The organism is Edaphobacter flagellatus (assembly GCF_025264665.1).
Taxonomy (GTDB): domain Bacteria; phylum Acidobacteriota; class Terriglobia; order Terriglobales; family Acidobacteriaceae; genus Edaphobacter; species Edaphobacter flagellatus.
Genome location: NZ_CP073697.1, coordinates 1383819 through 1498240 on the forward strand (window position 1 = coordinate 1383819; position 114422 = coordinate 1498240).

Consider the following 114422-nt stretch of genomic DNA (forward strand, 5'->3'; position numbering starts at 1 on the left):
CTGGCGCCGCGGTCGAAGTAGTTGTAAGAGAGGATGAAGCCGGAGATAAGAAAGAAGACATTAACGAAGACGAATCCATGCTGGACGAAGGGCCGCAGCGGACCGAGGTAGGGCGGGGTGAAGTGAAATAGAACGATATTGAAGGCAAGCAGCGTGCGAATGCCCGTGAGGGCTGGCAATGGCGGCTTGCGGGCTGGTGTGACCCGGGGTGGTGTGGCGGTCGTGGCCAAATTGAGTGTGTCCCTGTTTTGTCTAGACGCGATCTCCCGCGATTTGATGCGGTGCATGGCGAAAGAACTCAGGCTGTAACGAGGGTCCCGATTTTTTCTCCTGCAACGACGCGTGCAATGTTTCCCTGCTCGCGCATGCTGAAGACCATCATGGGCATATTGTTATCACGGCAGAGAGAGACGGCGGTCGTATCCATGACACCGAGGTTCTGGTGGAGGATGTCGTTGTAGGTGATCTGGTTGTAACGCGTGGCGTCCGGCACTTTTTTGGGATCGGCAGAGTAGATGCCGTCGACGGAGGTGGCCTTGAGGAGGATGTCGGCCTTGATCTCCATGGCGCGCAGAGCAGCGGCGGTGTCTGTGGAGAAGAAGGGATTTCCGGTACCTGCAGCGAAGATGACGATACGTCCTTTTTCCAGATGACGCATGGCGCGGCGGCGAATGTAGGGCTCGGAGACCTGGTGCATCTCGATCGCGCTCATGACGCGACAGAAGATACCGCGCTTTTCAACGGCGTCCTGCAGGGCGATGGCGTTGATGACGGTGGAGAGCATGCCCATGTGATCGGCGGCAACGCGGTCCATGTCGATAGCCTGCTGGGCGACTCCGCGGAAGAAGTTACCTCCTCCGACGACGATGCCGATCTGGCAGCCGAGAGCGTGAACAGCGGCAAGTTCTTCAGCTACTTTGTGGATGAAGACGGCGTCGATACCGAAGCCACGGCCAGCGGCCAGAGCTTCTCCTGAGATCTTAAGGAGGACCCTTTTATACATGTTGAATCTTAGTATCGCATGTCATTTTATTTACGATTCATGCAACCATCCATGACCAAAGTAACCTCATACTGGATTAAGTCGTCCTGCATACTTCCATGGCAAACCCTCCCTTGCCCAAGGTTCTTCCGCTTACGTCCATCCGTTTTTTTGCGGCGTTTTCCGTCCTGCTTTATCACTCGCTGGCTACCCTCCCGGTAGGGTCTCCTTTCTTTCGGGCTGTGCTTGGATACGGCTATGTTAATGTGAGTTTCTTTTTCATGTTGTCGGGCTTCATTCTTGCGATTGTTTATCTCAAAGACGATCGGCCCATTGAAAAACGGCGTTTCTACCTTGCAAGATTTGCCCGCATTTATCCGCTTTATTTAGCAGCTATGCTGCTCGATACACCGCATTTTTTTCATGCTCAGCTTTTTCTGCAGCATAAGAGCATCTGGCAGGCTTTGGGAACGTTTTTTGCAACAACGGGTTTGGTTCAAACATGGTTTCATTTACAAGGTCCCAACCTGCCGGGCTGGTCTTTGTGTGCTGAAGCATTTTTTTATCTGCTCTTCCCTTTTCTGGGAACGCTGCTATGGAAGGCGCGGGGCTGGTCGATCCTATCCCTGTTCGTTTTGATTTATTGTGCAGGCCTTGCAGTAGTCTTCGTGATCATCAAGGTGCAGGGGCACGATGGTCAGGGATACCATCCGGTTCCGCATCTGTTTATCTTCCTGCTCGGTATTTTGCTGGCACGATTCTTTGTACAGATTGCAGCAAACCCGAAGTGGGCGCAAATGTTAAACACATTCGCGCCGTTGCTGTTCGCTGGCAGTATCGCGGGATTTCTGATGATCCCCCTGTTTCATCTAAAGATCTCTGAGGCTCAGTTACAGCATGGTCTGCTGGCACCATTGTTTTCCGGAGTTCTTCTGTCGCTGGCAAGCGGGAACCGGTTGTTGTCTTCCTTGTTTTCGGCGCGTTGGCTGGTTACGCTGGGCGAGGCGAGTTATGGGATCTATCTGCTCCATGTGCCGCTCTACACCATACTGAGGCGGCCGATCGAGCGATTTGGCTTTCCGATGTTTCTCCTCTATGCAGCAATGACCATCGCTCTCAGCGTGATTACGTACTTTCAGCTGGAAGTTCCGGCGAGACGCTGGATCCTCAAGAAGACCAGCCGGACGTCAGAGGCAAGAACAGGTTCGCCTCTAATTCATCAGGCAAATTGATTCGTGATGATTGGAGACGTGAGGCAGGCTACGAAACCGGAGCGGGCCGGCGCTTTTCCTGCTCTAAGGTCTTCCGCAGACGGAGCATAGGCTGCTCCACGAAATGCCACGAAAGCAGCCCGGCGATCACGATGAAGCCAAGAGCCCCGGGAAAATGATTCAGCCATGTCGGATTGTTCTTGTGGATGAAGAAGGTCTGCCAGAGATAGAAGCTGTAGGAGAGAACTCCGATACGAACCATGGGCCGGGAGTTGAGAATGCGCCCCACCCAGGAATTCTGATTACGGATAGCCCACACGATAAAGAGCGCGATGCAGATACTGTCGAGGGTGTATCCGATCGTGTTTCGGAAGTAGACGCCGAACAGGATGTAGCAGGCGCCGGTAAGCAGCAGGAACCAGAGCGGCGCAATCCACCAGACTTTTTCGAACCTAGCGTAGAAGGCCTCGAATTTCGGCGTTCCAATCAGCAGCGCAAGCAGACAGCCGCACATCAGGGCGTCCATACGAGTATGGAGGAGCCCGCCTACTTTGAGGTTGAAGCCCAGGAGCTTGTGAGCCACTCGCAAGAACGGTGTCAGAGCGATCAGGCAGACGGCAACTTTAGCCGCAGCCGACTTGCCACCGCGCCACAGCGCCAGGATCAGGATGAGCGGCCATAGGAGATAGAACTGCTCCTCGACGCAGAGCGACCAGGTGTGCTCCGTAATCCACTGACTGTTTCCAGGCAGGTAGTTTCTGTAAAAGAAGGCACTCCCGAGGATGGTGTCGGAATGCAGAGGATAATGCGTGACGATGCAGAAGACGACGACGAAGATCAGATAGGCGTAAAGCGGAGGAAGAATACGGAAGGTGCGTCTGAGATAGAAATCTCCGAGGTTGATGTGCCCTTTCGCGTCATGCTCCTTGAGAAGAAGGTGAGTAATCAGAAATCCGCTGAGGACGAAGAAGATTCCGACACCGTCGCCGCCCAGGCCGAACAGAAAGTAGCGAAGAAGGCCGATGGGGCTATTGTGGTCCATGAGATCCAGGCGCTGGCAGAGATGTAAGGCAATCACCATGAGGATCGCAATGGCTCTTATTCCATCGAGGCTCGGAATACGGCTATCAGACCGCATCTTTTCCACGCTGCTCATTTGTGTCCTTGTATAGGGAGGTATGATGTTTCTCTGCTTTGCCGGGGAGGACGCCCCCACTGGAACGATTGTATGGCACGGATGGCTGCACCGAAAAGGCTTTCCTGCCGTTGATCCTGCATCGAAATAGTCGGCTTAAATCGCCTGCCTTAAATTGCTTTTATGGATGTGCATCCTGGCGGATTGAGATGTTTCACGCACAGACTTTTGGGGGATTGTGCGCAACTTGCCCACCTGATGCGGGTATATGCAGATGCGGCAGCACCGAGCGCTGCCCAGAGGAGACACCGTGCGTAAGATTCGATTGATGCTTGTTTTAGGTTGCATGATTTCGTCCGCGGGACTGGTAACGACAGCTCAGGCACAGGAAGTTCCAGGGCCCCATCCGGCTTATCTGCACGCGTTGAGTGATCTGCGTGCTGCCCGACACTATCTGAACGACAACTGGGCGTGGGCTCCAGTCAAGCATGACGATAATGCAGCAATTCGCGAGATCGACGCAGCAATCAACGAGATTAAACATGCGGCCATCGATGACGGCAAGGGATTGAACGATCCGTTCCCCATCGATACGCGGTTGAGCCCGCATGATCGTTTTCGCAAGGCCAATGAGCTGCTATGGAAGGCGCACAACGATCTAAGCCGCGCTGAGGATGTTCCGCAGGCTCGTGGGCTGAGAGATCGTGCGATTATGCACGTCGACCAGGCTCACCAGATTGTCGACAACGCGGAGCGGACGGCTCGCTGGGAGTAAGGGATTGCTTCACTTCGTCCATGCTTAACAGAAATAGCGGCCGCTGTTCAGGCGGCCGCTATGGATTGGCTTCTGGTTTGAGTTAGAAGATGATCTTGCCGCCTACGCGGAAGGTCCTTGATCCTCCGTTCAGCAGCGAGGTGTTGAGGAAGTTGGACGTCCCGCCGTTTGCGGTTACATCCTTGTTAGCGGACGGGGTGTCGAAGTTCTGATTGTTGGTGACGTTGAAGAACTCCCCGCGGAGCTCCGCCTTCCAACGCTCATTGATGGCAATCTTCTTGAGCAGGTTGGCATCGAGACTCAGGTAGCGCGTGGTGTAGTTCGCGTTGCGGCTCTGGGTCTGGTTGGTGTTGTAGGCCGTAACCTGCACGAACCGTACCTGGTCCCGCGTAGTGCAGGTACCAGCGCCGCCACCGACAAGACTGGCGCCGTCAACAAGACCGCTGGCGCATGTTGTGCTAACCAACGCACGCGAATCACGCGGAGCATTCTTGTTGCCGAAGTCCGCACGATCACCAAGCGTGGAGCCGTCGTAGTCGCGATCGGTTCCATTCAACACGGTATACGGTGAACCGCTCTGTAGCCAGAGAATAGGAGCGACGGACCAGCCTCCGAGGATACGGTTCATGAAGCCGTGCTGGGGGCCGCGGATGGCCCAGTTGATGACCGTCGTGGAGACGTGACGACGGTCGTTATCGGAGGGTCCGTAATCGATGTAGCCGTACGGGCCGCCAAGCAGGACCGACCGGGAGGGGTTCTGGCCGGACTGGTTGGTGGAGAAGGTCTCCGACAGAACATCCAGGTTCTTCGACCACGTGTAAGACGAGCTGAAGTAGACGCGGCCAGCCGGCGTATTCAGGCCCTGATGACGCACCTGCACCTGGAGCGAGTTGTAGTTGGAGGTGAGGCCGCTGTCGCGGATCTGAATATTGCCGCGATTGGGGTAGACACGCAGTGTCTGTGTTCCATATGCGGTGCTCTGCGTTGCCACTCCTCCCTGGCCTGGAACGCCCGGGTTGATAGGGTTGGTGAAGAAGAGCTGCCGTCCGAGCGATCCGACATAAGCCACATCGAGAACGATGTGCGAGGGGAGTTGCTCCTGCACGCCGAAGGAGATGTGGTGGTAGTAGGGATTGCGGATGTTCTTGGGGAAGACTGACGACTGCGCTGTGTACGGTGTCAGGGTAGGCGTGACGCTGGCCAGTCCATTCGAGATACCGAAGGTACCGCGAGGCTGGGCAGCGGTGTTGGTGGTGCTGGCAACGGCGAGGTTGGCCGGCGCGTTCGGTGAGGCTCCTGCCATGTTCGACAGCAGGTTGTTATACCAGGTGTCGTAGGTGACCTGCCAACCTCCGCGGACGACGGTGCGCCCATTCAGCAACGGAAAATCGATATGCGGGTTGTAGGAGAAGCCGAAGGTAGGACCGAAGTTATTGTTGTCGTGATTGACCTTCGCAGTAGAGAGGTAGTCGTTGGTGCCATACCCTACGAAGGCAGGATGGGCGAAGAAGTTTGCAGGCTGGCCGAAGTTCTCATACCGGAAGCCATACACCAGTGTGAGGTCGGGATTGACCTTGTAGGTGTCCTGCATGTAGATGGACCAGGAGAAGAGATTGGGTTGATAGCGTCCGCTACCGAAGAGGATGTTAACCGGAGCGGTGGAGAATCCGGCGTAATCATCGATGAAGTTGGCAACAGCAGCGATGGCGGTCTTGTTGAACCCCTGCGCTGCGGTGATGTTGCTGTACGCGATGGTACCGCGCCCGTTGAAGGGAGCAACCTGCACAGCATTCTGACGGGTGATCTCAACACCGGTCTTGAAGGCATGATGGCCCCTGATCCAGGTGATGGCGTCCGCATACTGGAAGTTGTTGGAGACACGTCCCTGCGGAAACCCTGACGTGATCGCGGGAACTCCCAGGCTGGTGACCGTAGTCTGGGGAATAGTCGCACCGTAGGCTCCGGGAAGCGGATTGAACTGATAGTTTCCGCGGGTGTATCCAAAGCGGAACTCATTCACCAGCGAGTTGGTGATCTGGTAGGTATCGATGAACGCGATCGCCATGGTGCGCCCCACAAAGGGAACGTCGAACTGCGGCCCGTGGCCGACAGCTCCACCTAGGTTGTCCGAATTGCTGTCATACAGCCAACGGAACATCAGGCCTTGCTTGTTGGAGGCGCGATGATCGACACGAACCATGTGATTGTTGTCGAGGATAACTTCCTTAGCTGTGCGATAGAACTGGCCGACCTGGACAACCTGACCGGTTCGGGCCGTACCATCGCAGGTCGTCGAGGCCAGAGCAGTCGGCACTGCGATGCTGAGATTGGAAACGCCTACACCGGTTGAAGAACCCGTTGGGTTGCCCGCGGCATTCAGCAGATTGAGGTAATTGGCTACGTTGTAGCATTTGCTGTTCCCGGCGAGGGCCTTGAGTGTTGCATAGCCAGCAGCCGTGGGAACATTAGAAAACGTGGTGAGAGCGTTGGAAGAGAAGCGATCCCACTGTCCGCCTGCGAAGAAGAAGGTACGGTCGCGTCCGTCGTAAAGATGTGGCAGGTAAACGGGACCTCCGATAGTGAAGGCCGGAATGTTCTCGTGGAACTTATTCTTCAGGTCGGGTGCAGGATAGTTGGGGTTCGTCTGAACGGCGGTCAGATAAGTGGCGTAGGCGCTGTTGTAGGCGTTCCGCTGGGTCTGAGTGCTGGCGTTGAAGACCTGGCTGCGGTAGACCTCGGCGATGGTGCCATGGATCTGGTTGGTTCCGGAGCGAGTAATCTGCGAAACCACTGCTCCGCCCGCACGCCCGAACTCCGGGCTGAAGTTGGAGGTCTGTACATTGACCTCAGCAAGTTGGTCGTTATTGGTAATGGCATACTGCGGACCGGCGACGGAGATGTCATCGTTCCAGAATCCATCGAGAAGAAAGCTGTTCGAGCGGGCACGGGCACCATTTACTGAGCCGATACCACTGTCGGTCGATCCACCGCTGCTCAGGTTAGACTTTACGACTCCGGGAACGATGAGCATCAGGTTCAGCGAGTTCTGACCTGCGATCGGCAGCTCGGCGAGCTGCGTCGTCGGGATGGTGCCACCGCGAACTGCATCCTCGGTCTGAAGCTCCAGACCTTGAGTTGAAACTTCAACCACGTCATGGGTGGAACCGATCGACAGCTTGAAATCACGGCCGACAGTAGAACCCGTCACGACGGTCGCGGGTGCTTGTGATGTAGAAAAGCCGCTGGAGGTGACGGAGACAATATAGTCTCCAACATTCACACCCTCAAAACGGTAAATTCCCGTCTGATTTGTCTTAACAACGACTTTCGTACCTTGCGATGGTGAGGTCAGCGTGACCTCTGCGTTGGGAACGGCGGCTCCTGTCGTGTCCTGAACGACACCGGTAATCACGCCGTTGGCTATCTGTGCGTAGCTGGCTGTCACAATGGAAGCGAATACCAAAGACAGGACTCCATTACGCACACGTCTGTATAGGTTCTCGGAAAAAAAATTCATCACTGTACCTCAAACTCCAGCGATATTCGCCAGAGTGCTTTTTTGCCATCGTTCATCTTTGTGACGAATGGCTTTTTTTTACTGAATTGCAAAATTATATGTGACAAATTGCTATTTAATCCAATTTTGCCTAGACCATGCTAGGCCATTTGACCTGACCGTCAAATGGAGTACTGTTTCATTCGTGCCTACAAACATAACGAGCCCGGGCTGTCGCCCGGGCTCGTGGGTCCTGCGGAGTCTGAGGTCAGCCTATGCTGAAGCCTCCTCCGAGGCGGTCTGGGCGGTGGTGGCGACGGTCCAGTTTGGGTCGCCTACCTTGAAGCGTGCGAAGCGGCGGACACTGATGTTCTCACCGAGCTTGGCGACGCGGGCAGAGATGATCTGCGCGATGGTCTGTGCCTGATCTTTGATGAACGGCTGGTCGACGAGGCAGACCTCTTCGTAGAACTTGCTCATCTTGCCCTCGAGCATCTTCTCGATGATGTTGGCCGGCTTGCCGGAAGAGGCAGCCTGTGCACGATAGATCTCCTTCTCGCGCTCGATGTCGGCGGGCGTGACGTCTTCGCGGCGCACGTAGCGCGGATCAGCAGCTGCAATATGCATGGCGATGTCGCGGAGCAGCTCCTGGAAGTCGGGCGTGCGGGCGACGAAGTCGGATTCGCAGTTGAGCTCGACGAGGACGCCGATCTTGCCACCGGCGTGGATGTAGGTGCCGACGGAGCCCTCGTTGGTGGTACGCGAAGCCTTCTTCGCAGCCGATGCCATGCCGCGCTTGCGGAGGACGACGAACGCCTCCTCCATGTCGCCCTTAGCCTCCTGCAGCGCCTTCAGGCAGTCGCCCATAGGGGCGCCGGACTTCTCGCGGAGTTCCTTGACGAGTTTCGCATCGATCTTTACGGCAGTCTCAGACATGATGTTTCCCTTCTTGATGTAAAAGCGTGATTCAGACAAAGGGGGCGCGGGATTTTGTCCCGCGCCCCCTGATGAAACCAGATGACGGTTACGGCACTGCAAAGATGCTGTGCCCGGGGGCTTAGGCTCCTGCGTCGGCGATGGCTGCGTCGGGCTCGTCGGCCGAGGCGGTGGCTGGCGCCTTGCGGATATTGCCGCCAAGAACGGCAGCGAGATCGACGTTGTCGTCTTCGTCGGCGTCGGCAGCGGAGATGGAGGCCTGAACCTCGTTCAGCTCGCCTTCCTCACCGACAAACTCGGGAGCAACCTCAGCCTGCTGCACATCGGAGACCTCGTCGGCGAAGGCGCGCTCGGAGACCATCTGCGCTCCCTCGTAAGCCGAGTCAGCAATCTTCGTGGTGAAGAGGCGAATGGCACGGAGAGCATCGTCGTTGCCGGGGATGACGTAGTCGACCACGGTGGGATCGCAGTTCGTATCGACAACAGCGACGACCGGGATACCGAGCTTGCGTGCCTCGGAGACAGCGATCGCTTCGTTGTTCGAGTCGATGACAAAGATCGCGTCCGGCAGGCGCTTCATGTTCTTGATGCCGGCGAGGTTCGTCGACAGGTGCTTACGCTCGCGCTCGAGCTTGATGACTTCCTTCTTGGTGAGCAGCTCGTAGCGGCCGTCGGTCGACATGTCGTCGAGCTCCTGCAGGCGCTTCACCGACTTCTGCACCGTTACCCAGTTGGTCAGCAGACCACCGAGCCAGCGCGAGTTGATGTACGGCATGCCGGCGCGGGTCGCTTCTTCGGCCACGGCATCCTGCGCCTGGCGCTTGGTGCCGACGAAGAGAATGAGCTTCCCGGTGGAGGTGAGGTCGGTGACGAACTTGGACGCGTCCTTGAACATCTTGAGCGTCTTCTGCAGGTCGATGATGTAAATTCCGTTGCGCTCGCCGAAGATGTATTCCTTCATCTTGGGGTTCCAGCGCTTGGTCTGATGCCCGAAGTGTACGCCCGCCTCGAGCAGTTCTTTCATTGTGATGGTAGCCAAATGGATCTCCTTGGTTGAGGGCGTCGGAGTGTGAACATCCGCGACCTGTATTGATCCCCCGTAGGGGAGATTGAACTCCTTGCCTCAGGCGATGTGCTGCCGGAGGGTGTTGCGAACGGATGCCTCATCCAAAGACGAGGCATCCGCCAAAGCGTGGTGGCCCACAGGCCTCGAAGACTAGCGCTTCGAGAACTGGAAGCGAGCGCGGGCGCCCTTCTGACCGTACTTCTTGCGCTCCTTGGCGCGCGAATCACGGGTCACGAGGCCTTCGCTCTTGAGCGCCTTGCGGAGCTCAGGGTTGAACTGCATCAACGCACGCGCAATGCCGAGCTTGACGGCATCGGCCTGGCCCATGACGCCGCCACCGCGAACGGTGGTGATGACGTCGAAGGTCTCTCCGATGTCCTGGATGCCGAGCGAACGCTTGGCGGCAGCGCGCTGCTGCGCCGTAACGAAGTAAACGTCAACGTCCTTCTTGTTGACGGAGAATTTGCCGCTACCCGGGCGCAGGAAGACGCGCGCGATCGAGCTCTTGCGGCGGCCGGTGCCATAGTACTGGACGAGATCTGCCATATATTCCTCTAAACCCTCTTGGAACCTCAGGGGCTAAAGCCCCTTCTCTGATTCGAACTCTTTCGGCACGGCTTAAAGCCGTGCCCTTAACAAAACTCTTAGGCTGTTGCCTCGAGCGGCTCAGGCTTCTGGGCCAGGTGCGGATGCTTGTCGCCCTTGTAGACCTTGAGCTTGGTAGCCATCTGGCGACCGAGCTTCGACTTGGGCAGCATGCCCTTGACGGCCTGCTCGACAACAGCCTCGGGACGGCGCTTCAACAGGTCGACGAACGACTCTTCGCGAAGACCACCGGGGAAACCGGTGTAGCGGCGATAGAGCTTCTGGTCGGCCTTGAGGCCCGTGAGGACGATCTTCTCGGCGTTGATGATCACGACGTGATCGCCGGTATCGATGTAGGGCGTGTAGAGCGGGTTGAGCTTGCCGGACAGCACATTGGCTGCCTGCGTGGCGAGGCGGCCAAGCGTCTTGCCGCTGGCGTCGAGGACAAACCACTTGCGCTGAATCTCATTCGCGCTCGGAATCCTGGTGGACATCGTCTTATGTACTCCTTACTTCTGCCGTCTTCCTTGTTCGGCGTGATGCGGAAGAATGATGGAACGAATGGGTGCTGCACACTGCATGAATCAACCGGAAACTGCCAAGAGAGCAAACTGGAGCCGGGAAGAAGAACGTTCTTCCAGATAAGGCTTCAAGCCGACCGTCTGGGTTTGCGCACAGAGCCTGGTTGCGGGCCTGAGGTGTGGGTGCTTTGGGGGCGAGGTACTTGCTGCCCCGGGTGGATCCACCACGATGTCTCGCTGCAACTGAGGAGCGTACCGCTACACAGACGTGCAGACGCGAGACTGCGCGAGATTTAAGAATAGCCGAGGTCTAGAGGGGAGTCAACGCATCTTTCCGGTCTAAAATGCCCGGAACATGCACTGCCGCCATGGGTTGATTAGGGTATTGTGGGCGTGGAGGTAAAGACATTGCCCTGCCTGGGACGGCTTGGTTACTGTATTGTGCTTGCGGTATCGGTTATGGGGTCGGCTCAGACTCCCGCCCCGCCGGCGAATGATACGGCCGTGCAAGCGGCGCAGACTGTTATTGGCAAGTCATTGTTTTTACGCAACTTCTACTCCAATAACGAATTGAAATATGACGCGGATGGAAGGATTCAGGGGAGTCCCGGGGTAACGGACTGGACGCTGGCTGCGGTGGATGTGCAGCGGGTGGAGCGTAAGGGTCCAGCTGAGCTGGAGCTGGACGGCGTCAGGGTGGCGGTCCGCTATAACCCGGATGCCCATGAATTTCAGCGGCACCCACAAAAGGAGGCGGCGGTGCACATCGTGCTGGCCGATCCTAAGAGCGCGAAGGGCGTTGAGAACGCTTTGGGGGCGATCTTTTCCTACGGGATCGATCCTGCGTTGCAGAGATCCATGCCGGAGTATTGGAGGCATTACTTCGACCCCTCGCAGGGATGGCCGAATGATGGTCTGGGCGGGCAGACGATCTACCTGCTGTTTGGGCAGGCGGGCGAGCCGAAGGATGTAACGCCTCCAAAGCCTGAGCATATGGCAGAGCCGAAGTTTACGGCTGCGGCGGAGCGGGACAAGGTGCAGGGCTCGGTGGTGATGCGCGTGGTGGTGGATGCGACAGGAACGCCGAGGCGCGTGTGGCTGGCAGCTCCGCTGGGTTATGGGCTGGATCAGCAGGCTGTCGATGCGGTAATGAAGTGGAAGTTTACACCGGCGATGCGAAACGGCACGGCTGTACCGGCGGGCGTGCTGGTGGAGCAGAAGTTTGTGCTGCAGCCTGCTCCACCACGGCGTTAACGCTTCTGACGCGCCTCATAGAGCTTGGCATCGACGAGAAAGCGGAACCAAAAGGTTTGCAAGACATAGAAGATGAATCCTTCTTTGCCGTCGAGAAAACCGAGACAGAGAAAATAACGGTAGAAGAAGAGCGCGAAGGGACGCGTGAAGGCGGGAGCGTTGGTGTAGAAGCTTCGCAGGAAGCGCTTGCGCTCGATGGGATTGCCGGAGAGCTTGCCCTGAATGCGGCCGTCAACACTTCCCTCCTGCTCGAGCAGCATCTCGCGCACCTCGGCATCGGACCAGCGATTGTGACGGTAGGTCCACTCGGAGAGCGACATGCGGATGTCGTCGATCATCGCGTGTTTGAGGCGCTGTGTTGGCCCGGTGCAGATGAAGTGCTGATCGTATTCGCGCGCCTCGCAGCGGCCCTGGCCTTTGATGAAGAGACGCATGTGCCAGGTGGGGTTCATGCCGCCGTGGTGGAGAACGCGGCCCATGAATTGAAGCAGGCGCGGGAGAAAGTAGCCAGACAGGCTGGAATCTTCGGGGAGTGCGGCGATCTCCTGCTGGAGCTGAGGGGTGAGGCGCTCATCGGCGTCGAGATGGAGCTGCCACTTGTAACGGGTGTCGAGATTGTCGATGGCCCAGTTGCGCTGCGCGCCGTAGTTCTCAAACGGATGATGGGAGACGGCGGCTCCGGCAGCCTGAGCGAGGGCGATGGTCTGATCGGTTGAGCCGGAGTCGACGATGTGAATGTCGTCGGTGATGGCCTTGACGCTGGCAAGCGTGGCCGGAAGAGAGTCGCTGGAGTTGAAGGTGAGGATGACGACAGAAGGACGCACCAGTGCTCCTGGGGAGAGATTTGCCGCTGTCTCTACGATACAGAACTGAAGTGGCTGGAGTGATTAATGTTCGAGCTGCGTTACGGTTGGCTGCTGGCCGAAGCTGGTCTCAAGCAGGCGAGGAACTGGCTTGGGCCGGTGACGCCGCGGAGTGGCTGGCGTTGGGGGATCGAGGCGATAGAGGATGAGCAGGTTACGCTCGGGATCGTCCATTGCCGGAAAGGCGGCGACACGGTTGAGATGATAGATAGGCGTGAGCGCATCCATTTTGTCGTCGTCGACCTGGTTCCAGGCGATGTACCAGCCAGGCTGATACGCACGTACGCGGTCCTCGAGCTCCATCGTGCCGAAATCGTCACAGATGGAAGGCAGGCCGGTCATGAGCGAGAGATCGGAGCCGCTGATGGAAAGCACAAGCGGATTGTGTGTGCGATCGGCGGCGACAATCTGATGGATACGCTCGGCGGCATTGGCGAAGGTGTACTCGGGGTTGCGGACGTAGTGAAGCGTCTGGCGCGCATCGGATGCGACGACAGCAATGAGCGCCCCGGCAGCGACAACTCCAACGAAGTGCTGGAGAGGAAGAATGGCGTCGCGGCGGTTCCATAGACTTTCAAAGACGACAGCGACCAGTAACGTCAGCGGGACGGCAACGACGAGGTAATAGCGCGGCTGCAAGTTGTCGTGATACGCGAGGAAGGTCGTGTAACCGGCAATCCAGAGTAGAAGGGACGGCAGAAGCGGATTGCGCAGGAGGCGGCGCTCGAAGAAGAGCGCGATCACCATCGCTGAGAGCGCGAGAGGGAAGATGAGCTTCCCTACCCATGTTCCGTCGATAAACGTGTCCTTGATGACGGAGACAGCATTTTCAGCGGTGATGCCGGTATAGGCGTTCGCACTGAAGAGATAACGATAGTCGTCGAGAAAACGTGGACGAACGACGAGACCGTAATAGGTCGCCCAAAGAAATGCCGCAATCGCAAGCGCAGGCAACGCCGTACGCAGAAACTGTTTCGGGTTATAGGCAGTGCGCGCAAAAAACATCCACGCGATTGCAGGAATGAGAAAGACGGCCGTGGTCTTGGTGAGGACCATCAAGGGGAGCAGCAGGCCGAGGGAGACGAGTGGAATCCAATAATGCAGGGTGGACGACTGATTACGCGGACGAACAAACGATGCGGCGAGCAGAGCCAGCACCGTAAGAAGAATGAGCATCGGCTCAAGGATCGCCAGACGGCTGAAGGCGTAACAGAATGGACTTACTGCTAACAAAAGCACACCGATGGCAGGCGCAAGTGATGTTGCATTGCGATCACTGCCCGAGAATCGCGAAGAACGGCGCAATAACAGGTAGGAGCCGATCAGGATAAGCGCAAATGTGCCGACAGCGAGTGAACGCGCAGCAACGACGTTGACTCCAGTGAAGTGAAAGACGGCGGACTCAGCAAGCGGCCATACGGGAAGCGCTGCGGCAGGGTTGAAGTCTCCGGGGACATACCAGTGTCCGCGCTGGTAGTGGCGAATGGCAGCATCCCCATACCAGCCTTCGTCGGTGTACTTGGACCAGTCCATCCAGGGCGAGTGGTTGGGAAAGTCGGCACGCAGATTTACGGCGTGCAGAGCGAGAAACAAAACCGCGATGACGAGGAAAGCTATCTCCAATGCACGGGCCACAACAGTGGGGATCCAAGCAGGACGCGAACCATTTGTGGGGATAGAAGTCATGGCTGGTTCTGTATTGAGATTCCTTTCAAGCAGGTCAAAATGCTGCGGCAGCTTACCGTTCAGCGCTTATCTCTATGATACGGGAATCGAACGTTAACATTGCATCGATAGGATGCGAGGATGGCAGGCTGATGGCGCATGTGACGAATGCTATCTTGAGGTAAGACAGCCACCAGAGGAGATTCACAGGTGCAAAGGCCAAAAAATGTCGCCGCTGCCATACTTGTTCTTATCGTTCTTCAGATGGCTTTTCTGGATTATTGGGGCTACAGTCACGCATACCACAGCAACCCCGATACCTTTATGGATGTGGTTACGGGCACGGGTTCGGCACCTTCGCAGTACCGCATCGGAGTTCTTTGGCCAGCGAGTTTCATCATGCACCACAGCCCGCTGGGGCTGCGTCATATTCTTACCGCAATTGACCTGATCGCTGGCCTGATTGCCGTTTTCGTCCTGTTCTCGCTACTCGAACGCTTCAAAATCTATCGGGACGGCAGTATAGGCATGCAGTGGTTTGGAGCAGCAACATTTGCGCTTCTGGTGCAGTTTTATCTGCCGTGGGTGACCTGGTATCAGCGTCCGGAGACGATGACAACGACAGCGCTGGTGGCCCTGATGCTGCTTACGCTCACCGTACGTGTTCCGATCGCCGGTTGGGCGGGCATTCTTGCAACCGCTGCCGTTCAGCTTTTGCTGGCAGCGGCACAGAGTTTTGTGAGAACGGATGTAACGGTCGCGTTCTACGCTGGCGTTTTATTAGCCTGCATGGTTCGTGGGCGAGATGACATGTCGCTACCGCGGTATTTGGAGATGGCGGTCAGCGGGCTGGCCATATTGATGGCAGGCGGAATCCAATACTACATGTCGCATATTGTGTTTCCCCAGGCAACCTACGGGGATACTCCGATCTTTCAGCTTGTGCTGCAGTTCAAGGAACCAGCGCGATTGATTGCGTTCGCGTTGTTCATACCACCGTATGTGTGGCTGATTCGTACCCTGATCCGGCGCAGGATCGAGCTGAATGGCGCCTCTACCGCGATTGTGCTGGGGTCGGCGATCTTTATGGGAATGTGGTGGCTGGTTGGCCGCGTGGAAGAGGTTCGCATCTTCCTTCCGTTCGCCATGGCCGTGGCTCCGTTAACGGCCGCTACAGGTATCAAGGTCTGGCTCAGCGAACAGGCAGCATGATGCGCTTTCTCTGTGCGAAGAAAACGTGTCCGCAGTGATGTTCGTAGTCTTTATTCGTAAGCCAGCGCGTCAATAGGATCTTTACTGGCGGCTTTATATGCCGGGTAGAGCGCACCGAGAAGAGCTCCAACAAAAGCGATGACGACCGCCTTCCAGACCCAGGGAAGATTGATAACGAAGTCTAGCGTGGGGAAGCGCGCTTCGAGGATGAAGCTCAGCGCAAAGCTTGAGACCACGCCAAGAACGATGCCTATGGCAGCGATTACGGCAGTCTCGCGAAGGACGAGAGCAACGATGTAGGAGCGCGAAGCTCCCATGGATTTGAGGATACCAATTTCGCGGGTACGCTCCATGACAGCGGTGTACATGGACTGGAAGATGACGAGGAAGCCGATGACGAGCGAAATGCCGACGACGACCTTGATGGCAGTGCTCATATAGGGTAGCCGCGACGGCGAGATTGCAGAGAGATACTCATCCGCCGTTTTGACGTCATACTGGCTCATTCCATCTGTAGCGAGAATGGCTTTCCGAATATCCTCCTGATACTTCGGCGGCTGCTCCGTCCTCAGATAGAACATCGATGCCTTGCCTTCTGATTCTGTGAGCGCTCCCATCGTCTCTATGGGAATGAACTTGCGGCCCCCTTTGCCGTGCTCGACGATGCCGCATATACGGAAATCGTGATCGAGAATCTTGATGCTGTCGCCGACTTTTTTCCCAGGCGCAGCGTAGTCGTCGATGATCACATCGTTCGGGCCCTGAAAAGAGGTTCCGGAAATGTAGCTGAACGGCAACAGATCGTTGAAGCTCTTGTAGTCGATTCCGTAAATACTGTCGAGCGAATTGGTCAGGTGTACGTTTACCGGAGCAGCCACGGCAACGTGTGGGATTTTCGCAAGAATGTCGGCAACCTTGATGGAAGCTCCAGCCGCGCTCATGCCAATAAAGTTGTTCGTTGCGCTGGGGCGGACGATCATGTCCATGCCGATACCGTTCTGGCGAGCCTTAAAGCCGTCGATCTTGCCCAGAAGGATCGCCGTGATCGAAAGGATCATGATGACTTCAATGGCGATGGCAAGTGCGCTGATGAGCGAACGGAGAGGACGATGTACAAGATTACCGACGACGAGCTTATTCATGCTGATATTCAGTGTATGGCAGCGGAGGAGCTATTGACCTGTCTCGGGAGCCGGGAGTTGCCGGACACGGCGGGGAATGCTCCGAATCGGGGCGATCTTCCGGACAATCCTGCGCTCCGGGCCCTTGATGAGAGTGCCCAGAATGGGCATCACATAAGCCGCTGAAAGAGCAGCTATGACAATGCCGAAGGAAACGAAGCCCAGCGCGTAAATAATGCCTCCCAGCATGCCTTCGGGAGCCATATGAGCGTAATAAACCACCATCAGTAATCCCCATGGAGCTACGCGCGTATCGCCGCACAAAGAATCGAAGAGCGTGAACAGAGCGACCCAGAGCGCAGGGGCAACAAAAAAGATTCCCGTCCACTCCATGAGGTGATAGGCCTCGCCCATAGGACTGAACGAAATTCCGGTTGTTTCATCTTCCTCCGGAAGAATTCCTCCAATCTGATGAGCATAGAAGTTGCCGCCGATGGGAATTGGCTTATCTGGCCAAATGAAGTGCGGCACCAGATTCTGGAATCCAAGAATCAGAGGGAGTGGACCGAAAGGGCCGCTCTGTACAGTTGTATGGATCAGTTCATCGTCGGTCGAGATCATCTGCAGACGATCAAAGAACCCCACTTCTACATTGAAATAGCCTCGGCCTTCAGCACGTTCAGACTCAACCGCCTGGTATTCCTGACGCACTTCTCCCAGACGCGACAGCAAGGCAATGGAGGTTTCAATATGGGCCATATGCGTCTCTTCCGTTGGCTTGTAATTTCTGCCGATCTGAGAGTACGGAACCAGAAATGTGAACATCAGGGTTAAGCCTGCTATCACGCAAACTGCCTGAGTCCTGGATATCCGATAGTTCTGCGAGCAAGCCGCCACAACCCAGCAGACAAGGGGCGCGAACATGCCCTCTTTGGAAAAGCCCACCAAGCCGGTATAAAAAATAGTTCCGCCGGACAGAAGAACCGCCAGATTGACGCTGCGGGTGCCTCCGCTTTTGCGGATCTGGTGGATGGTTCCCAGAATTATCGCCATAGGGAGGAATCGGTCGACCTGCGCCAAAGCAGTAGTGAACGAGCCGCTGGTTCTGGGAGCAAACAGGAGAAGCGTATGAGTCGCCAGCCCCATGACTACGCAGCCAGCAGTCGCATTCTGCAGATTGTTGTCATTCACCAGATCCTGCAGTATTCCCTTACGAGGCGTCAGCTTTCTGCTAATAAAGACGGCGACATACATGGAGCAGATGCCGCCCAGAAAGATCAGGATCGTCAGTTGCGGTGACAGGAGATTGCTATCGGCCGGCTCGCCGACGATAGCTTTAACACACAGCCCCACGATAACGGCCAGCATGGAGTAGGCGAAAACATAAGCACCGCTTGTACGCGAGAAACCGCCAGCTAGATTGAATGCAGCCGTCGCGACCAAAATGAACAAGAAACTGCAGAGTGCGAAGAGAGGCGCTGTCCCTTCAAGAAGCTGAACGACCAGCAACAGGGAGGCAAAGATACAGGCTCCCCGGAAAGGGACCCGGACTGGAAAAGGTAATCGCACCTATTGCCTTAAATTTATGCGAGATGACCCCACATGAGAAGTCAGGGCTGTGTCTGGATTACCTCCTGCACCATTGGTGGGGCTTATCGAGGAGTAAACTAACTAGTTAGATTCTCAACCCGATTCCCGATTTCGAATCTTTGACTTCGTCGAAAGCTGGGTCTATCCTGCCGAAAACTGTGCAAAATCATAAGCATGGTGAACTTGGCAAAAGCGGATTGAGCACGACGCATGGAGCGATTCGGAGACGAGCTGCGGATAGAACGCGAGCGAAGAAAGGTTACGCTCGATACGATCTGCCGAGTAACGAAGGTTTCGGTACGTCACCTTGAAGCCCTCGAAGGCAGCCGATATAGTGAGCTGCCCGGTGGCGTCTTCCGTAAAGGTATTGTTCGCAGTTATTTGCTGGCAGTGGGGCTCGAAGAATCTCCCTGGATGGAGCGCTTTGAGAGCACTCTACGTGAGTCCGGAGCGGATGCATCGTCAGAAAACGACTGGGTTGAGTTTGCCGAGAATGTTCGGCGCAACCGAAACAGCATTGAACCCGGAACCGGATCTCGATGGATAGGCGTCGCAGTTATGGTTGGGGTGCTCATCGCTCTAGGGTGGAGCGTGTGGAAGTTTGTTTTACATGGGCGGCTCTTCCTCTAGAAGTCGGCACACTGAAGACGTGCTTAACATCTGAACATCTGCAATTCCTAATTCCTTGACGTGGCCTGTTTTATGCAACGACCATTTAATGCAAATTGTTGCCATTGAATGCAGAATCGCCGCAGATGCCTGCGGCGCTTTGATGCTGGCTGACAAGCACAGGTAAAATAAGTGGGTTATCTCACTGTATTGGCACAGTGTTGTATGCAGCCATTCAAAGGAGTTTGTATTGTCTACCCGTGATCGTTTTCTCTTCACCAGCGAGTCCGTAACTGAAGGACACCCCGATAAGATTGCCGACCAGGTTTCAGATGCAATTCTGGACGCCTGCCTAGAGCAGGACCCTTACAGCCGCGTGGCCTGCGAGACGCTGACCTGCACCGGCCTCGTTGTTATCGCCGGTGAGATCACCACGAAGGCTTATGTCGACTTTCAGGGGCTGGTTCGTGGAACGATCGCCTCGATCGGTTATGACAATGCTCTGTATGGATTCGATTCGAATACCTGCGCCGTGATCTCGACGATCAATAAGCAGTCCGGCGACATCGCCATGGGTGTGGATACGGGCGGTGCCGGCGACCAGGGCATGATGTTCGGTTATGCCACCAACGAGACGCCCGAGCTGATGCCAACGCCGATCTCGCTGGCGCATCGCCTCTCGCAGCGTCTGAGCGAGGTTCGCAAGAGTGGCCTTATGTCGTATCTGCGTCCGGACGGCAAGAGCCAGGTGACGGTGGAGTACGACGCGAACTACAAGCCGGTACGTGTGGATGCAGTTGTTATCTCGACACAACACGCGGAGACCGTCGGAAATGACGAGCTTCGTGCAGACATTCTGAAGAATGTGATCCAGGCTGTGATTCCTGCAAACCTGCTGGATGAGAATACGAAATACCACATCAATCCGACCGGACGCTTTGTTGTGGGTGGGCCGATGGGCGATACGGGATTGACGGGTCGCAAGATCATCGTCGACACCTATGGCGGTATGGGCCGTCACGGCGGCGGAGCCTTCAGCGGCAAGGATGCGACAAAGGTTGACCGTTCGGCTGCTTACATGGCACGTTACGTAGCGAAGAACATCGTGGCTGCCGGACTGGCTGATCGCTGCGAGGTGCAGCTCGCTTATGCAATCGGCGTTGCCGAACCGGTAAGCGTTCTGGTAGATACCTTCGGCACGGGCAAGATTGATGAGGGCAAGCTGGAAGAGCTGGTTCGCAAGAACTTCTCACTGACGCCAAAGGGCATTATCGAGAGCCTGCAGCTGCGTCGGCCGATCTTCAAAGCCACCGCCGCGTATGGTCACTTTGGCCGCAAGGGCGACACCTTCACGTGGGAGGCAACCGATAAGGCTGCAAGCTTGAAAGAGCAGGCTCTGGCAATTTCGGCAAAATAACGGATTTCTCAGCACTTCATGCAGAGGCGAGCCCCTTGGGTTCGCCTCTTTATTTTGATTCGACCAGCTTCGTAAATCACTCATTTCGCGAAGGAAGTTTGAATGTACAAAACGGAGTGTGTCCTCCAGCCAGCTACGGGAGGATACTGGCATGACGATGATCACGAAAACTTCGAGCAATCCGATACACAGTGCGCGGTGGCAACAGGTGCTCTCACGGGATGCGAAGGCGGACGGCGAGTTTTACTATGCAGTTCGTTCAACGGGCGTCGTATGCAGGCCGAGTTGCCCGAGCAGACGGCCTGCACGAGAGAACGTCGAATTTTTCTCAAACTTGAACGATGCATTAAAGGCCAGCTTCAGAACCTGTCGTCGATGCGAACCAGAGAGAACGACACCGAAGCCGAATCCGTATGCCAGAGCGGTTGCGCGGGCAGCGAAGTATCTTCGTGAGCACGCTGGAGAGCGCATGCCGATGGAAGAAGTTGCGCGCGTGGCAGGAGTCGATCGGCTGACTCTCCTGCGAGCTTTCCGTCGTGTGTTCGGAGTCAGTCCTGCCCAATACGCACGGGCGCAGAGAATGGAAACTTTCAAACAGAAGATGGGGGAATCGATGCGTGTGACAGATGCAATTTACGACGCCGGTTTTGGATCGAGCAGCAGGCTGTATGAAAACAGCATTGCAAGGCTGGGCATGACTCCAGGTGAGATGAAGAAGGGTGGTGCCGGCATTCGGGTGAAATACGCGACGGCAGACAGCCCACTGGGCCGCATGCTTGTAGCGACAACAGACAAAGGGATCTGCGCGATCTCATTTGGCCAGGACGATGAGGATGTCACGGAGGAACTAAAACAGAGATTTCCGCATGCCGAACTGACACAGGAGACAGGGAAAGCGGGATGGCTTGCCGAGGCGATTCGTTTTGTGACAAGCCAGATGAGCGAACACCCATTGGCAGCCACATTTCCTCTGGATGTGCGCGCTACGGCATTTCAACAGAGAGTATGGAACGCATTGCAGGAGATACCTCGCGGTGAGACGCGCACCTACTCAGAGGTGGCAACGGAGTTGGGATCGCCAACCGCGACTCGTGCAGTCGCAGGAGCATGCGCGGCGAATCCTGTTGCCGTTGTTGTGCCATGCCATCGCGTTGTTGGTAAGGATGGGTCACTGACGGGGTATCGCTGGGGAACAGAGCGCAAGCAGAGATTGCTTGCGGCAGAGCAGAGTGAGTCGCATCTTCAATAGCAACAAGCTACAGTAGAGCGATGGCACAGGAAGAGACGGCGGGCCGCACTCCCTTAGAGATCGCTGAGCCTATCGATGATCGCGCTCTTTATGCCCGGATCACGCGACGGATCGTTCCTTATCTCTTCCTGCTCTACATTGTCGCCTACATTGATCGCGTGAATGTCGGCTTTGCTGCAATTGATATGAAGCGGCAACTTGGTTTCAGCGATACGGTCTACGGTGCTGGTGCAGCAATTTTCTTTATTGGCTATGCGTTGTTCGATATACCGAGCAGCATGGTGCTACAGCGTGTCGGCACTCGCCTGTGGATTGCGCGCATCATGATTATGTGGGGGCTGATCGCTGCAGCGATGGCCTTCGTGCGTACGCCAGCCTCGTTCTACACGATGCGGTTCCTGCTTGGCGTAGGCGAGGCTGGATTTGTGCCTGGCATGCTGCTTTATCTCACCTACTGGTTCCCTTCACACGAACGCGCGCGTGCCGTCGCCAAGTTCATGACGGCGACCTCGCTGGCTGGAGTCTTCGGCGGACCACTCTCGAGTGCGTTGCTTCGGCTTGAAGGTCTTGGCGGCCTCAGCGGATGGCAGTGGCTCTTTATCGCTGAAGGTATACCGACGATGTTGCTTGGCATCTCGGTTTTATTCGTTTTGAGCAACGGTCCGACTCAGGCAAGCTGGCTCAACTTTCAAGAGCAGCAGTGGCTCGTACGTGAGATAGAGCGAGACCGTACCCGTTATGGAGCAACGCATTATCATGCATTCGCAGATGCTTTTCGCCTGCCGATTCTTTGGCTACTGATCTTCGTCTATATCTCGGTACAGATCGGCGTCTACATCGTGAACCTGTGGATGCCGTTGATCCTGAGCAGCCTCTCCACCAGCAAACATGACTCCAGCTGGATTGCTGGCCTTTCGACTTTGCCTTATCTGTTGGCTTCTATCTTCACCGTTATCGCTGGATGGAGTTCGGACCGCTGGAATGAACGCAGCGGGCATCTCGCCGGATGTATGGCTATCGCAGCAATCGGCTTTGCCCTGGCAGCTATGGCAGCGAATGTGCAGGTCGCGTTGATTGCCTTCTCCCTGGCGACAATAGGGATGCTGAGCGCGATGGGCCCTTTCTGGGCGCTGATGACTCGCAGCGTCTCTGGCTCTGCTGCAACAGCTGCAGTCGCTCTGACCACGACGCTTGGCGCACTCGGCGGATTCACCGGCCCGTACATCACGGGTCGTTTGCATGAAGCCACACATAGTTTCACTGCGGGCCTAAATGCCATTGCGGCCTTTGCGGCAGCGGCTGCTGTGGCAAGCCTGATGACCAAGAAAGTGCGGGCCTAAGTTACTCGCATTATTTGTGATCGTTCTCTCTGGAACATAGAGTGCGCGCCACGAGAGACCTTCACTGAGTGATATCCTTAATCAAGCAATTAAGTTGTAATAACATTCCTGTTTTCACGGAAAATGAGGTGCCGCAATGGCCACAGCAACCATCGATAAGACCGCCGCAGCCGACTACAAAGTAGCCGATATTTCGTTGGCCGAGTTTGGGCGCAAAGAGATTGATATCGCCGAGCAGGAGATGCCCGGTTTGATGTCGATCCGCAATAAGTATGCCCCATCGAAGCCGCTTGCCGGAGTTCGTGTTACCGGATCGCTGCACATGACTATCCAGACCGCGGTACTGATCGAAACGATGGTGGCCCTGGGTGCAGATGTGCGCTGGGCAAGCTGCAATATCTTCTCCACACAGGATCATGCTGCTGCCGCCATTGCCGCCGCGGGTGTTCCTGTCTTTGCATGGAAAGGCGAAACGCTGGAGGAGTACTGGTGGTGTACCGATCAGGCTCTGCGCCACAAAGGCGGACTTGGTCCGCAGATCGTGATCGACGATGGCGGCGACGTAACCCTGTTGATCCACAAGGGCGTCGATCTGGAGAAAGGTGACGATTGGGTCAACACTCCCTCGGGCAATCAGGAGGAGCAGGTCATCAAGAACCTGCTAAAGAAGATTCACGGTGAAGATCCCACTTACTTCCAGAAAATCGCCAAAGAGTGGAAGGGCGTAGCCGAGGAGACAACCACTGGCGTCCATCGCCTGTACAAGATGATGGAGCAAGGCAAGCTGCTGGTTCCTGCTATCAACGTCAACGACTCGGTAACGAAGTCGAAGTTCGACAATCTGTATGGCTGCCGTGAGTCGCTGGTGGACGGCATCAAGCGCGCCACGGACGTGATGGTTGCCGGCAAGGTCGCGGTGGTGTGTGGCTACGGCGACGTGGGCAAAGGTTCAGCTCGCTCACTGCGCGGCATGGGCGCTCGCGTGATCGTTACCGAGATCGATCCCATCAATGCGCTCCAGGCTGCAATGGAAGGCTACGAGGTCACAACGATCGAAGAGACGCTCGGCATCGGGGACATCTACGTTACCTGCACAGGCAACCTTGACGTCATCACCTACGAGCATATGCAGCAGATGAAGGATCAGGCTATCGTCTGCAACATCGGTCACTTCGATAACGAGATCCAAATGGATGCGCTGAACGCGGGCAAGGGCGTGACAAGACTGAACATCAAGCCGCAGGTGGACAAGTACACCCTGCCCGGCGGGAATAGTATCTTCGTGCTGGCAGAGGGTCGCCTTGTGAACCTGGGCTGCGCGACTGGTCATCCGAGCTTCGTGATGTCAAACAGCTTCTCCAACCAGACGCTGGCTGCGCTCGACCTGTGGAAGAACAAAGATACTTACAAGCCTGGCGTCTATATCCTTCCGAAGAAGCTGGACGAAGAGGTTGCTCGGCTGCATCTCGAAAAGATCGGCGTGAAGCTGACAACACTCTCGAAAAAGCAGGCTGACTATCTTGGCGTTGCGGTCGAGGGTCCGTACAAGTCAGAGCAGTACCGCTACTAAATTCGTTCCAACAAAAACATGGCCGTCGAGTACATCGTCGACGGCCATCATAATTTTAAGGCGTTATCGACCTCGCCACGCACCCACTACTGCTTGCGAGCGTTGTGCTTATCACGATAGATGCGCTTCGACTCCTGGTTCTGCTGCTTGTTGATGAGGGAGCGGTCGGCCTTGGTCAGATGCCCATTATCCTGGGCGCGCATGGACTTTTCTTCGTGATTGATGGCCGCTTCCTGATGCTCAAGGTGGGATGTCTCACCGGCAGTCAACTGACCGCTCTTGACTCCTTGCGCGATCCGGTCCTGCTGATTTTCCTTACGCTGGTTGATGGTGGCGTTGCTCTGTGCCAGAACAGCAACGGGTGCAAGGACGAGCGAGAGGGCGAGTGCGAGACGAGTAATCTTCATGGCAGTTTCTCCTGTTATTTCGATTTCAGAAGGCGTCTTTCCATCTGCCGCCTTCGTCTTACGGTGTGAGTAGACACAGGCTTGGTGTGCTTGTTGCGCCCCTCTGCGAAAGTATCTTTCTGCCCATGAGCACGACTTTAGACAGCGTGCTGTGTTGCAAACGATTTCTCGGCGCAACACAGCAACTCATTCCGACAGTACGTGTCAGAAGCTGGATTCATCACTCAGAGAAGCTGCTAGCTTGTGGCGGTAGGCGAGGTGTAGTCAGGAGCGGTAATCACTTGCAGACCAGGAGTCGTCACAATCTGCTGGTCGATCATGATGATCGTCGTCGCAGAGCCGCCCGTATAAGTGACCTGAGGCCCGGAATACGTTGTGACGGTATCGCTGGCGGGGACAGTACCGGTTGGCACCATCACCAGCGTATAGGTGCCGGTGGGGATATTGAGGTAACCGGTATTCGTGCTGAAGGTGATGTTGGTATAGACGGGGGTAATGGCTGTCAGCTTCTGCCCGGCAGGAACAAGATAAATGTCTTGAGCCGCAATACGTGTCGCCTGATCAATGAAGCGGAGAGCAATCTGACCCGACGGGGCTGCCTGGCTCTGATCCTTCAGAACAAGCTGGCTGAGACTGGCGGCAACATTGCCAATCAGAATCGTATATTGGGTCCCCGTCACAAAGGTCGCCTTCGACGTGGTAAGAGTCTGCTTGGTGCCTGCCTGGGCTGCCGAGATGTTGTACGTTCCCGGGTCGGTAGGGACATACGAGGTAACCGTACCGAAGCCGAGGTTATACGCCACGGCCGAGGTATTCAGATAGATATCAAGGCCCGGCGCATCCGGCGAGGCATCGATGATGCGGATCTGCGATCCACTTTGACTGGAGACAATGCCCTGGCAGCCGCTGAGAGCAACGGTCATGACTCCCGCTGCGGCGAGAGTGACACCTTTCTTTACAAGGCCGAAGAGCGACATACGCGGCTTACCGGTGTTGAGCATCTTATATAGGGAAGCAACATGATTCACTCTAAACGATTTCAGCGGGATACGCGACGAAAGAGTCGCGCGGTAAGAAGAACTGTACTGTTGTTGATACTGGGGGCAGCGTCTTCCGCATGGATTCGCGCCCAGAATCCCCAGCCAGCCAGCGATGCCAGTCCTGCTGTCACGGCCGCGGCGCAATCGCTTCCCGCAGCCATTCCATCGATCACTCCCAAGGTAGAGGCGATCATGAGCATGCGCAGCCAGAAGGTCGCAAGCGCCGCCGCCGTCCCTGCCCATAAGCAGAATTACGAGTTCACGGTGTCGAGCGGAGACTGGCTGGATACGGGTGTTGTTCTGGCCGCTGGTGAAATTGCGGATTTTACCGTCACAGGCAGCCTTACCCTCTCCGACAACAGACAGACCACCGCCGATGGGCTCGACCGTGGGTGGAAGGACCTGATCCGTCAGTTTCCCCTGAACCAGGCGAAGGTTGGCGCCTTGATTGGGCGTGTGAGCGATATGGGGGCCTCCGTACCCTTTTCTATTGGAGCCTCCGGACAGGTCACTGTGCCAACTACAGGAAAGTTGTATCTCCGGGCAAACACCAGCAGCGATCTGACCTATACCGGGCAGTACAAGGTCAAGGTGAAGTTCGCGCCCGCGCCTAAGTTCAATACGAATGTTCTGGATACCCCTTCTAAACCAATCAGTTCCCTTCTTGGGCCAGATAATTTTTCCGATATCCCCAGGCGGGTTTCGGATACTCCGAGCGGAGAAGGCAATCCCGGAGACATGGTGAACTTTGCTTTGATTGGAACAAAAGCCCAGGTTGAGGCCGCGTACAAGGCTGCAGGCTGGGTCGCGGTCGATAAATCTGTCCAGGACGCTATCGTGAACGGCCTGCTGAAGACACTCAGCAAAGAGGCGTATACCGAGATGCCGATGAGCACACTGTACCTCTTCGGACGGCCACAGGATTTCTCTTTTGCACGGGCTGACCCACTCATGGTCGCCGCCGAGAGACATCATCTGCGTGTATGGCAGACGAATCAGATGGTGGATGGAAGACCCTTATGGGTTGGTTCGGCTACGCACGATATTGGCTTTGAAAAAGACCAGCGTAACGGAGGCGTCACGCACAAGATCGATCCCGACATCGATAAGGAGCGAAACTACCTGCTCGATAGTTTTGATGCTGCTGGGGTCTACTCAAGCGCAGCCTACGTTACGCCTACGAATCCGCTACTGGAAGCAAAAACAGCGACTGGCGGTAGCTTCCATTCGGATGGTCGAATCGTCGTCATGGCCTTGAAGTAACCGCTTCAGCGAACCATGCAGACCAGCAACGTCATATCGTCGTGCTGTGGCGCGCCTGCTGTAAACAGATCGGCGCCGCTGAGGATGCAGTTGAGAAGTTGCTCGGCAGTAGCCGTGCACTCTCGCTTGTCAAGTAAAGTTCTGGCCGCGGCAAGCATCCTGTCTTCGCCCCACTCCTCCTCGGCAGCATTCATCGCTTCCGAGACACCATCGGTAAATGCGATGAATACGTCCCCGGGCTGCAGAAGAAGATTTGCGGCTTCATAGGGGACCTCGGGCAACAAACCGATTACAGTGCCTGTGGCCTCGAGCGCAATCACTTCTGCGCGGCGGAGGACCAGCGGCGGGTTGTGTCCGGCGTTAACGTAGCTCAGCAAGTGAGTCTGCGGATCGTACTCGGCATAGAAGAAGGTGGCGTATCGGTTTGAGGTGGATGACTCATAGACGAGCCGATTGATATGACTCATCAATGCGGCCAGATCGCCGGGCTGCAGCTGCGCAGCACTACGCAGGCTGGCTCTCAGGCCGGCCATCAGCAGTGCAGCGGAGATACCCTTGCCTGAGATATCGCCCAGGGCGAGTGCGAGACGTGCATCTTTATCCGCATCGGCGCCTGTCGAAGAAAGAAGGAAGAAGTCGTAATAGTCTCCGCCTACGGCCTGCGCGGGACGACAGAACCCAGCCAGATCCACTCCTTCCAGGCGTGGACACGCTTGCGGAAAAAGCCGCTCCTGGACCTCACGCGCGATCTCGATCTCGCGCAAAACGCGCTCACGCTGGGCGCGTTCGTTCGATAGATTCTCGACCAGCTCTGCATTTTCGATTGCCAGCCCAGCCTGTGAAGCAACGGACTGCAGCAACTGGCGATCTGTGCGCGTGTAAGGCTCTTCGGATCGCTTCGGGCCAAGAGCCATGAAGCCTGCAAGCCGGCTGCGGCCAGGCAGTGGGACCAGAAGCTCGGTGGAGAGATCGTCTAATGCGCTGCGCTCTGTATCAGGCGCATCTACCAGCCAGCTTGAAGGATCATCACGATAGACATTTGCCGGACCGCGGCTGCGCACCAGCTCCGTGATCGTTGCCGAAGTTGCCGCCAGCGATAGCGAGCCCCATGCCGGAGACATCATCGGCGAAACTGGAATTCCCGTGGCTAGTTGCAGACGGAAGCCATTTCCGGAGCGGAGGAAGACCGCAATGCGATCAATGTGCAAGGTGTCGCCAATCCGCTGCGTAATCGTGTCGAGCAGCGGTGCGACTTCGGTAAAATTCCGCACCTCATCCGACAACTCAGACAGAAGCTGTTCCGACGAGTACGCTTCGCGGAAGAAGCGCTGATCGATCTTCTGCCGCAACCGCTTGGAGATACTGAATCGAAAGACAAAAAAGAGCGCGATGATGGCAAAGATACGGACGATATCAGCCGTGCTTCGATGATCGGGATGTATAAAAAACAGGCTGATGCTGTATGACATCCAGGTCGCAAGCAACATCGTAATCACCAGGACGGCGCTACTCGCAAAGAAGTATTTCGTGCCCTGACGAACAAGAATACGAAGGTCCATCGCTCGCTGGACGACAACAACATAAGCAAGCGAAAGAGGAAAAAGCAGTAGCACCGCCAAAACAGGAACCGTAATCCAGTTGCTGATTCCCTGACCAAAGTCAGATTTCCTAACAACCGAGATGACGACCAGAACAAAGAATGGGCTGAGACCGATGGCAGATCCGAAATAGAGGACGCGTAGCCTTCGACGTGCATCGCCGGCGCTACGAGCGTATTTCGGTGCGATGTTGATGAAGAAATAATTGACTGCCAGAATGCCGAAGACGTTCTCGACGATCGCAATGCGGTAAAACCATGGATCAAGCCATGCAGTCGCAGAGAAGTTATACCCGTGCCCATAAATATAGAAAATATCTGCAGGCACGAATGCAAGGAGTGGAATAGCGATGGCCCACTTGATCCAGGGGTAGCGCACATCTATCGAAGAACGCTCTGGAAAGTAAATGCCGAAGGCCATCAGGCACAATGGCATTGCCGTCTGCGCAATGTCGCTCCAGAGTTCGGCCGTTAGTTTAAACGCGCCGGAAACCTGCGAAACACTGATTAGAAGTGGATCGAAGTAAGCCAGGATGCCGAGAATGAACCACGAGTTCAGGTTTCGCGGCCTGGCAAGAACGACATAGATGCCGACAAGAAGACAGAGCAGCGCGATGCCGAAAAATGCCGAGCGGATAACCCAGGCGACGAGTGGAGCTACAGAGTCTCGCTGCGCGTGAAGCGTGATGACTGCATCGACCGGGGCGGCATTGCCTCTGCGGTACGTGATAGCAAGAGTTTGCCTGGGCCTGCTTCTGGCGACCTCATCCAGCAGAACCACTCGGCCTGTATAAGGGTAGCCGTTGACAGCAAGAACGGTATCTCCGTTTTGGAGTCCTGCCTCTGTCCCCGCCTGGGTGACATTGGCAACAAAAGGCCCATAGTAGCTGTCGGAAAAAGGCACCTGCGCGCGATTTTCACCATCAACGAGCCCGCGGTAGCTGTTCAGTGCGCCAAGATAGACATGGGTAAAGGCCAGAGCCGTCACCAGCGCGAGAAGCAGATACTGTAGACGTGCAGATCGATCCAGCATATTGAAATAGAAAAGGCTGGCTGCATAGTAGCAGCCAGCCTCGAACTTTATACAGAATTACGCCGTTACTTCTTCGGCTTGCTGGCGATGATGGAGTCCTTGATCTTGTTATAGACGCTCTCCGGCAAAACACCGCGGGTCACAAGCTGATTCTTGGCTGTATAGGGGCGCCCGTCAATGATGCGCTTGGAATAAGCGTCGCCGATACCCGGGAAGGCCTTCAGCTGATCGGCAGTTGCCGTATTGATATCAAGCTTATTGTCCGGCGTTGCAGCCGCCGGGGCAGCGGCCGCCTTGGCGGACTTTTGCGCAACGGCAAAAGACAACGGCATGGTAAACAACAGCACGAGAGCAAGAAGCCTGTAGTGGATTGCGCGCATGTTTGGGATCTCCAGGTGCAAAGATAACTCCTGTCAACGGAGGTTACGGGAGCGAAGCGCGCCCGTCAATCCAGGAATTGCAGCGGCATGCAGCAGAAGGTTTGACTTCCCCCGCTGTCACGGCTACTCTGAATAGGCGATGCGTTCTCTGACCATCCATCACGGACATCATCACCATCACCATGCGCAGAGCGTGTTGGCGGCCGTGTCCGGTGTGACGAAGTAACAGAAACGCACCACCGAGGATTCGAAAAGGCCCGCTCAACGCGCACACCGCGAGCGGGCCTTTTTACGTGTTACGACTGAAAATGGAGATCGATATGGCTGACGCAGTAAAGATTGACTTTGCCAAGATGGACGGCCTCGTTCCAGGCATCGTTCAGGACTATCAAACCGGTGAGATGCTGATGCTCGGCTTCCTCAACGAAACCAGCTACCAGAAGACACTCGAGACCGGCTTCGTCACCTTTTGGAGCCGCACCCGTTCCAAGCTCTGGATGAAGGGCGAGACCAGCGGCAACCGCCTGCGCGTCATCGAGGCCTCCACCGATTGCGACAATGATGCGTTGCTTTTTCGTGTTGAAGTCGAAGGCGACGGCCTTGTCTGCCACGAAGGAACTGTAAGCTGCTTCACCAAAAAGATCGAAACGGAGACGAAGTAATGAGCGAGACGAAGAAGCTGAAGCTCGGCATCCCCAAGGGCAGTCTGCAGGACGCAACCATTGCTTTGTTTGAACGCGCGGGCTGGCACATTTACGCCAGCGGCCGCAGCTACTTTCCCGGTATCGACGACTCCGAAATCGAGTGCATGCTTGTCCGCGCGCAGGAGATGGCTCGTTATGTCGAGCACGGCGCACTGGACGCTGGCCTGACCGGCAACGACTGGGTGCTCGAAAATCAGCACGATATCGAGTACGTGACTAGCCTCACCTACTCCAAGCAGAGCCGCCAAAAAGTGAAGTGGGTGCTCGCTGTTCCTGAGGATTCTCCCTATCAGAAGCCCGAGGACCTCGCCGGTAAGATCATCGCTACAGAGCTTGTTGAGTTCACTAAACGCTATTTCGCATCGAAGAACATTCCCGTCACTGTCGAATTCAGCTGGGGCGCTACTGAAGTGAAGCCGCCCACGCTTGCCGACGCCATCGTCGAGGTCACCGAGACAGGCAGCTCACTCCGTGCCAACCGCCTACGGATTATCGAGACACTGATGGAGAGCGAGACGCAACTCATCGCCAACAAGACCGCCTTCAAAGACGAGTGGAAGAAAGCAAAGATCAACAACATCTCGCTGATGCTGAATGCCGCCATTGCTGCACAAGGCCGCGTTGGATTGATGCTCAACGCACGCAAGGCCGACCTGCGCGAAGTCCTCAACGTTCTGCCTGCGCTCAACTCACCGACCGTATCGCAGCTTAGCGATGCCGAGTGGGTCGCGCTCAATACGATTCTGGATGAAACCATCGTGCGCGACGTGATTCCCAAGCTCAAGGCTGCGGGCGCTACAGGCATCGTCGAGTATCCGCTCAGCAAGGTTGTTCTCTAAACGCAGGAGAGATGATGAAGCTGGTCAAAACCTACGGCCGCTCTGCTAAGACCGCAGCCGCGTTGATCGAATCGATCGAACAGCGCGGCGCGGTCTCAACGGCCCGCGTAGAACCAATCGTCCGCCGCATCCTTGCCGACGTCCGCAAAAACGGCGACCGCGCTCTGCGCAAATATGCAACCAAGTTCGACGCGCTCGCCAAGGACAGGCTGCTGATGGTTTCGCGCGAAGAGATGGAAGCCGCCTGGCACGCCACCTCACCCGAACTACAGGCCGCCATGATGGTCGCGCGCGGCAACATCCTTGCCTTTGCAGAGGCGCAGATGCCGAAGACGTGGAGTTTTTCTCCCTCCGATGGCATCACGACAGGCCAGATCGTTCGCCCGCTCAGCTCGGTTGGCTGCTACGTCCCGGGAGGACGCTATCCGCTTCCCTCCACATTGCTGATGACAGCCACACCCGCACAGGTTGCAGGCGTCGAGCGCATCGTTGTCTGTTCTCCCAAGCCTGCGCGCGAGACGCTTGCTGCCGCCCACCTTGCAGGTGTCACCGAGTTCTACCGCATCGGTGGAGCCCAGGCCATCGCCGCATTTGCCTACGGCACCGAGTCCATCGCTCCGGTGAATAAGATTGTTGGTCCAGGCAATCTCTTTGTCACCGCCGCTAAATCGCTCGTCTCTTCCGAATGCGGCATCGACATGCCCGCCGGGCCGACTGAGATTGTGGTCACCAGCGAGAAGGGCTACGCTCCTGGCATCGCCGCCGATCTCGTCGCACAGGCCGAGCATGATCCTGAGACGCTTGCTGTGCTCATCACCAGCAACGAAACTCTTGCGAACTCCGTCGTAGCATCCGTCAAAACACAGGTCAAAGGCAACAAGATCGCCAAACAGTCGCTCACAAAGCAAGGCGCAATCTTTGTCACAAAAACAGTCGCTGAGGCTCGTGAGCTGACAAACCGGCTCGCACCGGAACATCTGACAGTCGATAGCGCTGCAGATCTCGACTGGGTGCAGAATGCAGGCTCCGTCTTCGTCGGCGACTACGCTCCACAGTCGATGGGCGACTACGTCTCCGGTCCCAACCACGTGTTACCCACAGGGCGTGTCGGCCGTATTCGCGGCGGCCTAAGCGTGCTCGATTTCGTTAAGATCATTACCGTGCAGGAATACACGCAGAAAGGGCTGAGGAAGATCGGCCCGCACGCCATTGCACTCGCGACCGCGGAGGGCCTTACAGGCCATGCCGAAAGTGTTCGCGTAAGGATGAGGTGACACCGATGAGCACCGTTGCAACAACAGTCAAACCGCGCCGTGCTGTTCTGGAGATGCCGGAGTATCATCCTCCGCTCGCAGAGCGCACCGCACTGCGTCTCGACTTCAACGAGAACACGCTCGCACCGTCCCCACGCGTCGCAGACCGTTTGCGACAGATCACGGCCGAGGGGCTGACCAAGTATCCGGAGCGCGAACCAGTAGAACGCAAGATCGCCGCGCACTTCGGCCTTGAACCTGCACAGGTATTGCTGACCAACGGTGTCGATGAGGCCATTCACCTCATCTGTTGCGCCTTTCTCGACGAAGGGGACGAGGCCGTCATCGCAACGCCGTCGTTCTTCATGTACGACGTCAACATCCGCATGATGACGCGCGGCCTGGTCAAGGTGCAGGCCGACGAGACGCTCGAGTTCCCCTTCGAGCGTCTGCTCGCCGCTATCACCGAGCGCACCAAGTTGATCATCATCGCCTCGCCTAACAACCCAACCGGGGCGACCGTCACCCGCGGACAACTGCTCGCCATCGCCAACGCAGCGCCTCACGCTGTGCTGATGGTCGACGAGGCCTACTTCCACTTCCACGGCGAGACCGTCATGGGCGACATCGCCTCCACGCCAAACCTCATCGTCGCGCGCACCTTCTCCAAAGCCTATGGCCTCGCCAATCTGCGCCTCGGCATGCTGGCTGGCAACAGCGAACTACTTACCTATCTGCGCAAGGTCAGCTCGCCCTACAACGTCAACGGAGTTGCGCTCGATTGCCTCTCTGTCGCCATCGAAGATGATGCCTATATCAACTGGTACGCCGAGCAGATCCGCATCGGCCGCGAGCGCACTATGGCAGGCCTCTCCGAATTAGGCATTAGCTACTTTCCCAGCGCCGCTAACTTCGTGTTGATGAAGATCGGTCCGCTGCACAAGGAACTCGTCGCCGCCATGCGCCACCACGGAGTGCTGCTACGCGATCGCTCCACCGATCCCGGATGCGACGGCTACGTGCGCATCACCATCGGCGTCGGCGACCAGGTCACACGCGGCCTTGAAGCACTAAAAATATCGCTCAACGAGATCGGCTGGAAGCCGCAGCGCGGCTTCGCCACAACAGAATCCAAACAGAAACAGGAGCTATAAGCAGAGATGGCCAAGGCACACACGGCAACAGGCAGAAGACCACGCACGGCAACCATCAAACGCGACACGACCGAGACGCAGATCGCGTTGAAGCTGAACATCGACGGCACCGGCGTCTACAAGGTCACGACGGGCATTCGCTTCTTCGACCACATGCTTGAGCTCTTCACCCGCCACGGTGGCTTCGATCTCACGCTCACCTGCAAGGGCGACCTCGACGTCGACCAGCACCACACCGTCGAAGACGTCGGCATTGCGCTGGGCGAGGCGTTCAACAAGGCCCTCGGCGACAAGAAGGGCATCCTGCGCGCAGGCTACTTCGTCATGGCGATGGACGAGACACTCGCCGTCGCCGCCGTCGATCTCTCAGGCCGCGTCGCTTACGTTGTTGATGACAAGGTGAAAGTCCGCCTCGTAGGCGACTTCCAATCTGAACTCCTCGCTGACTTCTTCGACGGCTTCGCCCGGGGTGCCAAGGCCAATGTGCATGCGAAGACGATGTACGGCCGCTCGAACCACCACAAGATCGAAGCGATCTTCAAAGCCTTCGCACGCGCTCTGCGCGGAGCCTGCTCACGCGATGAGAGGATGGCAGAGATTCTGCCAAGTACGAAGGGTCTTTTGTAATGAATAAAAAGAGCAGAATCCTAATCGCGATTTTAGCTCTTCTTGTTTCAGTAGCCTTTGGCTACATATCTTTTACGACAAGAAAGCACGGTCAGGATTTATATGTGTATGCACTTGCATTTGGAGGATTGTTATTCAGCTGCATAAGTACGCTTGCTGTCTATCCATTGCGGAGTAATCGATACGCCTATTCTGCATGCTAGCACTCGTATCAACACTTTTCTGGGCGCTCGAGTTCTTTGGAGGAGTTTCATGGTATTTCCTAGATAAAGTTGCAAGGCACTCTTAAAGAATATGATTCAAGTCATTGACTACAAAGCGGGCAATCTCACCAGCGTACTCAAAGCGCTACACTACTTCGGCGTGGAGACACACGTCACGCAATCACCCGACGACGTGCGTAACGCAAGCAAGATCGTCCTTCCCGGCGTCGGACACTTTCAAGCAACGCAGCTTCTTGAAGACCTCGCGCTCACCGAAGCCGTGCGCGAGGCCGTGGTCAAAGGCACGCCCTTCCTCGGCATCTGCGTGGGGCTGCAGTGGCTTTACGAGGGTTCCACCGAAGCTCCAGACACCGAAGGACTCGGACACTTTGCCGCAAAGTGCGAGCGCTTCCCCGCCACATTCAACAACGCGGAGCTGAAGTCGCCCCACGTCGGCTGGAACTCCCTCGAGAACATCCGCGAGGACTCGCGTCTGCTACGCGGAGTCATGCCTGGCGGCTTCGTCTACTACACGCACTCCTGGCGCGCCCCGGTGAGCGCCGACACCGCTGCCACCACCAGCTATGGCGGCGATTTCACCGCCGTCGTCGAGCGCGACAACGTGATGGGCGTGCAGTTTCACCCCGAGAAGTCGAGCACCGTCGGTCTGCGGATTCTCAAAAACTTTGTGGAGCTTTAGCCCATGCTGACCAAACGCATCATTGCCTGCCTCGACGTTCGCGACGGACGCGTCGTCAAGGGCGTGCAGTTCGTCGACATCATCGACGCCGGCGATCCCGCCGAGCTTGCGCATCGCCATGCCGCTGCCGGAGCCGACGAGATCGTGTTGCTTGACATCACCGCTACGCACGAAGGCCGCGGCACGCTGCTCGATACCGTCAAACGTACCGCCGCGACCCTCTTTGTTCCCTTCACCGTCGGCGGAGGCATCCGCTCCGCCGAAGACGCGGCCGCTGTCTTCGATGCCGGAGCCGACAAGGTGAGCATCAACTCCTCCGCCATTGCGCGGCCTGAGCTGATCGGCGAAATCGGCGCGAGTTTCGGCGCACAGGCCGTCATCGTCGCCATCGATGCGCGCCGCGCGGAAAACTCCGCCGATCCCGTAGGCAATGCCGAGGTTTTCGTCGCCGGCGGCCGTAAGCCAACAGGCCGCAAGGTTATCGAGTGGGCACGCGAAGCCGAGCAGCGCGGCGCAGGCGAAATCCTGCTGACCAGCATGAATACCGACGGCATGCGCTCCGGCTTCGATTGTGAGCTAACCGCACGCGTCTCCGAAGCCGTGCAGATTCCCGTTATCGCCTCAGGAGGCGCAGGAAGCGCCGCACACTTCGCCGACGTCTTTGGCCGCGGTAAAGCCGACGCCGCTCTCGCCGCCAGTATTTTTCACTTCGGCGTCACCGACTCGCGCGAACTCAAAGCTGAGCTTCAGCGTGCAGGCGTCCCCGTACGACTTCCCTGCTAACAGCACCAAGGAGAATCCATTGCTCATTCCATCCATCGACCTTATGGGCGGCCGCATCGTCCAGCTCGTCCAGGGCGAAAAGCTCAAGCTGGCCTTCGACGACTTCGACTACTGGATCGAACGCTTCAGCAAATATCCGCTCGTGCAGCTGATCGATCTCGATGCCGCTATGCGGCAGGGATCGAATGCCGACCTGATCTCGCAGTTCACCTCGAAGCTGCCCTGCCAGGTTGGCGGCGGACTGCGCACGGCAGAGGATGGTAAACGCATGCTCTCCCTCGGCGCCAGGCGCGTCATCTATGGTTCGTCGCTGTTTGGTGGCGACAATGAACTCGACCGGAAGCGTCATCCGCTGATCAATCTCGATTTTGCGCAGAATCTGCGCGATGGGCTCGGCGAAGAACAACTCGTCTTCTCCGTCGACACGAAAGGCGGACAGGTCGCTGTGCGTGGATGGAAAGAGAACGTTGCGCTGACTCCCGAAGAAGCCGTCACGTGGCTCGAGGACTATTGCGCCGCCTTCCTCTACACGCATGTGGACACCGAAGGCACAATGACTGGCTTCCCTATCGACGTTGCCGCCATTCTTCGCGCCACCACAGCAAAACAGTTGATCGTTGCAGGAGGCATCAAGGAACGCGCTGAGGTCGACGCCCTCGATGCAATGGGAGTCGATGCTGTCGCTGGTATGGCGGTGTATTCAGGAGCAATGGAGGCGTAAAACCAGTCAGTGAGGCTTTCTAGTTTCTCGCTATGACTAATCGTTCCCTGCATCGGCCATCGCGTAGTAGCCTTTGCGCGCCTGCACCTTCGTATCCTTGCCGCAATTGATATTCAATGTGCGGAAGCCGCCGTCCAGCTTCAGATTGGAAGGCGTATAGCTGACGAGGTATTGCGTGCGCAGCTCGTCCTGAATCTGGTTGAACGCGTCTTCGAGCTTCTTACCGTTGTTGCCTACGTTGATCACACGGCCGCCTGTCTCTTTTGCCATGCGGTCCATGTCGGCTCCTCCGGTGTAGAAACCTCCATAACCGCCAAAGCCACGGTCGGCGATCATGATGACATAAACGATGGCGTTGGCCTTCTGCGCCGCTTCGATGGAGGTCTTCAACGTCTCCTGCGATCCCTGATCTCCACCGTCGGTCAGCAGAACGAGGATCTTGCGGCCGGCCTCCTGGCGCAGTTTGTCATGGGCTGCGAGGTAGACAGCGTCGAACAACAAAGTCCCACGCGGCGTTCCATTGCCGGTCACGGAGCCGGTGCCTGCGCCGGTGTTGATAGTGGCCTTATCGAGTGCACGCTTCAGCTCGCGCGGCGAGTTCGTATAGTCGGCTAGAAGATCGACATTGATATCGAAGGAGATCAGAAAGGCCTCATCCTTCGGCGTCAATACGTCCTTCAGAAACTGCGCTCCGGCCTCCTGCTCCAATGGCAGTACGTTCTGCTGGCTTCCGCTGGTGTCGAGCAGGATGCCAATGGTCAGTGGCAGAGTCTTTTCCTGTGTGAAGTTCTTGATCTTCTGCTCAACTTTGTCTTCATAGACCTGGCAGTCATCTTTGTGCAGGTTGGTGATGAAGCCGTTCTTGTCACGAACGGAGAAATAGACGTTCACCAGGTTGACGTTGATCTTGAGAGTCTGAGTATCGCCGGTATCTACCGGTTGCTCTGGTGCGGCAGAGCTGGCGGGTGGTGGACCGCCGGGAGTTGGCGCTTCCTGGGCGACGAGGGCTGGAGCGGCGAGCAGGCCGAGCGACACAGCGGACAGGGCAACAGCAGAGCAAAGAGAGGCGCGCATAAATCTATAGACGAGAGTAGTCCAAAACTAGTCAGCGGAAAAAGATGCCGTAAAGACAGGAAATTCAGCCATATCGGTCCATTCTGCACAACGCCGGGGGTGGGTCGTGCGTCTACAGTACAGGTGCCGAAGAAGATAGCGGGCGCAGGCTGGCGCTGGTAGTCTGGTAGCTGGCAAATATTTGGTCCGGACGCCCGGTGGCGTCCGAACGGGGGTAGCGAGTGGTAAGGGAAAGCGTATTGGCAGGAGTCCTGGCGTTCATGACGCTCGGGCAGCAGGCTGCTCAACAGACAACAGAGGCTTCGGCGGCACAACAGGTTCCCGATGCACCGCGGCCGCAGGTGTCCCTGCCCACACGTGATTCTATCCGCCCTGGCATGGGCACAACGACAACCTCGAATGGAGACCAGCCTGCTGGCCAGGATCAGGCGCCTCCGAGCAGCCTTCCCTCCTCTGCCGCGCAGGAAAAGCTGGACGACGGTCCTCCGCCGGAACTGCCCGCTGCCGGACAAGGACCTGGTTCTTTTACGCTCCGCGTACAGACGAACTTCGTTGAAGTTCCTTTTACGGTCAAGGACAACAAAGGCAGGCTGGTTCCCGGCATCACATGGCGTGAGGTGCGGGTTTATGAGAACAATGTTCCGCAGAGGATCAGCCTTTTCACGGTCGATCCGTGGCCGCTCTCGGTGGCTCTTGTCATCGACCAGAGCCTGACCCCCGACAACATGACAAAGGTGAATAATTCGCTGTCGGCGCTGCAGGGCGCGTTTGCTCCGTATGACGAGGTGGCGGTCTTCACATATAACAACGGCCCCCGCATGAGAACGGACTTTACGGCAGCTCAAAGCCCGCGTTTGACCTTCACGCTTGAGACCTCGAAGGCTACGGGACGTGAGCCTTACATGAACATGGGCGGTCCGATGGCGCAGACGAATACGCTCAACGGTCGCGTCTTCGATCCCAATACAGCTCCAGTTCGCAACAGCCCTTCGATCGAGCTGAAGGTTCCGAAGGAAGTGCATACGCTGAACGACGCCATTCTTGAGGCGGCGAAGGCTACGGCAAAGGCCGGCAAGGGCCGCCGACGCGTGATCTACGTGATCAGTGACGGCAAGGAATACGGCAGCCAGGCGAAGACGAAGGATGTCATCCATTATCTGCAGGCGAACAAGATTTCTGTCTATGGCACGCTGGTTGGCGACTCTTCCATACCTGTAGTCGGGTTCCTCGACAAGATTCATGTACCGTTCCAGATGAGGGACAACGTCCTGCTGACCTACACCAACGCAACGGGCGGCAACCTTGAGGCGGAGTTCCGTCAAAAGGGTATCGAACAGAGCTTCCAGAAGATCTTCGAAGAGGTCCGCACGCAGTACACGATCGGCTACTACACGCACGAACCGTTTATCGACGGCAAGTACCGCACGCTGGATGTGCGCGTGCTGCGGCCGAGCCTGACGGTGCTCGCCAAGAAGGGTTATTACCCGACGGCGAGCGATGCGGGTCCGACGAACGTGGTGACTCCGAAGCAGTAAGCTCAATCGAGAATGCTTGAAGCAAATGCACTGCTTGCCCTGGCAGCCGCTGTACTGTGGGGCATTGGGGATTTCTCTGGCGGGATGGGAGCCAAGTACGCGATTGGCTCCTCCGCCAGCCCTCAGAACGATTCCCTTATCCGTTCGCTGCGCGGCGCGATGCGCGTCGTGCTGACGAGCCATGCGGCCAGCTTTACAGTCCTTGTCTTAATAGCCACGTTGCGCGGCGATGCGTTTCCGCATGGCGCTCCGCTGGCCTGCGGCCTGATGGCCGGGCTGATGGGCGGCCTGTCGCTGACGGGCTTCTATGTCGCGCTGGCGCAGGGAGCGATGGGCGCTCCGGCGGCGATCAGCGGATTGCTGGCGGCTGCGATTCCGGCGGCTGTCTCGATCGCTCATGAAGGCTCACCGGGCTGGCTGAAAATAGCGGGCTTTACGATTGCAGGGTGCGCGATCTGGATGATTGCAGCGGGTGAGAATCCAGAGTCGGTTCCGGTTTCGGCTGTCACGACATGGCTTGCGATCGGCTCGGGCGCGGGCTTCGGAGTGTACTTTGTTGCGCTGAAGTATGCCGCAGCGGCCGGGTTCTTCTGGCCGATGGCGACGGCGAGGATCGGGAGCCTGACGACGTGTTCGACGATCCTGCTGGTGACGGCGGCGGCGGCACGCGGCAGCAGTTCCGCAAAAGGCTGGCTACCGCGCAAAGCTGTGTTTTGGGCGCTGACGACGGCCTTGGGCGATACGTCAGGCAATCTGCTGTTTATGGCGGCGACGCGGGCTGGACGGCTGGATGTGGCTTCCGTGCTGGCGTCGCTTTATCCGGCTTCGACGATCCTGCTGGCTGCGTGGACGCTGCACGAGCGGCCGACCCGGCGGCAGGGCCTGGGGATGCTGGTTGCGGCGGCGGCGGTGGTGATGATCACGCTCTGACCCCCTCCCCCCTGTTTCCTGCAAAATATTCATTCCATGCGATTTAGCCTGGAGGGTACTTTGTAAAATATTGATTTCACATGGCTTATCTAGCAAAATATTGATTTATAAAGAGTTATCCCCAAGTCTTTGACCCGGGGATTTTTTCTCCCTGCATTTAAGTCTAGCAAGGCCGAGGAAACTAATCGGCAGAAATTTTCGGGTTTATTTGCTTTGGAATGAATCGCTTGTGGTTTTAGGGGGCTTGACATCGTTTTGACTTAGCCACCATGCGGCGAGCGTCACGACAATGAAGAGGCCTACGACAATAAGGTTGGGATAGATGATTCTGCCGTGGACATGGGGTTCATGACCGGGGATTCCCGCCCAATAGGAAGAGATGGGTAGAAGGGTGGGTACATAGAAGAACGGGGTCCAGTAGGAGAGGGATAGAAGAGTGGCCGCGGTGAAAGCTGCAGCCGGCTCCTGCGTTCGCCGCCAGAGGAGCCAAGTAGCGGTAGCAGCTACTCCTGCGAAGAGAAATAGCAGAATAGCCGAGTGATAGCGGGCGTGAGGATGCCAGAGCGGATTCAGGAGATGATTGGAACTCCAGTCCAACACGAAGGACAGGATGGCTCCTCCCAGAAGGACGAAGGTGAGAAGAATTTTTGCGATATGAGTACGGTTCAAGGGAACACCTCTTGGCGTAGCTAAGTGAGTAAACGCTCACTTTAGTATCAAGACGCAGAACGTGACAGGATAGTCTCCGGGATGATCGAAAAAAAGAAGGCTCATGGGCGACGTGGGGGACGGCAGAGCCGTCGAGGAGAGATTGTGGCCGCCGCAACGGAGCTTTTACAGGAACGCGGACTTCATGGAGTCACGACACGGGCGATTGCGGAGCGAGTCCCCTGCTCGGAAGGAGCGATTTATGTGCATTTCAGGGATCGACTGGAGTTGATTCTGGCCGTTCTGGAGGAATCTTTGCCAGAGATGCTGGTTCCTTTACACGCGCTCAGAGAGAGGATTGGTGTGGGGACAGTGGAGGAGAATCTAGCGACCGCAGTGGAAGGGCTGTTGCGCTTCCACCAGAAGGTTGTTGGAATGCTTTGTTCGCTGGTGACGGAGCCTGATCTGCGTACCCGGTTTCGGGAGTCAATGGGGGACCGTGGGCCGGAACGTGGGATTCGTACTTTGGCGGAGTACATCGCGGAAGAGCAGGCACTAGGGAGGATTTCGGGCGAGATCGATGCTCCAGGAGCCGCGTATGGGTTGATGGCTGGGGCTTTCTTTCACACCTTTACGGAAGCGCTGCTGGGACGAGAGAAAAAGCTGGATGTGGCGGGACTGGTCAAGAGCGTTCTGCGGTGAATGTCGCCCTGGAATTTGGCCGCACTAGAGCTTGATCTTTGAGGGGTCCATGGTCGGCTTGGGGTATTTGAGCTTGAGGTGGCTGAGGGCGCTGACGAGGACCTGCGAGATGAGGACGTTGCGATACCACTTGTAGTCCGACGGGATGATGAACCAGGGAGCGTGTTTGCGGCTGGTGGCCGGGATGAGCTCCTCGTAGGCGGCCTGGTAGTCGTCCCAGAACTGGCGTTCGTGGAAGTCGGACTCGGAGAGTTTCCATTGCTTGTCTGGATCGTCGATGCGCTCCTGAAGGCGGCGGGTCTGCTCCTCGTGCGAGATGTGGAGGAAGAACTTGAGGATGACGACGTCATTGTCGGCGAGCATGGCCTCAAACTCACGAATGTCTTCGAGTCGCTGACGGATCAGCTTGCGCGGGACAAGCTTGTGGACGTAAGGCACGAGGACGTCCTCGTAGTGGGAGCGGTTGAAGATCTTGATCATGCCGCGCGGAGGCACCTGCGCATGCGCGCGCCAGAGAAAGTCATGCCGCGATTCGAGAGGTGTGGGAGGCTTGAAGCCGGAGACGTCGCATCCCTGCGGGTTGACGCCGGAGAAGATGTGGCTGATCGTGCCGTCTTTGCCCGCCGTGTCCATGCCCTGAAGGACGATCAGGACGGCCTTCTTCTGACAGGCGTAGAGGATGTCCTGAAGGTTTGCCAGTTGCTGGCGATGGCCTGCGAGCTGCGCCTGGGCAGCTTCCTGATCCTTGAAACCGCCAGTGTCATCCGTGGAGATGCGCGAGAGCTTGAGTTTGGCGTGGGGCCTGGCCAGGCAGGAGGATTTGATCTTCATAGGAAGAGGCCTGGCGGGAGCGCGGTCAGGCCGGGCCGCTCCCGCTCAAGAGATGTATTACTTGACGGGCTGCTCGGGCTTGGAGGTCGTGTCGACGGGCTTATTGACGTCGTCGGTGACGCCCTTCATCCCGTCCTTGAAGCCGCGAAGTCCCTCGCCGAGTCCCTTGCCAAGCTCAGGCAGCTTTTTGCCGCCGAAGAGCACGAGCACGACGATTGCGAGAACGATGAGATGAGTTGGTGTAAATAGTTCGCCCATACGAGTGTCTCCCCTTACATGCCGCACTGCAGAGCAGAAACCGGCACAACCATTGTCGCACAGGAGAGGGATGGGTGAAGTCGGACAAATGGTTTATGCGACTGGGCGCTGTCATCCGAAGTCGCAGATGCTTCGATTACGCCTGCGCTTTGCTCTGACACGGTATGGCGAGCTGCCTAGAGTAAGTACCTCCCCATCGGCGGCTTTGGCACGTCTATCGAAATGCGGGGGTTCCTCGGCTCCGCTTCGCTTCGCTCGGAATGACACGATGGGAGAGGGTTGCCAAAGCACAGGCAGGCCCGAACGTTATATCTTTGATAGGTACACGAAATGCAGGAGCAGATGTTGGAGACGAAGAGGCAGGGATTTTTGTTGTCGAAAGCAACGCAGGTTTTTGAGGGACGTGGCCGCAGGGTGTGGCCGGGCGTATTGATGGCAGCCGTGCTGGCAACGGGCGTGGCAGCAGCGCAGGGGCAGAGCTCACGAGTATCGCCGGGAGGGCAGGCGCCGTCTTCGCAGGTGCAGTCTCCAGATGCTCCTTCGACAACATTGAAGAAGACGCGCTTTGGCATGACGGTTCCCGTGACGTATGACAACAAGTACGAGATCTACGGCGGCATCAACCTGATGACGTTCCAGGCGGGCCAGGACCTGCCGAAGCGGATGAACCTGGCAGGCGGGGAGCTGCTGGGCACGTACTGGCTGACTCCGCGGCTGGGGCTTGGGGCGGAGTGGCGCGGCGAATGGGGAACGACGCCGGTGAAGCCGAATCCGTATTACAACCAGCGCGCACTGGTCAATCTGCAGATGGGGATGGGCGGCGTGCAGTGGCGCGGGCCGAAGAACCAGTATGCGGCGTTGAACTATCACGCGTATGCGGGTATGGCTTCGGGAAGCTTCGATCACTCGACGGGCGGCGTCCCGGCGGCGTATCTGCCGCAGGTGGGCCTGTATACGAACCGGACCGGGTTTGTTTCGGCATTGGGCGGAAGCGTGGATATCAACCGCTCGAAGAACTGGGCGATCCGGCTTTCTCCGGACCTGATGCTGGAGCATTTCGGCACGGAGACGCGCGAGTTCTTTGCGATCTCCGGCGGTGTGGTGTATCGCATCGGGAAGCGGTAGCGGCGCTATCAGCGAAATGCGGGGGTTCCTCGCTTCGCTCGGATAACACTTTTGGCTGTAGAGATAGAGATGGGCACCCTGACGGGTGCCCATCTTCGTTGCGGATGATTGGCTACTGGCCGTTGCCCGGCTGAAGGAACTGGGGCGAGACGGGGTTTTCATAGAGTGAGTAATCGCGCGTGACGACTGTGAGACCACTCGAGGAGACGAAGTAGTTTTTCTTGTCTTCCTGCGGGTCGTAGCCGATGACCGTGCCGTCGGGGATGTGGACATCGCGGTCGATGATGGCGTGGCGGATGCGGCAGTGCCGGCCAATGTTGACATGCGAAAAGATGATGGAGGAGTCAACGTCGGCGTAGGAGTTGACGCGGACGTCCTGGCTCATCACCGAGTTGCGGACGACGGCTCCGGAGACGATGGAGCCGGCGCAGACGATGGAGTTGATGGCCATGCCGGTACGGCCGGGCTCGCCGAAGACGAACTTAGCGGGCGGGTACTGGTAGGGCCGGGTGCGCATGGGCCAGGTCTTGTCGTAAAGGTTGAAGGTCGGCGAGACGGAGGCGATGTCCATGTTGGCCTCGTAATAGGCCTCGAGCGTGCCGACGTCGCGCCAGTAGAGAGCCTTCTGCTTGTTCTCGTCGACAAAGTTGTAGGCATGCATGCGATAGCGGCCGAGCAGGTTAGGAAGGATGTTGTGGCCGAAGTCGTGCTTGGAGTGGGGGTCTTCGGCGTCCTTGACGAGCTCGGGGAGAAGGACATCGGTGTTGAAGATGTAGATGCCCATGGAGACGTCCACCATGTCGGGCGTGAAGGGGGAACGGACGCTGGTTTCTTTGGGCTTTTCGATGAAGCCGATGACTTCGCCGGCGCGGGAGACTTCGACCACGCCGAAGGCAGAGACCTCACTGGGCGCGACCGGCAGGGTGGCGATGGTGACGTCGGCCTTGGACTCGATATGCTGCTCGAGCATAAGGGCATAGTTCATCTTGTAGATGTGGTCGCCCGAGAGGATGATGACGTAGCGCGGCTGCTCGGATCCGATGGAGTAGATGTTCTGGTAGACGGCGTCGGCAGTGCCCTGGTACCAGGACTTGGAGACGCGCTGCATGGGCGGAAGGATCTCGATGAATTCGCCCAGCTCGGAGCCGACGAGCGAGCCCCAGCCTTCGCGGATGTGACGGTTGAGGGAAAGCGCCTTGTACTGGGTAAGGATGTAAACGCGACGCAGATCTGAGTTGATGCAGTTCGACAAGGTGATGTCGATGATGCGGTACTGTCCGGCAAAAGGAACAGCCGGCTTGGCGCGATCACGGGTTAGCGGAAAAAGACGTTCACCGGCACCACCGGCAAGCAGAACTCCTAGTGTGTCTCTCATCGTTAAATAACCTCACGTCCCATCATCCGTTCTGGGCTGCTTTTGTGTGGGATGCATAAACACACGACCGCGTCCCCGGGCGGAAACGCGAGTCTACCATGGGCAGGTTATTTGCGCGAAAAAGGACTAAGGCCGTGGACGTCCGGACGGAATCAAGACTTCCAGAGCTGAACCAAGGCAAAGCTGAGAGGGGTGACTGCGGAGGCCTGGCTTCAGGCCTCCGGGGAGTCTTCGTTCTCAGTGATGCTGATGCGCAGGGACTTCAGGAAGCTAAGGTCGCTGGAGGTGAAGGGGCCATTGCTCTCTTCTTCTGCGATCTCTTCTGACTCTTCCTGTGACGCATCCACCTCGTTGAGGCCGATGGTTGCCTCAAGCATCAGGAGGACGTCGAAGCCCTGTTCACGAATGTTTTTGACGACGACGGCGATGTCTTCGGACTCAGAGACGGTCTCGTGGATTGCCTCGCCTAGTTTCTGGATCAGGTTTTTAACTTTTTGATTCAATGCCACCTCCGGCCTGCCTGGATATACGCTTCACCGCGCATCGGGTATTCCCAGTGAGACCGAGGGAACGGCATTGCGGGGAACTGCTTACTAACTTGTCAACAGAATACGACGATATCAAGAGCGACTGCAACGAATTTGAATCCGTCATGATTCCCCGCCGGTTAGGTGACGGTGTGATGATCGGACCATGCCTGCTCCAGGCGATGGGCCAACTCTTCGACAGGCTTTTTGCGGCTTGGGCCCCAGACGATGAAGCCGGCGGCAGCGGCGCAGCAACCGGCGAGCATCCAGCAGAATCTCTTCATTTTTCCCCTCCCGCATTGAGGTGCCATTGGCGCCCTGTCTTCCGTCAGATGCAGCCACACGCGATGGCGTTTGATGATGTGGTTTCGGGATGAGGGACAAGGCCCGGCTCAGCTACACTTTGAGCTATGGACTCCGTACGTTTTGGCCGGGCTCTGGGCATTGGAGCACGGGCGGCTGCAAAGACGCTGGTAAGCGCGGTGGACGCGGCGACCTCGCCGAATCCGTCGGCGGCTAAGCCTGCCGCAGCGGCAACGAGTGCTCCCCAAGCCAGCGTGACGCCGCCAACAGGGGGCAGCAATGCACAGCGGACTGCTGAACAGGTGACCCGGGCGGCAGCTCAGGCGAAGCAGGCTTCGCAGAATTTTGGCAAGAGCAGCAGGCAGTTAGGCCAGTCTGTCTGGAGCCCGTTTGTGAGGCTGTCGGGCGTGCTGTGGCTGGAGTTTACCGGAGTCTTCTTCGGCATCTTTGCTATGTACGCAGCCAGCGGGGCCTGGAAGCTGCGTGGCGAGATACGCGAGACGGCAACCAATCACGATGCGCATATCCACTTTTTGATGGCTGCGGTGATGGCGGGGCTGTTTACGTACTTTTGCGTGAGCAGCTTTATGCGGGCGCGGCGACGATCTCGCCGCAGATAGCGCCTGCAGGTACACTTGTCCGTCATGGCGAAGGTGCCGGAAAAAACATCCACGAAGACGGTCGAGACAAGCTCGGGAATTCCAGTCGAGCTGGTTTATGGGCCGGAGAAGTTTGCAAACTTCGACGAGCAGACGCTGCTGGGGAAGCCGGGTGAGTTTCCTTACACGCGCGGCATACAGCCGACGATGTATCGCGGACGGCTGTGGACAATGCGGCAGTACGCGGGCATGGGCGATGCCGAGGAATCGAATAAACGCTACAAGTATCTGCTGGCGAATGGCACGAAAGGGCTGAGCGTGGCGTTCGATCTGCCGACGCAAATTGGATATGACTCGGACTCTCCATTTGCTTTGGGCGAGGTGGGCAAGGTTGGGGTGGCGATCGATTCGATCGAGGACATGGAGCGGCTGTTTGACGGCATCCGGCTGGACGGCATCTCGACCTCGATGACGATCAATGCAACGGCGTCGATTCTGTTGGCACTGTATGTCGCGGTGGCGAAGCGGCAGGGCGCGGATGTTCGCAAGCTGAGCGGCACGGTGCAGAACGACATCCTGAAGGAGTACATCGCGCGGGGAACGTATATCTATCCGGTAAAGCATGCGATGCGGCTGGTGACGGACATCTTCGCGTGGGCGGCGGAGGAAGTGCCGGAGTGGAATACGATCTCGATCTCGGGCTATCACATGCGCGAGGCTGGATGCACTGCGGTGCAGGAGGTTGCGTTTACGCTGGCCGATGGCATGACCTATGTGCAGGCGGCGATGGACGCGGGCCTGGATGTCGATGTGTTCGCGCCGCGGCTGAGCTTCTTTTTCAATGCGCATAACAATCTTCTGGAAGAGGTGGCAAAGTTTCGCGCGGCGCGGCGGATGTGGGCTCGGATCATGCGCGAGCACTTTCATGCAAAACAACCGCGGAGCTGGATGCTGCGGTTCCATACGCAGACGGCGGGTTCGACGCTGACGGCGCAGCAGCCGGAGAACAATATCGTGCGTACGACGCTGCAGGCGCTGGCCGCGGTGCTGGGCGGCACGCAATCGCTGCATACGAACGGCTTCGACGAGGCTCTGGCGTTACCTACGGAGCAGGCGGCGAGGATTGCTCTGCGGACGCAGCAGATTCTGGCACACGAAAGCGGCGTGGCCGATACGGTCGATCCGCTGGCGGGTTCCTATTACGTGGAGACGTTGACCGACGAGATTGAGCGGCGTGCCGAGGAGTACATTACGACGATTGCGCGATTCGATCTGGGCGGCAAATATGGGATGCTGCGCGCGATTGAGCAGGGCTATGTGCAGCGCGAAATTCAGAACGCAGCCTATGCTTACCAGACCGCTGTGGATGAGAAGGCTGCGATCGTGGTCGGCGTGAATGAGTTTGTGAGTGAAGAGAGCGCCGTGCCGATCCAGAGGATCGACGAGGCCCTGGAGCAGAAACAGGTGGAGCGGGTGCGAGCATTGCGTGCAAGGCGTGATGCGGCTGCTCATGCGGCTACTCTGGGCCGTGTGGAGGAGGCAGCACGCGGCGGGGAGAACCTGATGCCTCGGATCGTCGCTGCCGTTGAGGCGTATGCGACGGTGGGAGAGATTGCGAATACGCTGCGCGGGGTGTTTGGGGAGTATCGGGAATCGGTGGTGGTATGAATACAGACCGCATTAGATTCGGCGAACCGGCATCTGTAATGCAGATGTAGATCGAGGTGACGTTATGCGATTTTTGCGTTTAGCTTTGGTTTTCGTTCTCGGCACATGGGGAGTGATGGCAGTAGCTCAGACGCCGTCGGCACCCGTACCTCCTGCGCTGTACGCGGCCAAGAAGGTATTTATCTCGAACGCTGGTGGCGATAGCGGATTGTTTCCGCATCCTTTCAGTGGGAGTCCCAGCCGCGCCTATGACGCGTTTTATGCCGGCGTGAAGCAGCTGGGCCGGTTTGATCTGGTGAGCGATCCCACAGAGGCCGACCTGGTGCTGGAGATTCAATTAACCGCGCCGAATGGGCCGACGAATGCCAATAAGCAGAAGGGGGCTTCGGACCCGCTGCCAATGATGCGGCTGGTGGTGTGGGATCGAAAGACTCACTTTGTGCTGTGGGCGCTTACCGAATCGATTGATCCGGCCAACCTGCAGAAAACCCATGATCGCAACTTCGACGATGCGGTTGCCGCGCTGGTTGCCGAGCTCAAGAACATTACATCGGCCAGGAATCCGTAATTCGATCTATTGGTAGAACCAGATTCGCACGGCTATGGATGCTATCGTTTGAATAGGGCGGCTGCCCTACAGACAGAAGGGTTTCCATGGCTGAGACAACCGAGCTTCGTAAAACTGCATTGAACTCCGTTCACCGCGCCGCGAAGGCGAAGATGGTGGACTTTGGCGGCTGGGATATGCCGGTAGATTGCTGCGGTCTGACGGCCGAGCATATGGCCGTGCGCACGGGCGTGGGTGTTTTTGATGTCTCGCACATGGGCGATATTCAGCTGCGTGGGCCGGGGTCGCTGGCCGCGGTACAGAAGCTGTGCATGAACGATGCCTCGAAGCTGCAGGTGGGACAGGCGCAGTATTCGGCGATGCTGTATCCGAATGGCACGTTTGTGGACGACGTGATCGTGCACAAGCTCTCGGATAATGACTATCTGATCGTGATTAACGCCGGTACGCGCGAGAAGGATGTGCAGTGGGTGCGGTCGCAGATTGGGTCGATGCCGGGCGTACACGTGAACGACTTCAGCGACTACTACACGCAGATTGCGATTCAGGGGCCACTGGCGCAGGCGACGCTCCAGAAGCTGACTCCCGTGGATCTGGCCCCGATCAAGAACTACTGGTTTACCTGGGGCCAGGTGTGCGGGCTGCATAACGTCCTGATTGCACGCACGGGCTATACAGGCGAGGACGGCTTTGAGATCTACGTCCCATCGGACGAGGCCACGAGTGCTCGGGTATGGGGCGAGGTGCTCGAGGCAGGCAAGGAGTTCGGCATCCTGTCCTGCGGCCTGGGTGCACGGAACACGTTGCGGCTGGAGTCGGCGATGGCCCTGTACGGACACGAGATCTCCGACACGATCAATGTGTGGGAGGCTGGGCTGGGCCGCTATGCGAAGCTCGACAAGGGCGACTTCGTTGGCCGCGATGCGCTGGTGAAGATTCAGGAAGAGGGTGGACCGAAGCGCAAGCTGGTGGGCCTGGAGATGATCGAGCGCGGCATCGGGCGTGATGGCTATCCGGTGTTTTCGCTGGACGGCCAGCGGATCGGCGAGATCACCAGCGGGTCGCCGGCGCCATTTCTGAAAAAGAACATCGCGCTGGCATATGTGCCGGTGGAGTTCGCGGCGCTTGATAGCGAAGTAGCCGTGGAGATTCGCGGACAGATGGTGAAGGCCAAGGTCGTGCCGACGCCGTTCTATAAGCGACCGAAGAAGTAACGTCTACGACGAGACCGAAAAGAACGAGGAGCAGACTGTGCAATTTCTTTCTGTAAGCAGGCGCCGGACGGAGGAGTTTCCGGCAGAGGCGTGGACACCGGAGTTGTTGGCTGCCGAGGGGCAGCGCGTTCGAGATCTGTATGCGGCAGGCGTCGTTCGGTCGATCTGGCGGCGCAAGGACATGCCGGGCGCGGCCATCCTGCTGGAAGCTGCTGACGAGAGTGAGGCCCGGGCTGCGCTGGAAAGCCTTCCACTGGCTCAGCGCGGCATGCTGGAGCTCATTGTTTTCACGGCCCTGGAACCTTACCCGGCCTTTGGGCCACGCTGAAACTGCTAAAAGCGAAAGGCTGGTTAACGGCTATTTTTCCACCTCGGACGAAATACAATAGAGAGCGGAGAACCCCAAACAATCTATGGCTTATCCTGCGAATTACAAGTACACGAAGGAACACGAGTGGATCAGCGTCGACGGCACTAAAGGCACGGTCGGCATCACGGATTACGCACAGAACTCGCTGGGCGATATCGTCTTTGTCGACCTGCCGAAGGTGGGCGCTGAGGTGAAGGCCGGAGAGATCTTCGGTTCGGTGGAGTCGGTGAAGGCGGTCTCGGACCTGTACTCGCCAGTGACGGGCACGGTGACGGAGATCAACGAGGCCCTGAAGGACGCTCCTGAAAAAATCAACGCCGACGCCAATACGACATGGCTGATCAAGGTGGATGTGACGAACGCATCGGAGCTGGATACGTTGCTGGCAGCTGCCGACTACGAAAAGTTCATCGCAGAAGAGACCGGACACTAAACGATGCGTTATTTGCCGAAGTCCCCTGCGGACCGTAAGGAGATGCTTGCCGAGATTGGCGTAGCGTCGATCGACGACCTGTTCGCAACCATTCCTGCGGAGTACCAGTTCAAGCGCGATCTCGCGATTCCCCGCCAGCATGGCGAGTCGGAGATCATCGACCGGTTTCGCGAGTTTGCCAATCAGAATGCGACGGGCTATGCGAGCTTTCTGGGTGCGGGCGTGTACAAACACTATCGCCCGGTGATGATCGATACGGTTGTCTCACGCGGCGAGTTTTTGACCAGCTATACGCCCTATCAGCCGGAGATTGCGCAGGGTACGCTGCAGGCGATGTTCGAGTTCCAGACGATGATCTGCGAGCTGACCGGCATGGAGATTGCGAACGCGTCGATGTATGACGGCTCGACGGGTGCGGCTGAGGCGATCATGATGGCGGTGCGTGTAACGGGCCGTGACGGCGCAGTGATTGCGCGCACGGTCCACCCGGAGTATCGCGAGGTCGTCGCGACATATGCGCAGCACCAGGAGATTCCGCTTACCGAGGTCGGTTATACCGAGAACGGACGCGTGGATTTAGCTGCTCTCGATGCTGCGATTACGAGCGATACGGCCTGCGTGCTGATCCAGTCGCCGAACTTCTTCGGCACGATTGAAGACGTTGCCGCGATTGCGGATATTGCACACAAGAAGGGCGCGCTGCTGATCGTTTCGATTGCCGAGGCTGTTTCGCTGGGCATCGTAAAGCCGCCTGCCGAGGCCGATATCGTCTCGCTGGAGGCGCAGAGCTTTGGCGTGGCTCCAAGCTATGGCGGGCCATTCTGCGGTGTCATTGCGTGCAAAGAGAAGTTCCTGCGGCAGATGCCGGGACGCATCGTGGGCGAGACGAAGGACATGGACGGCAAGCGCGGTTTCGTGTTGACGCTCTCCACACGCGAGCAGCACATCCGCCGCGAGAAGGCGACCTCGAACATCTGTACCAATCAGGCGCTTGTCGCGATGATGACGACCGTCTTCCTGACGGTGTATGGCAAAGAAGGCCTGAAGGAGCTTGCCGTACAGAACCTGGCCAAGGCGAAGTATGCTGCCGACACGCTGGGCAGGAAGAGCAAGGTACTGTTCCACAGGGCACCACGGTTCCATGAGTTTGTGCTCGATCTCGGGAAGGATGCGGAGAGGGTCAACGCTTCTCTTCTCGAAAAGAAGATTATTGGCGGCCTGCCGCTGGCGAAGTGGTATCCGGAACTTGGGCCAAACGCAAGCCTTTGGTGCGCAACCGAGCTGACGACGAAAACACAGATTGACGCAGCGGCCGAGGCGCTGAAGTAGGCATGAAGACACCAGCAATGAAAGGATTTGTGACTGGTGCGGTAGTTGGGCTTTTATTGATCGCATTTTTTGTTATTCGTAGCGTTGATTCGACTAATTTGCTCCTGCTGTTATGGCCCACATCTATCGTGGGCTTTGGATATAACGGGGGCAATCCAGTCTTGGGCTTCGTCATTGGATCAATCGAAATACTAGGGCAGATGGTGATCTATGGCGGCCTTGGAGCTTTGATAGGACAAGTTGTAAGTATGGCAACGCACAGAAAGTAAGGTATGGACGTCTCAGAGATCATCGGCGAGGAGTTGAATGCGGTTGAGTTTGTGCAGGATTATCTGCAACTCCGCTTCGATACACCCACGCTGACGCTGTATGCGTGGCCGCACATTTTGTTGAGCGATGGTTCGATTGCCTACGGAGAGCCGGAGTATCGCAATGCGCTGTGTGCGTTGATTGGTGAGAAGGTCGAGGACGCGACGCTTGAAGAAGGCGACTCGCTGACGGTGAAGTTCGAGAACGATACGGTCGTTGCGCTGTCGTTGCGGGAAGAAGATCTGGATGGGCCGCAGGCTGGGGCGTTCTCCGCCACTGGGTCGACGGCAGATCAGGAAGAGTTTTGAGGAATGCGGATGAGTGATTCGAAGTTTGTCGGAACACCGAAGAAGGTAACGACGCATGTCAACCAGAACGAAGATCTGATCTTCGAGAAGTCTTCTCCGGGCAAGAAGGGCTATCGTCTGGCGGAGCTGGATGTTCCTGCGGTCGATGCGGCCGCGCTGCTGGGTGATGCGGCTCGCGCTGATCTGGGTGTGATGCCGGAGCTGAGCGAGATTGAGATCATCCGTCACTTCACGCGGCTTTCGACATGGAACTACGCCATCGATCTGGGCATGTATCCGCTGGGAAGCTGCACGATGAAGTACAACCCGCGCGTGAACGAACTGGTCTCTCGCCTGGAAGGTATCGCCGAGGCGCATCCCTATCAGCCAGAATCGTTGTCGCAAGGTGCTCTGGGCATCATGAAGCTGCTGAGTGACTGCCTGGTCGAGATTACCGGCATGGACACGATCACGCTGCAGCCCGCTGCTGGTGCGCACGGTGAGTTTACGGGCATCCTGCTGGCGCGCGCGTATCACGAGGCACACGGCAATCCGCGCAAAAAGATCCTGATTCCGGACTCGGCCCACGGCACCAACCCTGCAACTGCTGCTGTATGCGGATACCAGGTGGCCAATTTGAAGTCGAATGCTCAGGGCATGGTGGACATCGCAGAGCTGGAGCGCATGGTCGATGAAGACACCGCCGCGTTGATGCTCACCAATCCTTCAACGATTGGCGTGTTCGAGAGCGATATCCACAAGATTGCCGACATTCTTCATGCCAAGGGTGCGCTGCTGTACATGGACGGCGCGAACATGAATGCGCTGGTCGGCAAGACACGGCCGGGCGATTTCGGCGTGGACGTGATGCACCTGAACCTGCACAAGACCTTCTCGACACCGCACGGAGGCGGCGGCCCAGGATCGGGTCCTGTGGCCTGCAAAAAGATTCTGGAGCCGTTCCTGCCGAAGCCTGTGGTCGTGACGAAGGCCGACGGCACGCTGGGGCTGGACTACGACCGTCCGCAGTCGATTGGGCGGGTACGTATGTTCTATGGCAACTTCGGCATGTTCGTGCGAGCGCTTGCCTATATTCTCGCGAACGGCCCGGATGGCCTGCGACAGACGACGGAAGACGCCGTGCTGAATGCGAACTACATTCGCGCGAAGCTTGAGGATACGTTCGAGCTGCAGTACAAGACGCGGTCGCTGCACGAGGTAGTCTTCTCGGACAAGCGGCAGGCGAAGAATGGCGTGAAGACGGGCGACATGGGCAAGCGACTGATCGACTATGGCTTCCATGCTTACACGGTGTCGTTCCCAATGGTGGTGCAGGGCGCGATGATGATTGAGCCGACGGAGAGCGAGAGCCGCGAGGAGCTTGATCTGCTGATCGACGCCCTGAAACAGATCGCCAGGGAGGCGGAAGAGAATCCCGAGGTGGTGACGTCCTCTCCGCATACGACGCGGCTTCGAAGACTGGACGAGACAGCGGCCGCACGCAAGCCCGTGCTGCGCTGGAAGCCGGTACAGAACGAAACGAAGGAGTCTGACGCGCTGACTCCGGACACCGCCGCGAAGGAGTGGTAGTGGACCGCTTCCGCTACCTGGGTGATGATCGCCACGCCGAGCTCGAGAAGTACGAGTTCATGATGGGTGAGGCGCGCGGTCGTCTGGCAGCCACGATGGATTGCCTCACGGATGCCCTCATCCTCGTCGGACAACACGGCGTGTACTGCACGAGCAACCGGAACCCGCAGGTTCCGGCGCTCGACTTGCAGGCTGTGATGATGAATCTGAATGGAGCGAAGGAGCTTATCTCCGCAGTGATGGAAAAGCTTCGTGAGGAACGTAACGCTCGTCAGGCTACTTCTGACAATCAGCCGCCGCAGTAGCTTACTGCGCCGTAATCTTCACCGACTCGTCCGTGTTCTCCCACTTGATGTGCATCTCGGTAGAGTTGCCTTTGGTGTTCTCAAACGTGATGGACATCTTCTCCTGTGGCGATGCCAGTGTCGAAGACTTCATCGGGATGTGTGCGAGATCCTGCTCCTGGTGATACTCAAGCCCCCACTGACCGGTCTGCTTGTTGAGGATCAACACCCACTGCTGTTCTCCGGGAAGCGTGAAGAGTGTGTATGTGCCTGCGGGAATGGAAGCATCTCCGATCTTCAGCGCAGTATTGGTGGTGAAGCTGGTGGCATCATTGGCTCCCGTGCGCCATACCTTGCCGTAAGGCACAAGTGCGCCCACGATCTTACGTCCACGCATGGAAGGGGCGCCGTATTTGACAGTAATCGACTTGCCCTGAAGCGAGACGGTAGCTGTCTCCGCCGGGCTGGGAGCCGCTTTGCCAGATTGAGCAACGCCTGATGCAGCCAGAAGCACGGTACAGGCAAGTGAAGCGATAGAGCGGAAAAGCATGATCTTGTCTCTCTTTCTCGGACTGAGTTGGACGAGCTTCCGTCCCCTTCGATGCTGAATCGTAACCACAAGACCTGTCAATCACGAGCCGCCGTGCTAGGCTTAAAGTACATAAGGAACGCGCCCGTAGCTCAGCTGGATAGAGCGGCAGCCTCCGAAGCTGTAGGTCAGAAGTTCGAATCTTCTCGGGCGCACCATCTTCCACAAAGTTTGGCTCAAAGAAAGAGAGGCTCCAAAACAGGAGCCTCTCTTTCTTTTTACTTCTTCTTTAGAAGAAGAGTTTAGCAACCATTTGCAACTGACGTGGGCCGTATAGGGTGTTGTTCGTACCCGATGGAGCACCAAATGCGGCAGCACCTGTCCCTGTAAATGGTGTAATGCAACCCTGCAATGCAGCACCGGCAGGACCAGGTGTCTGCGTTGCGGCCTGGCATGAGCCCGTGTTGACAGTGCTATACGACGAGTAGGACGAGTTCACAGCGGTAATAATCCGGTGATTCAGCAGATTGAATGCTTCGGCTGTGAACTGCAGCTTCAGCGACTCGTGGATCGGAATATCCCGCGAGACGCGGAAGTCGAAGTTGTTGAAGCCCGGTCCAATGATGCTGTTGCGTCCGATCTGTGGTGGCCTTCCGGTTGTTGCCGATCCAGAGCTCGAGCTCATCGCTCCACCATAGATATTACCGGCAGCACCAAGGGTCCCATTGCTGGCCGAGATGCCGTTGTAGACAGTTCCAGTCATGCTCGCAACAATAGGCTGACCGGCGGAGGCAGTCTCCGTCCCGGCAAAAGTAAAGCCATCGACAAGAAGCTTGCCCCACTTGTTGTTTTCAAAAAGCTTTGGATTGTAGACAAAGCTTCCAATAAAGCGGTTTCGAACATCGATGTCGGAAAGACCGTTTTCCGCACGGACATTGTTGGGGTCGAGCACAGGATTGCCGCCGTAAAAGGTGCCGAAGGCTCCCTGCACCTGATCGGTATCGGTTGCACGCGACCAGGTGTAATTCACCAGCACCTCAAGCCCATTTGCGAATGGCCTGCGAAGAGAGACCGCCATGGAGTTGTACCACGTATTGGCGACGCTGAATCCTGTGTTGTAAGACTGCAGACGCTGATCGCGACGGTCTGTCGAGAGGTAGACGGGCACGGTAAGCTGCTTTACCAGCGTACCGCTGGAATCAAGCACGTTATACGTACGAGCTCCATGCGGCGTCTGTCCGATCAGATTGGCATCGAGGAAGACAGGGAGACGCAGACCGCGTGTTCCGACATAGCCAACCGACAACGACATCTTGCCAGGAAGCGCCTGTTCGACACTGAGTTCTGCTTCGTGCGCCAGCGGCGGCACAAAATTGGGATCCAGACCGTGGAAGCTTTGGGTTCCCTTGACCTGCGGTCCACCCACTGCAGGAACGGTGCCACCCGTTGGTGTAAGCGCGCCTGAAAGTGCTGGTCCCGTGGGCTGGAAAGGAAGGAACGGGAATGCAAGCGTTGAGGCCGTTGATGGCAGGGTTTTGCAATTCGAGGTTGCGTTGCCGGAAGTTGGTCCGCATCCTCCATAGTTGTAGTTCACCTGAACGACGCCGTTCTCTACGCGCATGGCGTAATACGTCGATCCCTGGTTGAGGCCGGAGAAGAGACCATATCCCGCGCGAACAACTGTTCCCTCATACGGCTGCCAGCTGACTGCAACACGGGGTTGTACGCGATTCAACACGTTCTTGATGGTCGAAGAGTAGTACGTCGACAGAGGAGCATAGTTCGTGTTGTTTTGGACTGGCGGAGGAGTAAGCTGCACGTCGTAGCGCACGCCTGCCGTCAGCGTAACGTTCTGTCGGATCTTCCAGGCATCTTCAGCAAAGCCATCGAACATCTTCATCCAGAAATCGTCTTTACCCTGAGTGCCGGGGGCAGTGTTGAGCTGGTCGATCGTCTGAACAAAAGTGTTGTAGTGATAACCGGCATAAGGATCGGTGTTGCCTGTCTGACCGGCAAACACATCCTGCGCCCAGGACTGGAAGTTCTGCGCAGCCGTCGATCCGCCGTAGCTGTAGATACCGCCACCCTGGAAGAGGTTGATCATCACCTCATGCACAATGTTTACGTCCCCGCCGAACTTCAGCGAGTGGTGCCCAATGGTGGTCGAGAAGACGTCCGTAATCTGCGTACGATGCTCATCTGGCTCTGCGACGCGCGGCAGCGCATTAGGCATACCGTAGGTGAAGACTCCCATTCCAACACTCGGCCCGGGGCCGTTGGATCCTGCTGTCTCCAGATCGCGACCGTACTGAAAGTGAACCTGGTTCACGGAGCGCCCTGAAACCTGGGTAGTCAGTCCTGCGATCAGGAAGCGTTCGTGATAGCTTGTAGGCCCGTTCGTCGACGGCGAACTATTGGAGAAGGTTGGGTTGTTGGAATACCCATACGCCGAATCGAAATTAGCAAAGTTGTAGTTGACGAACGCATCGTTACGCGAGTTGATGTGCCAATCGATGCGCGGGAAGAAGAGATTCGATTTGGCGAAACGCGTAGGTGCGCCGAATGCATTGCCCAGGATGAAGTTGATTGCGTTTGTGCACTGCGTAGAGGTAATGGTCGTAGGGCACTGCGTCGGCGAAATGATCGTGCCGGTGTTCTTGGGATCTGCCGTCGGTGTAAGAGTAACGGTATTGCTGTTGTAGTAAAGCGCCTTGCCAACACGGCGGAAGCCGTCATACGTGAAGAAGAAGAACAGGCGGTCCTTGATGATCGGGCCGCCGACGGAGCCTCCAAACTGTTGCTGCTGGTGGATGGGCTGGGTCAACAGAAAAGCTGCGGCCTGCTGGTTTGCAGTATTAAACTTCGCCGACCATTTGGTCTGCGGATCCAGAGCATTCAGCGAAGGGTACCGGAGATAGTAAAAAAGATCGCCATGAAACTGGTTCGTACCAGACTTCGTGATCGCGTTTACCTGGCCGCCAACCGCTTGTCCAAACTCGACCGAGTAGTTGGAGGTCTCCGCCTGGAACTCTTTGATGGAATCCAGCGAATAGACATAGGGTGCTCCCGAGGAACGGCCGCGTGCCTCAGAGAAGAGCATCTGGTTGTTGTTGGCACCGTCCACGTAGTTCTGGTTGTAGAGACCCGAGATTCCGCGGAAGCTCACCAGCCCCGTGCCACCGTCCTGAACTACATTTGGAGTGAGCAGAACGAAGTTGCTCCAGTTACGTCCATTCACTGGAAGGTTGGATATCAGCTGCTGACTTACAGTCTGCGAGACCTCGGTCTTTTCCGTATCCAGAATCGGCATCTCGCTCGAAACCGTGATTTCGCTCGACGCGGAGGCTGCCGGCAATGCCGCATCGATGGTCATTGTCTGGCCGACTGTCAGGACCAGTCCCTTCCTGTTCACCTTGCCGTACGTTCCGCCGCCCGCAACGACTTCATAATGGCCGGGCTGGAGGAAGTTCGCAACGTAGTTGCCGCTTCCGTCTGTCGTCACCGTACGCTTTACGCCCGTATCCGTATTCGTAATCAGCACTGAGGCATTCGGCACAACTGCCCCGGAGGTATCCGTGACTGTTCCCGTAATATTGCCGACGCCGGAGGTCTGTGCATGACCGAGTGTGAAGGCTGAAATGACGAAGAGAAGAAAGACGATCGCAGGAAGGCGCCGAAGCGCTGAAGGGTAGTTCATATTCTGTACTGGCTCCTGAAAACGGCACCGATCTAAAAGACGGTGTGTGAAATAACTGAGTCCGCTGCAATTCTGCTGTGTTGTCTGCCGAAGCTGCGGGTTCAGATCCTTATAGAACTGGAAACTTGTAGTACTTCTACACTCAGTCCTTTAGGTCCCCTCAGTCAAGAAAAAATATGTCAAACGTTGGTAAACATACAGGAATTTGTGCACTTTAGCGGTTAATGGAGCGTCTTGGGGATGACCGCATACTGAATCAGAATCTCAAAAGGCACGATCGCGAGGGTCGCCTCGTGGGTCGCCTCCAGGACCACGGGGCACCCCGCTCCGGCCTGCTGCACCTGCAGCCACCGGGCGGCGCAAACACACCAGCGGTCGCCCGGCTTCAGCCCGGCAAAGCCGAACTGCGGCATCGGCGTGCTCAGGTCGTTGCCCAGTTCCTTCGACACCCGCAGAAACTCCGCATCCACGATGCAGCAGACCGTATGAACGCCTGGATCGTTCGGCCCTGTCTCGCAGCAGCCCGTCCTGTAAAAGCCGGTCATCGGCTCGCAGCCACAGATATCCAACGGCTGTCCCAGGACGTTTCTGCCACGGGCCTTAACGGGTTCCATCAACGGTTCAAGCTCTGCCATTGTTCTCTGTTCGTCTCTTCCGGTTCCCGGGCAAACCACCGCAGGAAGCAATTTACGTGCCGTATGGCCACAGTATGCCACTTTGTCAGCATCGCGAACAGGGATCGGGGCCGTGTACCCTGAACTGGTGCCCGATTTGAAGAAACTACGCATAGGAATCATCGGCTGCGGCAAAATAGCCGACGGACACGCCGATGTGCTGAAATATCTCGACGGAGCCGAGCTCGCCGCCGTCTGCGACCGCGAACCCCTACTGGCCGAGCAGCTTGCCGTCCGCTATGGCGTGCCCGCCTGGTACGGCGACACCGCCCAGATGCTCGAGCGCGAGCGCCTCGACGTCGTCCACATCACCACGCCTCCCGGCGTCCATCTTGCCCTCACACGGCAGTGCGTCGAGGCCGGAGCACACGTCTTCCTCGAAAAGCCCCTTGCCCTCACCTCGCCGGAATCGAAGCAATTGATCGACACCGTCGTCGCCGCCGGACGCCAGATGAGCATCAACTATTGGCCCAACTTCGATCCTCCCGCCATGCAGTTCAAACAGATGCTCGCCTCCGGCCAGCTTGGCGATCCCGTCCATATCGAAGCCTTCATCGGCTACGACCTCGCCGGAGCCTACGGGCAGGCCCTCATGAGCGACCCCACCCACTGGGTCCACCGCCTTCCCGGCAAGCTCTTCCACAACATGATGGACCACATCTTTAACCGCATCGTGCCGCTCTTCCCCGATGTCGAGCCCGAGGTCCACGCCTTCGCCTACAAGCGGCGGCCCGGCGTGCGCAACGACGCGACCGACGCCATGCTCGATGAGCTGCGCGTCTTCCTTCGTGGAGGCGCCGTTTCCGCCTACGGCAGTCTCTGCTCCCACGCCCGCCCCGTCTCCAACACGCTCAAAGTTTATGGAACGAAAGCGACCGTCGAGGTCGACTTCAACAATCGCACCGTCGTCTCCTCTGCCTCGCAGAAGTACCCCAGTGCCGTTGGACGTCTCGTGCCTCCGCTGCAGATGGCGAACCGCTATTTCGGGGAAGCGAAGAAAAATATCGGCCAGTTTCGCCGCGCCGAGTTCCACTTCTTCGCAGGCATGTCCAAACTTCTCGAACTCTTCTACGACAGCATCCGCACGGGAGGAGCTCCGCCTATTCCGTACTCCGAGATTCTGCGCGTCGCCCAGGTCATGGATCGCGTCATCGAGCAGGTCTACCCAGCCGCCATCGAGGAGACCGCACGATGAAGATCCTCATCACTGGAGCTGGTGGATTCCTCGGCAAGGCCATCGTCGAACGCCTCCTCGCGCATGGCCAGTACGACCTGCGATGCATGCTGCGCGATCCTGCAAAGTCGGCTGCCCTTCAACAGATCGCAACGCATTATCCCGAAGCCCGCGTCGAATTCGTCTCGGTCAACCTGCGCAACGCGGGCGAGATCAGCCGCGCTCTTGCGGGCTGCGACCTTATCATCCACGCCGCTGCAGCACTCAAAGGCTCACCGGCAGAGATGTTTCTGGACTCGGTCGTCGCCTCACGCAATCTGCTCGAGGCCATCGCCAACGAGGTTCGCCCCCTGCGCGTCGTCCTCGTAAGCTCCTTCGGAGCGATGGGTGTCGCGGAATTGCCACGCGGAGCCATGGTCGACGAGAGCGTCCCGCTCGAACGCCACCCCGAACAGCGCGACGTCTACTCGCACACCAAGCTTCGCCAGGAGCTGCTCTTCTGGGAGTACCGCGACAAGTACGGCTTCCAGCTCGTCGTCTTGCGCCCCGGTGTCATCTACGGCCCCGGCAGTGGCCACTTCTCCAACCGCGTCGGCCTCAATCTCTTCGGACGCTTCCTCCACCTCGGAGGCAAGAACCTGCTCCCGCTCACCTACGTCGATAACTGTGCTGAAGCCATCGTTGTGGCTGCGCTCTACGACGGTGCCGACGGACAGGTCTACAACGTCGTCGACGACGATCTCGTCACCTCAAGCCAGTACCTCTCCCTCTACAAGAGCAAGGTCAAGCGCCTGAAGTCTGTGCCCGTCCCGTACGCCGCCCTGATGTGGGGATCGAAGATGGTCGAGCGCTATCACCAAAAGTCGAAGGGCCAGCTTCCTGCGATCTTCACGCCTTACAAGACGCGCGCCATGTGGGGAGGCAATCAGTTCAGCAACGCCAGGCTGAAGAGCATCGGCTGGCGGCCCATCCTCTCCACCCGCGAAGCGCTTGAACGCACCTTCGCCGCCTTCCGCGCCGAACCGGGGAAGGCAAAATAGGCTGCCAAAATCTGTCAAGCCCTGCAAAATCGCAACTCTCTCATTCCCAAATAGATAGACTGATAAAAAGTTGCCGATTAGTTTCCTTCCCTTTGCTAAGCTTTAACTCAGGGTAGAAAAAGCCCCGGCCATCAGGTCGGGGCTAACTCGTTTGGAATCTATATTTTTAGGGTTATCTTCCCTGCTTTGAAGAATTTAGCCTGTGCAAATCCCATAGAACGCTGAAAATAAATGACTTACTAAAACAGAGCCGGGGGGGGGAGGGGTCAGGGCCTCCGCAAGGCATCTCCACCCTGTTTCGAGGCTAGAGATGCTCGAGCACCGACTGGATCCGATCGCAGGCCCACAGCAGGTCTTCGCGTTCAATCGTAAGCGGCGGAGCAAGGCGAACGACATTGTCGTGCGTCTCCTTACAGAGCAATCCTTGCTGCATCAGCGCTTCACAGACAGGACGCGCCGGACCGTTCAACTCAATAGCCACCCAAAGTCCCTTGCCGCGAATCTCCCGAATGTGCGGACTGCGAATCTGCTGGAGGCGCTCCATCAGCACCTTGCCCATCTCCTCGGAGCGTTCTGTCAGCTTCTCCTCGATAAGCACTCGCAAAGCGGCTCGCGCAATGGCACAAGCCATCGGATTGCCACCGAATGTGCTGCCATGTTCGCCCGGATGGAGTACGCCGAGAACCTCTTGCGATGAGATGACCGCCGAAACCGGATAGAAACCACCGGCAAGCGCCTTGCCGACGATAACAACATCCGGCTTTACGTTCTCGTGCTGGCAGGCGAAGAGCTTGCCCGTGCGGCCGAGTCCGGATTGAATCTCATCCGCCATCAGCAGAACATTGTTCTGCTTGCAAATTGCCGCAACATCGGCAAGATACCCTGCAGGCGGCACAATAACACCTGCTTCGCCTTGAATCGGCTCAAACAGGAAAGCAGCCGTGTTCGGCGTAATAGCGTCACGCAGCGTCGCCGCATCGCCAAACGGGATGATCTTGAAGCCAGGAGTAAATGGGCCGAAGCCATCACGGTACTGCGGCTCGGTCGAGAAGCCGACGATGGAGATTGTGCGGCCATGAAAATTATTGGCGCAGACAATGATCTCGGCCTTTCCTTCCGGAATGCCCTTGATCTTGTAGCCCCATTTGCGAGCCACCTTCAACGCGGATTCGACCGCCTCAGCACCCGAGTTCATCGGCAATACCATCTCATGCCCTGCAAGCTCGGCCAGCTCTTTGCAGAACAGAGGAAGCTGATCGTTACGGAAGGCGCGCGACGTCAGCGTGACGCGATGCGCTTGCTCCTGCATGGCAGCAAGAATGCGCGGATGGCAGTGTCCCTGGTTGACAGCAGAGTACGCAGCGAGAAAGTCGAGATAACGGCGGCCCTCCACGTCGTAGAGCCAGACACCTTCGCCACGCTCAATCACAACATCCAAAGGCTTGTAGTTGTGTGCGCCGTACTTCCCCTCAAGCGCGATAAGTCGCGAGGTGGCCGTGCTTTGCGTAAGATCTTCCCTTGTCTCGTTATGCAGAACTGAACTAGCCATTTTGACCGCCTGAGCCTGTAGAAAAGTGATCGGGGAAATGTTGCTTTAACGCCATTATTTCACGGCGTTGAATAAAGCCGCGAATCGCGCAAGGTTATGCACGGCGATGTATAGGCAAAAACGAGAAGCGCAGCAAACGCTGCGCTTCTCGTGTATAGGCGATGCATAGATATACGTTATTTCGAGGTTAGAGCTAACTGTTGCTGGTATTCCTCGTACGGACCTTTATGGTCGGTGATGTGGAAGTTGTCCGGACCGCCTTCGAAGTGCCAGATGCGCGTGCCGACCTCGTCGATCAGATCTTCATCGTGCGTCACCAGAAAGACTGTTCCCTCATACTTCTGCAAGGCCTGATTGAGAGCATTGATGCTTTCAAGGTCGAGATGGTTCGTCGGTTCGTCGAAGACCAGGATGTTCGGCTTCTGCAGCATAATCTTGCAGAAGAGCAGGCGTGCAGCCTCTCCTCCTGAGAGAGCTTCGGTCTTCTTCATGCCTTCTTCACCACGGAAAAGCATCTGGCCAAGAATGCCGCGGATGTCTTCCTTGGTCGCCTTGGGATCGAAGGTGTGCAACCACTCCGCAGCTGTTGTGCCCTTGGGAATCGAGGCTGCGTGATCCTGGGCGAAGTAGCCGATCTGGGCTTCATGCCCCCACTTGACGGTACCGGAGTCAATCGCGGAAGCCTCGGATTCATCGAGTCCGGCATTCGCGAGCAGGGCCTTCAGGAGCGTGGTCTTCCCCTGCCCGTTGCGGCCCATCAGGATGACCTTATCGCCGCGCAGCACGGCGGCGGAGAAGTTGTTGATAACGTGCTCCACCTTGCCGTTGGGCTGCGTGTAGGACTTATTGACGTTCTCAAACTCCAGCACATGCTTGCCCGACGGACGCAGCATGTCGAAGCGAAGGTACGGGCGCTGGATGTTGGAGCGGGCAAGCTCGGTCGTCTGGAGGCGCTCGACTTCCTTCTTACGCGAGTTCACCTGCGAGCTTCGTGTACCGGCGGAGAAGCGGGCGATGAATTCGTTCAACTGAGCAATCTTCTTCTCGCGCTGCTCGTTTTGCGATTCGATACGCGAACGAATCTGCGTCTTCTGCAACACCATGTCGTCGTAGCCGCCGGTGTAGGTAATGATCGTTTCGTAATCGATGTCCGCGATATGCGTACACACCGAGTTAAGAAAGTGGCGATCATGCGAGATGGTGATGACCGTACCGTTGTAGCGGTTGAGGAAGTTCTCAAGCCAGTGAATCGAATCGAGGTCGAGATAGTTCGTAGGCTCGTCGAGAAGCAGAGCTTCGGGGTTGCCGAAGAGCGCCTGAGCCAGCAGAATGCGGACCTTCTGGCCTCCCTGGAGCTCGCTCATCTTGCGCTCGTGTAACTCATCGGGGATGTCGAGCCCTTGCAACAGCACGGCAGCGTTCGATTCGGCTTCGTAGCCGTCCTCGTCGCCGACGATGCCCTCAAGCTCGCCGAGGCGTGAGCCGTCCTCGTCGGTCAGCTCGGGTTTTTCGTAGATGCGCTCACGCTCTTCGAGAGCAGCCCAGAGAGCCTTGTTCCCCATGATGACGGTATCGATGACGCGATAGGCGTCGAACTCATACTGGTTCTGCTTAAGGACACCGATCTTCTTCGGCCGGACGACGGTTCCCTTCTGGGCGTCGATTTCGCCGGTAAGCACCTTCATGAAGGTCGATTTGCCGGCCCCATTGGGACCTGTGAGACCGTAACGACGCCCGGAGGTAAACGTAACCGAGACGTCCTCGAACAATAGCTTTGCGCCATAGCGCATGGTGACATTTGAAACGGAGATCATTGTTATCTATTTTCTCATGCGGGTGGCAATCGATATGAGAAAACAGGGCTAAATCAGCGGTTCAGCGGCTCGCTGAGAGATTTTGGATGGCTTTCCGAGTAAGTCAATGGATTGGAGGGTAGCAGAGGAGGAGCTGAAGCTATTCCCAGAAAGCGCTCCAACCTGTAACGAATGGCATCGGTCCGAAATTCCGTAAAGAACGCTAGCGCATAGGCATAGATCAGAACACAGATAAGTACTACTATGGCCGTAGCGATATGGCGAGCAGAAGGGGACCAACGCGTGTCTCCCGCAAGCAACGACAAAATGACGACCAGGAAGGGAACGTGTACGGCGTAAAGGGTATAAGAGAATCTCGCCAGTTCACGCGAGATTCGAACACGTAGATTCTGTGGTTCGAAGCGTTCCTTTGCCGAAAGAAGCACCCATAGCAGGATGAAGGTAAAAATTCCCAGAAGATAATCATTTATGAAGCCCGGCAAGGAACGCCACCGGCTCATCGCAAAGAAAACCAGCGCATAAATAACAACGGACATGAGGCGAATCATGCCTGCGTTTTTAGGTGTGAATGATGGAGGCTTCAACCTGAACAAAGCAGCCCCCAGAAGCCATATGGGGAAAGCCATCAAAATTCCTCCCCACACCAACCACGCGATCAATAAAAAGAGAACTGCACAGATGAGACGATGGGCAGCTTTGGCCCGAGGCAGGAAAGTAACGACCGCAAGCGGAAAGAGAATGTAATACCAGAATTCGTTAGCTAAGCTCCACAAGGGGCCATCTGAGCCAAAGACCGGGACAAAGATGCTCTGCAAGAAAAATAGATTCCCCAGGAAAATATGGGGGCCAAGCAGAGAGCGAACATCCGACAGGATATGGTTTGGCACTTGCCCTGCGTAAAGGGCAGGCCCGTGTCCGAGATAAATTCCGAGCTTATCCCAAAGGAGACAAAGGAACAGAGCCGGAATTAAAACAGTTCATAGGCGGACGAAACGGCGTAAAAGATAGCCGGACCACTCCCACCGATCTTGTTCAATCGCTCGGAATACCGTCCCACCAATAAAGTAGCCGCTAAGTACGAAGAAAAGAATGACAGACTGATGTCCTGCACCAGTGAGGATGTAAGGAACAAAAAGCAGAGCTCTATGTACTGTCAGTTCACTAAAGTCTAAAAAAAATAAATTACGCCAATGTCCAATAAGGACAAAGATCGCTGCCAAACCGCGCAATAAGTCGAAATGAACAGAAGTCCATTGATCGGAGAACCGAGCGGCCTTCTGGCTAATTGCCAAACTCATGACAGCATTTCCTTTTGCCGAATTCACGTTATCAGAATGGACATTCATATCCACTACGACTGCCCGATGAGTACTCCTGCGGCAAAGACCAGTCCTCCGCCAACGATGACCTGCAGGCAGGAGAGTGCGAAGCTTGTTTTAAAGTAGCGATGACGGATCATCGCAATGACAATCAGCTCGATGCCGACCACCACATACGCGAGCGTGAGTGCATGATGCACATTGGAGATAAGAAACGGCAGCGTGTGCAGAAAACCGCCAATAAAGGTCATCACGCCAGTTACAAGACCGCGAAAGACCGGGTTGCCACGACCGGTAAGCGAGCCATCGTCGGAAAGCCCTTCCGAAAAGGCCATCGAGATGCCGGCGCCGACCGCTGTTGCCAGGCCAATCAACAGCACCGTATGGGAGTTATGCGTCGCAAAAGCTGTTGCAAAAATCGGTGCAAGCGTCGAGACGGAACCATCCATCAGGCCAGCAAGGCCAGGCTGGACGATACGCAGAACAAAATTCCTGTCTTCGTCGATGAGCTTATCGATCTCTTTCAGCTTTGGGTCATCTGCAGGCATAGCTGGTCTCCAGAAGAAGAATAAAGGAGATCGACGCACCCCACGCTCCGCATTGGGCTGGTTGGCCCGCAGCGGTAACGGGAGCGATGAGTAGCTAGCTAGTTGCCGCGCTTGCCGCGGCTGGGGCGCCTGCCTGAATTTCCACCACGCGCATGCGATGCATTGCGGTCGGGGTGAGCATTGCCGTGGGTCTGCTGTCCCTGCGGACGCTTGCCACGGCTTTGGCCCTTTCGACGGCCGCGGAAACTTGGACGACCGTTTCCACCACTATCCGACGGCGATTCCGCATCGTTTCGCCAGGAGCGCGTCTCCAGCGCGAGCAGTGCCGCCAGCGGGTCGGCCGCTGCGCCATCCTTTACGGGAGTAGAGTGGATCGAGTTGAGATCGAGGGGCTTGTTGCGCTCCTCCTTCTCAAGATTCTTATCGGCTTCGCGCCAGTCGAACTTTACCTTCAACTCGCGCTCAAGCTTGCGGAGCTCGTGCTTCTCCTGCGGCATCACGAAGGTTGTCGCGACGCCTTTCGCACCTGCGCGGCCTGTGCGGCCGATGCGGTGAACGAAATCGTCGCTCGCATTGGGCAAGTCATAGTTGACGACATGCGCAATGTCGGAGATGTCGATGCCACGCGCTGCAACGTCCGTCGCAACGAGCACACGATGCTTGCCTGTCGCAAAGCCCTTGAGAGCTGCCGTGCGTTGCGACTGCGAGCGGTCACCGTGAATCGCATTTGAATCGTGGCCAAGCTTCTGGAGCTTCCGCGAAATGCGATCCGCGCCATGCTTGGTACGTGAGAAGACGAGGAATGTTCCCTGCTCTTCGTCCAGCATCTGATTCAGCAGACCGAGCTTCTGGTCCTGCATCACGACATAGGCACGCAACTCGACGCGATCGGATGGCTTCGAAGTCGTACCGATCTCGATGCGGACCGGGTTCTTTACATAGTCGCGAACAATCTCCTGAATATTGGCATCGAGCGTAGCCGAATAGCACATCGTCTGACGCGTACGCGGAATGGCTGTCACGATACGGCGGATGGCAGGAAGAAAGCCCATGTCCAGCATGCGGTCGACCTCGTCGAGCACAAACATATCGACGCGCGAAAGATCGATCTCGCGGCGACGAAGAAAATCTTCAAGGCGTCCAGGCGTCGCAACGACGAGGCGGGGACCACGATCGAGATTCTCAAACTGAGTATTCTCAGAGAGTCCGCCGCAAACGAGTGCTGCATCGTGTTTTGAACCGGGCATCAGCTTCCAGTAGGCCTCGAGCACCTGCATTGCCAGCTCTCGCGTCGGCAAAAGGATGAGGGCGCGAATAGGATTGCGCTTGGCCTTGGTGCTGGGAACTGAGGTTGCATCCAGACGCTCGAGAATTGGCACAAGGAAGCTGAGCGTCTTGCCGGTTCCGGTCGAAGCCGTTGCGAGGATGTCGGCGCCTTCGAGTGCGGGTGGAACGGCCCCGGCCTGCACAGGGGTTGGGTGAAGAAAACCGGCGTTGGTCAGGCGACTCTTCAGTGAGTCCGAGATATTGAAATCAGTAAAACGCCCGGTTGAGGTGGTTTGGTTCTGTGGCAGTTCCTGAGGAACTGCGGGTTGTTCAAGAGTTGCTGTATTCAAGAAAAATCCTTTGGTGTATGTCGATCCTTATCGACCCATAAACGAATGCAGAGGCGGTCTCAGGGACCGTCAATCCTGGATTCAGCATTAGCTTTCGTGTCGATTCGAAAGTGCTGCTGCACGGCGAGGCACCATCCGATGACGGGCCTCCAGCCAGAGCAACCAACGTAAGCTTCCACAGTTCATGGTGGAAAGACAAGCGGTGGGAGAGGGGCAATCGCAGTCTCTGGCCAAAACTTCCATATTCCGGAGTCTTCACCTGCGAAGCCTTGCGAAAAGCCAAGTTCTCACTTAACGCACTTACAGTCTATCATGGGCCTCTTCTATGCCTCCTAGAAGCCGATCAGCCCAGCAGAAAAGGGCACCTGATCAGGTGCCCTTTCCTATCTGCTTCGCGAAGTCGACGAACGACTAAATGTGACAGCTCACCATGCCGCGCTTTTCGAGATAGCGCTGGTGATACTCCTCCGCCTTCCAGAAAGCCAGCGCAGGTTCGACCTGCGTGGCGATAGGATCGCGATACATACCTGAGGCATTCAGCTCTGCGATCTTGATCTTCGCTGCACGAAACTGTTCATCGTTGTGCGTGAAGATGACGCTGCGATACTGCGTTCCCCAATCCGGCCCCTGTCGATTGACCTGGGTAGGATCATGCAGCGCGAAGAACGCATCCAACAGCGCATCGTAGCTAAGTCTAGAGTTGTCGAAGGTTACCTGTACGACCTCAGCGTGGCCCGTGCGGTCGGTACAGACGTCTTTATAAGTCGGATGTTCGAGTTTCCCACCCTCGTATCCTACTGTTGTGTCGATGACTCCTGTCACCTCGTTGAATCTAACTTCCACACCCCAAAAGCACCCTGCTCCAAATGTTGCTCTTTCGATTGCCACTGCTACTCCTTTGCTGCCTGCTGCACCCTCGTACTGTTGGCTGTAGGCGGTTGTGCCTGAGCACTGACGATATGGATTGGATGCTCCTCGCGGGTGGTTTGTCACCACGGGAACATGACAGCGGGAGTAATTCTGTGCGTCCACATCGTGGTGTGTCAATGTGTATGTGAATAACTTTTGTGGGATATCAACAGGTTGTTTCAACAACCTTAAAACTCATCCCAAAAAATGGGACAATCGCCGTATTTCCCGGTATTTCATTTGGTTCATACAAAAGTATTACGATTGGCGTCTTGCTCGACCAGAAGACGGATACCGGCGCTTGGATGACTTCGGTGGAACAGGCTTCTTCAACTGCGAGAACTCCGGAGGTGTTTGCTTCGGCATCACCTTCTGTCCGCGGGCTGCACGTCCAAGTGCAATCACTTCGCCGGGAGTCAGTTCACGATATTCTCCTGGTGGTACATCGAGTCGCAATGCACCATAGCCGATACGGCGAATCTTCTCGACGTGATGGCCGATCTCTTCAAACATTTTGCGGATCTGCCGGTTGCGTCCCTCTGTCAACGTCAGCTCGTACCAGGGATTATCGCCACCGCGCACCTGCTCGACTTTCGCAGGAGCCGTAATGACACGATCACGGCGACCGCTGCGAATTTCGTTCAACCGGCCGCGATCAATCATGATGCCACGGCGCAGCTGCTCGATCCCTTCAGCAGAAGGCACACCGGCAACCTTCACCAGATACGTCTTTTCCACTCCAGCGGCAGCCTTCGACAGCTTATTGGCCAGATCTCCGTCGTTGGTCATCAACAACAGACCTTCGGAGAGATAGTCCAACCTGCCTACTGGGTATAGACGAACGTAATCGCCATGTGGACCCTTCTTCTTTGCCATTAAATCCATGACGGTCGGGCGGTTCTCCGGATCGGAGAGCGTCGTCACATACCCGCGCGGCTTGTTGAGCATGTAATAGTGCTGCTGCTCGCGTCCATGGAGCAGCTTGCCGTCGACCCGAACGTGATCTCGGCTGATATCGGCGCGTGTGCCGAGCTCGGTGACGGTCTGTCCGTTCACCTGGACGCGGCCTTCCAGAATCAACTGCTCCGCCTTACGCCTACTGGCGATACCGGCCTGCGCAAGAATCTTTTGCAAACGCTCGCCTGCGGGAGCATCCGTATGTTCTGAAGATTTTGATTTAGAGGTGGGAGTATTTTTCGGCATGATCTGACCTTCTGACCGCGGAGCTGCTCATCGCGGTCTCTGATGTTTCAATAGTCAGTGTATCGGCTGGCGGCTTCCCGCGTATAGCCAGGCTTATTGCGTGCTGTAAAGCGTGATGATGAAAAAGACATGGTAGAGCAGCGCAGTTGTCAGTAGGACAACCTGAACACGCTTGTTGCTCGTCCACATTCCAGCCAGGCAGAGAGCAAGGTTGACGCCGATCCGAATCGGATATTCCATGCCGAAAGAGTGCAGATAACCTGCCCCTTTGAGGGCGGTGTCGATAACGTCGGCGACAAAGGTTATAGCCAGTATGGCGAAGAACCATCTGCGACGGGACAAAAAGTAGTCTTCATAGCCGGAATAATCCTTCAGATCCGAAGGAAAAAGCAGCGTGCAAAGGAAGTAGTACAGGATGGCATAAAGAATGACAAAGGAATAACGGGCAAAGTTCCACTGCGGCACTAAGGTGAGGCGAAACTCCCACCACCAGAAATGGATGATCCAGAGGAGCAGTGAAAAAGCCCAGCCAAGGTGCAGTATCGATACGCGTTCTCGTCGAGGGTGCTGCACGAAACGGGCAAATCCGCTGAGCAATGTAGTAATACACAGCCCTACGATGATTGAAATCACAACCCTTACATGCTGGTAGATGTCCTGATTGAGAACCGGATACCCTGGCTGCATGCAGATTTAGCCTCAGCGAGCTTATTCCTTCGATTCAGCGGAGTTGACCGTCACCACATTCTCTTCAGCGAGCGGACCTTCTTCCATGACATCCTCCGGCAACTCGTCATCCAGAGGATCATCCACAGGATCGGGGCTTCCGTCGGCTTGCGCCAGATGCGTGTGACGCTCCGGCTCAAGCTCTTCAGCCGATTCGGGAGCATGATGCTCTGCCTGCTCCGGCGCGCCAGCCTCCATCGGAATCTCTTCCTGCTCGGCCAGCTCGCCAGCCATCTTCTCGAACTCTTCGATCGAAGGCAGTTCGTTGATGTCCTTCAGTCCGAAGCGCAGCAGAAAGTCCTTGGTCGTCTTGTAGAGGATCGGCCTGCCAATCACTTGCTTGCGGCCAGCCGTGGTGACAAGCTTGCGGGTCATCAGACTGCCCAGAACGCCGCCCGAATCCACACCGCGAATCTCCGAGACCTCTGGTGCCGTAATGGGCTGCTTATAGGCCACGACCGCAAGCGTCTCCAATGCCTGCAGCGACAGCTTGAGCGGCGGCTTCAGCGACTTCACAAAGCCACGCACCGCATCGTGATACTCGGGCTTCGTCGCCAGCCGGTAGCCGCTTGCTACTTCGCGAATCTCAAGCCCGCGATCGCCATGAGCGTAGTCGGCGATCAATTGATCGAGCAACGAACGGAAGTACTCGCGCAAACGCCGAGCCTTCTCCTTCTCTTCCTTCGACTCGCGAGCTGTCTTCTTCTCTGCGTCTTCTTCCGGAGCAGCCTCAGGCTTTTCTGCTTCAGGCGCAATGGGCTCTGGCGTCTCCGCTACAGCATCAGCGGTTGCAGGCGATTCTTCGCCTAGCGCCTCTGCATTGAGAGACTCCTCGTCATCGGCCTCGGCAGCATCCCCCATTTCGCTATCGAGCGCAAGAGCCTGCTGCGCGGCCGCTAGCTGGTCCAGCTCGGCCTGTGCTTCTTGTCCAAGCAGCCCTATCAGCTGCGCGAGGGTTACCGGTTCTTCTGAGGCGTAGATGACGGCTTCGATCTTGGCTTTGAGACTCATTCCCCTTCGAGTGTATAAGAACGGACTCCGCGAAAATCAGGTGGAATCGAGCTTAATCAGCAGGGTTAGGGACGGGTTTTGCACAGCAGAAAGGCGTTGCAGCGTGAGAACTCCCACCGCTGCAACGCCTCTTTGTCCTGTCTTACTTCGCCAGCATATTGAACAGCCAGTACAGCACTCCCGAGAGCACCGCCGCCGCCGGCAGGGTGAAGACCCAGGCCAGAGCGATATCGCGCATCGTCGACATCTGGAGTCCGCTCTTGTTAGCTGCCATTGTGCCCGCTATACCCGAAGAGAGCACATGCGTTGTACTGACCGGTAAGCCGAAGTTATCCGCTGCCAGAATCGTGCACATCGCCACCAGCTCAGCCGACGCTCCCTGTGCATACGTAAGGTGCGTCTTGCCGATCTTTTCGCCGACCGTGACAACGATACGCTTCCAGCCCACCATCGTCCCCAGACCAAGAGCCAGCGCCACGGCCACCTTCACCCATGTCGGGATGAACTTGGTCGAGCGATCAAGGAAGCTCTTGTAGTTGGTAAATACCTTTTTGTCGTTATCAGAGATCTTCGGCCCGTACTTTGGCAGCAGCCTCATCGTCTCGCTCACCAGATACATTTGGTTGCGAACGTTGGATTGCATCTCCGAGGGAACCTTACCCAGCGAACCGTAACGAGTTACCTCGTTCTGGATATCATTGATCGTCTGCTGCAGCGCCAGCATGGTTCCTGACTGGAACTGATGCGTGGAGACGAAGTGCTCCAGCTCAGGCCCGGAATCAGCAATTACGGCATTTTTGTCGACATAGTTCGAGATCGCACCAGACGTCTGCTGCGAGATCGCAACAAAGGTCTGCACCTGCGATGTGCTGACGGCGTGGTTTAGCGCGTACGCCGTAGGAACCGTACCCACAAGGATGAGCATGATTAAACCCATGCCCTTCTGGCCGTCGTTCGAACCATGCGCGAAACTAACACCAGTGCAGGTCAACACCAGCAGCGCGCGGATGTAGAACGGTGGCGGTTCCGTCCCTTTTGGAGCCTCATACAGGCGGGGATCGCGGAGTGCCAGTTTGAAGAGGAAGAACAGCAGCGCAGCTCCCGCAAATCCAACCAACGGAGAGAAGAACAGCGCCTTGAAGACCTTTGTCACCTGCTCCCAATCCACACCGCTTACACCACTTGCACCATGCAGAATCTGGTTCGTGATGCCAACGCCAATGATCGAGCCGATCATCGTGTGCGAGCTCGAGGCCGGCAATCCGCGCCACCACGTAGCCAGGTTCCACAGGATGGCAGCAACCAGCAGCGCAAAGACCATCGCAAAGCCTGAGCCTTTACTGACCTTAAGAATCAGCTCAACCGGCAACAGGGTGATCACCGAATAAGCAACGGCTCCAGAGCTGGTAAGCACACCGATAAAATTCCAAAGCCCTGACCAGACAACGGCCGCATGCGGCTCAAGCGAGTGGGTATAAATTACCGTCGCGACAGCGTTGGCCGTATCGTGAAATCCATTCACGAACTCGAATCCAAGCGCAATCAACAGGGCGACACCGAGCAAAAAGTACGGAAAGATCGATGACGCGTGAACCGTTGAAAGATCACTGGATAACTGATTGAAGATGTAAAAAACGCCGCCAAGCAGCAGAATAAGAAAGATCACACCGCCGATCTTTCCCGGGGAAGATTTCTTTAGTTTTTCATCGAGGAGCGAGCCTTGGGGCAATGTTGCGGGAGTTGCCATATTTGGGTCACCTGCAGGTCTTTTCGCAAAGTTAAACTGGGGCCGGTGGAACCAATGTAGGCTCTGCCAGGCTTCTGCAGTGTTACAAGACCGTAAAGAAACTCAAAAGAAAATGCCCCTGTGTGATGCAGGGGCATTTTCAACCTCGGAATAGAGTTATTGGAATGTTTATTGCTGCAAAGCTACACGTCTCTTGAGAAACCAACAACATGCAAAAGCTCCTGTTGCAAACAGCAATAGGGTTGAAGGCTCGGGAATCGGCGGAGTTTCGGGCTTAATCGTCAAAGTAAACCCATCAAAATTGAATGTTCCCGTCAGAAATGTTGGGTCAGACGTTGGACCAGTAAACAAGACCGGACCTCTCTCGCGGACCCCATGCCCTTTGGCTCCGCCGCCAGCGGCTGCCGTAAAAAACTTCACCGGGATAGTCATTGGATCACCATCGACGATAAGCGGGATCTTTAGTTTGAAGAAGTCTGCCGTATACGCCTGCGGCGTGGGCGATGCGGGGAGCGAGGTTGTAATGATGCCGTAAGGTGTATTCGACGTAACGAAATCGTACGTCAGCGGATCAGCATGAGCCACTAGAGGAAGGGATAGAGTCGCGAACAGTAGTACGACAACACGTAACAGAGGACGCATAAGGGGCCCTTTCCGGAACAAATCCAGATGGTGGTATTTGTATTCGGCAGGAACAATCTCTCCTCAAGATGAGGATGGATTGAATGAAATGAAGTCTGCTTTCTCTGGGGTCAGCTGCTTGCTGCTGACTCTCTCAAAGGGCGGCTTTCAAGCCCAGTGACTTTTTCGCTTACTCATGGAAGACGCAAGCAGCAGCCTGCGCGTTGCCGCAAGAAAGTTGAATATTCCTTAAAAAACTTCCGCGCAACACGATTTCAAGAACTTAGCGCCAATCGTCGCGAGCCTGTTGCTGATCGGCAAAAACCTGATCGAAATTGTCTGTCTTCTTGATCAGGATGTCTCCTTGCTGAACAGGTTGATGCAGCAACACAGCCTGCAACCTTACCAACTCCAGCATCGCGAGGAACATGCAGATCAGAGCGCGCTCCGTATGCGTGTTGTGCAGAAGACGGCGGAGTGATACCGGCTTGTCTTCCATCACCAGGCGCTGCTTCACGTAGTTAATCATCTGCGCGACCGTGACCGATTCCTCATCGACATCCAGTACCGGACGTTTACGCATGCGGTCGAGGATGTCCTGAAACACACGCACCAGGTCTACCGTATCTGCGGCGATTTCGCGCTCTGACTCGGCATCCTCGCGGAACTCGCGAATCCCCGGATTCGTCCACGTGGCCTCTTCAATCTGCTGCTTCTGCAGCAGCATCTGCGCTGCAGCTTTGAAGCGCTCGTGCTCGAGCAGCCGTTCGACGAGTTCGCGACGTGGATCTTCTGCCTCGCCTCCTACAACATCGCTCGGATCACGGGGCAACAGCATTTTCGACTTGATGTGGATCAGCAGTGAAGCCGTATAGATGAATTCACCCGCTGCATCAACGTCGGTCTGCTGCAGCTTATGTGTGTATTCGAGAAACTGCTGTGTAATGCGAGCAATCGGAATGTCGTAGATATCGATGTTCTGCTTGCGGATAAGATCGAGCAGCAGGTCGAGCGGACCATCATAGACCTGTCCCACAATCACCGAGAAGGGAGACTGGGACGCCTCCTCTTTTTCCTTATCTTTGTCCTTGGCGTTACGCTTCGGCTCAGGCTGCGGCGCAGGCACAGGATGCTTCAGCGCGAAGGCTTCCTGATTTGCATCCACAGGCGTCGACTCGGATACCTGCTCGGGCTGCGATGCATGATCCACACGCGATTCGGATTCGGGATGAAGTGTTTCGTCTGCCATAAAATTTACTGAAGCCCCACTGCCCGGTTGACCTCGTTCATGGTGAGCGCTGCTCTTGCTGCGGCCTTCCGATTGCCGTCCTGAAGAATGCTCTTTACCTCATCGAGGTGCGATTCAAAGTATCTGCGCCGCTCCGCAATAGGTGCGATCTCCCGGACGATAGCATCTGCTACCCATCCTTTGCATTCGATGCAGCCTATGCCTGCGGTCGTACATCCCTCGCGAACCTTCTGCTGCGTTTCGGGCGTAGAAAAAACTTTATGTAAATCGAAGACAGGGCATACGTCGGGATTGCCCGGATCTTCGCGGCGCACACGCGCAGGATCGGTCACCATCGTCTTCAGCTTGGAGCGTATCGACGATTCGGAGTCGGAAAGCTCAATCGTATTTTTGTAGCTTTTGGACATTTTGCGGCCGTCGGTGCCTGGCAGTTTTGGCGACGGCGTCAGCAACACCTTCGGCTCGGGCAATACCTCGACACGTCCGAAGCCTGTGAGCTTCTTGGTCTGTTGCGCTGCGGAAAACAATTCGTGCGCGGTGAACGTGGTCTTGTTCTTATCGTCGGCAAGTTTTCGCGCCTTCTCTTCAATCGCCGGAAGCTCCCAGGGTCTTGCTTCAGGACTCAGGAAGAAATCGCCGGGATAGAACTGATTAAAGCGGCGAGCGACCTCGCGGGTAAGCTCGACATGCGCCTCCTGGTCTTGTCCCACGGGAACAAAACTGGGCTGATAAAGAAGGATGTCGGCGGACTGTAATAACGGATACCCGAGAAATCCGTACGTGGCGAGGTCCTTCTCTTTGAGCTGCTCCTGCTGGTCCTTGTAGGTCGGAACTCGTTCCAGCCAGCTCAGCGGCGTAATCATGCTCAGTAAAAGGTGAAGCTCAGCGTGCTGAGGAACCTGAGACTGCACGAAGATCGTCGACAGATTGGGGTCGAGACCAGCGGCGAGAAAATCGATTGCCACTTCCAGTGTGTCCTTCGCCAGCCTCGATGTGTCAGCGTAACCCGTCGTCAGCGCATGCCAGTCGGCGATGAAGAAATAACACTCATATTGGTGCTGCAGCTTCACCCAGTTGTAGAGCGCGCCCATATAGTTGCCGAGGTGCAACTTGCCGGTGGGACGCATGCCGCTGAGGACGCGCGGACGTGATGTGGTAACGGAGTTATCTGTCATTACGGTCAATACAAGATGATACGGGAATGCCGCCCCTTAGAGCACCGCCAGGAGGTTATCGAAGATGGAGAGGAGCGGCCCCAGAAAGATGCGGAAGATGAAGCCACCCGCAACCAACATAAATATCCACAGGGCAAAGACGCCCATGCGGTCATAGACCTGCAGCGCGCTATACGGCAAAAAGTGGCGCAGAATACGACTTCCGTCAAGCGGAGGAAACGGCACGAGGTTGAAGACGAACAGCAGCAGGTTGATCAGGATGATGAAATACAGCAGCAGCGCCAGCGGGAACAACGCCGGAAGATTCTCGGTCGAGACCGGCATGTGCATGGCGAGAGCCATCGCCGTAAATACAGATACGGCTCCTCCTGGCACGACATGCTTGATGATCAGCAGCAGGATCAGGGCCAGCGTAGCCAGCAGCAGATTGCTGATGGGTCCGGCAATCGTCACCAGGATGTCGTCGCGGCGATAGTTCTTGAAGTTGCGCGGCGTCACCGGCGTTGGTTTGGCCCAGCCAAGCAGCGGCCAATGGTAGACGAGCGCGACCAGCGGCATCAGCACCGAACCGAACGGATCGAGATGCTTCATGGGATTCAACGTTACGCGGCCCAACATGCGGGCTGTCGGATCTCCCAGCCGCCATGCTGTCCAGGCGTGAGCGCACTCGTGCACGCTGAAAGCCATGATCAGCGCCAGAACCTGCATGAGGATGAGAACGACTTCCTGATTCATACTCTTTTAGCTTACCGAATCTCAGTTCCCTGCCGGATCCTGGTCGGTTTTCTGCATCTTTGCCTTGGCGGGGATACCAACGGAGACGGTTCCCGCCGGCACAGGCTTCGTTGCCAGCCCAAACGCACCCAGCATGGCGTTTTCGCCCACGTTCGCGCCGGCAAGCACCGTTGCGTGGTAGGTGATGCGGGCGCGGGGACCGATCTCCGTGGGCTTATTGGTGACATCGGCCTGCACGTTGATGTTGTGCGTGTGCGAATAGATGTTGGCGTAATCGGAGACGCTGGAACCTTCGTGCAGGATGATCTCGCCGCGGTCGTCGAGCATGACGTTCTTGTGGATGGTGCAGTTGTCTTCGATCGTCAGGTTGTAGCCGAAGGTGAACTCGACGTTGTGAAAGATCTTCACGCCTTTGCCCATGTGCTTGAAGATGTGTTTCCCCAGCATGCAGCGGAACTTGAAGCCAAGCCAGTGGTTCAGCCCCAGCGGCGAGCGGTCGAACATCTGCCAGAACCAGATCAGCGGCTTGCGAACGGCATACTTTTCAGGATCGATGTCGCCGTAGTATTCCGGCTCCAGCGTGATGTTGCGCGGATCGAAGGACTCGGTCAGCACGTTGGTCGCAAGCTCGCTTGTCAGCAATGCATTCATGCGGCCACCGTGCTGTTTACCGAGATAGATCTGGTACAGCTCATCGCGCACGATGTCGGAGCGGCGGTCGGCTGACTGGTGCCGCGTGAACTCCTCGTTGAGGTTGGCGAGCCAGCGGCGGTAGATTGCCTCGGCCTCGGGAGTCGGCTTCAGTTCGCGATATTTGTACTCGGGCATTTTGTTTTCCTTTAAAGCAGGCTCACATTACTCAATCGCAAAGACAGCGTAGACGGTTGCTGAGCGTTCGATCTCACGCGGGTTGATGGCCAGCGGCTCGACCCTGTCCATTGCCATAGGAGCTGCTGCCTTGGCGTACATCACCGGGCGCGGGCCGGAAGGCTGTACCTCGTTGCTTGCGTACAGCAGCGAGCCCAGTTTGGCGTTCAGGCTTGCAGCCATCTGCTCGGCCTGCGCGCGAGCCCGCTTCAGGGCCTTGGCGGCGGCTTCGGCGTCGGGCGTGTTCTCGTCCTTCATGCTCCAGTCGATCGAGCCTGACTGGTTGGCTCCGGCCTTCACGGCAACGTCGAGTAGCTTCGCGGCATCATTCGCTGCCGTCTTCACGGTCCAGCTCTGCGTTACCTGGAACTGACGCTGCGCCTTCTGCGCCTCGGTCAATTTGTCGAGCTGGTAGTTCTGCACAGGCGCAAGCTGCTGGTTCTCGCTCTGGATTGCGTCGTTGGGAACGCCCGCCGCGACGAGCGCCTTGACGATGGCGTTCGAGGTGCGAGAACCGCTGGCGTAAGCAGTATTCGAGTCCGGACCGTAAGCGATGAAGCCGATGTGCAGGGTTGCCTGATCGGCCATCAGCGTGACCTTGTCGGTCGCCGTGATTGCAATCGTGCGATTGTCCCGGTTGACCTGGATCGTCTGCGCGATGCATGTTGAAGTCAGCGCTGCAAGCGCTGCGACGAAAACTCCGGACCGAAATTTATTCATGCCTCTTCTCCTGTACGGCCGATCAGATCGGCCAGGGTTTCCTTGTGTTTTGGCTTATCGGTGCGCTTCTGCTTCGGGTCTGGAATCACCCGTTCGGCAGGCGGCGTTCCGACGCGGTCACGCGCGTTCGACTTGACGGCTTTGACTGCGGAAAAAACCTGCTTCTTCGCCTTGCTCATCTCTGTGACTCCTCAGGCAGTCTTGCATGGCGCAGCCAGGCCCTCTGCGATTATGCAATACTTTGATCGCAGCGTCTGGTCGTTGCCGGATGCTGCGAAGTGGTGTGGACGGCAAAACCATCGCGCACCCTTCGACGAGGTGCGGAGAAATGGAAGAGCGCGATTTTTTTGATGAGCGTGCGGAGCAGCGGACTCACGCAATGACCTGCCCACACTGCGGCCAGCAGGCTGAGTATGAGCTGAGCTGGGTGGTGCGCCGCAAGAAAGCGCAGCTTCCGCGTGGAGCCGACGATCGCGATCGCGCACGCTTTGCCAAGGCACAAAGCTACATGGTGCGACGCGACGATATGGTGGGCTGCAAGAACGTTCGTTGCAGAAAACGCTTCGAGGTCGTGGGCATCCAGTCGGTCGCGTTCATTTAGCCCCCCTCCCCCCCCTTGTTCTTGCGCCAAATCATTTTGATTCAATGATTTATACGATTTGCACAGGGTAAAATATTCAAAACATACGACTTAAGTACAAAAATATTGATTCGAAACGAGTTAGCCCCGGCACTTTGGCCGGGGCTTTTGCTTTGATCTGTTTAAAGTCTAGCAGGGAGCCGCAAACTAATCGGCAGATTTTATGCACTCTATTTGATTTGGAATGAGGTAGTTGCAATTTTTGGGGACTTGACAGGATTTTCGTTCCGGCTGCCACTTTACGAATGAATGGTTATTCAGTTATGCTTTCGCCGCTGGACGGAGGTTGGTTTCGCCTGCAGGTTGGCCGGTAATCGTTGCGCACAGAAGGCTATGGTTTAATGAGAGCGGAAGCTGATGCTCCTCATAGAAGAATCAGCACTTCGAACCCGGAAGATTACGCAGGAGAAATAAAGATCCATGGCGAATACGCTGCTGCCCATCGACGAACGTAACCTGAGCCCTGACGAGGTTGAGCTGCTGGACAAGCGGCGTCGTCGCGGCCAGCTTTTCCTGGTAGTTGGCTTCCAGTGCCTCATCGTGTTTACGCTGGTGACACTGTGGGCTGGCCAGGACTTCACGCTCTCGCCGGGCTGGGCACATCCCATGGTGTATTGGGACGCGATCACAGGTGCACTTGCGGTGATCTTCCTGCTGACAGGCATCCGTCTGCGCCGTGGCACAAACGAGTTCATCAGCTACTAAGCTGCTGAGTCGCTCGGGCGGCCCCGGAAGATGATTCGAAAGAGCGGCGACGGTTGATACCGTCGTTCGCGGACAGGTTCGGATGGTTGGAGAGGCGCTTGGAGTGACGGCAGGTACCCGTGGCTTTGCGGGAACCTTTCTTTTTTTTCAACAACAGGGATTGCATCTTTCAGCAACGCTGGCCGAGCCGGAGCACTTCTCCATGCTTGAGTCGGCGTTGCTTGTCGTTTGCGTGCTTGCCTCGGCAGGACTTTTTTTCTGGCGCTTCGGGCCGATCCTGCGCAATATTCTGCGGTCGAAGAAGGATGCTGATTTTTCGCTGAGCCCGATCGGGCGGCGCGTGTGGGATTTCTTCTGGGAGGTCCTCTGCCAGGGCAAGGTGATTCGTCAGCGACCGTTGCCCGGACTTGCGCATGCTTTTGTGTTCTGGGGATTTCTTGCGTTTGCGCTGGTGAGCCTGAACCACATGGCGAACGGGCTAGGACTGGGCTTTCTTCCTCCTACCAGTCTTGTGGGGCGCTTCTACTTCATATTTGCCGCGGTGTGGGCGTTGCTTGTGGCGGTATCGATTGCAGGATTGTTCGTCCGGCGATTTTTTGTGCGGCCCGTGTGGCTGGGCACGAAGGTCTCGTATGAGTCGGGCTTTATCGCCTTCCTCATCTTCGTGCTGATGGTGACTTATCTTGGAGCGTTCTTCGTCGATGATGGCGGGAGCACAGTCAAGGCATTGTGGTGGCTGCACACGCTGGCGCTGCTGATCTTTCTGCCGCTCATTCCGCATACGAAGCATCTGCACCTTGTGCTGTCGCCGATCACGGTCTTCTTCAAACGAGATGGGTTTGCGAAGATTCCTCCGCTGACGGGCGATGAGGATTTCGGACTGGTTGCGGGTAAGGATGTGACGCAGCTGATTTCGCTACAGACATACAGCTGCGTGGAGTGCGGACGCTGCACGGAGCACTGCCCTGCAGCCACGACCGGCAAGGTGCTTAATCCGAAAGAGATTGTGCTGGGGATGCGGAGCTATCTGAACGAGTTTGGTCCGGCGTCGGAGGTGGCGCTGCTTGCAGAGAGCCGTACGCCTGCGCCGACCGATCCGCACCAGCGGCTGCTGAGCATGGAGGCTGCGTTTGAGTGCACGACATGCGGAAGCTGCGAGTATCAGTGTCCGGTAGGAATTCAACATGTGCCGATCATCGTGGGTCTGCGGCGGGGCGCGACCAACACGGGCGCGTGGGAGGACGACTACGGGACGAAGCTCTTTCTCGCGCTCGAGAAGAACGGCAATGCGCTGGGGCTGAGCGCGATGGAGCGCGACAAGTTTATCCAGAAGCAGCAGTTTCCGATCTTCGACGGCACGCAGGAGTATTGCCTGTGGCTGGGCTGCATGGGCGGATACGATCCAAAGGGACGCGAGATCATCGCCGACTTCGCGCGCGTGATGCAGCATCTGGGTACGAGCTTTGGCGTGTTGAAGAAGGAGAAGTGCACGGGCGATCCGGCGCGGCGGCTGGGCAACGATCTTGTCTTTCAGACGCTGGCGGAGAACGGGCTGAAGGCTTTTGAGACGGCGAAAGTACAGAAGATCGTCGCGATCTGTCCGCATTGCGTTCGCACGATTGCGAATGACTGGCGTGAGTTTGGAGTGGCTCCGGAGATCGAGCATCACTCGGAGTTCATGGCGCGGCATAAGGACCGCTTACCCAAGCAGAGCGGCGAGAGCATTGTCTATCACGATCCGTGCTATCTGGGGCGTTATCAGGATATCTATGCGGAGCCGCGCGAGGTGGTGGAGCAGGCCGGCACATTGGTGGAGGCGCCTCGTTCGCATGAACGCAGCTTCTGCTGCGGTGCGGGGGGCGGGCTGGCCTTTCTGGGTGAAGAGCAGGGCGAGCGGGTGAGCCATGTTCGCGCGAAGGAGCTGGCAGGCACGGGCGCGAAGGTGGTGGGCACGGCATGTCCGTTCTGCAATACGATGTTTCGCGATGCGCTGACAGCGGTGAGCGATGCTCCGCCGCAGCTGTTGGACATCGCACAACTGACGGCGCGGGCGTTGCCTGCAATGGAGCAAAAGGAAGCTGGAGGAGTGCAGTGAAGATTGTTGTAGCGATCAAACAGGTGCCGGAGAGAGACGCGCAGATTCGCGTTGCTGCGGACGGCAAGTGGATTGAAGAGGACGACCTGAACTACACCATCAACGAGCCGGACGCCTATGCGCTGGAAGAGGCGTTGCAGTTGAAGGAGAAGAACGGCACGGGCGAAGTGATCGTGGTATGCGCCGGGCCGGAACGCGTGCAGACGACGCTGCGCGAGGCTCTTGCCAAGGGTGCTGACCGCGCGATTCACATCGAGGCAGATGATCTGGGCTCGCGTGACACGCTCGGCGTTGCGCAGATTCTGGCGGATGCGGTGAAGGCAGAGTCTCCTGATCTGATTTTGACGGGCCTGCAGTCGGACGATCTTGGCCTGGGGCAGACCGGCGTTGTGCTGGCCGAGCTGCTTGGCATTCCGCACGCGACCATCATCATGCAGGTTGAGACGACGGGCGCGGGTCTGAAGGTGAAGCGCGAGCTGGAGGATGGCTGGTTCCAGCATGTCGAGATGCCTTTGCCAGCACTGCTGACGATTCAATCGGGTGGCAACAAGCTACGCTATGCGACGCTGATGGGCATCAAGAAGGCGAAGACGAAGGAGCTGAAGACGGTGGGCGCTGCGGCGGCTACGGCGAGTCCGGCGATTGCGCTGGAGCGTGTGTATCTGCCGGAGAAGCAGAAGAAGACGGAGATGCTGACGGGCTCGCCGGATCAGGTGGCGGCGCAGATTGTCGAGAAGCTGAAGTTTGAGGTGAGGGTGATATGAGCGGAGTTCTGGTTGTACTGGAGCAGCGCGGAGGCGCGTGGAATTCGATGAGCTTTGAGGCTCTCGAAGCAGGAATGCAGCTTGCCGCGAAGCTGGGGACGGAGTGCTCGGCCGCAGTGGTTGGCGACGGGGTTCAGTCATTGCAGTGGACAACGGCCGCGAAGCCAAAGGCTGTCTATGCGGTTGAACATGCGCTGCTGAAGGATTACACGTCGGATGGATTCACGACGGCGCTTGAGCAGTTGATTCGGAAGCTTGATCCGGCGTTTGTTCTATTTCCGCATACGTACCAGGTGCGCGATTTTGCTCCTGCTCTGGCGACGCGGTTTAAGCAGGTGCTGATCAGCGATGTGATAGCCATTCATGAGGGGCCGGTCTTTGTGCGTCAGTTGCTGCAGGGCAAGTTGAACGCGGATTACAGGCAGACGTCGAGCGGGCCGTGCTTTGTTTCGGTACAGGCAGGAAGTTTTCGCGCTGAGGCCGCGGATGCCTCCGCGATTGCGATGGAGGGTTTTGCTCCGGAACTGGATGCGGCGAAGATCCGCAACAAGCCGGGCGAGCGGTTCCGTGAATCGGCACAGACGGTTGACCTGACGGCGGCCCCGGTCATTGTCTCGGTCGGGCGCGGTATCGGCGAACAGGACAATATCGGCATCGTCGAAGAGCTGGCTACGGCGCTGGGGGCGGAACTTGCGGCGTCGCGTCCTATCTGCGACAACGGCTGGCTGCCGATGGAACGCCAGGTCGGCAGCTCAGGACAGACGGTTTCGCCGAAGCTGTATCTCGCAGTCGGTATCTCGGGTGCGATTCAACACCTGGTTGGGATGAAGGGTTCGAAAACCGTGATCGCGATCAACAAGGATGAGAATGCACCGATCTTTGAGGTTGCCGATTACGGCGTTGTCGGCGATCTCTTTGAGATTGTTCCTGCTTTGACCAAAGCGGTGCAGGCGGCAAAGAGCTAAGTCGGACTGTTTCATTTGACGGGAAGAGCGACGTCTGTTGGCGTCGCTCTTCTGTTTCAGCGCAAGTCATTTGCCAGACATCTATACTCGTAGCTGTTAGTAGATCGTGGTGCAGATGGCAACGACGAACCAACTTGTGACGGTTGAAGACGATCGCACATCGCAGCAGCCGGATCCTCCGCAGGGACGGTTGCGGGACAGCTTTGGCCGCGCCATTACGGATCTGCGCGTATCGATCACGGACCGCTGCAACTACAAATGCGTCTACTGTCGGACAGGAAACGAAGGTCCGCAGTATACAGAGCTTCCCATTGAGACCTATCTGCACATGGTGCGCCTGCTTGTTTCGCTGGGCATCGAGAAGATTCGTCTGACGGGCGGCGAGCCTCTGCTGCGCAAGGGCCTGGTCGAGATGGTTCGGGAGCTTTCGACCATGCGGACTGCCTATCTTTCAGATGGAAGCCTGACGGATGCTGGCCATCCATTGGATGTTGCGCTCACGACGAATGGGCATCTGCTGGAAGACCTGGCGTTGCCGCTGAAGGAAGCCGGGCTGAACCGCATCACGGTCAGCATGGATGCCGTCGATCCGGAGACCTTCTCCGCGATCACACGCGTACCACGGAGCTTCGATCGCGTTACGGCGGGCATACGGCGAGCGAAAGAGGTTGGGCTGGAACCGGTCAAGGTCAACTGCGTTTTACTGCGTGGCTTCAACGATCATCAGATCGAACGCTTCGCAGAATTTTCGCGCAATGAAGGTGTGATCGTACGCTTTATCGAGTTCATGCCTCTTGAGGAAGATCGCAGCTGGAAGCCGGAGACCGTGGTTCCGATGGACGAGCTGGTCGCTCGCCTGAATGCTTTCCGCCCGCTGGTCGAGCTTCCTGCAAACACCGTAAGTGAAACAGCGCGCAGATTTACCTTCGACGATGGGCTGGGAGAGATCGGGATTATTGCACCCGTTTCGCGTCCGTTCTGCGGACATTGCAGCCGCATTCGCCTGACCTCCGACGGCAAGATGCGCACATGCCTGTTCTCGCAGAGCGATCACGACCTATATGGACGGATGGTACGCGGTGAAACAGATGACATGCTGCGGATGTATATCCGTAGTATCGTCTTACGGAAGGAAGCAAGGCACCATATCGGAGAAGCAGGATTTGAAAAGCCCTCTCGCAATATGGTCCATATTGGTGGATGAAACAGGTCTCAGCAGTTGACCTGGAGTATCAAAGCTCAAGACCCTTTTTGTATTACTGCCGTCGTTCGGGATCTACTCAAGAATCTCATTGCGCTCTAAACCTGTAAGGATCTGTGCTTGAAAGAACGAAGACAGTTCGAAGTTATTGAAAGCCGACAGATGGATCACCTGCGGGTGTTCCATGATGTCGCCCGGGCCCTCACGTCGAGTCTTGAGCTTGAAGAGATTCTTAGCGCCATTATGGAAAAGATGGCGCAGTTCTTCGGCCCGGAGCGCTGGTCCATGCTCATGGTCGACGAAAAGAACAATCAGCTGTACTACGCCATTGCGGTTGGCGAGAACGCCGACAGTCTGCGCGGTTTGCGCGTGCCGATAGGTGAAGGCGTCGCAGGCTGGGTTGCGGCTACTGGAAATCCGCTGGTCGTTCCTGACGTCAAGCTTGATCCGCACTGGGCTGCCTTCTCTGCCAAGCATCCTGATCTGAATATTCAGTCCATTGCCTGCGTTCCGGTGCGTTCGGGAAATAAGACACTGGGCGTGATCCAGCTGCTGAACAGCAAGCTGGACCTGATGTCGGAGTACTCGATATCGTTTCTGCGCATCCTCTGCGACTATGCAGCGATCGCGATCCAGAATGCCAAGTCCATGACGTTGATTCAGGAGCTGACGATTACCGACGATGCTACGGGATTGTTTAATGCACGTCATCTTTACACCATGCTCGACGAGGCCGTAGCCAAGCGAGATCCATTCAGTCTGCTGTTTATCGATTTGGACCGTTTCAAGAGCGTCAACGATACACACGGCCACCTTATTGGCACTCGCCTGCTGGCTGAAGTTGGTAACCTGATGCGGCGTTCCCTGGGGCCAGGGAACGCCGCGTTTCGCTATGGCGGCGATGAGTTTGTGGCATTGCTTCCCGGCATGGGCAAGGCAGCAGCGACTGGAGCCACCGTCGCGCTGTATGAAGATCTTCGCAAGACAAGATTCCTCGAAAGCAACGGGCTTTCGTTATGCCTTTCGGGCAGCTTTGGTCTTGCTACATTCCCCGAAGATGGAAACACGGTTCCAACGATTTTGCGCGCGGCCGATTCGATGATGTACGAAGCCAAGACCACGCGCGACAATATTGCGGTCGTCGGCCGCGGCATCCTGATGGATCGGCCAAAATCGACGGATTCACGTACACGCTAGCTATTGATCGGGCCGGCGAGGCGACAGCGCGAAGGGCCGCTTCGGTTGCGGAAGAATCGCATCGCGATTGGCCGGCGCAGTCGGGTGAATACCGAAATCCCATACACCGAGGTTCACCTCGCGATCGGAGAGAACCTCCATCAACGCGTATTCGCCGAAGATAAGCGATTGCTTTGGCGTGATCTTCATCCAATGGCCGCCGGGAAGAATTTCCGTTGTTGTCTCGACAAGATCTTCGTCCTGCTTGACTCCTCCCAATGCGCTGATCTTGAACGATGCCACGATGCGTGATCCGGTACGCACATCGGCACGAACAATTACATATCTGCTGGCGGTTGGATCGCTATACGGGTCTTTGATCGCGGTGGAGGCACCGTGCGTATCGACCGTCAGAGGCGTACTGCCGTTGGGAACAACGGCTGCGTCTCCAATGCGGATATAAATTACGGGCTGATCGATGTGCAGCTGCACCATCGATCGCTCTCCCTTTAATTGCACCAACTGGTGCGAGCTGGAGAGCGGATTGATGGCGGCCTTCAGGATGTTATGTCCTGTATTGTGGTTCAGCTCGCCATCGGATTGAGGCAGGGGCACGAGCTGTGGCTGTCCGCGATAGGTGTCGAGCGCGAGTACATTATCCAGCTCCGGCAGGCGCAAATCGGTAGCGACCTCGGGTGTCAACGAGGCACGATCCGCCTCTTCCTTTAACAGCTCAGGATCGATGCCAGGCACAGATCCTGGTTCCTGCGCATCGGCGCCGGAGCGTGCTGTGTGCTGTTGCTCCCATTTTTTGGTTGCGTCGAAATCCACGAGGGCGGCAGGTATCTCCTCCTGCGCTCCCCCACGCTCGGCAGAGACATAACGGACACGGTCGCCGACCAGCTGCCAGCTCATGACGATCTGGTAGCTTCCGTCTTTCAAAATCAATCGCGTGCGATGTGGTGCGGCGGAATCGCTGGAAGCAAGCGGCCTTTGTTGCCATCCCTCGGCTGCGTACCCTGCAAAAGTTGCTGAGCCCGCATGAGATGCGCAGGCAAATAACAGGAAAATAAGGGAAAACTTTCCGGGCATGTGATTCGTCTTACTCATAGATCCTGACCTTCACAGTGTAGTCCCAGCACCCGGTTTGACGTTTCGGCGAGCGTGAAAGAAGCAGCCCCGGATTTGGATCATCCGGTTGACTATGCTAAACAGGATGTAGCGGATACAACCTATGCAGCGCATCTCGCAATTCGGTATGGAGGCACCGCGGCCTATGTGGCTGCGTGTTCTTGCGCTGCTCTGCATCCTGGTCGTCGCGGTTATGAGCACAGCGCAGGTCTCGCATACCCATGCCGAGTTTTCCGCGCTGAAGCAACAGAACTCCCATAGCCCCGCGCCGGACGATCATTGCCCGCTTTGCGTTGCGATGCACTCCGCGCTTGCGGCCCCGCAGCAGTTTGCTCCCGAGCCAACGCTTTCGATACAACGGCTCGACTCCGTCGCGGCTGAAGCGGAACGTCTCTTCCGCTGGCGCTTTGAGATGGCTAGCCGGCCTCCCCCTGCACAGGCTAACGCTTAGTCCCTGCAGGTATTAGCAGTTTTCGGAAAGACGTTTCACCCGAATTATTTCGCCTACCTGTCAACGAGCAGCTGCTCCACCGCACCTGCATCGCGTTTCTCAGCATTTGAAGCTCATCGAGCTCGACAGGAGTTTTGCCATGCGCAGGCCAGTCGTTTTACGACTTCTCTCATTTGTATTCTTTTTCACAGCACTTGTTTCGGCCCATGCCTTTCAGGGCAATTCGGGAACGGTATCCGGCACGGTGACCGACCCAAGCGGCGCTGTTATCCCCGGAGCCACGGTTCAGATCGCCAACCATGTCAGCGGATATACGCGCACGGCGAGGACGGATACCACAGGTCAATTCCGTTTCTACAACGTCCCGTTCAACCCTTATCGCATCACCGTAACGGCTGATGGCTTTTCCGTATCCACGAAAACAACCGATGTGAACACAGTGGTTCCGGTTGTGCTGCCCATTCAAATGGGGCTTGTTCAGGCCTCCACCGAGGTCACGGTCGATACCGGCGCCGATCTTATTGAGAACGATTCGACCTTCCATACGGACGTCGATCGATCCACGATCGATCGCATGCCGCTTGAGAGCCAGTCGTCTTCGCTTAGCTCGCTGGTCACGCTTTCATCGCCCGGCGTTACGGCCGACTCCAACGGCCTCTTTCACGGCCTGGGCGATCACGCGGAAAACTCCTTCTCCATTGATGGCCAGCCCATCACGGACCAGCAAAGTAAGGTTTTCTCCAACCAGCTTCCCACTGACGCAGTGCAATCGCTGGAGGTGATTGGCGGTGCACCGACAGCAGAGTACGGCGACAAGACCAGCCTCATCATTAAAGCGACAACACGCTCCGGCCAAGGGGTCACAACGCCCCACGGATCGATTGCCCTGGACTATGGCACATTCGGCACGGCAAGCCTTGATGGCAATGTGGCGTACGGTGGTCAGCGGTGGGGCAACTTCGTCGCCGTCAGTGGATTGAACTCAGGACGCTTCCTCGATGGGCCCGAGTTTCAGACGCTGCACGACAAGGGCAACCAGCAGAACATCTTCGATCGCGTGGACTTCCAACTCAACGACACCAACTCACTGCACACCAATCTGCAGTACACGCGTTCGTGGTTCCAGACTCCGAACTCCTTTGACACGATGAGCGTCTTCGATCAGTTTGGCAATCCAGTGGGTGGGGCCGATCAGCGCTCCAAGATCGAGACCTTCAACATTGCTCCGACCTGGACGAACCTGATCAATCAGAACACGGTGTTGAATTTCGGCGCGTATGTTCGCCGCGATGCCTATAACTACTATCCGAGCAATAACCCGCTTGCCGACTTGGGCCCCATTCAACAGGAGACGGTGCAGCAGTATCGCACGCTGACCAATACGGGCACCCATGCCGATGTCTCCTGGGTCAAGGGCATTCATAACGTCAAGATCGGCGGCATGTATCAGCAAACCTTTCTTCGTGAAAACCTGCATACGGGCCTTGTCGCGCCCGGGCTGAATGCACCTTGCGTCGATTCAACCGGAGCGCCGGTGAATGGTTACAACGATCCGGCGCAGTGCGCAGGAGCCGGACTTGAGGCCAACAGTAACTTCAATCCCGTTCTGTTGCCCTATGACCTGACTCGCGGCGGCACCAACTACTTCTGGCACGGACGGACGGACGTGAAGCAGCTTGCGCTCTACGCGCAGGACCAGATCACCAAGGGTCCGTGGCTGCTGAACATCGGTATCCGTGGCGATTTCTACAACGGGCTTGCGGTTCAGAAACAGGCGGAGCCACGTGTTGGCCTCTCCTACAACATCAAGCGCACGAATACGATTCTTCGCGTCTCGTATGCCCGCACGCAGGAGACTCCGTTCAACGAGAATCTTGTTCTCTCCACCAACGGCTGCTATGACCCGGTGATTCAAGGCATCTTCGAGACGCTTGGGCCGTGCGAGCCTACTCCGTTCAACCCAGGCTTCCGCAACGAATTCCATGCCGGCTTCCAGCAGGCCTTCAGCAAACATCTTGTCGTCAGCGCCGAGTACATCTGGAAGTACACGCACAATGCGTATGACTTCTCGGTCTTCGGAGCAACTCCGATCACCTTTCCTATCGAATGGAAGAGCTCGAAGATCCCTGGCTTCGCCATTCGCGCGAATGTACCTGAGACCCATGGCATCAGCGCCTTTGTCGTCATGTCGTCGGTGGCAGCACGCTTCTTCAATCCGCAGGTTGGCGGCGTCGGTGCAACGCCCGGCACACCTGGATCGAACTTCCCCTTCCGCATCGACCACGATGAGCGCTTCAACCAGAGCACACATATCCAGTATGCGCTGCCCTTCCGCAAGAGCACCTGGTTCGGTTTCAACTGGCGCTATGACAGCGGTCTCGTAGCCGGATCAACACCTTGCTATAACGTGACCGATCCGAATAGTGGCTGCTCCAACTTCTCGTTCGACAGCAACGGCAACCCATTGACCATTAATGGTGCGCCTGCAGTTGACCTGAGCGGCCTGACTGCAGACCAGCAGTTCCAGGCCGGTCTGGCGTGCGGCGGCGTTCGCGCAACACCGACGAATCCGCTACCCGATCTTTGCCCCGCATCGCAGCTCACTTCGTCGCTGCTGCACATCCCAGCTCCGAATACGGGCAACGATGATCACAACCCGCCTCGCATTCAACCGCGCAACCTATTTGACATTGCTCTGGGCGAAGACAATCTCTTCCACGGAGACAGGCACAAGATCGGGCTGCGTCTGACGGCGGTCAACGTAACGAACAAGTATGCGCTGTACAACTTCCTGTCGACGTTCTCGGGAACACACTACGTGACCCCGCGAGCCTTCACAGGCGAGATCAGCTACAGCTTCTAACGCACCACACGGAGGCGCAGTCCGAGTGGCTGCGCCTCCCTCTTCCAACATTTCAATAGGAACTATCTACGATGGGAATCTCCACCGCATCGATGGCGCAGCTACGCCGTCACACGGACCACGCCGGAGCAATGGCCTCCGGCATCTGCCTCGTTCATTGCCTGATGACACCGGTCGTTATCAGCCTCTTCCCTGGAGCCCTGCCTTATCTCCCTGGAGATCTCCGGGTTCATCGCCTGCTGGCAGCCATCATCCTTTTGATTGGAGCAGCTGCGTTTATTCCCGGCTATCGCATCCACCGACGTAAAGCATTGCTTGGGCTCATCGCGATTGGGTTGCTGCTCATTCTCTGCGTTGCATGGGCAGGCAATGCGATGAGCCCGTCGGTGGAACTGGTATTGAGCGTCTCCGGCTCGCTGATATTGGTGGCAGCGCATCTGCTCAACCGCAGCTTCTGCCTTCGCTGTACGGCCTGCGAAGAAACGGATGTGTGCCAGACGACACGTATGCACTAAAGCGAGTTACCGGCCGAAGCGACGCACTCTTCTAAGATGTCGAGTGCCACATCCGCTTCATGCTGATTCACGATCAGTGGCGGACACAGGCGTATCGTGGTCTCTCCGCAACCGAGAATCAGCAAGCCATGTTCAAACGCAAGATCGACGATGCGATCGCGCAGCTTGGCAAAGGGCTCGCGTGTCTGCTGATCTTTGACCAGCTCGAGGCCGATCATCAATCCGCGCCCGCGCACATCGCCGACATGACGATGCGTGCCAATCCACGAACGTAGGCGCTTCATCATTTTTTCTCCGACGGCAGCCGCGTTGGCGATGCCTTCGCGCTCGAGCACGTCCATCGTTGCCAACGCAGCAGCAATGGCAACAGGATTTCCGCCAAAGGTTGAAGCATGCGAACCCGGCACCCAGTTCATGACCTCGGCCTTAGCCATGCAGACACTTAGCGGCATACCGCTGGCAATACCCTTCGCACTGCAGAGGATGTCGGGCTCGACGCCAGTATGCTGCATCGCCCACCACTTACCGGTACGTCCTGCGCCGGACTGCACTTCGTCAGCGATCATCAGGATTCCGTGGCGGTCGCAGATATTGCGAATCTCGCGCAGAAAGCTATCTGGAGCAACCACGTATCCACCTTCACCCTGGATTGGTTCAACAATGATGGCCGCGACCTCTTCGGGCGGAAGGATCGTCTTGAACAACCGCTCCTCAATGTAACGCGCACAATTGAGCGCATAAGTTTCCTGCTCCTCGGCGCTGCCGCGATAGTTGCGGAAAGCATACGGGTACGGCACATGGTGAACACCAGGGACGAACGGAGCAAATCTCCTTTTCTGCTGTGGCTTCGACGCCGTCAGCGACAGCGCACCCATCGTACGTCCATGGAATGCTCCGAGAAACGCGATCACGTTCTGACGGCCGGTGTGGTAGCGTGCGAGCTTAAGTGCGCACTCCACGGCCTCGGCACCTGAGTTGCCGTAGTAAAAACGATGCGGCCCTTTCATAGGAGCAACCGCCGACAACCGCTCTGCAAGCTGCGCCATGCTCTCGTAGTAAAAGTCCGTACCCGACATGTGGATCAATTGCGCTGCCTGCTTCTGGATCGCTTTGACGATCTCCGGGTGACAATGCCCCGTCGAGTTCACAGCGATTCCCGCAGCGAAGTCCAGGAACTCGTTGCCATCGACGTCGATGATTCGCACACCACGTCCTGACTTCACAACCAACGGATAGCCACGCGTATAGCTTGGCGAGATCAGCTTCTCATCTGCAGCTACGGCCTTCTTCGCCAGTGGTCCTGGCAGCGGCATCTTCAACTTCGGACCGAACTGGGCAAACTCAGCTTCGGTAGCGATACGTGTGCGCTCCTGCGTCATGGTGCTCATTGCCTCTCTCCTCGCGTTGGATCATCCTGGGACGCGCCATCCTGCCGTTCATCGCAGATGAAGAGCATTGCTGCCGAAACCAGGCAGACAGAAAATGGCGATGTCGGAGAATAGGACGAGAGGCTAGTCGGCAAACAGACCGGGGCGGCGCACAGCAGGCAGACTTCTCAGCTTTCCTGCCGGAAGGCTATGCACCCGGCGGAGGCTTGTGGTCAGACCCATCATCATCATGTCCAAAGGCATGTGCGGCTCCGTGCACGGGAGTATAGCGCGGCCCGATAAGAGTCGTCTGCCTATTTTATGCAGCAGCAGATTTTTTTCATCCTTATATGACCTCACACATCCAACAGCTACGCACAAACAACTGAGCACACAACACTTGTTGCACAGTATCGACGCACCCACAAACAACACAGGAGCACCGTATGAACCGGCGTGACCTGCTTCAGCTTCTTCTCCTCTCCGCAGTTTGGGGAGCATCGTTCATTCTTATTGAGATTACCGGGCGCAGCTTTCCTCCAGTCTGGGTTGCGTTTCTGCGCCTTAGCTTTGGAGCGGCGTTTCTATGGACTGTTCTCTGGATGCGCAAGCGTATGTTGCCGCCTCGCCGCCTTATCGTTACCCTGCTGCTGGTTGCATTCTTCAACAATGCCGCGCCCTTCTGTCTCTTCGCTCTGGGAGAGCGCACTGTCCCCAGCGGCATCGCAGCCGTGCTTAACGCGACAACGCCGATCTGGACTCTGCTGCTGACGCTTGCCGTTCAGGGCACACGCACAGGCCGCTACACCATCGCGGGCGTTCTGCTCGGTTTTGCCGGAGTGGTCACCGTGGTTCTCAGCCATGGACGCGACGCACATGCTGCTGTTACGCGTGGACAGTTCTTTCTTGGAGTCGCCTTTATCGCAATCGCGAGCCTTGGCTATGCCATTGCCACCGTTATCGCCAAAGCACGGCTGAAAGGGCTCGATCCAATTGGTCTTGCGACAACGCAGCTTTCGCTGGCATGGCTGATGATCCTGCCGGTTGCCCTCTTCGGCACACATCCGACGGCTATACAGCCCAGCTCTGTCGCCGCATCCGTGCTGCTTGGACTGGCAGGCAGCGGCCTTGCCTACCTGCTTTATTACGACCTGCTAAGCCGCATCTCCTCAACGCACGTCACTGCCGTGACCTACCTTCTGCCAATTTGGGGATTGTTCTGGGGATACGTCGCGCATGAGCCTATCCTGTGGACGGTATATATCGGTGTGGCAATCGTCATCGCCGGACTGGTGTTGATGAACAAATCATCCGCAGCTGCTCCGGCGCTCCCCAGGACCGCTGTGCCGGCAGAAGACTCCGTTGCCTGCGACGCGGGGTAGCGTCTTATTACTTGCGGCGCCAGCGCACTCCGTCTTTTGAGTCTTCGATCAGGACGCCTTTGGCGAGCAGCTCATTGCGGATCGCATCGGCACGAGCAAAGTTGCGCGTCTTCTTGGCCTGCGTGCGTTCCGCCACCAGAGTGTCGATCTCCGCATCGGAAAGCGCGAAGTTGGTCATCAGCTCAGGCGCGACATCGGCCATGCGGCCTTCGGCTTCGGCCCATGCCAGTGCTGACCGGGTGATCTCAGCGTCGTTGTCTTTGAGCACAGCGAAGACACCGTCGAACAACGCAAGCACCTTCAGCACTTCATCGACATTCTTCTTCGTCAGCGTACCCGCATCCGCAGCGCTGTTGACCACGCGAACCATATCGAAGATCGCCGCGCGCGCCTCAGCCGTATTCAGATCGTTGGCAAGCGCAGCCGTGTATTTGAGCCGCGCTTCGTCGATCTGCTGCGTCAGACTGTCTTCGATCTCGCCCGGCTTCTGTTGCGCACTCTCAGGCCAAGGCCCCTTCAACATGCGCTGATGGAACGTCCTCAGACGCTCAATCGCATTCGTCGATTCCGTCAGCGAATCGAACGTAAAATTCATCTGATGACGATACGGAACCGAGATCAGCAGGAAGCGGATCGCCGAGGCGCGATAACCCTTCAGCAGCAGATCGCGTAGCGTGTAGAAGTTCCCTTCGGACTTCGACATCTTGCGCCCTTCCACCAGCAGGAAGCGCACATGCATCCAATGGCGGGCGAAGGGCTTCTCACTCGCCGACTCCGACTGCGCGATCTCGTTCTCGTGATGCGGAAACATCAGGTCTTCCCCACCGCAATGGAGGTCGATCGACTCGCCGAGAAACTTCATCGCCATCGCCGAGCATTCGATATGCCAGCCAGGACGACCACAGCCCAGCGCCGTGTTCCAGCTCTGCTCCCCCGGCTTACAGGCCTTCCAGAGAGCAAAATCGCGTGCGGCGTCTTTCTCGTACTCGTCGATATCGACACGAGCTCCGTCTTCGATCCCTTCGAAGTCCTTGCGCGAGAGCTTGCCGTACTCAGGAAAACGGGCGATGCGGAAATACCAGCTGCCGTCTTCGGCCTTATACGCGATATCGCGCGCAGCAAGCTTTTCGATCAGCTCGACCATGTCGGGGATGCAGCTTGTCGCGTGAGCCACAATCTCCGAGCGCTCGATTCCCAGCGCGTCGGAATCTTCAAAGAAGGCCTTCTCGTACTTGGCGGTGTACTCGGCGATCGGCTTTCCTGCTGCCGCGGCGTTGCGAATAATCTTGTCGTCGACGTCCGTGATATTCATCACGTACTTCACGGGGACGCCCTGCTGGCGCATGAAGCGGCGAAGCACATCGACATGGAGGAAGGTCCTGAAGTTCCCGATATGCCCGTAGTCGTACACCGTCGGGCCACAACAATACATTCGCAGTTCGGGCGCGCCGACAGGCTCCAGCGTCTCAACCTTACCGCCCAGGGTATTAAAGAGTTCCATCGTTGCCACGTGCGCTTATTGACCTGCCGCAGCCGAGCACGGAGCACGGTGCAGACCCTCTCGCAGATTGATTTCGATAAATTTATCGAATGCTTCTCGATTTTATCTGACTTACAGCGCTCTCAGGTGGCAGTGAATACAGCTAAACGCCACCCAGCCGGAGCTGCGGAGCAGGCCCAAGATCGTCGGAGGCAAATTCACCTGCCACCAGCTTCGGCCATGCCGCAGCAGCGATCATTGCGGCATTGTCGGTCGAGAGCGCCAGCGAAGGAAACGCTACCGGCAGCCCACGTTTATCGCCTTCTGCCTGAAAACGACGGCGAAGCTCGCTGTTGGCGGCCACACCACCTGAAACCACGATACTTCGTACTCCGAATGTCTCCGCAGCAGCGAAGGTCTGGCGAAGCAGGTTGCCGACCACTGCATGCTGGAACGACGCAATCAGATCCAGTGTCTGCGCATCGCACCATGCAGCCGCCTCGTCAGAGCCCGGCTTCCACTCCGGATGATCGGCCAACATCGATCTTCGTTCGGCGATACGTTCGCGCATGCCCTGCGTCTCGATGTAGCGCAGCACAGCCGTCTTAATACCGCTGAAGGAAAAGTCGAAGGTTGGCCCATCCACCTTTGCGGGAGCCTTCTTATTCTTCGGCACCATTCCATCACGATGGATGCGAGGCTTGATCTGCGCAAACCGGAACGGCACAGCCAGCGGATTGCCACGCTTTGCCAGTGCATCGATCCATGGGCCGCCGGGATACCCCAGCCCAAGCAGCTTCGCCACCTTGTCGTATGCTTCGCCAGCAGCATCGTCCACGGTACGACCAACGTTGCGATAACGCCATGCTCCCTGCTCGCGCTGCTCCGCCAGATAGAGATGCGTGTGACCGCCCGAAACGACCAACGCCAGCAGCGGGCCGCCGTCCTGAGCTGACTTGCCAACTCGCTGACTTGCTTCCATCAGAACCGCATGGATGTGCCCTTCCAGATGGTTTACCCCGATCAGCGGCTTATTGAATCCAAAGGTAAGTGCCTTGGCATACGTGATGCCGACCAGCAGCGCTCCGGCAAGACCTGGGCCCTCCGTAACGGCCACAGCATCCAGATCGCCGAAACCAACGCCCGCACGGCTCATGGCTTCGCGGACAACGGGAACTATATTTTTCAGATGTTCCCGCGAAGCCAGCTCGGGCACCACGCCGCCATAGTTCGCATGCAGGTTCATCTGCGACGCAACAACATTCGACAGCGCCTCCGTCCCGCCACGCACCACAGCAGCGGCGGTCTCATCGCACGAGCTCTCAATGCCCAGAATCAGGCCTTTGCCCTTGCCATCATGGCCCGCATCGCGCATCTCTTTATCATAGGTGACAGAGATGGCCGAGTCAGCACAACCCGTATCGTCCCACCCCGGATACATCGCAGCGCGTCAGATTGCGGAGACACTGCGCGGCGCAGGCCATCAGGCCTACCTCGCCGGCGGATGCGTTCGCGATCTTCTGCTCGGGCTCGCCCCGAAGGACTACGATGTTGCGACCAGCGCCACGCCCGATGCCGTCCTCGCACTATTCCCCGATAAAAAAGCCTTCACCGTAGGCGCGCACTTCGGCGTCGTCCTGATCTGCGAGAGCGATGACGTCTCCACCGAGGTCGCCACCTTCCGTCACGATGGAGCCTACTCCGACGGTCGACGCCCCGATGCCGTGCGATTCTCTTCCGATCCACGCGAGGACGTCCTTCGCCGTGACTTCACCATCAATGGCATGTTGCTCGACACTGCCCTATACGATCGAACTGCCGATGCCGCGCAGGCCACGCTCGATTACGTCGGCGGCCGCAACGATCTTGCCACGCGCACAATCCGCGCTATCGGCAACCCGATCGAGCGCTTCGCTGAAGACAAACTCCGCATGCTCCGTGCCGTTCGTTTCGCCGCACGGCTTGGCTTCAGCATCGAACCGGCGACTGCCGAAGCCATCCGCACACTGGCTTCAGAGATCACCGTCGTCAGCCCGGAACGCATTCGCGATGAGCTGACTCTCATTCTCACCGAAGGCGGCGCGCGTCGAGGCTTCGAGCTGCTCGACCAGCTCAACCTGCTGCCGTATATTCTTCCGGAGATCAACAAACTACACGGCGTCCAGCAGCCGCCCGAGTATCATCCCGAGGGTGATGTCTGGATTCACACCATGCTTCTGCTGGAAAAGCTTCCCGCCGGTGCCTCGCCCGCGCTCGCCTGGGGAGCGCTGCTGCACGATGTCGGCAAGCCCGCTACCTTTCGCCCCCCCGATCCTGCCATTCCAACTGACCGCATCCGCTTCAACGGGCACGTCGAGGTCGGCGTGCGCATCGCAGAGATCCTGCTGTCGCGCCTCCGCTTCTCCAATGAAGAGTCGGCGCAGATCGTCGCGCTCGTAAAAAATCACATGCGCTTCGGCGACGTAAAACACATGCGCGAGTCCACCCTTAAGCGCTTCCTGCGACTCCCGCACTTCGACGAGCATCTCGCGCTGCATCGCATCGATTGCCTCTCCTCACATGGCGATCTCAGCCTCTACGAGTTCGCTAAACAAAAGTACGAGTCTGTTCCGGTTGCCGAGATACGTCCGCAGCTCCTGCTGACAGGGCGAGAGTTGATTGCAGCAGGCTACAACCCGGGACCTGGTTTCAAAAAAATGCTTGAAGCCGCCGAAGATGCACAACTCGAAGGCACGATTAGCAATCAAATCGAGGCACTTCACTTTATCCGCGAGCGTTTTGGCGCACCGCACCAGTCCTGACCATTCGCCCCCTCGCTCATCTTCTCAATCAGAAGACTCCATATATCAATGACATCCAAATGAGGTTATATTTTGGTTGAGCTTACGTAGCGAGCCGATGAACAGGTGCAAGAGATGCTTTGGCAAAAATCTCGTCGGGCAGACTTAGCAACTTGATCTCTAGCCCAGACAGCCGAATCACGCTATCATCCCCTGTGTAACCGTGGAGAACGCCATGCTCGCACACGCTCACCCTGTCGGCTTCGTCCTAACTGTCGACGCAGAACGCGCTCGCCGCTTCTATGTCGATACGCTGGGCCTCACCTTTGTCGCCGACGATCCCTTTGCCATCACCATCCGCTCCAATAGCATCGATATCCGCATCGTTCGCATCAAGGCCTTCAGCCCTTCGCCACACACGGTCCTTGGCTGGGAGGTCTCTGACATCGAAGCTACCGCCAAACAGTTCGCCGCAGCGGGCATCGCCTTCGAACGCTATCCCTTCATCGAACAGGACGCCAACGGCATCTGGAACGCACCCGACGGCAGAGCCAAGATCGGCTGGTTCAAAGATCCCGACGGCAACGTCCTCTCCATCGCGCAACACTAAAAATAGCTCTGAGCAGGACTACTTCTTCGCTGTCCCGGCATCCACGGCGGCCTGCGAGACCCCTTCCATCGTCTCGAGCAGCTGTAGCCATTCCATTCCCTTCAGATGTCTGCGAAGCGCCTCCTGCGCTCGCCGCCACCCGGGCCGGGCCTGCGTCAGCATGACGCGCCCTTCAGCGGTCAACGAAAGCTCCCGCCGGCGCCCATCGCCTGAGCCAGTTTCCGATTCCACCCAGCCTCGCTGCCGTAGCACCTTCAAATTACGCGAGAGCGTCGTCTTGTCCATTCCCAGTGCATGGGCGATCGCTGTCTGTCCCTTCGTCGCCATATGTTCCACCATCATCAGCAGCGCAAACTGCCCTGCCTCAATGCCGTAATCGGCCAGGTAGCTGTCATAAAGCTGGGTCAGCAGCCGCGCGGCGCGCCGCGTCGAGGCTAGCGCGCACACTGGCCAATGCAGCGTTTCAGGAATCGCCTTCTTCCGCATCGTTTCTAAGTCTAAAACCCTGGAGAGAGAGTCTAAAGTCCCGGAGCGCGAACCTTAGCGGCCTGCTTCCCCCTCACTCGGCGGTCCGGCCAACAGGAACCGCAGCGGCATGAGCGGGCCTACCGGCATATACTCCTCCTCCATATAGCCTGCCGCGTGCAGAGGCAAGCCTTCCATGATCGACTTCGCTTCCTCTACCGTCTTCGCGCGCACAAAGAACACAACTCCCTTGCCATCGCCGCGCGAATACCACTGCTCAATCTTGCCATCGAGATAGAGCTTCACCGTCTCCCTCACCTCTCGCGGCATCACCTTCATCACATCTTCACGCGCAATACCAGACTTCACCGTCAGGACCACCATCACCGCCGTCACCAAGGGTGCCGGTGCGGAGCGAGCCTGCGGGGTGGGCTGCGCCGATACAGGTTGGGCAGTCGCTAAGGGTCCCTGCGCCAGCATTCCAACGCCGGCCAGTGCAACAGCGGAGAGATTCTTGAGTGTCATGGGTAAACCTCCATTAGTTGTAGATACAACTAATAGCACAGATGCAGCTCACTCGCTTCAGGTGCAACCTTCCGCTATGGTCAAATAGTTTTGTGACGAATCCCTTTGAGATCCCCCGCGGCAACATCCAGGTCGGACACGGCCGTCTCTTCCTCATTGCAGGCCCCTGTGTCATCGAGTCCGAGCAGCACGCTCGCATGATGGCCGACTCCATCCAGCGCATTACCTCGGACCTCGGGGTCCCGTATATCTTCAAAGCCAGCTACGACAAGGCCAATCGCACCTCGATCCACAGTTTCCGTGGCCCCGGTCTCGTCGAAGGCACACGCATTCTGCGCAGCATCGCTGAATCCACCGGCCTGCCCGTCCTCACCGACGTTCACACTGCCGAAGATTGCCGCGTAGCCGCCGAAACCGTCGATGTCCTCCAGATTCCTGCCTTCCTCTGCCGTCAGACCGACCTGCTGATCGCCGCAGCCGACGCCGCAAAACAGAACAACTGCGCTATCAACATCAAGAAGGGCCAGTTCGTCGCTCCCGCCGACATGCGTCACGCCGTCGAGAAGGTTCGCGAAAGCGGTTGCAACCGTGTCTCGCTCACCGAGCGAGGAGCCAGCTTCGGCTACAACAACCTCGTCGTCGATATGCGCTCGCTGCCGATTATGCGCGGCTTCGCTCCGGTCGTCTTCGACGGCACTCACTCGGTACAGACGCCCTCAGCGGCCAATGGAGTCTCCGGCGGCCAGCCCGAGTTCATCCCCATCCTCGCTCGCGCCGCCGTCGCTGCAGGGGTGGACGGGGTCTTCCTGGAGGTTCACAATGACCCGCCGCACGCTAAAAGCGACGGAGCCAATGCACTCCATCTCAACCGCCTCCAGTCCGTGCTTGAGACTCTTCTCTCTATCCACGAGACCGTCAAAGGAATCGCGCTCTAGCTCGGCTTCACTCCCGAAATCTTGTAGGCAGCAAAAAAAACGGCCCCTCGCTAGAGGGGCCAATCTGCCTTGGTTCTCTCTGGTTAGGAGAGTCTATTGCGGGAACGATCTCTGTCGTTGCCCTGCAAACTTACAAACTGTCGGGCGGCACTGCCGTGAAGCGATGCCGCCCTGGGGGGAGGGCTACAACTACTGGTTAGTCTCCGGAGGAGCGCTAACGCCCGTGCGAGACGCTGGCGCCGTAGGCGCTGCGTTCGATGCTGAGGACGAATCCATCGTGGCAAGGCTGTTGTGCAGCAGGGTCACGCGGACTCCGTTGCTGACAGCGACTTCACCATCGGTTGACTTCGCCGTGTTCTTGCCGAGACCGGTGCGATAGATGCGATACACCGGAACCTGATGCTCGGTCACAAGGTAACGAACGACTGAGTCCGCCATAGCCTGCGAGCTCTGCACACCCGAGCGGCTATATCCCTGAACCTCGATGATGTAGCCCTTCTCATTTGCGAGCTTGGCTGCCATATCGTCCAGATCGGCCTTCGCCTTCGGTCCCAGGCTCGTACGTCCCTGAGAGAACTTCACCGAAGTCGCTGCGACCTGCTGGTACTGGTCAAGATTCGTCACCGTCGTGTTCAGCGAAGTGGCGCGGTTGCTGGCGGTTGTTGCGGTTGTCTGAGCAGCGTTGGCGCGGTTCGAAGCATCCATCGCGTGCTGGTCTGCGAGTTCGGCTGCACTCTGGGCCTTGTTGATTCCGGCCGTTGCGCGAGCATCTACATCGCGAATGTCATTTGCATTTTTGGCCTGAAGCTGATCAAGCTCGTTGACGCGATCCTTCACAGGATCAACCTGCCTGTGTACCCACTTCTTGCGGGCCAGCGGGTTCATGTGTCCCCAGAAGCCTTCCTTCGACTGCGACTCCAGCGGCTTGCCGGTGGCATAGGTGGACTTATCATCAACGCTCATCTGGCTGGGCGCTGCAGGGGGCTGGTCAGACGGGGTCGTCTGAGTGGCGGACTGAGCCAGGGCGCTCATTCCCATGGTGGTGCCGAGTACTACAACTGAGAGACCAATCTTATATCCGGGTTTCGTCATGTTTTTTGCTCCTCATGCACCAGCCGTCTGCCGTATCAGACGTCTGTATGCCCCAACTAAGAGCACCTGCCATGCCAAACTGACGAAATATCGATTAAGCTTTACAAATCAGTGATTTGGGAAGGAAAACCCTCGAACCGCCCTGCCTGCGAAGAAACGCCTCTTCAAGCAAAATCTTCCAGCCGGCCGGTAAGTATTACTGAGCGACCCTTCACCAGCCCGTAACACTGAAAATTGTTCGATTTAGCTCCCCGGCGGCCAGTCTCCGGACAGACTTTTACTTCGTGTCCACCCGAACTACCTGGATATCGGGCATCTGCATGTTCCAATTCGCCGGAATCGACTCAAAAATAAGACGAAACTCACGCTCGTCTCCCGGCGCCAGCGGAGCAGCACTCACCGGCTGCGTATCCACATAAGGCTCCCGCGTGCGGACCAGCGCCAGCGGCACCGTATCCACCTGCGGCGGCATCTGCTCCTCATTGCGGAACAGCACCTGCACCGTCACCCCGGTCACCGTCGAGGAGCCCGTATTTTTGATCTTCCCGTCGATAAAGGTCGATTTGCCCCCCGAAAGACTCGTGGACTCACTCATCGCCAGGCTCGAAAGCGGAAGACTGGCCGCATAGGCCGCCGGCGGCTGGATGCCCTTAATTTCTGCTCCCTTGCGGCGCCCGGCCACAATCAGCCCTGCCAGAACCAGCACAACCACAGCCCCAGCCACCAGCCATGCCGAAAGCGGCATCCCCTGTTGCTTCGTCTCTGGAGCAAAGACCGGAGCCTGCCGGTTCACCGCCTCATCTTTCCGCTCGAAATCGCTCATAGGCGAAGATTCTAACTCTTTTAGCCAGCCCGAATTGCGCTTATGCCGTCCAACCGTAAGAACCAGCAAGCTTCACCGCGTGAAACTTATCGGGAATTTCATCTTGTCAGCAGAACTTCCTGTTCCAGAATCGCGTTAAGCAGATTGAACATCTACTCCTGTAGCAGGAGCACGAGAGCGATGACTCCCCCGATCGGCTTTAGAACAAATACCGGCGACACCGACTCTCTGCAGGAGATCAGGCCCACGGCTATCCTCACTGAGGCCGATGGCACAGCTGTTGTTTCGGCTCTGCCGACCTCGCAGTTCGCCGATCGCGCCTATCGCATCGCCGCACTGACCGCTGGCATCGCCCTGCTCGCTTCTTTCTTCTAACGCGATCTCCTAAGCGAAACTGGCGCGCTTCACCTTCTGCCGGAAGTCCTCGCCTTGTATCTCGACGACGACACACATCTCCTGTAGCCGCGACCGCATGCGCTCGCCGATCCTGTCGCCCAGCGTCTCCTCGCGCAGCCTTCCGGCATCGCCGCCCACGCTTGTCAGAGGGGGCAGATTCGCATAGTTCGTCGTGATGATCGTCGTCCGCCGGTCGTTGTAGCGTGTGTTCAGAATGTGCGCGACGGTGTCCCACACCCAGTCCGTCGGCTTGGCCGCGCCTAATTCATCCAGCACCAGCACCTCGGCCTCAAACACCGGACGCAGAATCTCCAACTCCGTCTCCTGCACCTGCCGGTTGTAGCTGTTCTGCACCTGCTTCAGCAGGTCGCGATAGTCATAGAACAGCCCAGTCGCACCGCGCTCCACCACCAGGGCCTGCAGAATCCCCGTCGCAAGATGCGTCTTCCCCACCCCGATCGATCCGGTCAGCAACAGCCCTGTCCCGTCCGTCTCCAGCGGATAGCTCTCCACAAACTTCTTCGCCCGCATGAGCGCCGCCGCCTGCGACCGATGCGACGAAGGAAACCCTGTCTCATAACTCTCGAGCGTGCAATGCTCATACCGCCGGGGCACAGCCGCGCGCTTCAGGCGGCGGGAGGCTCGCTCCTGTATGCGGCAAACGCACTCTTCGGCAAACTGCCGCCCCTCGCGCTCGACGACTCGAAGCCCCGCTCCCTCGCAAATGCTGCAGACCTCGGCCATCTCTCGTGCGTTCTCCCTCCCCAAGTATCGCAGCAACTCCCCCTGCTGTGGCCTGTGGGAGCCTGTGCGAAAACCGGCACAAAATGCTAAAATAAGGCAAGTGCTTTGCTCCTCCGGTCTTCCGGAAGAACCCGGCATCGCGACAGGCTCATCGATGTGACGTGACCATACCGTTGCAAGCGATCCGCGAAACCGAAAAAGCCAATCTCAAGCGCCGGGGCAAAGAGCGTCCGGCGAAAGGATCGTTATGCCGAAAGAAGGAATTCACCCGAAGTACGAAACCATCACCGTGAAGTGCGCCTGCGGAACTCACTTTGAGACGCGCTCCACGCACAAGGGCGACATCGTCCTCGAAATCTGCTCCGCCTGCCACCCGTTCTTCACGGGCAAGCAGAAGCTGGTCGACACCGCCGGACGCGTCGAGCGCTTCCGCCGCAAGTTCGCCCAGTCGGACGCAGGCAAGGCCGCAGCCGCAAAGTAACGCGGCCCAGACAACCAACAAGGGCCTCCGCCAACGCGGGGGCCTTTGTATTGTGAACGTGACGGGAGCGTCACCATGAATCTTCGCCAGCAGCTCGCAGCCGACCTCGCCACTCGCATCGCCGGCGCATCCGCCGGAATCGACCGCGGACACGGCTGCCTCATGGTCGACAACAAGATCTTCGCCTTCACGCGTCCTGACGAGAGCGCCGCGCTGAAATTGCCCGAGGCCCGCATCGCCGAGCTGATCGCCGCCGACAGCGAGATGCAGCTCCTCGTCATGGGCCAGCGAACGATGCGCGAGTGGGTCGTCATCCCCAACATTGCCGCACCCGGCAATCACAAACTGCTTCTCGAAGCCAAAGCCTACGTCGCATCGCTCCCCAAAGAAGAGCGTCGTAAGCCAGCCAAGAAGTCATCAAAAAAAGCAACAAAGAAAACCACGGCGAAGACGCCAAAGAAAACTGCAAAGAAGAATACGAAGACACGATGAAGAAGCGCTACACACTCGAGCAGAAGAAGTGGGACTCGCCCATCGAACACGCGATGCCGGCACACGCCCGCGTCCCTGCCAGCGTCACGATCGGCAACATCACCATCGCTCCGGCGACTGTACTCGCACCAATGGCCGGGGTCACCGACACCGTCTTCCGCCGCTTCATCAAAAACGCCAGCCAGTTCTCTGCGGACTCCGCAACCACCGACGTCGATGCCACGCAGACGAACCAGCAGTCCGGCTGTGGCCTCATCATGACGGAGTTCACCTCCGCCGACGGGCTCTCCCGTATGCGCGAAACCAAGCGCAAGCGCTACCTCACCTACTACGACGACGAGCATCCCATCTCCGCACAGCTCTTCGGCTCCAACCCCGAGACTCTCGCCGACTCCGCCCGCATCGTTCAGGACGCGGGCTTCGACATCGTCGACCTCAACCTAGGCTGCCCCGCCAAGCGCGTCGTCGCCTGCAACGGAGGCTCCGGCCTCCTCAAGGACCTCCCGCAGATCGAGCGCATCTTCAAGGCCATCCGCGCCGCGGTCACGATCCCCTTCACCGTCAAGTTCCGCATGGGCTGGAACGACAACCATATCGTCTGCGTCGAGCTGGCCAAAATGGCCGAAGACTGCGGCCTCAATGCCTGCGCCCTCCACGCCCGCACCCGCGAGGACGGCTACACCGGCCAGGCCCGCTGGGAGTACATCGCTGCCGTCAAAGACGCCGTGCGCATCCCCGTCATCGGCAACGGCGACATCCGCACTCCCGAGGATGCCGCCGCCATGGTCGAGAAGACCCGCTGCGACGCCGTCATGATCGGCCGCACCGCTCCCGCAAATCCGTGGATCTTCCGCCAGATCGCGCAGTACACCGCATCGAAGGAAGCCACGGGCGTCGGCACCTACGATCAGCCCACCAACGAAGACCGCTACCGCATGATCCGCACCTACTTCCAGATGCTGGTCGATGAGATCGCACTCGAAGAAGCCGCCGAAGCCGCGCGCGCCGAAGCCATCATCGCGCAAGGCCAGATCGCACGTGAGAAGCGTCACCGCGACGCCGTCGGCAAAATGAAGCAGTTCGCCGCCTGGTTCACCCACGGCGTCCCGGGTGGAGGGGCACTGCGCAAACAGATCTTCGAATCCAAAAACGGCAACGCTGTCATCGCCGCAGTCGAAGACTTTTTCGAAGGCCGCACAAAGATCGACGCTTCCTCACCCACAGCGGAAGAACCTTCTCTTGAAGCGTTAGGCGCAGGCTGCGACTAAGCACGCTCTTCATCGCGTATCACTGCTGCGTTTACGCCATACGACCTTCGGGGTCTGCCTCCATCGCTCGTCCAGCGCAACCAGCTCCCACTCCACCTTCGGCGACAGATAACGAAGAATCACCTCTGTCGCAGGATGCACACGCAACGCTGGCGCAACCAGATACAGCTTCGGCGTCGAGGAAGACAACACCACTCCGCCAAAGTACCCCAGCTGCTGAAACTCCCCCATGCCGAAGCTTGGCCGTGTGGTGTCGTTCGCCGTCTGCCGATGATGCCAGCGCACACGTATCCAGTAGTCCAACCCCTGCAAAGCCAGATGCATGTCCTCATCGGCTTTTAGTTCAATCACGGCAAGTCTGCCGTCATGCAAAACTCCCAGCAGATCGAGCATGCCGCGATCGCCCGCAGCAAACGCCGGCACCTGCGTATATACATGCGACGGATTCAGGTGCGCATCCAGGACTTCCACATTCCGACGCAGCACACTTTCCAGCCATCGCTCCGGCTGCATACGAAACAGCGGATCGCGCATGTCACCGCCTGCATGTCTTCGCTCGAACAGCTCCGCGACGAATTGCCCAAGCCTCACTTCACTCAGCTGCGTCAATTCCGTCTCGTTTGCACCGGTACCAACCGTAATCTTCTCCTCCAGATTGAACGACGAACCCGCGTGCCCCACGCGCACACGCGCAAACTCAAGTCCATGCAGCAGGAATGCCAGCTCCGTGCTTCCACGAACCACCTGTTCCACATCGCCGCGCCGCGCCACAGGTACCATCGCCATCACACGCGCTGCAGCCCCCTCGAAACGTTCACGTACAGCCGCATCATTGGGCGCATGAATCATGTGCGTTGCGATGTTTCCGTGATCCGCCAGATCGCGCTGCGTCAACTCCTCCGTCTTCTCATCCAGCTCCCACAGCTCCCATTGCGCTGCACTCTCGTTCAGCCAGACCATTCGCGATGCCGCAAGCGCGGCCGTACCCCGCGGCACAATCACCTTCAGCCCCTGCCACACCCTTCGCCCATCCCCCAGCGAGCGGCACCGGTCCAGCCACAGTACACCCACCGTCAGCACGCCATCGATCGTCGCCTGCGACTCAGCCGGATTGACCGCAACCAAAGACCACGCTCTCTGCCCCTGCACCAAACGCCCGCGCGCATAGGCAGGACCGAAGCTCCGCTCCAGATCCATCGCCGAGCTCAACCCATCCAGCGTCCATTCAGGAAACGCGCGTGTCATCACACGCTCGAGCACACGCAGATACTTCGTGCGTACGCCTTCACGCTCCGACGGCGTGCGCCGATCGCGATTCGCAGCAATCTCCAGGCTCTGCGGTTTCGTCTGCCCGAAACGCAGCACTGCAAGGCGCAGTATCCCCTCACGCAACCTCGTTCCGGTCACTCGCCGAACAAGATTGGCCTCTTCGCTCCAAAGCTGGAATGTGCATCGGCCGTGCTCGGTCGAAAGCGAGTACTTTGCCGCGCGCATATCGAAGGCGACTCGCCCTTCTTCCAGCACAACAGCCTCAGGATGCGCTCGAAGAAAATCTTCAATCGCCGCGGCCACCACCGCAGGAGCCTGCTCCTCAGGCAACTTTGAAGATCGACCCACCCCACTCTGCCCTGATGCTCTACCCGATGTTAAAGGCATAGCGGAACGCTAACACAGCCTCACGCTTTTGCCTGTTCCACTACAGCGGCATATGGAAATGGAAGTCCGAGATGCGCAACCCCTGGCGAAAATAAAACGCATGCGCCGCCTGCCGATGTGTTCCCGAATCGAGGGAGAATGTCGCGCATCCTTCGCTGCGCGCCCGCTCCACCAGCCATGCAATCATCTGCTCGCCTAACCCGCGCGAACGCTTCGCCTCGTCCGTCACCAGGTCGTCGACATACATCGTCTTGCCGCTCCACAGCACATGCATGATGCGGAAACCCGCCACCGCAGCCACCTCGTCCTCATGCTCCAAATATGCCAGATGATAGCCTTCCGCCTGTTGCAGCTCGACACGAGCAACAAATTCTTCGCCACTCAAAGCAGGCCGTAACTGCCGCATCACCGGATAGCACCGGGCAATCGCATCGCGTCCGCCAACGAGGCGTATTACAGATTCTTCCGCCACTACCAGTCCTCATGCGCGCGCAGATGCGTAATATGCGCTACGTGATGCCGCGAGTGCCACGCATACACCAGCGCCGCAACATCCAGCGTCTGTCGCCCGTTCTCCGGATGCACATAGCCACGCTGCCACTGCTCCTCCGACAGGTGCTGCAGCATCATCACCCAACGAGCATGCAGGCTCTCAATCAGCTCCAGCGACCACTCCACCGGAGCCGTCGAATCATGCAGCGTCGCCCATGCCTTCTCGTCGTACGGCTTGATCGTCGGCCAGTCTTCCGTCAACGCCAGCCGCATGCGAGTGAACGCATGCATGTGCGAATCGGCGATGTGATGCACCAGCTGGCGCACCGTCCATCCGCCTTCGCGATACGGCGTATTCAGCTGGCCTGAATCCAGCCCGTCCACTGCATTCCTCAGCTGCTCAGGAAGCTCCGCCAGAGCAGAGATCGCATACCGGCGATCCTCTGCCGTAATCGTCTCCGGCTTCTCGAATTTTCCAATCGGGTACCGCGGGTCCACCACCGTCTGGGCCATCGCGCTGCTCCTCTCCGAATCTTCTTTGTCTCTAGCAGCAACTTAGCACAGCGCATCTTGTGTAACCTCAAAAGCAGGACAAACTATGCGTCACTTCCTCCTCTACGCCGTTGCCCTTGCCATCGCTGTCCAGGCGCTCGCCGCACAAAACAACCCCAGCCAGCATCTCGGCTTCGACCGCAACCTCTACCCCGGCGACGTATCTCTGCCCGCTCTGCGCAAGCAGTTCGCCTTCACCGGCTACTGGCTCAACAATCCTCCCGGCGAAACCACCAATACCTGGCTCGGCAAGCGCGACATTCTGCTCAAAAATAATTTTGGCTTCCTCGTCCTTTTCAACGGCCGCGAAGACGCACAGATTCTCCGTATCCAACGCCGCGGCACCAAACCCGAAGCCCTCGGCAAACAGGACGGCGCAAAAGCCATCGCCGCAGCCCAGCGTGAACACTTCCCCACCGGCACCATCCTCTTTCTCGATCAGGAAGAAGGCGGCCGCCTCCTCGACGAACAGTCCTCCTACCTGCTCGCATGGACCGAGACCGTCGCCGCCTCTCCCTACAAACCGGGTGTCTATCTCAGCGGGCAACCCGTCGACGACGGCCCCGGCCAAACCATCTCCACCGCGCAGCACGTCCGCCAGCTCGTCACCGCAAAGCATCTCCATCCCATCGCCCTCTTCGTCTACCAGGACGGCTGCCCACCCTCCAACGGCTGCACCCTCACCCCTCCACCCCTCTCCGGCGCGGGCACACCCGACATCGTCATCTGGCAGTATGCACAGTCTCCACGCCGCCCCGACATCACCAAAGCCTGCGCCAAGACCTACGCCGCCGACGGCAACTGCTACGCCCCCGGCACCAGAATCTATCTCGATATGAACACGGCCACCTCCGACGATCCCTCACACGGCCGCTAGCACGACACTCGATCCAGCAGGAGAGGCCGCCATGAAGCTCCACGCCGCGCTCACATTCGCTCTCGCAGCGGCCTCTTCTCTCGCATACACGCAGGAGCCCGCTCCTCAAACGCCCACCATCAGCACACAATCCACCCTCGTCCTTGTTCCCGCTCTCGTGCGCGATAAATCCGGCAACCTCGTCTACACTCTCAGCGCCGACAACTTCACGCTTACCGACGACGGCATCCCACAAAAGCTCCACCTTGAAGAAGACACCGGCGGCGAACCGCTCGCTCTTGTCGTCGTCATCGAAATCGGCGGAGCTGGCGCACGCGAGTTCAACAAATTTTGTCTCCATCGCCCCGCCGCTCGCTCCGATGCTCGAATCCATCGTCGGCAACGTTCCGCACAAAGTCGCTGTCGTTGCCTTTGACAGCCAGCCCACGCTCCTCGAAAACTTCACGCCTAGCCTCGACCGCGCAGCAACAGCCATAGCCTCGCTAACCCCTGACTGCACCCGCCAGCATCATCTCGACAACTGCGCCTCGCCCCTCGCTGTCCGCAACGTCCCCCTTGGTGACAATGGCGCCGCTATCCTCGACAGCATCGCCTTCTCCGTCGATCTCCTCCGCAAGCAGCCCATCGAATACCGCCGCGCCATTCTCCTCATCAGCGAAACCCTCGACCGCGGCAGCCACACCAGCCTCGACGATGCCCTCCGCGCCATCAGCGACACGAACACCACCATCTACAGCATCGGCTTCTCGACAGCAAAATCCGAAGCTGCCCACTACGCGGCGCGTACCCTGCCCACACAGCCCGGAGGCCGCGGTGGCATGGAGAACCACCACCCCAATCCGCCTCACGGCTGCATGGGCAAAGACCCCGACCCCGACCCCGACGCCTCCACCAACAAAGCCGTCCAGGCCTATGACTGCGCCACGCAGCTTCTGCCGCCACTCGCGCTCGCCAAGATGGCCGCCATCCTCGCTACCGATGGCCTCAAACGCAACATCCCCGAGACCGTCGCCAGCCTTACCGGAGGCGAGTACTTCAAACTCACCAACGCCAAAAGCCTCGAGCGCGATCTCGCCACCATCTCCAACCACATCCCCAACCGCTACATCCTCAGCTTCCAGCCGCAGTCACCCCACCCCGGCCTCCACGCCATCGGGCTTCAGTTGAAGGACTACCCACAACTCCAGCTCACCGCCCGCACCAGCTACTGGGCCGAAACAACCACCACACCAACGGCCGATCCAGCACCAGCCCGCTGAATCACCGCTTGCTGATTCGCTCCGCCACTCCCTATCATCAAATCAGCATGACGACTCCTACCCCCGACCACAAACGCTACTTCATCGACAAGCTCGGCGTCTCCGAACGCCTCATCGAGCGCTGCCTCGCCGAAGCACTCTCCGCCGGGGGCGACTACGCCGACCTCTACTTCGAGTCCGTCACCTCCACCTCCCTCGGCATCGACGAATCCCTCGTCAAGACCGCCGCCCAGGGAGTGAGTCTCGGCTGTGGCGTCCGCGTCCTCTCCGGCGAACGCACCGGCTACGCCTACACCGACGACCTCTCCTCCGAAGCTCTCCTCAAGGCCGCCCGCACCGCAGCCCTCATCGCCTCCGGCCCCGCCAAAGATCTCATGCAGGGCTTCCGCCACACCGAAGCCGACTCGCTTTACCCCATCGCCGGAGCTACCTCCGACGCCGAGATCGCCCAGAAGCTCGCCCTCATCCAGCGCGCCGACGCCGCAGCCCGCGCCTACGACTCACGCATCACCCAGGTTCGCGCCAGCTTCTCCGACGAGCTGCGCCGCATCCTCATCGCCGCCTCCGATGGCACCTTCGCCTCCGACACCCAGCCCCTCGCGCGCCTGAACGTATTTGTGATCGCCAAAGACGCCACCAACACCGCTCGCGGCACCAGCGGAGGCGGCGGCCGCATCACCATGGAATTCTTCACCGACGAAAAAAGCCCCGAGCACTTCGCCCGCGAGGCCGCCCGCAGCGCCATCCTCCAGCTCGGCGCAGCCGAAGCCCCGGCCGGCGAAATGGAGGTCGTCCTCGGCCCCGGCTGGCCCGGCGTCCTCCTTCACGAAGCCGTAGGCCACGGCCTCGAAGCCGACTTCAACCGCAAGAAGACCTCGGCCTTCGCCGGACTCATCGGCCAGCAAGTCGCATCCAGCAAGGTCACGGTCGTCGATAACGGCCGCCTGCCCAATCGCCGCGGCTCCATCAACGTCGATGACGAAGGCAACGCCACGCAGGAAACCGTCCTCATCGAAAACGGCATCCTCAAGGGCTACCTCTCCGACAAGCTCTCCGCCAAACTGATGAACATGCCCAACACCGGCAGCGGACGCCGCGAGAGCTACCACCACATTCCCATGCCGCGCATGACCAACACCTACATGCTCAACGGCGACGACATGCCCGAGGACATCATCAAGAGCGTCAAGCGCGGCCTCTACGCCGTCAACTTCGGCGGAGGCCAGGTCGACATCACCAACGGCAAGTTCGTCTTCTCCGCCTCCGAGGCCTACCTCATCGAAGACGGCAAGGTCACCCGCCCCGTCAAAGGCGCCACCCTAGTAGGCAATGGCCCCGAAGCCCTCAAGTACGTCTCCATGGTAGGCAACGACCTCGCCCTCGACGAAGGCATAGGAACCTGCGGCAAATCCGGCCAGTCCGTCCCCGTAGGCGTAGGCATGCCCACGATCAAGCTCGACAAGATGACCGTCGGCGGTACGTCCTAGCAAATAAATAGATCAAGTGAACCTTAGAAGATTCAGACTCCGGATAGAGAAAGACCGCGTCTTTGCTAAGTACAGTGAGCCTTTGGTTCCATTTGCAGTTCTGTTCGTTGCACTCAGCCTATGGCTTTTCTTAACGCTGGATTTTAAGCACGTTCTGGGAAACTCTCTTGTTCTACTTCTTTTGGGAGTGGGCCTATTCCGGATTACTTCTGGCGAAGTCATATATTGCGACGCACAGCAAATGCACCTCGCAAGAAGGAGAATCTGGGGACGCTGGGAGCGTCTTCGATTCCCTGCTGGAGAGGTTAAAGAACTTCGCAGAGCTATTCGAGGGATCGGAGAGCACAGCTACGCGGTGCTGACGTTTCAATATCAAGGTCAGACGTTCGACATGCTCAAAAATGTTAGTTTGACCGATTCAGATCGCATCCTGACTGCCTGCAAGGCGCTGGGTCTTGATACTGTCATCCCGGTCGATCCAGGCGCGGCGATGATCAAAGACATCGAGCAACGAGGTTGGTTCACGAATCCATTACGACCCGATCACGACGAAAAATTGCCGCCGACCCG

Annotated in this window: 112 protein-coding genes, 1 tRNA gene and 1 pseudogene (2 of these 114 cut by a window edge); 59 read left to right on the forward strand and 55 right to left on the reverse strand. The window is 57.5% G+C overall.

Going from position 1 to position 114422, the window contains the following annotated elements; translation table 11 throughout:
- Both KFE13_RS05800 and pyrH read right to left on the reverse strand, forming a co-directional pair.
- Window positions 1-230 carry the start of an acyltransferase family protein gene (locus KFE13_RS05800; RefSeq protein ID WP_260706220.1) on the reverse strand. 922 nt of this gene lie to the left of the window's left edge, so 230 of the gene's 1152 nt are visible here — the first part of the coding sequence; its start codon is at window positions 228-230; its stop codon lies beyond the left edge, outside the window.
- Window positions 231-298: 68 nt separating this feature from the next.
- Entirely contained in the window at window positions 299-1003 is a 705-nt protein-coding gene (gene pyrH, locus KFE13_RS05805; RefSeq protein WP_260706221.1) for a UMP kinase, read from the reverse strand.
- A gap of 98 nt (window positions 1004-1101) precedes the next feature.
- On the opposite strand from pyrH, the gene KFE13_RS05810 reads away from it, so the two are divergent.
- A complete protein-coding gene (locus tag KFE13_RS05810; protein ID WP_260706222.1) occupies window positions 1102-2214 on the forward strand; it encodes an acyltransferase family protein in 1113 nt (370 codons plus the stop codon).
- A gap of 28 nt (window positions 2215-2242) precedes the next feature.
- Here the strand turns inward: KFE13_RS05810 and KFE13_RS05815 are convergent, their stop codons facing one another.
- Window positions 2243-3331: an acyltransferase family protein gene (locus KFE13_RS05815; RefSeq protein ID WP_260706223.1), complete on the reverse strand. Its 1089-nt coding sequence runs from the start codon at window positions 3329-3331 to the stop codon at window positions 2243-2245.
- A gap of 307 nt (window positions 3332-3638) precedes the next feature.
- On the opposite strand from KFE13_RS05815, the gene KFE13_RS05820 reads away from it, so the two are divergent.
- Window positions 3639-4103 (forward strand): hypothetical protein, encoded by a 465-nt coding sequence (locus KFE13_RS05820; protein ID WP_260706224.1) that lies wholly within the window; start codon window positions 3639-3641, stop codon window positions 4101-4103.
- Window positions 4104-4185: 82 nt separating this feature from the next.
- On the opposite strand, the gene KFE13_RS05825 is transcribed toward KFE13_RS05820, so the two are convergent.
- From KFE13_RS05825 to rplM, 5 genes are all read right to left on the reverse strand, one after another.
- Complete coding sequence (locus tag KFE13_RS05825) at window positions 4186-7566, reverse strand: TonB-dependent receptor (RefSeq protein WP_260706225.1); 3381 nt, start codon at window positions 7564-7566, stop codon at window positions 4186-4188.
- 306 nt (window positions 7567-7872) lie between these two features.
- Window positions 7873-8535: a translation elongation factor Ts gene (gene tsf / locus KFE13_RS05830; protein ID WP_260706226.1), complete on the reverse strand. Its 663-nt coding sequence runs from the start codon at window positions 8533-8535 to the stop codon at window positions 7873-7875.
- 121 nt (window positions 8536-8656) lie between these two features.
- A complete protein-coding gene (gene rpsB, locus KFE13_RS05835; protein ID WP_260706227.1) occupies window positions 8657-9574 on the reverse strand; it encodes a 30S ribosomal protein S2 in 918 nt (305 codons plus the stop codon).
- 177 nt (window positions 9575-9751) lie between these two features.
- Complete coding sequence (gene rpsI, locus KFE13_RS05840) at window positions 9752-10147, reverse strand: 30S ribosomal protein S9 (protein ID WP_260706228.1); 396 nt, start codon at window positions 10145-10147, stop codon at window positions 9752-9754.
- Between the two features lie 98 nt (window positions 10148-10245).
- Window positions 10246-10680, reverse strand: coding sequence for a 50S ribosomal protein L13 (gene rplM, locus KFE13_RS05845; RefSeq protein ID WP_260706229.1), 435 nt, complete (start codon window positions 10678-10680; stop codon window positions 10246-10248).
- Window positions 10681-11115: 435 nt separating this feature from the next.
- Here rplM and KFE13_RS05850 point away from each other — a divergent pair, with 435 nt between their 5' ends.
- A complete protein-coding gene (locus KFE13_RS05850) occupies window positions 11116-11961 on the forward strand; it encodes an energy transducer TonB (RefSeq protein ID WP_260706230.1) in 846 nt (281 codons plus the stop codon).
- Here the strand turns inward: KFE13_RS05850 and KFE13_RS05855 are convergent.
- Both KFE13_RS05855 and KFE13_RS05860 read right to left on the reverse strand, forming a co-directional pair.
- Window positions 11958-12785, reverse strand: a complete 828-nt coding sequence (locus tag KFE13_RS05855; protein ID WP_260706231.1) for a glycosyltransferase family 2 protein — start codon at window positions 12783-12785, stop codon at window positions 11958-11960. The genes KFE13_RS05850 and KFE13_RS05855 overlap by 4 nt on opposite strands.
- Window positions 12786-12848: 63 nt before the next feature.
- The gene (locus KFE13_RS05860; protein ID WP_260706232.1) at window positions 12849-14459 is read right to left on the reverse strand and encodes a hypothetical protein; all 1611 of its coding nucleotides are present in this window, start codon (window positions 14457-14459) and stop codon (window positions 12849-12851) included.
- Between the two features lie 240 nt (window positions 14460-14699).
- On the opposite strand from KFE13_RS05860, the gene KFE13_RS05865 reads away from it, so the two are divergent.
- Entirely contained in the window at window positions 14700-15701 is a 1002-nt protein-coding gene (locus tag KFE13_RS05865; protein WP_260706233.1) for a hypothetical protein, read from the forward strand.
- A gap of 50 nt (window positions 15702-15751) precedes the next feature.
- Here KFE13_RS05865 and KFE13_RS05870 read toward each other — a convergent pair whose 3' ends face one another.
- Window positions 15752-16843 carry an ABC transporter permease gene (locus KFE13_RS05870; RefSeq protein ID WP_260706234.1) on the reverse strand — a complete coding sequence of 364 codons (1092 nt, stop codon included), beginning with the start codon at window positions 16841-16843 and terminating at the stop codon, window positions 15752-15754.
- 30 nt (window positions 16844-16873) lie between these two features.
- Window positions 16874-18274 carry a hypothetical protein gene (locus tag KFE13_RS05875; RefSeq protein WP_260706235.1) on the reverse strand — a complete coding sequence of 467 codons (1401 nt, stop codon included), beginning with the start codon at window positions 18272-18274 and terminating at the stop codon, window positions 16874-16876.
- Between the two features lie 348 nt (window positions 18275-18622).
- Between KFE13_RS05875 and KFE13_RS05880 the strand changes: the two genes are divergently transcribed.
- From KFE13_RS05880 to ahcY, 5 genes are all read left to right on the forward strand, one after another.
- Window positions 18623-19042, forward strand: a complete 420-nt coding sequence (locus tag KFE13_RS05880) for a helix-turn-helix domain-containing protein (RefSeq protein WP_260706236.1) — start codon at window positions 18623-18625, stop codon at window positions 19040-19042.
- A gap of 229 nt (window positions 19043-19271) precedes the next feature.
- Entirely contained in the window at window positions 19272-20438 is a 1167-nt protein-coding gene (gene metK, locus KFE13_RS05885) for a methionine adenosyltransferase (protein WP_260706237.1), read from the forward strand.
- 157 nt (window positions 20439-20595) lie between these two features.
- Window positions 20596-21687 carry a bifunctional DNA-binding transcriptional regulator/O6-methylguanine-DNA methyltransferase Ada gene (gene ada / locus KFE13_RS05890; RefSeq protein ID WP_260706916.1) on the forward strand — a complete coding sequence of 364 codons (1092 nt, stop codon included), beginning with the start codon at window positions 20596-20598 and terminating at the stop codon, window positions 21685-21687.
- 20 nt (window positions 21688-21707) lie between these two features.
- Window positions 21708-23027 carry an MFS transporter gene (locus tag KFE13_RS05895; protein ID WP_260706238.1) on the forward strand — a complete coding sequence of 440 codons (1320 nt, stop codon included), beginning with the start codon at window positions 21708-21710 and terminating at the stop codon, window positions 23025-23027.
- Window positions 23028-23163: 136 nt separating this feature from the next.
- The gene (gene ahcY, locus KFE13_RS05900; protein ID WP_260706239.1) at window positions 23164-24597 is read left to right on the forward strand and encodes an adenosylhomocysteinase; all 1434 of its coding nucleotides are present in this window, start codon (window positions 23164-23166) and stop codon (window positions 24595-24597) included.
- A gap of 86 nt (window positions 24598-24683) precedes the next feature.
- Here ahcY and KFE13_RS05905 read toward each other — a convergent pair whose 3' ends face one another.
- Both KFE13_RS05905 and KFE13_RS05910 read right to left on the reverse strand, forming a co-directional pair.
- Complete coding sequence (locus tag KFE13_RS05905; RefSeq protein WP_260706240.1) at window positions 24684-25004, reverse strand: hypothetical protein; 321 nt, start codon at window positions 25002-25004, stop codon at window positions 24684-24686.
- A gap of 236 nt (window positions 25005-25240) precedes the next feature.
- Window positions 25241-26032, reverse strand: a complete 792-nt coding sequence (locus KFE13_RS05910) for a DUF4397 domain-containing protein (protein WP_260706241.1) — start codon at window positions 26030-26032, stop codon at window positions 25241-25243.
- Between the two features lie 60 nt (window positions 26033-26092).
- Between KFE13_RS05910 and KFE13_RS05915 the strand changes: the two genes are divergently transcribed.
- Window positions 26093-27307: an LssY C-terminal domain-containing protein gene (locus KFE13_RS05915; protein WP_260706242.1), complete on the forward strand. Its 1215-nt coding sequence runs from the start codon at window positions 26093-26095 to the stop codon at window positions 27305-27307.
- A gap of 5 nt (window positions 27308-27312) precedes the next feature.
- Here KFE13_RS05915 and KFE13_RS05920 read toward each other — a convergent pair whose 3' ends face one another.
- A complete protein-coding gene (locus tag KFE13_RS05920; RefSeq protein ID WP_260706243.1) occupies window positions 27313-29937 on the reverse strand; it encodes a SpoIIE family protein phosphatase in 2625 nt (874 codons plus the stop codon).
- Between the two features lie 65 nt (window positions 29938-30002).
- The gene (locus tag KFE13_RS05925) at window positions 30003-30317 is read right to left on the reverse strand and encodes a ComEA family DNA-binding protein (RefSeq protein ID WP_260706244.1); all 315 of its coding nucleotides are present in this window, start codon (window positions 30315-30317) and stop codon (window positions 30003-30005) included.
- 320 nt (window positions 30318-30637) lie between these two features.
- Here KFE13_RS05925 and hisI point away from each other — a divergent pair, with 320 nt between their 5' ends.
- The 8 genes from hisI (at window position 30638) to KFE13_RS05965 (ending at window position 37301) form a co-directional block, all read left to right on the forward strand.
- Entirely contained in the window at window positions 30638-30979 is a 342-nt protein-coding gene (hisI, locus tag KFE13_RS05930) for a phosphoribosyl-AMP cyclohydrolase (protein WP_260706245.1), read from the forward strand.
- Window positions 30979-31860, forward strand: coding sequence for an ATP phosphoribosyltransferase (hisG, locus tag KFE13_RS05935; protein ID WP_260706246.1), 882 nt, complete (start codon window positions 30979-30981; stop codon window positions 31858-31860). The genes hisI and hisG overlap by 1 nt, the downstream gene beginning before the upstream one ends.
- Window positions 31861-31874: 14 nt before the next feature.
- On the forward strand, window positions 31875-33134 hold the full coding sequence (gene hisD, locus KFE13_RS05940) for a histidinol dehydrogenase (RefSeq protein WP_260706917.1): 1260 nt from the start codon (window positions 31875-31877) through the stop codon (window positions 33132-33134).
- 5 nt (window positions 33135-33139) lie between these two features.
- Window positions 33140-34267, forward strand: a complete 1128-nt coding sequence (gene hisC / locus KFE13_RS05945; RefSeq protein ID WP_260706247.1) for a histidinol-phosphate transaminase — start codon at window positions 33140-33142, stop codon at window positions 34265-34267.
- Between the two features lie 6 nt (window positions 34268-34273).
- Window positions 34274-34894, forward strand: coding sequence for an imidazoleglycerol-phosphate dehydratase HisB (hisB, locus tag KFE13_RS05950; protein ID WP_260706248.1), 621 nt, complete (start codon window positions 34274-34276; stop codon window positions 34892-34894).
- A gap of 294 nt (window positions 34895-35188) precedes the next feature.
- The gene (gene hisH / locus KFE13_RS05955; RefSeq protein ID WP_260706249.1) at window positions 35189-35797 is read left to right on the forward strand and encodes an imidazole glycerol phosphate synthase subunit HisH; all 609 of its coding nucleotides are present in this window, start codon (window positions 35189-35191) and stop codon (window positions 35795-35797) included.
- Window positions 35798-35800: 3 nt separating this feature from the next.
- Entirely contained in the window at window positions 35801-36580 is a 780-nt protein-coding gene (gene hisF / locus KFE13_RS05960; RefSeq protein ID WP_260706250.1) for an imidazole glycerol phosphate synthase subunit HisF, read from the forward strand.
- A 19-nt stretch (window positions 36581-36599) separates the two neighbouring features.
- Complete coding sequence (locus KFE13_RS05965; protein ID WP_260706251.1) at window positions 36600-37301, forward strand: 1-(5-phosphoribosyl)-5-[(5-phosphoribosylamino)methylideneamino]imidazole-4-carboxamide isomerase; 702 nt, start codon at window positions 36600-36602, stop codon at window positions 37299-37301.
- A 36-nt stretch (window positions 37302-37337) separates the two neighbouring features.
- On the opposite strand, the gene KFE13_RS05970 is transcribed toward KFE13_RS05965, so the two are convergent.
- The gene (locus tag KFE13_RS05970) at window positions 37338-38375 is read right to left on the reverse strand and encodes a VWA domain-containing protein (RefSeq protein ID WP_260706252.1); all 1038 of its coding nucleotides are present in this window, start codon (window positions 38373-38375) and stop codon (window positions 37338-37340) included.
- A 260-nt stretch (window positions 38376-38635) separates the two neighbouring features.
- Between KFE13_RS05970 and KFE13_RS05975 the strand changes: the two genes are divergently transcribed.
- Window positions 38636-39910: a VWA domain-containing protein gene (locus KFE13_RS05975; protein ID WP_260706253.1), complete on the forward strand. Its 1275-nt coding sequence runs from the start codon at window positions 38636-38638 to the stop codon at window positions 39908-39910.
- Window positions 39911-39922: 12 nt separating this feature from the next.
- Complete coding sequence (locus tag KFE13_RS05980) at window positions 39923-40840, forward strand: DMT family transporter (RefSeq protein ID WP_260706254.1); 918 nt, start codon at window positions 39923-39925, stop codon at window positions 40838-40840.
- Window positions 40841-41044: 204 nt separating this feature from the next.
- Here the strand turns inward: KFE13_RS05980 and KFE13_RS05985 are convergent, their stop codons facing one another.
- A complete protein-coding gene (locus KFE13_RS05985) occupies window positions 41045-41509 on the reverse strand; it encodes a DUF6640 family protein (RefSeq protein ID WP_260706255.1) in 465 nt (154 codons plus the stop codon).
- 81 nt (window positions 41510-41590) lie between these two features.
- On the opposite strand from KFE13_RS05985, the gene KFE13_RS05990 reads away from it, so the two are divergent.
- Window positions 41591-42190, forward strand: a complete 600-nt coding sequence (locus KFE13_RS05990; protein ID WP_260706256.1) for a TetR/AcrR family transcriptional regulator — start codon at window positions 41591-41593, stop codon at window positions 42188-42190.
- 24 nt (window positions 42191-42214) lie between these two features.
- Here the strand turns inward: KFE13_RS05990 and KFE13_RS05995 are convergent, their stop codons facing one another.
- Both KFE13_RS05995 and KFE13_RS06000 read right to left on the reverse strand, forming a co-directional pair.
- A complete protein-coding gene (locus KFE13_RS05995; protein ID WP_260706257.1) occupies window positions 42215-43021 on the reverse strand; it encodes a polyphosphate kinase 2 family protein in 807 nt (268 codons plus the stop codon).
- A 57-nt stretch (window positions 43022-43078) separates the two neighbouring features.
- Window positions 43079-43279 (reverse strand): Sec-independent protein translocase subunit TatA/TatB, encoded by a 201-nt coding sequence (locus KFE13_RS06000; RefSeq protein WP_260706258.1) that lies wholly within the window; start codon window positions 43277-43279, stop codon window positions 43079-43081.
- A 342-nt stretch (window positions 43280-43621) separates the two neighbouring features.
- On the opposite strand from KFE13_RS06000, the gene KFE13_RS06005 reads away from it, so the two are divergent.
- Window positions 43622-44404 (forward strand): hypothetical protein, encoded by a 783-nt coding sequence (locus tag KFE13_RS06005; RefSeq protein ID WP_260706259.1) that lies wholly within the window; start codon window positions 43622-43624, stop codon window positions 44402-44404.
- Window positions 44405-44516: 112 nt separating this feature from the next.
- Here the strand turns inward: KFE13_RS06005 and glgC are convergent, their stop codons facing one another.
- The 3 genes from glgC to KFE13_RS06020 form a co-directional block, all read right to left on the reverse strand.
- On the reverse strand, window positions 44517-45779 hold the full coding sequence (glgC, locus tag KFE13_RS06010; protein ID WP_260706260.1) for a glucose-1-phosphate adenylyltransferase: 1263 nt from the start codon (window positions 45777-45779) through the stop codon (window positions 44517-44519).
- A gap of 212 nt (window positions 45780-45991) precedes the next feature.
- Entirely contained in the window at window positions 45992-46288 is a 297-nt protein-coding gene (locus tag KFE13_RS06015; RefSeq protein ID WP_390891605.1) for a hypothetical protein, read from the reverse strand.
- 158 nt (window positions 46289-46446) lie between these two features.
- On the reverse strand, window positions 46447-46590 hold the full coding sequence (locus KFE13_RS06020) for a hypothetical protein (RefSeq protein ID WP_260706262.1): 144 nt from the start codon (window positions 46588-46590) through the stop codon (window positions 46447-46449).
- Window positions 46591-46716: 126 nt separating this feature from the next.
- Between KFE13_RS06020 and KFE13_RS06025 the strand changes: the two genes are divergently transcribed.
- The 11 genes from KFE13_RS06025 (at window position 46717) to KFE13_RS06075 (ending at window position 55281) form a co-directional block, all read left to right on the forward strand.
- Entirely contained in the window at window positions 46717-47229 is a 513-nt protein-coding gene (locus tag KFE13_RS06025; RefSeq protein WP_260706263.1) for a hypothetical protein, read from the forward strand.
- A 24-nt stretch (window positions 47230-47253) separates the two neighbouring features.
- Window positions 47254-48876 (forward strand): acyl-CoA mutase large subunit family protein, encoded by a 1623-nt coding sequence (locus KFE13_RS06030; RefSeq protein WP_260706264.1) that lies wholly within the window; start codon window positions 47254-47256, stop codon window positions 48874-48876.
- 64 nt (window positions 48877-48940) lie between these two features.
- A complete protein-coding gene (locus tag KFE13_RS06035) occupies window positions 48941-49444 on the forward strand; it encodes a hypothetical protein (RefSeq protein ID WP_260706265.1) in 504 nt (167 codons plus the stop codon).
- Between the two features lie 86 nt (window positions 49445-49530).
- Complete coding sequence (gene gcvT / locus KFE13_RS06040; protein ID WP_260706266.1) at window positions 49531-50658, forward strand: glycine cleavage system aminomethyltransferase GcvT; 1128 nt, start codon at window positions 49531-49533, stop codon at window positions 50656-50658.
- Between the two features lie 37 nt (window positions 50659-50695).
- Window positions 50696-50986 (forward strand): muconolactone Delta-isomerase family protein, encoded by a 291-nt coding sequence (locus KFE13_RS06045; RefSeq protein WP_260706267.1) that lies wholly within the window; start codon window positions 50696-50698, stop codon window positions 50984-50986.
- Between the two features lie 85 nt (window positions 50987-51071).
- Complete coding sequence (gene gcvH / locus KFE13_RS06050) at window positions 51072-51461, forward strand: glycine cleavage system protein GcvH (protein WP_260706268.1); 390 nt, start codon at window positions 51072-51074, stop codon at window positions 51459-51461.
- Between the two features lie 3 nt (window positions 51462-51464).
- Complete coding sequence (gcvPA, locus tag KFE13_RS06055) at window positions 51465-52790, forward strand: aminomethyl-transferring glycine dehydrogenase subunit GcvPA (protein WP_260706269.1); 1326 nt, start codon at window positions 51465-51467, stop codon at window positions 52788-52790.
- A 2-nt stretch (window positions 52791-52792) separates the two neighbouring features.
- Window positions 52793-53059: a hypothetical protein gene (locus KFE13_RS06060; RefSeq protein ID WP_260706270.1), complete on the forward strand. Its 267-nt coding sequence runs from the start codon at window positions 52793-52795 to the stop codon at window positions 53057-53059.
- A 3-nt stretch (window positions 53060-53062) separates the two neighbouring features.
- Window positions 53063-53407 carry a hypothetical protein gene (locus tag KFE13_RS06065; RefSeq protein WP_260706271.1) on the forward strand — a complete coding sequence of 115 codons (345 nt, stop codon included), beginning with the start codon at window positions 53063-53065 and terminating at the stop codon, window positions 53405-53407.
- 9 nt (window positions 53408-53416) lie between these two features.
- Window positions 53417-54976 (forward strand): aminomethyl-transferring glycine dehydrogenase subunit GcvPB, encoded by a 1560-nt coding sequence (gcvPB, locus tag KFE13_RS06070; protein WP_260706272.1) that lies wholly within the window; start codon window positions 53417-53419, stop codon window positions 54974-54976.
- Window positions 54976-55281 carry a hypothetical protein gene (locus tag KFE13_RS06075; protein WP_260706273.1) on the forward strand — a complete coding sequence of 102 codons (306 nt, stop codon included), beginning with the start codon at window positions 54976-54978 and terminating at the stop codon, window positions 55279-55281. Before gcvPB ends, KFE13_RS06075 begins: the two co-directional genes overlap by 1 nt.
- Window position 55282: 1 nt before the next feature.
- On the opposite strand, the gene KFE13_RS06080 is transcribed toward KFE13_RS06075, so the two are convergent.
- Window positions 55283-55810 carry a DUF2911 domain-containing protein gene (locus KFE13_RS06080; RefSeq protein WP_260706274.1) on the reverse strand — a complete coding sequence of 176 codons (528 nt, stop codon included), beginning with the start codon at window positions 55808-55810 and terminating at the stop codon, window positions 55283-55285.
- A 120-nt stretch (window positions 55811-55930) separates the two neighbouring features.
- Between KFE13_RS06080 and KFE13_RS06085 the strand changes: the two genes are divergently transcribed.
- Window positions 55931-56007, forward strand: a tRNA-Arg gene (locus KFE13_RS06085).
- A 71-nt stretch (window positions 56008-56078) separates the two neighbouring features.
- Here KFE13_RS06085 and KFE13_RS06090 read toward each other — a convergent pair.
- Both KFE13_RS06090 and KFE13_RS06095 read right to left on the reverse strand, forming a co-directional pair.
- Window positions 56079-59486 carry a TonB-dependent receptor gene (locus tag KFE13_RS06090; protein WP_260706275.1) on the reverse strand — a complete coding sequence of 1136 codons (3408 nt, stop codon included), beginning with the start codon at window positions 59484-59486 and terminating at the stop codon, window positions 56079-56081.
- 221 nt (window positions 59487-59707) lie between these two features.
- On the reverse strand, window positions 59708-60121 hold the full coding sequence (locus KFE13_RS06095) for a DUF2237 family protein (RefSeq protein WP_260706276.1): 414 nt from the start codon (window positions 60119-60121) through the stop codon (window positions 59708-59710).
- 136 nt (window positions 60122-60257) lie between these two features.
- Between KFE13_RS06095 and KFE13_RS06100 the strand changes: the two genes are divergently transcribed.
- Together KFE13_RS06100 and KFE13_RS06105 are read left to right on the forward strand one after the other, a co-directional pair.
- Window positions 60258-61355: a Gfo/Idh/MocA family protein gene (locus tag KFE13_RS06100; protein WP_260706277.1), complete on the forward strand. Its 1098-nt coding sequence runs from the start codon at window positions 60258-60260 to the stop codon at window positions 61353-61355.
- Entirely contained in the window at window positions 61352-62374 is a 1023-nt protein-coding gene (locus tag KFE13_RS06105; RefSeq protein ID WP_260706278.1) for an NAD-dependent epimerase/dehydratase family protein, read from the forward strand. Before KFE13_RS06100 ends, KFE13_RS06105 begins: the two co-directional genes overlap by 4 nt.
- 304 nt (window positions 62375-62678) lie before the next feature.
- Here the strand turns inward: KFE13_RS06105 and rocD are convergent, their stop codons facing one another.
- The 17 genes and pseudogenes from rocD to KFE13_RS06190 form a co-directional block, all read right to left on the reverse strand.
- Window positions 62679-63923 (reverse strand): ornithine--oxo-acid transaminase, encoded by a 1245-nt coding sequence (rocD, locus tag KFE13_RS06110; RefSeq protein ID WP_260706279.1) that lies wholly within the window; start codon window positions 63921-63923, stop codon window positions 62679-62681.
- Window positions 63924-64099: 176 nt separating this feature from the next.
- Window positions 64100-65737: an ABC-F family ATP-binding cassette domain-containing protein gene (locus KFE13_RS06115; RefSeq protein ID WP_260706280.1), complete on the reverse strand. Its 1638-nt coding sequence runs from the start codon at window positions 65735-65737 to the stop codon at window positions 64100-64102.
- Between the two features lie 53 nt (window positions 65738-65790).
- Window positions 65791-67083 (reverse strand): annotated as a pseudogene (locus tag KFE13_RS06120) (acyltransferase family protein).
- 5 nt (window positions 67084-67088) lie between these two features.
- Complete coding sequence (locus KFE13_RS06125; RefSeq protein ID WP_260706281.1) at window positions 67089-67604, reverse strand: VIT1/CCC1 transporter family protein; 516 nt, start codon at window positions 67602-67604, stop codon at window positions 67089-67091.
- Between the two features lie 98 nt (window positions 67605-67702).
- Window positions 67703-69220 (reverse strand): DEAD/DEAH box helicase, encoded by a 1518-nt coding sequence (locus tag KFE13_RS06130; protein WP_260706282.1) that lies wholly within the window; start codon window positions 69218-69220, stop codon window positions 67703-67705.
- A gap of 411 nt (window positions 69221-69631) precedes the next feature.
- Window positions 69632-70108, reverse strand: a complete 477-nt coding sequence (msrA, locus tag KFE13_RS06135; protein ID WP_260706283.1) for a peptide-methionine (S)-S-oxide reductase MsrA — start codon at window positions 70106-70108, stop codon at window positions 69632-69634.
- A 279-nt stretch (window positions 70109-70387) separates the two neighbouring features.
- On the reverse strand, window positions 70388-71332 hold the full coding sequence (locus tag KFE13_RS06140) for a pseudouridine synthase (protein WP_260706284.1): 945 nt from the start codon (window positions 71330-71332) through the stop codon (window positions 70388-70390).
- A 93-nt stretch (window positions 71333-71425) separates the two neighbouring features.
- Window positions 71426-72019 carry a hypothetical protein gene (locus KFE13_RS06145; protein WP_260706285.1) on the reverse strand — a complete coding sequence of 198 codons (594 nt, stop codon included), beginning with the start codon at window positions 72017-72019 and terminating at the stop codon, window positions 71426-71428.
- A gap of 21 nt (window positions 72020-72040) precedes the next feature.
- Complete coding sequence (gene scpB, locus KFE13_RS06150) at window positions 72041-73069, reverse strand: SMC-Scp complex subunit ScpB (RefSeq protein WP_260706286.1); 1029 nt, start codon at window positions 73067-73069, stop codon at window positions 72041-72043.
- 142 nt (window positions 73070-73211) lie between these two features.
- Window positions 73212-74816: an inorganic phosphate transporter gene (locus KFE13_RS06155; protein ID WP_260706287.1), complete on the reverse strand. Its 1605-nt coding sequence runs from the start codon at window positions 74814-74816 to the stop codon at window positions 73212-73214.
- A 168-nt stretch (window positions 74817-74984) separates the two neighbouring features.
- A complete protein-coding gene (locus KFE13_RS06160; protein WP_260706288.1) occupies window positions 74985-75458 on the reverse strand; it encodes a PEP-CTERM sorting domain-containing protein in 474 nt (157 codons plus the stop codon).
- Window positions 75459-75720: 262 nt separating this feature from the next.
- On the reverse strand, window positions 75721-76686 hold the full coding sequence (locus KFE13_RS06165) for a segregation and condensation protein A (RefSeq protein ID WP_260706289.1): 966 nt from the start codon (window positions 76684-76686) through the stop codon (window positions 75721-75723).
- 5 nt (window positions 76687-76691) lie between these two features.
- The gene (gene trpS / locus KFE13_RS06170) at window positions 76692-77861 is read right to left on the reverse strand and encodes a tryptophan--tRNA ligase (protein ID WP_260706290.1); all 1170 of its coding nucleotides are present in this window, start codon (window positions 77859-77861) and stop codon (window positions 76692-76694) included.
- 36 nt (window positions 77862-77897) lie between these two features.
- The gene (locus KFE13_RS06175; RefSeq protein WP_260706291.1) at window positions 77898-78596 is read right to left on the reverse strand and encodes a site-2 protease family protein; all 699 of its coding nucleotides are present in this window, start codon (window positions 78594-78596) and stop codon (window positions 77898-77900) included.
- A gap of 21 nt (window positions 78597-78617) precedes the next feature.
- A complete protein-coding gene (locus KFE13_RS06180; RefSeq protein WP_260706292.1) occupies window positions 78618-79424 on the reverse strand; it encodes an acyltransferase in 807 nt (268 codons plus the stop codon).
- A 27-nt stretch (window positions 79425-79451) separates the two neighbouring features.
- Entirely contained in the window at window positions 79452-80183 is a 732-nt protein-coding gene (locus tag KFE13_RS06185) for an SIMPL domain-containing protein (RefSeq protein ID WP_260706293.1), read from the reverse strand.
- A complete protein-coding gene (locus KFE13_RS06190) occupies window positions 80180-80362 on the reverse strand; it encodes a hypothetical protein (RefSeq protein WP_260706294.1) in 183 nt (60 codons plus the stop codon). The genes KFE13_RS06185 and KFE13_RS06190 overlap by 4 nt, the downstream gene beginning before the upstream one ends.
- Window positions 80363-80511: 149 nt before the next feature.
- On the opposite strand from KFE13_RS06190, the gene KFE13_RS06195 reads away from it, so the two are divergent.
- From KFE13_RS06195 to KFE13_RS06225, 7 genes are all read left to right on the forward strand, one after another.
- Window positions 80512-80784, forward strand: a complete 273-nt coding sequence (locus tag KFE13_RS06195; RefSeq protein WP_260706295.1) for a hypothetical protein — start codon at window positions 80512-80514, stop codon at window positions 80782-80784.
- A gap of 459 nt (window positions 80785-81243) precedes the next feature.
- Window positions 81244-81528, forward strand: coding sequence for a hypothetical protein (locus tag KFE13_RS06200; protein WP_260706296.1), 285 nt, complete (start codon window positions 81244-81246; stop codon window positions 81526-81528).
- Between the two features lie 103 nt (window positions 81529-81631).
- Window positions 81632-83623, forward strand: a complete 1992-nt coding sequence (locus KFE13_RS06205; RefSeq protein ID WP_260706297.1) for a (Fe-S)-binding protein — start codon at window positions 81632-81634, stop codon at window positions 83621-83623.
- The gene (locus KFE13_RS06210; protein WP_260706298.1) at window positions 83620-84387 is read left to right on the forward strand and encodes an electron transfer flavoprotein subunit beta/FixA family protein; all 768 of its coding nucleotides are present in this window, start codon (window positions 83620-83622) and stop codon (window positions 84385-84387) included. Before KFE13_RS06205 ends, KFE13_RS06210 begins: the two co-directional genes overlap by 4 nt.
- Window positions 84384-85352: an electron transfer flavoprotein subunit alpha/FixB family protein gene (locus tag KFE13_RS06215; protein WP_260706299.1), complete on the forward strand. Its 969-nt coding sequence runs from the start codon at window positions 84384-84386 to the stop codon at window positions 85350-85352. Before KFE13_RS06210 ends, KFE13_RS06215 begins: the two co-directional genes overlap by 4 nt.
- 115 nt (window positions 85353-85467) lie before the next feature.
- Window positions 85468-86556 carry a GTP 3',8-cyclase MoaA gene (gene moaA / locus KFE13_RS06220; protein WP_260706300.1) on the forward strand — a complete coding sequence of 363 codons (1089 nt, stop codon included), beginning with the start codon at window positions 85468-85470 and terminating at the stop codon, window positions 86554-86556.
- Between the two features lie 117 nt (window positions 86557-86673).
- A complete protein-coding gene (locus KFE13_RS06225) occupies window positions 86674-87750 on the forward strand; it encodes a GGDEF domain-containing protein (RefSeq protein ID WP_260706301.1) in 1077 nt (358 codons plus the stop codon).
- Here the strand turns inward: KFE13_RS06225 and KFE13_RS06230 are convergent, their stop codons facing one another.
- Window positions 87751-88839 (reverse strand): hypothetical protein, encoded by a 1089-nt coding sequence (locus tag KFE13_RS06230; protein WP_260706302.1) that lies wholly within the window; start codon window positions 88837-88839, stop codon window positions 87751-87753.
- Window positions 88840-88963: 124 nt separating this feature from the next.
- On the opposite strand from KFE13_RS06230, the gene KFE13_RS06235 reads away from it, so the two are divergent.
- The 3 genes from KFE13_RS06235 to KFE13_RS06245 all read left to right on the forward strand — a co-directional run bounded on the left by KFE13_RS06235 (window position 88964) and on the right by KFE13_RS06245 (window position 92689).
- Window positions 88964-89311 (forward strand): hypothetical protein, encoded by a 348-nt coding sequence (locus tag KFE13_RS06235; RefSeq protein WP_260706303.1) that lies wholly within the window; start codon window positions 88964-88966, stop codon window positions 89309-89311.
- 139 nt (window positions 89312-89450) lie between these two features.
- Window positions 89451-92174 carry a TonB-dependent receptor gene (locus KFE13_RS06240; protein ID WP_260706304.1) on the forward strand — a complete coding sequence of 908 codons (2724 nt, stop codon included), beginning with the start codon at window positions 89451-89453 and terminating at the stop codon, window positions 92172-92174.
- A 71-nt stretch (window positions 92175-92245) separates the two neighbouring features.
- Complete coding sequence (locus KFE13_RS06245) at window positions 92246-92689, forward strand: MerC domain-containing protein (RefSeq protein ID WP_260706305.1); 444 nt, start codon at window positions 92246-92248, stop codon at window positions 92687-92689.
- Here the strand turns inward: KFE13_RS06245 and KFE13_RS06250 are convergent.
- Window positions 92686-94077 (reverse strand): acetyl ornithine aminotransferase family protein, encoded by a 1392-nt coding sequence (locus KFE13_RS06250; protein ID WP_260706306.1) that lies wholly within the window; start codon window positions 94075-94077, stop codon window positions 92686-92688. The genes KFE13_RS06245 and KFE13_RS06250 overlap by 4 nt on opposite strands.
- A 425-nt stretch (window positions 94078-94502) precedes the next feature.
- Between KFE13_RS06250 and KFE13_RS06255 the strand changes: the two genes are divergently transcribed.
- Window positions 94503-95438, forward strand: coding sequence for a DMT family transporter (locus KFE13_RS06255; RefSeq protein ID WP_260706307.1), 936 nt, complete (start codon window positions 94503-94505; stop codon window positions 95436-95438).
- A 7-nt stretch (window positions 95439-95445) separates the two neighbouring features.
- Here KFE13_RS06255 and cysS read toward each other — a convergent pair whose 3' ends face one another.
- The gene (gene cysS, locus KFE13_RS06260) at window positions 95446-96939 is read right to left on the reverse strand and encodes a cysteine--tRNA ligase (RefSeq protein ID WP_260706918.1); all 1494 of its coding nucleotides are present in this window, start codon (window positions 96937-96939) and stop codon (window positions 95446-95448) included.
- A gap of 142 nt (window positions 96940-97081) precedes the next feature.
- Entirely contained in the window at window positions 97082-98293 is a 1212-nt protein-coding gene (locus KFE13_RS06265; RefSeq protein WP_260706308.1) for a tRNA (adenosine(37)-N6)-threonylcarbamoyltransferase complex transferase subunit TsaD, read from the reverse strand.
- 22 nt (window positions 98294-98315) lie between these two features.
- Here KFE13_RS06265 and KFE13_RS06270 point away from each other — a divergent pair, with 22 nt between their 5' ends.
- Together KFE13_RS06270 and KFE13_RS06275 are read left to right on the forward strand one after the other, a co-directional pair.
- The gene (locus KFE13_RS06270) at window positions 98316-99719 is read left to right on the forward strand and encodes a CCA tRNA nucleotidyltransferase (protein WP_260706309.1); all 1404 of its coding nucleotides are present in this window, start codon (window positions 98316-98318) and stop codon (window positions 99717-99719) included.
- 214 nt (window positions 99720-99933) lie between these two features.
- Window positions 99934-100308, forward strand: coding sequence for a VOC family protein (locus tag KFE13_RS06275; protein WP_260706310.1), 375 nt, complete (start codon window positions 99934-99936; stop codon window positions 100306-100308).
- A gap of 18 nt (window positions 100309-100326) precedes the next feature.
- Here the strand turns inward: KFE13_RS06275 and KFE13_RS06280 are convergent, their stop codons facing one another.
- Both KFE13_RS06280 and KFE13_RS06285 read right to left on the reverse strand, forming a co-directional pair.
- On the reverse strand, window positions 100327-100794 hold the full coding sequence (locus KFE13_RS06280; RefSeq protein ID WP_260706311.1) for a MarR family winged helix-turn-helix transcriptional regulator: 468 nt from the start codon (window positions 100792-100794) through the stop codon (window positions 100327-100329).
- A 54-nt stretch (window positions 100795-100848) separates the two neighbouring features.
- Window positions 100849-101298 (reverse strand): hypothetical protein, encoded by a 450-nt coding sequence (locus KFE13_RS06285; RefSeq protein ID WP_260706312.1) that lies wholly within the window; start codon window positions 101296-101298, stop codon window positions 100849-100851.
- A 92-nt stretch (window positions 101299-101390) separates the two neighbouring features.
- Between KFE13_RS06285 and kdsA the strand changes: the two genes are divergently transcribed.
- Window positions 101391-102233 (forward strand): 3-deoxy-8-phosphooctulonate synthase, encoded by an 843-nt coding sequence (gene kdsA / locus KFE13_RS06290; RefSeq protein WP_313900686.1) that lies wholly within the window; start codon window positions 101391-101393, stop codon window positions 102231-102233.
- A 189-nt stretch (window positions 102234-102422) separates the two neighbouring features.
- Here the strand turns inward: kdsA and KFE13_RS06295 are convergent, their stop codons facing one another.
- Together KFE13_RS06295 and KFE13_RS06300 are read right to left on the reverse strand one after the other, a co-directional pair.
- Window positions 102423-103325, reverse strand: coding sequence for an OmpA family protein (locus KFE13_RS06295; RefSeq protein WP_260706313.1), 903 nt, complete (start codon window positions 103323-103325; stop codon window positions 102423-102425).
- Between the two features lie 277 nt (window positions 103326-103602).
- Window positions 103603-104148 carry a DUF2393 domain-containing protein gene (locus KFE13_RS06300; RefSeq protein ID WP_260706314.1) on the reverse strand — a complete coding sequence of 182 codons (546 nt, stop codon included), beginning with the start codon at window positions 104146-104148 and terminating at the stop codon, window positions 103603-103605.
- 180 nt (window positions 104149-104328) lie between these two features.
- Between KFE13_RS06300 and KFE13_RS06305 the strand changes: the two genes are divergently transcribed.
- Complete coding sequence (locus tag KFE13_RS06305) at window positions 104329-104523, forward strand: hypothetical protein (protein WP_260706315.1); 195 nt, start codon at window positions 104329-104331, stop codon at window positions 104521-104523.
- A 9-nt stretch (window positions 104524-104532) separates the two neighbouring features.
- Here the strand turns inward: KFE13_RS06305 and KFE13_RS06310 are convergent, their stop codons facing one another.
- The gene (locus tag KFE13_RS06310) at window positions 104533-105288 is read right to left on the reverse strand and encodes an ATP-binding protein (protein ID WP_260706316.1); all 756 of its coding nucleotides are present in this window, start codon (window positions 105286-105288) and stop codon (window positions 104533-104535) included.
- Between the two features lie 247 nt (window positions 105289-105535).
- Between KFE13_RS06310 and rpmE the strand changes: the two genes are divergently transcribed.
- The 3 genes from rpmE (at window position 105536) to dusB (ending at window position 107529) form a co-directional block, all read left to right on the forward strand.
- A complete protein-coding gene (rpmE, locus tag KFE13_RS06315) occupies window positions 105536-105769 on the forward strand; it encodes a 50S ribosomal protein L31 (protein ID WP_162402137.1) in 234 nt (77 codons plus the stop codon).
- 75 nt (window positions 105770-105844) lie between these two features.
- Window positions 105845-106261 carry a hypothetical protein gene (locus KFE13_RS06320; RefSeq protein WP_260706317.1) on the forward strand — a complete coding sequence of 139 codons (417 nt, stop codon included), beginning with the start codon at window positions 105845-105847 and terminating at the stop codon, window positions 106259-106261.
- On the forward strand, window positions 106258-107529 hold the full coding sequence (gene dusB, locus KFE13_RS06325) for a tRNA dihydrouridine synthase DusB (protein WP_260706318.1): 1272 nt from the start codon (window positions 106258-106260) through the stop codon (window positions 107527-107529). The genes KFE13_RS06320 and dusB overlap by 4 nt, the downstream gene beginning before the upstream one ends.
- A 9-nt stretch (window positions 107530-107538) precedes the next feature.
- Here the strand turns inward: dusB and KFE13_RS06330 are convergent, their stop codons facing one another.
- The 3 genes from KFE13_RS06330 to KFE13_RS06340 form a co-directional block, all read right to left on the reverse strand.
- A complete protein-coding gene (locus KFE13_RS06330) occupies window positions 107539-109146 on the reverse strand; it encodes a hypothetical protein (protein ID WP_260706319.1) in 1608 nt (535 codons plus the stop codon).
- Window positions 109147-109225: 79 nt separating this feature from the next.
- Complete coding sequence (locus KFE13_RS06335; protein WP_260706320.1) at window positions 109226-109657, reverse strand: GNAT family N-acetyltransferase; 432 nt, start codon at window positions 109655-109657, stop codon at window positions 109226-109228.
- Window positions 109657-110190 (reverse strand): YfiT family bacillithiol transferase, encoded by a 534-nt coding sequence (locus KFE13_RS06340; RefSeq protein WP_260706321.1) that lies wholly within the window; start codon window positions 110188-110190, stop codon window positions 109657-109659. Before KFE13_RS06340 ends, KFE13_RS06335 begins: the two co-directional genes overlap by 1 nt.
- An 85-nt stretch (window positions 110191-110275) precedes the next feature.
- Between KFE13_RS06340 and KFE13_RS06345 the strand changes: the two genes are divergently transcribed.
- The 5 genes from KFE13_RS06345 to KFE13_RS06365 all read left to right on the forward strand — a co-directional run.
- Window positions 110276-111106: a glycoside hydrolase domain-containing protein gene (locus KFE13_RS06345; RefSeq protein WP_260706322.1), complete on the forward strand. Its 831-nt coding sequence runs from the start codon at window positions 110276-110278 to the stop codon at window positions 111104-111106.
- A gap of 31 nt (window positions 111107-111137) precedes the next feature.
- Window positions 111138-111521 (forward strand): vWA domain-containing protein, encoded by a 384-nt coding sequence (locus KFE13_RS06350; RefSeq protein WP_260706323.1) that lies wholly within the window; start codon window positions 111138-111140, stop codon window positions 111519-111521.
- Entirely contained in the window at window positions 111466-112365 is a 900-nt protein-coding gene (locus KFE13_RS06355; RefSeq protein ID WP_260706324.1) for a vWA domain-containing protein, read from the forward strand. The genes KFE13_RS06350 and KFE13_RS06355 overlap by 56 nt, the downstream gene beginning before the upstream one ends.
- 47 nt (window positions 112366-112412) lie before the next feature.
- Entirely contained in the window at window positions 112413-113852 is a 1440-nt protein-coding gene (tldD, locus tag KFE13_RS06360) for a metalloprotease TldD (RefSeq protein ID WP_260706325.1), read from the forward strand.
- Between the two features lie 82 nt (window positions 113853-113934).
- On the forward strand, window positions 113935-114422 hold the 5' portion of the coding sequence (locus tag KFE13_RS06365; protein WP_260706326.1) for a hypothetical protein. It continues 4 nt past the right edge of the window; the window shows 488 of its 492 coding nt (coding positions 1-488); the start codon lies at window positions 113935-113937; its stop codon lies beyond the right edge, outside the window.

Bases quoted from the DNA above. Each gene is read 5' to 3' on its own strand.
- pyrH (WP_260706221.1), bottom strand. From the start codon at position 1,003: ATGTATAAAAGGGTCCTCCTTAAGATCTCAGGAGAAGCTCTGGCCGCT.
- KFE13_RS05810 (WP_260706222.1), top strand. From the start codon at position 1,102: ATGGCAAACCCTCCCTTGCCCAAGGTTCTTCCGCTTACGTCCATCCGT.
- KFE13_RS05815 (WP_260706223.1), bottom strand. From the start codon at position 3,331: ATGCGGTCTGATAGCCGTATTCCGAGCCTCGATGGAATAAGAGCCATT.
- tsf (WP_260706226.1), bottom strand. From the start codon at position 8,535: ATGTCTGAGACTGCCGTAAAGATCGATGCGAAACTCGTCAAGGAACTC.
- rpsI (WP_260706228.1), bottom strand. From the start codon at position 10,147: ATGGCAGATCTCGTCCAGTACTATGGCACCGGCCGCCGCAAGAGCTCG.
- rplM (WP_260706229.1), bottom strand. From the start codon at position 10,680: ATGTCCACCAGGATTCCGAGCGCGAATGAGATTCAGCGCAAGTGGTTT.
- KFE13_RS05870 (WP_260706234.1), bottom strand. From the start codon at position 16,843: ATGAATAAGCTCGTCGTCGGTAATCTTGTACATCGTCCTCTCCGTTCG.
- KFE13_RS05880 (WP_260706236.1), top strand. From the start codon at position 18,623: ATGGAGCGATTCGGAGACGAGCTGCGGATAGAACGCGAGCGAAGAAAG.
- ada (WP_260706916.1), top strand. From the start codon at position 20,596: ATGATCACGAAAACTTCGAGCAATCCGATACACAGTGCGCGGTGGCAA.
- KFE13_RS05895 (WP_260706238.1), top strand. From the start codon at position 21,708: ATGGCACAGGAAGAGACGGCGGGCCGCACTCCCTTAGAGATCGCTGAG.
- ahcY (WP_260706239.1), top strand. From the start codon at position 23,164: ATGGCCACAGCAACCATCGATAAGACCGCCGCAGCCGACTACAAAGTA.
- KFE13_RS05905 (WP_260706240.1), bottom strand. From the start codon at position 25,004: ATGAAGATTACTCGTCTCGCACTCGCCCTCTCGCTCGTCCTTGCACCC.
- KFE13_RS05920 (WP_260706243.1), bottom strand. From the start codon at position 29,937: ATGCTGGATCGATCTGCACGTCTACAGTATCTGCTTCTCGCGCTGGTG.
- KFE13_RS05925 (WP_260706244.1), bottom strand. From the start codon at position 30,317: ATGCGCGCAATCCACTACAGGCTTCTTGCTCTCGTGCTGTTGTTTACC.
- hisI (WP_260706245.1), top strand. From the start codon at position 30,638: ATGGCTGACGCAGTAAAGATTGACTTTGCCAAGATGGACGGCCTCGTT.
- hisG (WP_260706246.1), top strand. From the start codon at position 30,979: ATGAGCGAGACGAAGAAGCTGAAGCTCGGCATCCCCAAGGGCAGTCTG.
- hisD (WP_260706917.1), top strand. From the start codon at position 31,875: ATGAAGCTGGTCAAAACCTACGGCCGCTCTGCTAAGACCGCAGCCGCG.
- hisC (WP_260706247.1), top strand. From the start codon at position 33,140: ATGAGCACCGTTGCAACAACAGTCAAACCGCGCCGTGCTGTTCTGGAG.
- hisB (WP_260706248.1), top strand. From the start codon at position 34,274: ATGGCCAAGGCACACACGGCAACAGGCAGAAGACCACGCACGGCAACC.
- hisH (WP_260706249.1), top strand. From the start codon at position 35,189: ATGATTCAAGTCATTGACTACAAAGCGGGCAATCTCACCAGCGTACTC.
- hisF (WP_260706250.1), top strand. From the start codon at position 35,801: ATGCTGACCAAACGCATCATTGCCTGCCTCGACGTTCGCGACGGACGC.
- KFE13_RS05970 (WP_260706252.1), bottom strand. From the start codon at position 38,375: ATGCGCGCCTCTCTTTGCTCTGCTGTTGCCCTGTCCGCTGTGTCGCTC.
- KFE13_RS05975 (WP_260706253.1), top strand. From the start codon at position 38,636: ATGACGCTCGGGCAGCAGGCTGCTCAACAGACAACAGAGGCTTCGGCG.
- KFE13_RS05980 (WP_260706254.1), top strand. From the start codon at position 39,923: ATGCTTGAAGCAAATGCACTGCTTGCCCTGGCAGCCGCTGTACTGTGG.
- KFE13_RS05990 (WP_260706256.1), top strand. From the start codon at position 41,591: ATGATCGAAAAAAAGAAGGCTCATGGGCGACGTGGGGGACGGCAGAGC.
- KFE13_RS05995 (WP_260706257.1), bottom strand. From the start codon at position 43,021: ATGAAGATCAAATCCTCCTGCCTGGCCAGGCCCCACGCCAAACTCAAG.
- KFE13_RS06000 (WP_260706258.1), bottom strand. From the start codon at position 43,279: ATGGGCGAACTATTTACACCAACTCATCTCATCGTTCTCGCAATCGTC.
- KFE13_RS06005 (WP_260706259.1), top strand. From the start codon at position 43,622: ATGTTGGAGACGAAGAGGCAGGGATTTTTGTTGTCGAAAGCAACGCAG.
- glgC (WP_260706260.1), bottom strand. From the start codon at position 45,779: ATGAGAGACACACTAGGAGTTCTGCTTGCCGGTGGTGCCGGTGAACGT.
- KFE13_RS06020 (WP_260706262.1), bottom strand. From the start codon at position 46,590: ATGAAGAGATTCTGCTGGATGCTCGCCGGTTGCTGCGCCGCTGCCGCC.
- KFE13_RS06025 (WP_260706263.1), top strand. From the start codon at position 46,717: ATGGACTCCGTACGTTTTGGCCGGGCTCTGGGCATTGGAGCACGGGCG.
- KFE13_RS06030 (WP_260706264.1), top strand. From the start codon at position 47,254: ATGGCGAAGGTGCCGGAAAAAACATCCACGAAGACGGTCGAGACAAGC.
- KFE13_RS06035 (WP_260706265.1), top strand. From the start codon at position 48,941: ATGCGATTTTTGCGTTTAGCTTTGGTTTTCGTTCTCGGCACATGGGGA.
- gcvT (WP_260706266.1), top strand. From the start codon at position 49,531: ATGGCTGAGACAACCGAGCTTCGTAAAACTGCATTGAACTCCGTTCAC.
- gcvH (WP_260706268.1), top strand. From the start codon at position 51,072: ATGGCTTATCCTGCGAATTACAAGTACACGAAGGAACACGAGTGGATC.
- gcvPA (WP_260706269.1), top strand. From the start codon at position 51,465: ATGCGTTATTTGCCGAAGTCCCCTGCGGACCGTAAGGAGATGCTTGCC.
- KFE13_RS06060 (WP_260706270.1), top strand. From the start codon at position 52,793: ATGAAGACACCAGCAATGAAAGGATTTGTGACTGGTGCGGTAGTTGGG.
- KFE13_RS06065 (WP_260706271.1), top strand. From the start codon at position 53,063: ATGGACGTCTCAGAGATCATCGGCGAGGAGTTGAATGCGGTTGAGTTT.
- gcvPB (WP_260706272.1), top strand. From the start codon at position 53,417: ATGAGTGATTCGAAGTTTGTCGGAACACCGAAGAAGGTAACGACGCAT.
- KFE13_RS06080 (WP_260706274.1), bottom strand. From the start codon at position 55,810: ATGCTTTTCCGCTCTATCGCTTCACTTGCCTGTACCGTGCTTCTGGCT.
- KFE13_RS06090 (WP_260706275.1), bottom strand. From the start codon at position 59,486: ATGAACTACCCTTCAGCGCTTCGGCGCCTTCCTGCGATCGTCTTTCTT.
- KFE13_RS06095 (WP_260706276.1), bottom strand. From the start codon at position 60,121: ATGGCAGAGCTTGAACCGTTGATGGAACCCGTTAAGGCCCGTGGCAGA.
- KFE13_RS06105 (WP_260706278.1), top strand. From the start codon at position 61,352: ATGAAGATCCTCATCACTGGAGCTGGTGGATTCCTCGGCAAGGCCATC.
- rocD (WP_260706279.1), bottom strand. From the start codon at position 63,923: ATGGCTAGTTCAGTTCTGCATAACGAGACAAGGGAAGATCTTACGCAA.
- KFE13_RS06115 (WP_260706280.1), bottom strand. From the start codon at position 65,737: ATGATCTCCGTTTCAAATGTCACCATGCGCTATGGCGCAAAGCTATTG.
- KFE13_RS06125 (WP_260706281.1), bottom strand. From the start codon at position 67,604: ATGCCTGCAGATGACCCAAAGCTGAAAGAGATCGATAAGCTCATCGAC.
- KFE13_RS06140 (WP_260706284.1), bottom strand. From the start codon at position 71,332: ATGCCGAAAAATACTCCCACCTCTAAATCAAAATCTTCAGAACATACG.
- KFE13_RS06145 (WP_260706285.1), bottom strand. From the start codon at position 72,019: ATGCAGCCAGGGTATCCGGTTCTCAATCAGGACATCTACCAGCATGTA.
- scpB (WP_260706286.1), bottom strand. From the start codon at position 73,069: ATGAGTCTCAAAGCCAAGATCGAAGCCGTCATCTACGCCTCAGAAGAA.
- KFE13_RS06155 (WP_260706287.1), bottom strand. From the start codon at position 74,816: ATGGCAACTCCCGCAACATTGCCCCAAGGCTCGCTCCTCGATGAAAAA.
- KFE13_RS06160 (WP_260706288.1), bottom strand. From the start codon at position 75,458: ATGCGTCCTCTGTTACGTGTTGTCGTACTACTGTTCGCGACTCTATCC.
- KFE13_RS06165 (WP_260706289.1), bottom strand. From the start codon at position 76,686: ATGGCAGACGAAACACTTCATCCCGAATCCGAATCGCGTGTGGATCAT.
- trpS (WP_260706290.1), bottom strand. From the start codon at position 77,861: ATGACAGATAACTCCGTTACCACATCACGTCCGCGCGTCCTCAGCGGC.
- KFE13_RS06175 (WP_260706291.1), bottom strand. From the start codon at position 78,596: ATGAATCAGGAAGTCGTTCTCATCCTCATGCAGGTTCTGGCGCTGATC.
- KFE13_RS06180 (WP_260706292.1), bottom strand. From the start codon at position 79,424: ATGCCCGAGTACAAATATCGCGAACTGAAGCCGACTCCCGAGGCCGAG.
- KFE13_RS06185 (WP_260706293.1), bottom strand. From the start codon at position 80,183: ATGAATAAATTTCGGTCCGGAGTTTTCGTCGCAGCGCTTGCAGCGCTG.
- KFE13_RS06190 (WP_260706294.1), bottom strand. From the start codon at position 80,362: ATGAGCAAGGCGAAGAAGCAGGTTTTTTCCGCAGTCAAAGCCGTCAAG.
- KFE13_RS06195 (WP_260706295.1), top strand. From the start codon at position 80,512: ATGGAAGAGCGCGATTTTTTTGATGAGCGTGCGGAGCAGCGGACTCAC.
- KFE13_RS06200 (WP_260706296.1), top strand. From the start codon at position 81,244: ATGGCGAATACGCTGCTGCCCATCGACGAACGTAACCTGAGCCCTGAC.
- KFE13_RS06215 (WP_260706299.1), top strand. From the start codon at position 84,384: ATGAGCGGAGTTCTGGTTGTACTGGAGCAGCGCGGAGGCGCGTGGAAT.
- moaA (WP_260706300.1), top strand. From the start codon at position 85,468: ATGGCAACGACGAACCAACTTGTGACGGTTGAAGACGATCGCACATCG.
- KFE13_RS06230 (WP_260706302.1), bottom strand. From the start codon at position 88,839: ATGAGTAAGACGAATCACATGCCCGGAAAGTTTTCCCTTATTTTCCTG.
- KFE13_RS06235 (WP_260706303.1), top strand. From the start codon at position 88,964: ATGCAGCGCATCTCGCAATTCGGTATGGAGGCACCGCGGCCTATGTGG.
- KFE13_RS06240 (WP_260706304.1), top strand. From the start codon at position 89,451: ATGCGCAGGCCAGTCGTTTTACGACTTCTCTCATTTGTATTCTTTTTC.
- KFE13_RS06245 (WP_260706305.1), top strand. From the start codon at position 92,246: ATGGGAATCTCCACCGCATCGATGGCGCAGCTACGCCGTCACACGGAC.
- KFE13_RS06250 (WP_260706306.1), bottom strand. From the start codon at position 94,077: ATGAGCACCATGACGCAGGAGCGCACACGTATCGCTACCGAAGCTGAG.
- KFE13_RS06255 (WP_260706307.1), top strand. From the start codon at position 94,503: ATGAACCGGCGTGACCTGCTTCAGCTTCTTCTCCTCTCCGCAGTTTGG.
- cysS (WP_260706918.1), bottom strand. From the start codon at position 96,939: ATGGAACTCTTTAATACCCTGGGCGGTAAGGTTGAGACGCTGGAGCCT.
- KFE13_RS06265 (WP_260706308.1), bottom strand. From the start codon at position 98,293: ATGCGCGATGCGGGCCATGATGGCAAGGGCAAAGGCCTGATTCTGGGC.
- KFE13_RS06270 (WP_260706309.1), top strand. From the start codon at position 98,316: ATGGCCGAGTCAGCACAACCCGTATCGTCCCACCCCGGATACATCGCA.
- KFE13_RS06275 (WP_260706310.1), top strand. From the start codon at position 99,934: ATGCTCGCACACGCTCACCCTGTCGGCTTCGTCCTAACTGTCGACGCA.
- KFE13_RS06280 (WP_260706311.1), bottom strand. From the start codon at position 100,794: ATGCGGAAGAAGGCGATTCCTGAAACGCTGCATTGGCCAGTGTGCGCG.
- KFE13_RS06285 (WP_260706312.1), bottom strand. From the start codon at position 101,298: ATGACACTCAAGAATCTCTCCGCTGTTGCACTGGCCGGCGTTGGAATG.
- KFE13_RS06295 (WP_260706313.1), bottom strand. From the start codon at position 103,325: ATGACGAAACCCGGATATAAGATTGGTCTCTCAGTTGTAGTACTCGGC.
- KFE13_RS06300 (WP_260706314.1), bottom strand. From the start codon at position 104,148: ATGAGCGATTTCGAGCGGAAAGATGAGGCGGTGAACCGGCAGGCTCCG.
- KFE13_RS06305 (WP_260706315.1), top strand. From the start codon at position 104,329: ATGACTCCCCCGATCGGCTTTAGAACAAATACCGGCGACACCGACTCT.
- KFE13_RS06310 (WP_260706316.1), bottom strand. From the start codon at position 105,288: ATGGCCGAGGTCTGCAGCATTTGCGAGGGAGCGGGGCTTCGAGTCGTC.
- rpmE (WP_162402137.1), top strand. From the start codon at position 105,536: ATGCCGAAAGAAGGAATTCACCCGAAGTACGAAACCATCACCGTGAAG.
- KFE13_RS06320 (WP_260706317.1), top strand. From the start codon at position 105,845: ATGAATCTTCGCCAGCAGCTCGCAGCCGACCTCGCCACTCGCATCGCC.
- dusB (WP_260706318.1), top strand. From the start codon at position 106,258: ATGAAGAAGCGCTACACACTCGAGCAGAAGAAGTGGGACTCGCCCATC.
- KFE13_RS06340 (WP_260706321.1), bottom strand. From the start codon at position 110,190: ATGGCCCAGACGGTGGTGGACCCGCGGTACCCGATTGGAAAATTCGAG.
- KFE13_RS06345 (WP_260706322.1), top strand. From the start codon at position 110,276: ATGCGTCACTTCCTCCTCTACGCCGTTGCCCTTGCCATCGCTGTCCAG.
- KFE13_RS06350 (WP_260706323.1), top strand. From the start codon at position 111,138: ATGAAGCTCCACGCCGCGCTCACATTCGCTCTCGCAGCGGCCTCTTCT.
- KFE13_RS06355 (WP_260706324.1), top strand. From the start codon at position 111,466: ATGCTCGAATCCATCGTCGGCAACGTTCCGCACAAAGTCGCTGTCGTT.
- tldD (WP_260706325.1), top strand. From the start codon at position 112,413: ATGACGACTCCTACCCCCGACCACAAACGCTACTTCATCGACAAGCTC.